The sequence below is a fragment of the Paracidovorax avenae ATCC 19860 genome (assembly GCF_000176855.2).
GTDB lineage: Bacteria > Pseudomonadota > Gammaproteobacteria > Burkholderiales > Burkholderiaceae_C > Paracidovorax > Paracidovorax avenae.
This window is the reverse complement of the sequence record NC_015138.1, coordinates 669,867-785,209: the sequence shown is the minus strand read 5'-3', so window position 1 is coordinate 785,209 and position 115,343 is coordinate 669,867. Positions and strand designations below refer to the sequence as shown.

General features: G+C 67.0%; 93 protein-coding genes, 1 other RNA gene and 1 pseudogene (2 of these 95 cut by a window edge). 31 read left to right on the top strand and 64 right to left on the bottom strand.

Going from position 1 to position 115,343, the window contains the following annotated elements; all coding sequences use genetic code 11:
* Positions 1–25: the end of a M48 family metallopeptidase gene (locus tag ACAV_RS03490; RefSeq protein ID WP_013593193.1), read on the top strand. It extends 1,337 nt beyond the left edge of the window; the window shows 25 of its 1,362 coding nt (coding positions 1,338–1,362); its start codon lies off the left edge, out of view; its stop codon occupies positions 23–25.
* Positions 26–100: 75 nt separating this feature from the next.
* On the opposite strand, the gene rnpB is transcribed toward ACAV_RS03490, so the two are convergent.
* The 17 genes from rnpB to ACAV_RS03420 form a co-directional block, all read right to left on the bottom strand.
* Positions 101–438: RNase P RNA component class A (gene rnpB, locus ACAV_RS23910), an RNA gene on the bottom strand.
* Between the two features lie 9 nt (positions 439–447).
* Positions 448–864: a hypothetical protein gene (locus ACAV_RS03485; RefSeq protein ID WP_157768722.1), complete on the bottom strand. Its 417-nt coding sequence runs from the start codon at positions 862–864 to the stop codon at positions 448–450.
* 131 nt (positions 865–995) lie between these two features.
* Positions 996–1,715 (bottom strand): hypothetical protein, encoded by a 720-nt coding sequence (locus ACAV_RS24485; protein ID WP_157768721.1) that lies wholly within the window; start codon positions 1,713–1,715, stop codon positions 996–998.
* A 7-nt stretch (positions 1,716–1,722) separates the two neighbouring features.
* Complete coding sequence (locus ACAV_RS03470) at positions 1,723–2,154, bottom strand: hypothetical protein (protein ID WP_013593190.1); 432 nt, start codon at positions 2,152–2,154, stop codon at positions 1,723–1,725.
* A gap of 54 nt (positions 2,155–2,208) precedes the next feature.
* A complete protein-coding gene (locus ACAV_RS03465) occupies positions 2,209–2,628 on the bottom strand; it encodes a hypothetical protein (protein WP_013593189.1) in 420 nt (139 codons plus the stop codon).
* Between the two features lie 4 nt (positions 2,629–2,632).
* The gene (locus tag ACAV_RS03460) at positions 2,633–3,124 is read right to left on the bottom strand and encodes a hypothetical protein (protein WP_013593188.1); all 492 of its coding nucleotides are present in this window, start codon (positions 3,122–3,124) and stop codon (positions 2,633–2,635) included.
* A gap of 160 nt (positions 3,125–3,284) precedes the next feature.
* Positions 3,285–3,668: a hypothetical protein gene (locus tag ACAV_RS03455; RefSeq protein WP_041828547.1), complete on the bottom strand. Its 384-nt coding sequence runs from the start codon at positions 3,666–3,668 to the stop codon at positions 3,285–3,287.
* A gap of 720 nt (positions 3,669–4,388) precedes the next feature.
* Entirely contained in the window at positions 4,389–4,655 is a 267-nt protein-coding gene (locus ACAV_RS24480; RefSeq protein ID WP_157768720.1) for a hypothetical protein, read from the bottom strand.
* 626 nt (positions 4,656–5,281) lie between these two features.
* On the bottom strand, positions 5,282–5,827 hold the full coding sequence (locus ACAV_RS24475) for a hypothetical protein (RefSeq protein ID WP_157768719.1): 546 nt from the start codon (positions 5,825–5,827) through the stop codon (positions 5,282–5,284).
* Positions 5,828–6,199: 372 nt separating this feature from the next.
* Positions 6,200–6,685: a hypothetical protein gene (locus ACAV_RS24470; protein WP_157768718.1), complete on the bottom strand. Its 486-nt coding sequence runs from the start codon at positions 6,683–6,685 to the stop codon at positions 6,200–6,202.
* A 270-nt stretch (positions 6,686–6,955) separates the two neighbouring features.
* A complete protein-coding gene (locus ACAV_RS03450) occupies positions 6,956–7,603 on the bottom strand; it encodes a hypothetical protein (protein WP_013593185.1) in 648 nt (215 codons plus the stop codon).
* Positions 7,604–7,634: 31 nt separating this feature from the next.
* Positions 7,635–8,443 (bottom strand): IS5 family transposase gene (locus ACAV_RS23980; RefSeq protein WP_167539399.1). Its coding sequence is split into 2 segments (ribosomal slippage): positions 7,635–8,113 and positions 8,113–8,443, totalling 810 coding nucleotides; the frame shifts between segments, so codons are not numbered across the junction.
* An 89-nt stretch (positions 8,444–8,532) separates the two neighbouring features.
* Complete coding sequence (locus ACAV_RS24465) at positions 8,533–8,799, bottom strand: hypothetical protein (RefSeq protein WP_157768717.1); 267 nt, start codon at positions 8,797–8,799, stop codon at positions 8,533–8,535.
* On the bottom strand, positions 8,796–12,059 hold the full coding sequence (locus ACAV_RS03435; protein ID WP_013593184.1) for a transglutaminase-like domain-containing protein: 3,264 nt from the start codon (positions 12,057–12,059) through the stop codon (positions 8,796–8,798). Before ACAV_RS03435 ends, ACAV_RS24465 begins: the two co-directional genes overlap by 4 nt.
* 70 nt (positions 12,060–12,129) lie before the next feature.
* Positions 12,130–19,713, bottom strand: coding sequence for a carboxypeptidase regulatory-like domain-containing protein (locus tag ACAV_RS03430; protein WP_013593183.1), 7,584 nt, complete (start codon positions 19,711–19,713; stop codon positions 12,130–12,132).
* Between the two features lie 238 nt (positions 19,714–19,951).
* Positions 19,952–20,704 (bottom strand): general secretion pathway protein GspB, encoded by a 753-nt coding sequence (locus ACAV_RS03425; RefSeq protein WP_013593182.1) that lies wholly within the window; start codon positions 20,702–20,704, stop codon positions 19,952–19,954.
* Positions 20,705–20,722: 18 nt separating this feature from the next.
* The gene (locus ACAV_RS03420; protein WP_041828545.1) at positions 20,723–22,423 is read right to left on the bottom strand and encodes an ExeA family protein; all 1,701 of its coding nucleotides are present in this window, start codon (positions 22,421–22,423) and stop codon (positions 20,723–20,725) included.
* A 216-nt stretch (positions 22,424–22,639) separates the two neighbouring features.
* Between ACAV_RS03420 and ACAV_RS03415 the strand changes: the two genes are divergently transcribed.
* From ACAV_RS03415 to ACAV_RS03375, 9 genes are all read left to right on the top strand, one after another.
* Positions 22,640–24,586: an AMP-dependent synthetase/ligase gene (locus tag ACAV_RS03415; protein ID WP_013593180.1), complete on the top strand. Its 1,947-nt coding sequence runs from the start codon at positions 22,640–22,642 to the stop codon at positions 24,584–24,586.
* Between the two features lie 29 nt (positions 24,587–24,615).
* Positions 24,616–25,407: an ABC transporter ATP-binding protein gene (locus ACAV_RS03410; RefSeq protein WP_013593179.1), complete on the top strand. Its 792-nt coding sequence runs from the start codon at positions 24,616–24,618 to the stop codon at positions 25,405–25,407.
* Positions 25,408–25,434: 27 nt separating this feature from the next.
* Positions 25,435–26,364 (top strand): branched-chain amino acid ABC transporter permease, encoded by a 930-nt coding sequence (locus ACAV_RS03405; protein ID WP_013593178.1) that lies wholly within the window; start codon positions 25,435–25,437, stop codon positions 26,362–26,364.
* Between the two features lie 22 nt (positions 26,365–26,386).
* On the top strand, positions 26,387–27,451 hold the full coding sequence (locus ACAV_RS03400) for a branched-chain amino acid ABC transporter permease (RefSeq protein WP_013593177.1): 1,065 nt from the start codon (positions 26,387–26,389) through the stop codon (positions 27,449–27,451).
* 69 nt (positions 27,452–27,520) lie between these two features.
* Complete coding sequence (locus ACAV_RS03395) at positions 27,521–28,843, top strand: ABC transporter substrate-binding protein (RefSeq protein WP_013593176.1); 1,323 nt, start codon at positions 27,521–27,523, stop codon at positions 28,841–28,843.
* A gap of 270 nt (positions 28,844–29,113) precedes the next feature.
* Positions 29,114–29,938, top strand: coding sequence for an ABC transporter ATP-binding protein (locus ACAV_RS03390; RefSeq protein ID WP_013593175.1), 825 nt, complete (start codon positions 29,114–29,116; stop codon positions 29,936–29,938).
* Positions 29,939–30,194: 256 nt separating this feature from the next.
* Positions 30,195–31,442, top strand: a complete 1,248-nt coding sequence (locus ACAV_RS03385) for a phenylacetate--CoA ligase family protein (protein ID WP_041828939.1) — start codon at positions 30,195–30,197, stop codon at positions 31,440–31,442.
* A gap of 201 nt (positions 31,443–31,643) precedes the next feature.
* The gene (locus ACAV_RS03380; protein ID WP_013593173.1) at positions 31,644–32,636 is read left to right on the top strand and encodes a tripartite tricarboxylate transporter substrate-binding protein; all 993 of its coding nucleotides are present in this window, start codon (positions 31,644–31,646) and stop codon (positions 32,634–32,636) included.
* Between the two features lie 230 nt (positions 32,637–32,866).
* The gene (locus ACAV_RS03375; RefSeq protein ID WP_013593172.1) at positions 32,867–33,949 is read left to right on the top strand and encodes a Bug family tripartite tricarboxylate transporter substrate binding protein; all 1,083 of its coding nucleotides are present in this window, start codon (positions 32,867–32,869) and stop codon (positions 33,947–33,949) included.
* A gap of 12 nt (positions 33,950–33,961) precedes the next feature.
* Here the strand turns inward: ACAV_RS03375 and ACAV_RS03370 are convergent, their stop codons facing one another.
* Together ACAV_RS03370 and ACAV_RS03365 are read right to left on the bottom strand one after the other, a co-directional pair.
* On the bottom strand, positions 33,962–34,297 hold the full coding sequence (locus tag ACAV_RS03370; protein ID WP_013593171.1) for a DUF1840 domain-containing protein: 336 nt from the start codon (positions 34,295–34,297) through the stop codon (positions 33,962–33,964).
* Positions 34,298–34,334: 37 nt separating this feature from the next.
* Positions 34,335–35,621, bottom strand: a complete 1,287-nt coding sequence (locus ACAV_RS03365) for a class I SAM-dependent methyltransferase (protein WP_013593170.1) — start codon at positions 35,619–35,621, stop codon at positions 34,335–34,337.
* Positions 35,622–35,756: 135 nt separating this feature from the next.
* On the opposite strand from ACAV_RS03365, the gene ACAV_RS24885 reads away from it, so the two are divergent.
* Entirely contained in the window at positions 35,757–35,927 is a 171-nt protein-coding gene (locus ACAV_RS24885; protein WP_011793934.1) for a hypothetical protein, read from the top strand.
* Between the two features lie 89 nt (positions 35,928–36,016).
* Here the strand turns inward: ACAV_RS24885 and ACAV_RS03360 are convergent, their stop codons facing one another.
* On the bottom strand, positions 36,017–36,724 hold the full coding sequence (locus ACAV_RS03360) for a DNA-3-methyladenine glycosylase I (protein ID WP_013593169.1): 708 nt from the start codon (positions 36,722–36,724) through the stop codon (positions 36,017–36,019).
* A gap of 104 nt (positions 36,725–36,828) precedes the next feature.
* Between ACAV_RS03360 and ACAV_RS03355 the strand changes: the two genes are divergently transcribed.
* Positions 36,829–37,986, top strand: a complete 1,158-nt coding sequence (locus ACAV_RS03355) for an aminopeptidase (RefSeq protein ID WP_013593168.1) — start codon at positions 36,829–36,831, stop codon at positions 37,984–37,986.
* A 27-nt stretch (positions 37,987–38,013) separates the two neighbouring features.
* Here ACAV_RS03355 and ACAV_RS03350 read toward each other — a convergent pair whose 3' ends face one another.
* The 4 genes from ACAV_RS03350 to ACAV_RS03335 form a co-directional block, all read right to left on the bottom strand.
* A complete protein-coding gene (locus ACAV_RS03350) occupies positions 38,014–38,268 on the bottom strand; it encodes an acyl-CoA-binding protein (RefSeq protein WP_013593167.1) in 255 nt (84 codons plus the stop codon).
* Between the two features lie 49 nt (positions 38,269–38,317).
* Positions 38,318–40,135 (bottom strand): methyl-accepting chemotaxis protein, encoded by a 1,818-nt coding sequence (locus tag ACAV_RS03345; RefSeq protein ID WP_013593166.1) that lies wholly within the window; start codon positions 40,133–40,135, stop codon positions 38,318–38,320.
* Positions 40,136–40,346: 211 nt separating this feature from the next.
* Positions 40,347–41,450, bottom strand: a complete 1,104-nt coding sequence (locus ACAV_RS03340; protein WP_013593165.1) for a M14 family metallopeptidase — start codon at positions 41,448–41,450, stop codon at positions 40,347–40,349.
* 163 nt (positions 41,451–41,613) lie between these two features.
* Positions 41,614–42,825, bottom strand: a complete 1,212-nt coding sequence (locus tag ACAV_RS03335) for a M20 aminoacylase family protein (RefSeq protein WP_013593164.1) — start codon at positions 42,823–42,825, stop codon at positions 41,614–41,616.
* 80 nt (positions 42,826–42,905) lie between these two features.
* Here ACAV_RS03335 and argE point away from each other — a divergent pair, with 80 nt between their 5' ends.
* Positions 42,906–44,069 carry an acetylornithine deacetylase gene (gene argE / locus ACAV_RS03330; protein WP_013593163.1) on the top strand — a complete coding sequence of 388 codons (1,164 nt, stop codon included), beginning with the start codon at positions 42,906–42,908 and terminating at the stop codon, positions 44,067–44,069.
* Positions 44,070–44,076: 7 nt separating this feature from the next.
* Here argE and ACAV_RS03325 read toward each other — a convergent pair whose 3' ends face one another.
* On the bottom strand, positions 44,077–45,219 hold the full coding sequence (locus tag ACAV_RS03325; protein WP_013593162.1) for an ABC transporter substrate-binding protein: 1,143 nt from the start codon (positions 45,217–45,219) through the stop codon (positions 44,077–44,079).
* Positions 45,220–45,360: 141 nt separating this feature from the next.
* On the opposite strand from ACAV_RS03325, the gene ACAV_RS03320 reads away from it, so the two are divergent.
* On the top strand, positions 45,361–47,439 hold the full coding sequence (locus ACAV_RS03320) for a molybdopterin-containing oxidoreductase family protein (RefSeq protein ID WP_013593161.1): 2,079 nt from the start codon (positions 45,361–45,363) through the stop codon (positions 47,437–47,439).
* A gap of 168 nt (positions 47,440–47,607) precedes the next feature.
* Here ACAV_RS03320 and ACAV_RS03315 read toward each other — a convergent pair whose 3' ends face one another.
* The 5 genes from ACAV_RS03315 to ACAV_RS03295 form a co-directional block, all read right to left on the bottom strand.
* Positions 47,608–49,269, bottom strand: coding sequence for an MFS transporter (locus ACAV_RS03315; RefSeq protein WP_013593159.1), 1,662 nt, complete (start codon positions 49,267–49,269; stop codon positions 47,608–47,610).
* Positions 49,259–49,660 (bottom strand): DoxX family protein, encoded by a 402-nt coding sequence (locus ACAV_RS03310; protein WP_013593158.1) that lies wholly within the window; start codon positions 49,658–49,660, stop codon positions 49,259–49,261. Before ACAV_RS03310 ends, ACAV_RS03315 begins: the two co-directional genes overlap by 11 nt.
* Before the next feature lie 10 nt (positions 49,661–49,670).
* A complete protein-coding gene (locus ACAV_RS03305; protein ID WP_013593157.1) occupies positions 49,671–51,563 on the bottom strand; it encodes an amidohydrolase in 1,893 nt (630 codons plus the stop codon).
* A gap of 47 nt (positions 51,564–51,610) precedes the next feature.
* The gene (locus tag ACAV_RS03300) at positions 51,611–52,288 is read right to left on the bottom strand and encodes an isochorismatase family protein (protein WP_013593156.1); all 678 of its coding nucleotides are present in this window, start codon (positions 52,286–52,288) and stop codon (positions 51,611–51,613) included.
* Positions 52,289–52,355: 67 nt separating this feature from the next.
* Positions 52,356–53,081: a pirin family protein gene (locus ACAV_RS03295; RefSeq protein WP_013593155.1), complete on the bottom strand. Its 726-nt coding sequence runs from the start codon at positions 53,079–53,081 to the stop codon at positions 52,356–52,358.
* 182 nt (positions 53,082–53,263) lie between these two features.
* On the opposite strand from ACAV_RS03295, the gene ACAV_RS03290 reads away from it, so the two are divergent.
* Positions 53,264–54,166: a LysR family transcriptional regulator gene (locus ACAV_RS03290; RefSeq protein ID WP_013593154.1), complete on the top strand. Its 903-nt coding sequence runs from the start codon at positions 53,264–53,266 to the stop codon at positions 54,164–54,166.
* 18 nt (positions 54,167–54,184) lie between these two features.
* Here the strand turns inward: ACAV_RS03290 and ACAV_RS03285 are convergent, their stop codons facing one another.
* Entirely contained in the window at positions 54,185–55,144 is a 960-nt protein-coding gene (locus ACAV_RS03285) for a LysR substrate-binding domain-containing protein (protein WP_013593153.1), read from the bottom strand.
* A gap of 121 nt (positions 55,145–55,265) precedes the next feature.
* On the opposite strand from ACAV_RS03285, the gene ACAV_RS03280 reads away from it, so the two are divergent.
* From ACAV_RS03280 to ACAV_RS03260, 5 genes are read left to right on the top strand one after another with little or no spacing between them, the layout of a single operon-like run.
* Positions 55,266–56,282 carry a TRAP transporter substrate-binding protein gene (locus ACAV_RS03280; protein WP_013593152.1) on the top strand — a complete coding sequence of 339 codons (1,017 nt, stop codon included), beginning with the start codon at positions 55,266–55,268 and terminating at the stop codon, positions 56,280–56,282.
* A gap of 11 nt (positions 56,283–56,293) precedes the next feature.
* Positions 56,294–58,081: an IlvD/Edd family dehydratase gene (locus ACAV_RS03275; RefSeq protein ID WP_013593151.1), complete on the top strand. Its 1,788-nt coding sequence runs from the start codon at positions 56,294–56,296 to the stop codon at positions 58,079–58,081.
* Positions 58,082–58,132: 51 nt separating this feature from the next.
* Complete coding sequence (locus ACAV_RS03270) at positions 58,133–59,320, top strand: fumarylacetoacetate hydrolase family protein (protein ID WP_013593150.1); 1,188 nt, start codon at positions 58,133–58,135, stop codon at positions 59,318–59,320.
* A gap of 59 nt (positions 59,321–59,379) precedes the next feature.
* On the top strand, positions 59,380–60,000 hold the full coding sequence (locus ACAV_RS03265; protein WP_013593149.1) for a TRAP transporter small permease: 621 nt from the start codon (positions 59,380–59,382) through the stop codon (positions 59,998–60,000).
* Between the two features lie 16 nt (positions 60,001–60,016).
* A complete protein-coding gene (locus ACAV_RS03260) occupies positions 60,017–61,297 on the top strand; it encodes a TRAP transporter large permease subunit (protein ID WP_013593148.1) in 1,281 nt (426 codons plus the stop codon).
* 140 nt (positions 61,298–61,437) lie between these two features.
* On the opposite strand, the gene ACAV_RS23975 is transcribed toward ACAV_RS03260, so the two are convergent.
* From ACAV_RS23975 to ACAV_RS03220, 9 genes are all read right to left on the bottom strand, one after another.
* A complete protein-coding gene (locus tag ACAV_RS23975) occupies positions 61,438–61,926 on the bottom strand; it encodes a DUF4189 domain-containing protein (RefSeq protein ID WP_013593147.1) in 489 nt (162 codons plus the stop codon).
* A gap of 87 nt (positions 61,927–62,013) precedes the next feature.
* On the bottom strand, positions 62,014–62,568 hold the full coding sequence (locus ACAV_RS03255; RefSeq protein WP_013593146.1) for a hypothetical protein: 555 nt from the start codon (positions 62,566–62,568) through the stop codon (positions 62,014–62,016).
* A 29-nt stretch (positions 62,569–62,597) separates the two neighbouring features.
* A complete protein-coding gene (locus ACAV_RS03250; RefSeq protein WP_013593145.1) occupies positions 62,598–63,347 on the bottom strand; it encodes a PoNe immunity protein domain-containing protein in 750 nt (249 codons plus the stop codon).
* Positions 63,340–64,167 carry a PoNe immunity protein domain-containing protein gene (locus ACAV_RS03245; protein WP_013593144.1) on the bottom strand — a complete coding sequence of 276 codons (828 nt, stop codon included), beginning with the start codon at positions 64,165–64,167 and terminating at the stop codon, positions 63,340–63,342. Before ACAV_RS03245 ends, ACAV_RS03250 begins: the two co-directional genes overlap by 8 nt.
* A 61-nt stretch (positions 64,168–64,228) precedes the next feature.
* Positions 64,229–64,981, bottom strand: a complete 753-nt coding sequence (locus tag ACAV_RS03240; RefSeq protein WP_013593143.1) for a PoNe immunity protein domain-containing protein — start codon at positions 64,979–64,981, stop codon at positions 64,229–64,231.
* Between the two features lie 4 nt (positions 64,982–64,985).
* Positions 64,986–66,584: a PAAR-like domain-containing protein gene (locus ACAV_RS03235; protein ID WP_013593142.1), complete on the bottom strand. Its 1,599-nt coding sequence runs from the start codon at positions 66,582–66,584 to the stop codon at positions 64,986–64,988.
* Positions 66,577–67,695 carry a DUF2169 family type VI secretion system accessory protein gene (locus tag ACAV_RS03230; RefSeq protein ID WP_013593141.1) on the bottom strand — a complete coding sequence of 373 codons (1,119 nt, stop codon included), beginning with the start codon at positions 67,693–67,695 and terminating at the stop codon, positions 66,577–66,579. The genes ACAV_RS03235 and ACAV_RS03230 overlap by 8 nt, the downstream gene beginning before the upstream one ends.
* A 16-nt stretch (positions 67,696–67,711) precedes the next feature.
* Positions 67,712–70,063 carry a type VI secretion system Vgr family protein gene (locus ACAV_RS03225; protein ID WP_013593140.1) on the bottom strand — a complete coding sequence of 784 codons (2,352 nt, stop codon included), beginning with the start codon at positions 70,061–70,063 and terminating at the stop codon, positions 67,712–67,714.
* Positions 70,064–70,255: 192 nt separating this feature from the next.
* Positions 70,256–71,341, bottom strand: a complete 1,086-nt coding sequence (locus ACAV_RS03220) for an IS5 family transposase (protein ID WP_049791218.1) — start codon at positions 71,339–71,341, stop codon at positions 70,256–70,258.
* A gap of 505 nt (positions 71,342–71,846) precedes the next feature.
* Between ACAV_RS03220 and ACAV_RS24460 the strand changes: the two genes are divergently transcribed.
* Positions 71,847–72,728, top strand: coding sequence for a hypothetical protein (locus ACAV_RS24460; RefSeq protein ID WP_157768715.1), 882 nt, complete (start codon positions 71,847–71,849; stop codon positions 72,726–72,728).
* Between the two features lie 328 nt (positions 72,729–73,056).
* Here the strand turns inward: ACAV_RS24460 and ACAV_RS24455 are convergent, their stop codons facing one another.
* Positions 73,057–73,275: a hypothetical protein gene (locus ACAV_RS24455; protein WP_157768714.1), complete on the bottom strand. Its 219-nt coding sequence runs from the start codon at positions 73,273–73,275 to the stop codon at positions 73,057–73,059.
* Between the two features lie 107 nt (positions 73,276–73,382).
* On the opposite strand from ACAV_RS24455, the gene ACAV_RS03215 reads away from it, so the two are divergent.
* Positions 73,383–74,195, top strand: coding sequence for an IS5 family transposase (locus ACAV_RS03215; protein ID WP_013592780.1), 813 nt, complete (start codon positions 73,383–73,385; stop codon positions 74,193–74,195).
* A 604-nt stretch (positions 74,196–74,799) separates the two neighbouring features.
* Here the strand turns inward: ACAV_RS03215 and ACAV_RS23970 are convergent.
* Both ACAV_RS23970 and ACAV_RS25030 read right to left on the bottom strand, forming a co-directional pair.
* Positions 74,800–75,608, bottom strand: a protein-coding gene (locus ACAV_RS23970; RefSeq protein ID WP_167539399.1) for an IS5 family transposase whose coding sequence is annotated in 2 segments (ribosomal slippage) — positions 74,800–75,278 and positions 75,278–75,608 — 810 coding nt in all. Because the reading frame shifts where the segments join, the coding sequence is not laid out codon by codon here.
* Between the two features lie 287 nt (positions 75,609–75,895).
* Positions 75,896–76,030 (bottom strand): annotated as a pseudogene (locus tag ACAV_RS25030) (type 1 glutamine amidotransferase domain-containing protein); the annotation flags it as partial.
* Positions 76,031–76,147: 117 nt separating this feature from the next.
* Between ACAV_RS25030 and trhA the strand changes: the two are divergent.
* On the top strand, positions 76,148–76,759 hold the full coding sequence (gene trhA / locus ACAV_RS03195; RefSeq protein ID WP_041828935.1) for a PAQR family membrane homeostasis protein TrhA: 612 nt from the start codon (positions 76,148–76,150) through the stop codon (positions 76,757–76,759).
* A gap of 34 nt (positions 76,760–76,793) precedes the next feature.
* Here the strand turns inward: trhA and ACAV_RS03190 are convergent, their stop codons facing one another.
* On the bottom strand, positions 76,794–77,363 hold the full coding sequence (locus tag ACAV_RS03190) for a helix-turn-helix domain-containing protein (protein ID WP_013593135.1): 570 nt from the start codon (positions 77,361–77,363) through the stop codon (positions 76,794–76,796).
* A gap of 15 nt (positions 77,364–77,378) precedes the next feature.
* Here ACAV_RS03190 and ACAV_RS03185 point away from each other — a divergent pair, with 15 nt between their 5' ends.
* A complete protein-coding gene (locus ACAV_RS03185) occupies positions 77,379–78,263 on the top strand; it encodes a DMT family transporter (RefSeq protein ID WP_013593134.1) in 885 nt (294 codons plus the stop codon).
* 200 nt (positions 78,264–78,463) lie between these two features.
* Entirely contained in the window at positions 78,464–79,522 is a 1,059-nt protein-coding gene (locus tag ACAV_RS24445; RefSeq protein ID WP_013593133.1) for a hypothetical protein, read from the top strand.
* 60 nt (positions 79,523–79,582) lie between these two features.
* On the opposite strand, the gene ACAV_RS23775 is transcribed toward ACAV_RS24445, so the two are convergent.
* Positions 79,583–82,735, bottom strand: a complete 3,153-nt coding sequence (locus tag ACAV_RS23775; protein WP_157768713.1) for an IPTL-CTERM sorting domain-containing protein — start codon at positions 82,733–82,735, stop codon at positions 79,583–79,585.
* Between the two features lie 742 nt (positions 82,736–83,477).
* Complete coding sequence (locus tag ACAV_RS24440) at positions 83,478–84,056, bottom strand: hypothetical protein (protein WP_157768712.1); 579 nt, start codon at positions 84,054–84,056, stop codon at positions 83,478–83,480.
* Between the two features lie 473 nt (positions 84,057–84,529).
* Between ACAV_RS24440 and ACAV_RS03170 the strand changes: the two genes are divergently transcribed.
* The gene (locus tag ACAV_RS03170) at positions 84,530–85,198 is read left to right on the top strand and encodes a HEAT repeat domain-containing protein (RefSeq protein WP_049791038.1); all 669 of its coding nucleotides are present in this window, start codon (positions 84,530–84,532) and stop codon (positions 85,196–85,198) included.
* 59 nt (positions 85,199–85,257) lie between these two features.
* Here ACAV_RS03170 and ACAV_RS03165 read toward each other — a convergent pair whose 3' ends face one another.
* Both ACAV_RS03165 and ACAV_RS03160 read right to left on the bottom strand, forming a co-directional pair.
* The gene (locus ACAV_RS03165; protein WP_013593130.1) at positions 85,258–85,950 is read right to left on the bottom strand and encodes a type 1 glutamine amidotransferase domain-containing protein; all 693 of its coding nucleotides are present in this window, start codon (positions 85,948–85,950) and stop codon (positions 85,258–85,260) included.
* A gap of 161 nt (positions 85,951–86,111) precedes the next feature.
* Entirely contained in the window at positions 86,112–87,116 is a 1,005-nt protein-coding gene (locus tag ACAV_RS03160; protein ID WP_013593129.1) for an aromatic alcohol reductase, read from the bottom strand.
* Positions 87,117–87,261: 145 nt separating this feature from the next.
* Here ACAV_RS03160 and ACAV_RS03155 point away from each other — a divergent pair, with 145 nt between their 5' ends.
* Positions 87,262–88,161 carry a LysR family transcriptional regulator gene (locus ACAV_RS03155; RefSeq protein ID WP_013593128.1) on the top strand — a complete coding sequence of 300 codons (900 nt, stop codon included), beginning with the start codon at positions 87,262–87,264 and terminating at the stop codon, positions 88,159–88,161.
* 69 nt (positions 88,162–88,230) lie between these two features.
* Here ACAV_RS03155 and ACAV_RS03150 read toward each other — a convergent pair whose 3' ends face one another.
* Genes ACAV_RS03150 through ACAV_RS03140 form a run of 3 tightly spaced genes read right to left on the bottom strand, consistent with a single transcriptional unit; the run spans position 88,231 to position 91,345 of the window.
* Positions 88,231–89,208, bottom strand: a complete 978-nt coding sequence (locus tag ACAV_RS03150; protein WP_013593127.1) for a Bug family tripartite tricarboxylate transporter substrate binding protein — start codon at positions 89,206–89,208, stop codon at positions 88,231–88,233.
* A 30-nt stretch (positions 89,209–89,238) separates the two neighbouring features.
* Entirely contained in the window at positions 89,239–90,330 is a 1,092-nt protein-coding gene (locus ACAV_RS03145; RefSeq protein ID WP_013593126.1) for a TraB/GumN family protein, read from the bottom strand.
* Between the two features lie 4 nt (positions 90,331–90,334).
* The gene (locus ACAV_RS03140) at positions 90,335–91,345 is read right to left on the bottom strand and encodes a fumarylacetoacetate hydrolase family protein (protein ID WP_013593125.1); all 1,011 of its coding nucleotides are present in this window, start codon (positions 91,343–91,345) and stop codon (positions 90,335–90,337) included.
* A 107-nt stretch (positions 91,346–91,452) separates the two neighbouring features.
* Here ACAV_RS03140 and ACAV_RS03135 point away from each other — a divergent pair, with 107 nt between their 5' ends.
* From ACAV_RS03135 to ACAV_RS03125, 3 genes are all read left to right on the top strand, one after another.
* The gene (locus ACAV_RS03135; RefSeq protein WP_013593124.1) at positions 91,453–92,235 is read left to right on the top strand and encodes an IclR family transcriptional regulator; all 783 of its coding nucleotides are present in this window, start codon (positions 91,453–91,455) and stop codon (positions 92,233–92,235) included.
* A gap of 37 nt (positions 92,236–92,272) precedes the next feature.
* The gene (locus ACAV_RS03130; protein WP_013593123.1) at positions 92,273–93,520 is read left to right on the top strand and encodes a DUF3108 domain-containing protein; all 1,248 of its coding nucleotides are present in this window, start codon (positions 92,273–92,275) and stop codon (positions 93,518–93,520) included.
* A gap of 285 nt (positions 93,521–93,805) precedes the next feature.
* Complete coding sequence (locus ACAV_RS03125) at positions 93,806–94,093, top strand: BTH_I0359 family protein (RefSeq protein ID WP_011793899.1); 288 nt, start codon at positions 93,806–93,808, stop codon at positions 94,091–94,093.
* A gap of 64 nt (positions 94,094–94,157) precedes the next feature.
* Here ACAV_RS03125 and ACAV_RS03120 read toward each other — a convergent pair whose 3' ends face one another.
* The 3 genes from ACAV_RS03120 to ACAV_RS03110 form a co-directional block, all read right to left on the bottom strand.
* Positions 94,158–95,624, bottom strand: a complete 1,467-nt coding sequence (locus tag ACAV_RS03120; protein WP_013593122.1) for an MFS transporter — start codon at positions 95,622–95,624, stop codon at positions 94,158–94,160.
* Between the two features lie 76 nt (positions 95,625–95,700).
* Positions 95,701–96,324 carry a cupin domain-containing protein gene (locus ACAV_RS03115; protein ID WP_013593121.1) on the bottom strand — a complete coding sequence of 208 codons (624 nt, stop codon included), beginning with the start codon at positions 96,322–96,324 and terminating at the stop codon, positions 95,701–95,703.
* 581 nt (positions 96,325–96,905) lie between these two features.
* Positions 96,906–97,493 (bottom strand): hemerythrin domain-containing protein, encoded by a 588-nt coding sequence (locus tag ACAV_RS03110; protein ID WP_013593120.1) that lies wholly within the window; start codon positions 97,491–97,493, stop codon positions 96,906–96,908.
* A 165-nt stretch (positions 97,494–97,658) separates the two neighbouring features.
* Here ACAV_RS03110 and ACAV_RS03105 point away from each other — a divergent pair, with 165 nt between their 5' ends.
* Complete coding sequence (locus ACAV_RS03105) at positions 97,659–98,048, top strand: VOC family protein (RefSeq protein ID WP_013593119.1); 390 nt, start codon at positions 97,659–97,661, stop codon at positions 98,046–98,048.
* A gap of 49 nt (positions 98,049–98,097) precedes the next feature.
* Here the strand turns inward: ACAV_RS03105 and ACAV_RS03100 are convergent, their stop codons facing one another.
* From ACAV_RS03100 to ACAV_RS03055, 10 genes are all read right to left on the bottom strand, one after another.
* Complete coding sequence (locus tag ACAV_RS03100) at positions 98,098–100,101, bottom strand: flagellar biosynthesis protein FlhF (protein ID WP_218918158.1); 2,004 nt, start codon at positions 100,099–100,101, stop codon at positions 98,098–98,100.
* 563 nt (positions 100,102–100,664) lie between these two features.
* Positions 100,665–104,345, bottom strand: coding sequence for a ribonucleotide reductase barrel domain-containing protein (locus ACAV_RS03095; RefSeq protein ID WP_013593117.1), 3,681 nt, complete (start codon positions 104,343–104,345; stop codon positions 100,665–100,667).
* Between the two features lie 36 nt (positions 104,346–104,381).
* Positions 104,382–105,095 (bottom strand): carbonic anhydrase, encoded by a 714-nt coding sequence (locus tag ACAV_RS03090; RefSeq protein WP_013593116.1) that lies wholly within the window; start codon positions 105,093–105,095, stop codon positions 104,382–104,384.
* Between the two features lie 13 nt (positions 105,096–105,108).
* Positions 105,109–106,020, bottom strand: a complete 912-nt coding sequence (locus tag ACAV_RS03085) for a peptidylprolyl isomerase (RefSeq protein ID WP_013593115.1) — start codon at positions 106,018–106,020, stop codon at positions 105,109–105,111.
* 23 nt (positions 106,021–106,043) lie between these two features.
* The gene (narI, locus tag ACAV_RS03080) at positions 106,044–106,826 is read right to left on the bottom strand and encodes a respiratory nitrate reductase subunit gamma (protein WP_013593114.1); all 783 of its coding nucleotides are present in this window, start codon (positions 106,824–106,826) and stop codon (positions 106,044–106,046) included.
* Positions 106,823–107,602 (bottom strand): nitrate reductase molybdenum cofactor assembly chaperone, encoded by a 780-nt coding sequence (narJ, locus tag ACAV_RS03075; protein ID WP_013593113.1) that lies wholly within the window; start codon positions 107,600–107,602, stop codon positions 106,823–106,825. Before narJ ends, narI begins: the two co-directional genes overlap by 4 nt.
* Before the next feature lies 1 nt (position 107,603).
* Positions 107,604–109,127, bottom strand: a complete 1,524-nt coding sequence (narH, locus tag ACAV_RS03070; protein WP_013593112.1) for a nitrate reductase subunit beta — start codon at positions 109,125–109,127, stop codon at positions 107,604–107,606.
* Entirely contained in the window at positions 109,124–112,951 is a 3,828-nt protein-coding gene (locus tag ACAV_RS03065; protein ID WP_013593111.1) for a nitrate reductase subunit alpha, read from the bottom strand. The genes narH and ACAV_RS03065 overlap by 4 nt, the downstream gene beginning before the upstream one ends.
* 26 nt (positions 112,952–112,977) lie before the next feature.
* The gene (locus tag ACAV_RS03060; protein WP_013593110.1) at positions 112,978–114,438 is read right to left on the bottom strand and encodes a NarK family nitrate/nitrite MFS transporter; all 1,461 of its coding nucleotides are present in this window, start codon (positions 114,436–114,438) and stop codon (positions 112,978–112,980) included.
* Position 114,439: 1 nt separating this feature from the next.
* A protein-coding gene (locus ACAV_RS03055) for an MFS transporter (RefSeq protein ID WP_013593109.1) crosses the window boundary here: on the bottom strand, positions 114,440–115,343 show its 3' portion. It continues 407 nt past the right edge of the window; the window shows 904 of its 1,311 coding nt (coding positions 408–1,311); its start codon lies off the right edge, out of view; it ends in the stop codon at positions 114,440–114,442.

Below are 115,343 nucleotides of genomic sequence, written 5' to 3'. Positions count from 1 at the left end.
TGCGCAGCACTGCGCGCGGCCCTGAAATGCAATGAAGGATGTGTAGGTGCCGCCAGGCGTGCGGCGGCGCCTGCAGGGCGCAGGCGCACGGAAAACAAAAGTGTGAAGCGCGCCGATAAGCCGGATTCTGTGCATGCAGTTGCCCGCATGTGACCGCCATTACTCTGGGCCGGGGGTCGCCCGCCCGGCTCGATGCTACCTACCCGCCAGCTCCGCGGAACCACGTCAACGCTGGCCTACTTGGTATTGCTGCGCGTAGAGATTGCCCGTTTCACCCCGGCTGGTCTGCCTTGCGGCACTCCTTCCGGACTCGTCTCTGTTGCTCTGATCCTCACCTCGCGGTGGACAGCCGTTAGCTGCTACGCCGTCCTGTGCAGTCCGGACGTTCCTCCAGTGCGGCCTTTCGGCACTTGCACCAGCGGCGGTCTGGCGCGCTTCACGGAGGGATTATCGCCGAGAGGGAGAGCAAGAGGACGCCCCCGATTCCACGCGGGCGAAATGGACGTCCACCAGTTCCTGATCCGCCTCCATCCCCGCACCCATGCGGGCCAGCATCTGCATGAGCGCGGCCGAATACAACCACCCCGTGGTGCCGGCACCGCCCTCTTCCTCCTCGCCGTAGATCAGCTTCAGCAGCAGGAAGGATGCGCCGTCGCAGTAATCGGACACGCGCGGCAGCCGGTCCGCCATCCAGCCCAGGTAGTCCAGGATGGCCTCTTCCTCCCTCTTCCAGGACTGCAGGAATTCCGGCGCGCCGAACGCCTGCTGCGCCCGGTACTGCTGCCTGGATACCGCATAGTCCACCTTGGTGGATCGCCACAGCAGGAAGGCATCGCCGCCAGTGCCCGGCAAACCGGAATCCATGGCCGGCCCACCCTGCGGCTTCCGGACGTGGGCCACAACCCCCACGGGAATACCGGCGCTTACCGCGGCAGAGGAAAACTCCGTGGCCCTGAAGCCTTCGCCTCCTGCCTGCAGCAGGAACCGCAGCAGATTCATGGCGCCGGCCGCCGGGGCGGATGCAGCAGCAGGTAGGCAGCCCGGAAGTACCCATCGACATCCACCGGCGCCTCGCGGCCAGTCGCTTCCCCGTGGCGCAACATCAGATCGACCAGGCGTTGGAGCTCCTCGAAGCAGGAGCAGGCGCGCGCATGCACGCGCCCCAAGCCGTCGAGCGCCACCTCGCAAGCCACGGACGGTGAGATCTTGCCCAGAAAGAAAAGCACGCTCGATTGCACTTCCCCGCCATAACGGTCGAAGTTTCGGGCGATATGCCGCGCCAGCGCCACGGCCTCCGCTCCGGGAACAAAACGACCCTCGCAGGCCCGTTCGATCCATTCATCGAGCTCACTGGGCATGGAGCCGTCCAGAAGCTCCGGCTCCATGGTGGCCTGGAATTCCGCGATGCAGGAGCACGGCGCATCGTCATGCACCGGCCCGCCGGGATGCTCCTCTGGATCTGCAAGATGCTCTGCATCGGCTGCGAGAAGACGGCATCCGCCTTGTTGCCGGGCCCACGCCTCCAGCCCGTCAGCCGGAAGCGCCGCGATGGCCCGGGCCCATCCCAGGTTCTCATCGGATGGGAACGCGCTGAGCCCTTCGGCGAAAGGGTAGAGGTTGTGGATGGCGAACAGCCGCTGTGAAACATGGCCGAACGCGAGCCTGGCCGCTTTATAGGCCTCCGCGAGCTCGGCACGGGCGGCGGCAATGGCCACTTTCGGGCTAGCGCTGGGCCTGGTCATGCAACACCCGTTTCAGACTCGAACCGTCCAGCACGGCCGAAGCCATCGCCATGTTCTGGTTGTAATCCAGGCAGATCGTAGGGAGGTCGGCTCCTTCCATCTGGGCCATGATGGAAAGGTGCTGATGGACATCGCCGCCGCTCCATCTGAAATCCCAATACGCAGTCGCCAGATCCTTCTCCGCCAGCCTGCATGCAGCTTCCATGTCGATCGTCACCAGGGCATCCAGCAAATAGGCCTTGATGGAAACGTCCAGGGCACCGTATCCCAGCAGCATATGGTCCAGCCATTCGCCCCGATTCGCCCCGGAGGAGGGGCTGCTCCCCCATTGCTTGAAAAAGCTGTCCAACCCGGAGAAATCACCGGTCTCGGCCAAGCCAATCGCATTGTCATAGCATGACAGCAAATTCATGCATCCTCCCCATCAAAACCCAGAGCGTCGTGTGGACCGGTTCGACGTTAGAAATCATTTCTTCAAAAACCTGTTCACATCGATGCCCTCGTTCAACGCGAAAGCGACCCTCATGGTCGTGTCGTAATCATCCTGTGCCAGGGGGACCCGGAGCCCCCGGTGCTTCACCAGCAAACCGACCACCTGGTGCAGATAGCCCGCATGCCTGCGGAACTCCGCGACCACCTTGGGAAGATCGCGTCGAGCCACTTCATAGCCTGCTTCGGCATGCATTTGAAAGAGACACGTCAGCGCGGTTGCCCTGAGGCGGCAGGGAAGGCCGTCATATGACTGCTTTATATGCTCGACGATTTCATCCACCTCGCTGAGCGAAACCTCACCGAGCCGGACTTTGTCGATGAACTCGCTGAGAGGCAGCCCATCCCCCTCCAGCGCCAGGGCGAACAACTCCTGGTAGCGCAGCAATGCACTCATGGCACTAGCGTCCTTCAGATTTCGCCCGGCGCGGCGATTTTTTCGACAGCTGAAGCAGCAGCCTCATTCCCACAAGGCCCATCGCCAGCGTACCGGACAGCCATAAGGGCCACATCGCCAGCTGCTCATCGCGCCCCACCAGGAAGCCCATCATCAATACGTCGCTATGGAATGCATAGCCGGTGCTGAAGCCCAGCAGCACCAGCGCGAACAGTGCTTGAGACCATCTCGACTGACCGCCCACCGCCGTGGCTTCCTCGCTCCAGCTTCGGCAGGCAACCACGAAGCAGAGGCATGACACCGCGGCCACAGCACCCAGCTTCCACCAGGCGTCCATCGCGCCGATAGCGGCCTTCAAACAAAGTCCGGCAAACAAAGTGATGATCAAGAAAAAAACAATCGCGAACTCGAACCTTACCCGTTTCAGACCAACGAGCAGCACCCCAGCCAAGGCACCGAGGCTTGCCAGATAAAAAACCAAAAGCAGATCCTGCATGCACCAACTCCTGCCATCAAGAATATCCGCGTGAGTGCTTCACGCATCAGACCGACCAAGCCCTTGCTTACACTGGAACATCCGTCGCTGAGCGTCCACAATTCCGTTCGCACCATACCAGGCGCACTCTTCTCGAGAAATCAAAACGGCATATCGAAAATTATTCAATAATTTCCTTGATGAAAAGAGCTGCCATCACCCAGTAAGCAATGACAAGCGATCCAGCACTCAAGAAAGGATATTTCTCCATATCGAAATATGGCAGATCCAGAAGAATTTGATGTTGTCTCTCAATTATTATCGGCTTCAAATAAATGCCGCAAATAAAAACCCCAGCGAGATAGGAAAACATCAGCACCGCCATGGACACCGTGGCACCGAAGACAATATAACCAACGATCAGCGGAGCACCAAAAACCAGCAGGATGCGAAGCAAAATTTTCGCAACAGCATGACGCAAATCGCCCTCTATCAAGTAGTAAAAAACTTCACCAGCAATCAAAAGATAAAAAGCAAAAATTAATTCAGCAATGACAAGAGACATAAAAATTTATTCATAACAAAAATACAACGAAGAACGACAATAATTCATTAACAGAAAAATGCCATGGATATATTTTCATATCGATCGACGAAATAACCATTTACCTCGGAACTCGATATCACCGCTCACTTCAGGGAACTCAGCCTCCAGTGCCACGCCCCAGCTGTCAATGGGCTGCGCCACTGTGTGATAAAGCCTATCCAGTGCGGCCAACCTTTCTGCGTTCTGAACTGCAAGACAGATGATCAGTATCGATATTAATTTCCCAACAAGATCAAACCGCTTCCTAATCCGACAGAAAAGAAAGGAAACATCTTTCCATCCAAACTCATATATACAAGCGTTTCTTCTGGAATCCCTGAAGAACCAACAGTGAGCCTCAGCTCGGCCCTCAGCCGTCCACTATGCCGGCGTCGTCCTGGCTCGGTCGGAGATTGCTTTCACTGCAAGCTGCGGATTATTTCGGCGCTCTCTTATAGACATCCAAGAAAATCAGAAAAACTCCAAATGCACAGCACAGAACGACCAAGCCTCTAAAAGAATATAAATCTCCACCCCAAATACCCACCATCACTGTGAGCAACAGGACAAACAGTCCATACTTACCATCACTCTTGCCAGACGCATGCATGATTTCACCTCCGACTTCAATGCAAATCCCATGAAGGCTCTTCCTACTAGCGGCGCCACCGCTGGGGCATCCGCAGCTCAGAATAACCTTCACCCCTTATGCAGACTGACTTTATTTCTGCCAAGGCGGTAGTAATAATAGCCTCCCAAAATCAACGCCAGCACCTGTAAAGCACCGTAGAAAAACCCTTCCAGCAAAAAGCACACAGCCGAAATCAATATCAAAATCAAAAAAGTCAACCATCCATGCAAGCCGTTTCTCATTCCAGCACTGAACGCAAGAAAGAACAGCAGGAGACTAACCAGCGGATATATTTTTATCCATTGATAGAGCATTGAAGCAAAATACTCAATCATATTTAATAAGCCAAACTCATATCACATAACCGCCACCATGAGGCTTGATATTCAAAAACGACTACCCCCTCCCTGCTGCTGCCATCAATTAATCAGCGCGGCTCGTCACCATTCATCTTTACAGCTCTAGATGGTCTAACTAGTTTTCTAAAAGTCGACCAAGCAACCACCACGGAAATCACCATTGCAAAGAAATCCCAAGGCTGAGCCAAATATTTCCAAGCAAAATAGTTTGCCAACAATGACAAGCAGAAAATAAAAACCAAAACCATCTTCACAATGACCCCATATACCGGAAATTCATTCAGTTCAGTGAAGTTATAGGCCAATTATTGGACACACAATTTTCTACCCATGTGCCCACCATATATTCGCACCAAACTCCCGCACGTCTTTATTAGACACCATCAAAATAAATAACAGCAATGAGAAAAAATATAACAAATAATCTTTTTTGGTTGCTGTTTTTCTACGTCTTTTTTCGCTCAACCCCAAAGATGCGAATCCAAGAAGAAAGACACTTATAGCCGGAATTAAATATTTCATCACAAAACAGGTTGATCAATCGAAAATTATTCCATCCCAGTCGCAAGACCAACTACCCAACAAGCCAACCCGACATTTAATCACCCTGCAAGCATATTTCTGCCAAGCGTCGAGCCAGCTTTGAGAAAAATAAGCTCGTAGCTCAAAGGAGAGATAGACGGCATATAACCATCATGTTCCAGGGGGAATCTCTCCGCCCCCTTTTCAGCCACAAAGATATCGAGCAATTCACCAATTACTTTGGCAGCAACCTCACCCATTGAAAACAAAACTCGCTGCTCGTTATCAGATCTGAGGTCAAGGCCAAATGCGGGTCTATCGCAATAGTCAATTTCAATCCCTCTTAGCGGACAAATCCACCCGAAGCTTTCCGGCAATTGAAATTCACTCAAGCCAGAATAAAGTCTCCCATATACCCTCAAAACCATCTCCCCATCATGCTCATCGAAGCTGGTTTTCAATCGAACCTCTTCATTTCCTTCGACTTTCATTTCTTTCAGGACTTCAGCAAGTTTCAGCAATGCCGAGTCAATGCCAACTATTGCTATTTGAGGTATGAGCATATGCTCAATCTCGCGTGCCTCCGAAACAAACAGGGCCATGCCTTCGATATTTTGAATATTCATTTTCAGCGGAGATTTTCAATGTCCCAATAGGATCTCCGCGACCATTTCTAATATAGCCACGGAGGCAGCAAAAGAACCCTATGTACAAAGCCACCCGCCGTGGCCCTTGGCTCTGCTGCGCGGCCAGTCCCGGCGCTCTAACGAGCTGATGCCTTGGGGCGGTCCGGTAGCCCTGCCACCAGGTTGGTGCTCCCTGCCAAGTTGTATATCGCCGGGTCGCCGAATAACTGCTACGGTACCGCGAAACAGGATTTAACTCTGATTTCGGCTTTGATCTTGTTGATTCTTCCAGGCCTCCTGGCACAAAAGACACCGAATGAATGAGAAATCGCGAATAGCTATTTAGCATATTTAATGAAATAAATAAACCCATCAAGCAATACCTCTTCGAGTTATAAATAGCATTACAAACGGGAAGACCATAGCAATCCAGAATAAAGGCACAAAGAATCTTCCTGCGGCATCATCTAATTTTTTTATGCCCAAAAAACAGATACTCATAGGTCCGCCAAAACCACGCAGTTTTACGAACAGCATAGGCATTACAAAAACAAGCAAGACGCCACCGAAAATCAAAACATCGGGGCTGGATCCATGAATCCACATGGATGACAAAAGCAAACACAGCGACAATATTGATGCGCCGCCCACTTTCGTTCGTATTGCCAACCCTCCAAGAACAATTGCAACAACAAGTCTGATAAGATAATTTAAAAAATCATCCGTGAAAAAAATAAATTTAACGGAAAGCAAGCCCAAAGCGAAGAGCAGGACAATTAAACAGAGCAAATCATAAAATACCAAAAATAAAATACCAAGAAAAGCTGCAGTCCACCAAATTATTTCAACATCGCTCATGATCCACCCGTATAAAATTGCATTATTCGATTCAGGACCGGACGCACGACAGAGCAGCATCCCCGCTCACAGCAAACAATACGACTGACAGCGAGAACAAAATTAAAGGGCCTAGCCAAAGGTAGAAAGCATCAATGCACTGAACGCCTGGCCAACAATAAGACCGGAGGCAATCAAAAGCGCGCCTATGCCTGCGCCAAAGATAAACTCATACAAGCCTCCTCCATTACTCCCCCTTCAATCGTGTAAGCCCCAGCCCCCGTTCCCTCCTCAATCACCGTAAACCCCGCCCCCCACCCACCCGCTCTGCGCAATCGGCGCCTCGTGGATGGCCACCTCCTTGCCCTCGTCCAGCGCCGCCTGCACCTTTGCCCGCGTGCCCGGGCTGTGCGCCACCAGCGCCGTGTTCACGATGTGGGGCTGGTTCGCATAGACCTCCGGCGTGATCGTGTAGATCTTCTGGCCTTGCTGCGCGGCCAGCCCCAGCGCCTTCACCGCGCTGATGCCTTGGGGGCAGTCCGGCAACCCGGCCACCGGGTTGGTGCTGCCTGCGAGGTTGCATTTCGCCGGATCATTGAAGAATCGTTCCGGCACCGCGTGCTCCAGTGCGCTCATGTACTGGCCCCGCATCCGGTTGTACGCCACCCATTGGGCCTTGTCGTTGTTCCGCGACCAAGCCAGGTTGCGGATGTGCCCGATGTCGATGTTCACCCCGGGGAACTCCACCCGGCACACCACGCCCCAGCTGTACACCGGCTGCGCCACCGCGTGGAACAGCCCGTAGCTCAGCCCCGGGTTCTCCACCATGCCGGCGGCGCGCTGGCTCAGCCGGCTGTGGCTGTCCGTGGCCGCGAACCAGCTCCAGATCACGGCGGTGAGCAGGTCGCCGCTCAGGCACTCGCCCGTCAGGCCGTCCACGCTGCCGGTCCGCAGCAGCCCCTTAGAGCGGCTAACACCACCGATCCACGAAGCGCGCGCAGATGATCGCTGCCGCCAGTTTCAATAGCGCTTCGTGGATGTCCAGCCGCCTCTCGAATCGGATGCGCAGCTTGCCGAAGCCTGCAAACCATCCGTGCGTTCTCTCCACCACCCACCGATGCCGACCCAGCCGCTCGCTGCTTTCGATGCCTCGTCTGGCAATCCGGCTGGCGATGCCCCGCTGTCTCAGGAAGACACGGCAGCGCTCATAGTCGTAGCCCTTGTCGGCGTGCAGCTTCGATGGCCTGCGACGCGGCTTGCCCTGCAGTCCCCTGACGGCTGGCAGAGCATCGATGCATTTCTCGAACATCATCGAATCGTGCCGATTCGCACCACTGACCAGCACCACCAGCGGAATGCCCCGCGCGTCTACGACGATGTGCCGCTTGGAGCCGAGTTTGCCTCTGTCCGTGGGGTTGGGCCCTGTTTCCTGGCCCCCCGGGGGCTTGGTACCGACGAGCCATCGATGCTTGCCCGGCTCCAATCGATCTGGTCGTGCTCGCGCAGGCGCACCAGCATGGCGTGGTGCAGCTTCTCCCACACCCCGGCAGCGTTCCAGTCGCGCAGCCGCCGCCAGCACGTCATGCCACTGCCAAAACCGAGTTCCTGCGGCAGGTCCTCCCAGGCGATGCCGGTGTGCAGCACGAATAGGATGCCATTGAGTGCGGCTTCATCGCTGACGGTGCGCTTGCGCGCCCCGCCTTTGGCCGAGGGCACGAAGGCCGGGATGAGCGGCTGCAGCTGTCGCCACAGTTCTTTGCTGACGGGTCTTCTTGCCATGAGGGCGCCAAGCATAGCTGCTTCGCGCTGGGCTATGAACAGGTCGTGTTAGCCGCTCTTAGCCTGCTAGAAATAGCGATCATCATCGATTAATTCTTTAACAAAATTAATCCAGCTCCCACCCCAACCGAAAAAAAAGGAAACATCTTTCCATCCAAGCTCATATAAACAAGTAGCTCTTCGGGGAATTTTTTTATCACATTTATTTCCAAAAAACAAAAAGCTATAACAATTATAATGATAATAAATATATTAACCTCTCCTAAATCGAATATTTTTCCTATGGAAAAGGAGATCGTTGCGCCTACCGCAATAATTAACAATGGCAGCAGGTAAGTTAAAAATTTTTTCTTCATAGATTTGATATGGCCTCATTCAGCTCCAATAAGAAATATGCGAGCACCACGGCAAGCATGATTGCCATTACCGCTCCAGTCAAAGGACTAGCAAAGAATGCTCCCAAAGCGGCGGCGCCTTCCATGGCAGCGACTGTAAAGCAGAGAGTCAATACTATCTGAGCAATCTTTTTAGGAGTGGATACATCAGAATCCACAAGATCATAAATTGACTTCATGAAAGTCACCGCAGTTGTCGCCTTGGACATAGCATTTATATAGTAAGACCTTGATATTTCATTTAAAGGTCCGTTAACAGCGTTAGGATTTCTTAATTTCTGAGTCAGGGAGTCCACCAGCCCAGACAGTGCGGCAGATGCCAACGCCAACCACCCTCCTTGACTCCCGCCTTCAATCGTATAAGCCCCCGCCCCCGTCCCCTGCTCGATCACCGTAAACCCCGCCCCCACCCACCCGCTCTGCGCAATCGGCGCCTCGTGGATGGTCACCTCCTTGCTCTCGTCCAGCGCCGCCTGCACTTTCGCCCGGGTGCCCGGGCTGTGCGCCACCAGCGCCGTGTTCACGATGTTGGGCTGGTTCGCGTAGACCTGCGGCGTGATCGTGTAGATCCTCTGGCCCTGCTGCGCGGCCAGCCCCAGCGCCTTCACTGCGCTGATGCCTTGCGGACAGTCCGGCAGCCCAGCCACCGGATTGGCGCTGCCCGCCAGGTTGCATTTCGCCGGATCATTGAAGAAACGCTCCGGCACCGCGTGCTCCAGCGCGCTCATGTATTGGCCCCGCATCCGGTTGTACGCCACCCATTGGGCCTTGTCGTTGCTCCGCGACCAGGCCAGGTTGCGCATGTGCCCGATGTCGATGTTCACCCCGGGGAACTCCACCCGCCGCACCACGCCCCAGCTGTACACGGGTTGCGCCACCGCGTGGAACAGCCCGTAGCTCAGCCCCGGGTTCTCCACCATGCCGGCGGCGCGCTGGCTCAGCCGGCTGTGGCTTTCCGTGGCCGCGAACCAGCTCCAGATCACGGCGGTGAGCAGGTCGCCGCTCAGGCGCTCGCCTGTCAGGCCCTCCACGCTGCCGGTCTGCAGCAGCCCCTTGGACTGTTCCAGCCGGTCCTTCAGCGCATCCAGTTGCCGCGCGCTGATGCCGCCGGCGCTGATGCCGATGGCCGTGGCCTGGCCCGCCACGTGGCTCGCGTCCGAATTCAGGTCCCATTGCTGCGATGCATCGCCCAGCACGGAGAAGCCGCCCTGGCCCACCAGTTCGGACCCCATGGCCACGGCCTGCGTGCCCTGCGCCACCACCTGGCCGTCCAGCATCAGGCGCGGCTTGAGCCGGATCAGGTAGCCCGGCAGGCTGGTGGGCAGTTCGCCCGGCTGGATCGGGCTGCCGTCCGCATGCGGCTTGGGCAGGTAGCTGGCGATCAGGTCCGCGCTCGCGGTGTCGGCCGGCTCGTAGGCCAGGGTGAAGCGGCGGCCCACGAGTTCGCTCGTGGCCTGGGTGTAGGTGAGCAGTTCGTTGCCCCAGGCGTCGGAGAGGGTGTAGCGGAAGCGGTGGCGCAGGGCCTCGGGCACGGCAGTGGCCTGCTGTGCGGCCTGCACGCGCGCCAGGGGCGTGACGCCTGCGAGCACGCTGGACACCCTTTGGGCCACGATCTTGCGGCCGATGACGTCGCCCACGGTGGCATCGGCCTTGCGGCCGTCGATGTAGGCCTTCAGGCGCGCCTGGTAGCCCTCCATCTGGGCCTGGATGGCCGCCTGGTTAAGGTTCTGCACCCAGCCTTCCTGCGCGTTCACGGTGGCGCCGCTCTGCGCCGCGGCGAGCAGGGCCTGCGCATCGAGCGGCACGGCGGCCTGCAGGTCCATGCCGGCGGCGTAGTCGTATTGCTTGAAGCTCGCATCCAGCGGCACCCAGGCATTGAGCGGGCCCTGCGGGTTCGGGTGCTGCGTGGCGCTGCCGTTGACCGAGCCGCGCGCGGGCGCCCAGTTCACGTAGGCCTGCACCCAGGCGTGTTCCATGCGCAGGGCCACGGGCTGGCCGTCGCTCACCAGCAGGCGCGTGGCGATGCCGCCCTGCGCCATGAGCTGCTGCGCGGCCTGGGCGTTCTGCGCGTTGCCCACCCAGTTCATCGCCTGGGCGATGGGGACCTGCACGGTGCCGAACTGGTAGCGGGCCGGAATGCCGGCCGCGCGCAGCAGGGCGATCTGCAGGCCGGCGATGTCGATGGCGTTGCCGCGCCGCTTGTCCAGCGTGTCCTGGGCGTTCTGGATCGCGCCCCAGGTGGGCACCCATTCGATGGTGTTGCGCACCCAATTCTGGATGTCCACCGGGTTGCGGCCCAGCTCTTCGGCCTTGGCGCGGATCGCGGCGGTGAGGGTGACTTCGGGCGTGGCCGCGAGGTCGTCGGCCACCGGGGCCTCGCCGGGCTCGGGCGGCACGTCGAAATGCAGGCCGCCCGGGCCGGAGCCGGCCTGGGCCAGCTGCACGCCCTCGGCGGCGTAAGTGTGGCGGTACCAGGCAGCGCGGGTTTCCGCAGGCAGGCGTTCCGTGGGCTTCGGTGTGCTCCAGGGCAGCGGCCCCGCGCCCGTGGGCACCTGGGGCTTGGCAGCAGGATAGCGCTCGAAGTAGGCAGCCAGGGCCTGCACGGCGGCATCGCCGGGTGCCTGGCGCCATTGGCGGATCAGGCCACGCAGCTCTTCCGCACGCAGGCGGACGGCCGCATGGGCCGCATCGTGCCGGGCCAGGATTTCCGCGCCGACGGCGCGTCCGCGCAGTTCCGCACCCTGGGCCTCGAAGTCCGCCAGCACGGCATCGGTATCGGCATCGATGGCGTCGAGCAACTGGGCCATCTGCGCGCGGTCGGCATCGTCGGATGCGGTAGGGGCTGCGCGCGCGGCGGATGGCACGGCGGCGGGCGCGCTCTTGCGGCCCGCCACGTCCGGCGCTGCGGCGCGCCCCGCGAGCTTGCGCACCAGGTCATGCACGCGCACCAGGTTGCGGCTGGTGCGCTCGCTGGCCTGCGCGCCGGCCGGCTGGGCGGCCTGGGCCTGCGCGACGCGCGCAGTCTCCACGCGCTGCTGCCACTGGGCCGCGCGCCGCAGTTGCGACTGGGCGAGCGGGCTGGATGCGGCAGCGTTGCCGCTGCCGTCCTGCGCCAGCGCACTCAGCGGCTGCAGCGCCAGCGCGAGCTGGGCCGCGATGACGAAACCGCCGACGGGCCGCAGCACCGGGCGCCACGCATGGCGGGTGTTCGACGATGGCATGGATGGGTTCTCCCTCGATTTCTTTGATATGCAGTGCGGTGTCGTTGGCATGCTGTGCGTCCGCCTCCGGTCAGGGCTCGATGGCGAAGCCGGCCGTGCCCAGCACCTGCACGGTGCCGTTCACGGTGGCGACCAGTTCGATGCGCAGCGCGTCGCCCGCCGCGCCCTGGACCTGCCAGTTGGCGTTGCCGCTGTTCGTCTCGCCGGGGTTGAGCGTCATCGACTGGCTCCAGGCGACGGAAGCGGTGCCCCGCGTCAGGTTGACCACGCGCAACTGCACGGGGATGTCCTTGCCCATGGCCCCGCTGTTGCGTACCGTGCGCGACAGGGTCACGTTCTGCCCCGCGCGGGCCCGCGCGGGGCTGGCGCTGACGCTTCCGGCCAGCACGGGCGGGAGCACGACGATGCGGAAGCTGTCGCGGTCGAGGTGCAGCACCTGGCCCTGCCATTCGGCGGTGAGCGTGGCGTCCACCACGTCGCCGTTCTGGCCCTGGGCCTGCCAGCCGTTGTCGCGGCGGTTGTTCTGGTAGCCGGGGATCGTGAGGTTGTCCCACAGGTGCTGCACGGTGGCGCCGGTGCGCCGCAGCACCCACTGCGAGGTGACGGGGATGTCCTTGATCTGCGGCGGGCAGCGGTTGAACACCGTGCGGCTGCCGACGATGGTGTCCTGCAGGGGCACCTCGCGGGCGGACTGGCCGCGCACCTGGAAGTCCAGGTCGCCGGTGATGCAGGCCCACTGGCCGCACAGTTGCCGCTGGGCGGACTGCAGTGCCTCGGCGATGGCGGCACGCGCTGCGTCGGCACCCGTGCCGGCCGCTCCGCGCAGGGCGTCGGCGGCGGCGGTCCAGGGGGCGAGGCTCTGCGCGGGCAGGCCCTGGCCCATGGACTGCACGGCGGACGCGACCGCATTGCGCGCGGAAGACGCCGCGCTGCCGCCACCCGCTGCCGCGAAGGCATCGGCCGCGGCCTGCGCGTCGCGCGCCAGATCCATGGCCTCGCGGATCTCGAAGGATTGCGCGAGCGTCTGCACCGCGGGCGCCGCCCCGGACGCGCCCGCCAAGACCGCGGAAATCTCCCACGGCACGTCGTAGCGGCCCGGCGCGGTGGCCGTGGCGTGCAGGATCAGCTGCGTGGATGCACCGGCCGCGAGCGGCACGCTCCATTCGACGACCGAAGCGCCCGCGACGGCGCCGCTGGCGTCGGGGATGGCGTCCAGGGCCTGCGCGCCCTGCGGCAGCCGCGCCCGCACCGTCACCTGCAGGGCTTGCGTGCCGGGGTTGCGCAGCACGGTGGACAGGCTCTGCAGGCTGCCGGGCACGCGGGTGTTCACCGCGGGCACGGTGAGGTATTGCAGCGTGTCGCTGACGAACGTGCCCAGGAACGCATCCGTGCCTGCGCCGGGACGCGCCAGCAGCGTGGACAGGCTGAAGGCCATGGCGAGGCCCCGGCCGCGGCCGATGGCACGGCCGGCCACCGCCACGCCGCCGCCCGTGAGCGTGGCCTGCACGGTGGCGCCCTGCGCGGCCAGGCGCTGCGGCTGGCCCGGCGTGGGCAGCCCGCCACCCTGCGGATAGACCGGCCCGGTGAGCGTGGCGACCGCGCCCTGCAGGCCGGACGTGCCCTGCGCCTGCACGCCGATGGCCTCGAGCAGCACCGCGTCGCGGTCCGCCGTGGCGCCATCGACCAGCAGGCCCGCGCCGCGGCGGGCGGCTTCGCGCACTTCGCGCACGGCCACGTCGCCGAGCTTCTGCGCGCCGCCGCTGATCCAGTACACGTTGTAGCGGCCGCAGCGCATTTCGGTTTCGAACTCGGCGCGCGTGGTCACCACCTTCGCGGTCAGGCCGCGGGTGGCCAGGTCGTCCCGCAGGGCCTGGGCCTTGGCCTCGTCGCAGGCCGCGGACGGCGGCTGCCCGTCGTCCGCCGCGCTGCAAGCCACCAGGACCAGCAGGCGCGCATCGCTGCCGTTGCCGATGGCCGCGGTGACGGTCGCCGCCGGGGCCGCCTGGCGCAGCTGGATCGTGGTGGTGGACAAGGTCACCTCCTGCCCGGCAGCGACCTCGATGGATGCGGCCGCGGGCAGGATGGTGCCGGGCGTGCCGTCGGCCGTCCAGGGCCAGGACAGGGTCAGCGGCGTGCCCCGCACCAGGTCCACGCCCGGGCGCGTGAAGGTGGCGACGACGCGGTCGCTGCCGGCGTCCAGGATGCGCACGCGCACCGTGGCGTTGCGCACGTCGGCGTTGCCGGCGTTGTCCAGCGCGAGCGACAGCTGCACGGGCTCGCCGATGGCGGCGACGGCGGGCTGCGCCTGCAGCGTGCCGCGCACGCCGGCGCCGGTATCGGCCGTGCTGCGCACGGTGAACGTGGTGGTGGCGCTCGCCACGGTCTCGCCCCCGGCGCTGCGGGCCACCAGGCGCACGGCGTAATCACCCGCTGGCAGGCCGGAAGGCGGCAGCACATGGCCGAAGTCATGCAGGCCCTGGGCCGGCAGCGTGGACACGGCCGCCTGCGCGGACCAGCGCTCGGCGCCGTCCGAGCCGGTGACGGTAGTGGTGGTTTTGAGGTCGTTCCAGGCCTGGTTGGCCGCGAGGTTCTGCAGCCGGTTGGCGATGCGGACCGTGTCCGTGGGCTCGTAGCTGCGCCGGTCGGTCTGCACGCGGGCCGTGAGGCCGGTGCCGCCGCTCGCATCCGCGACGATGCGGAAATCCGCCACGGCTTCCTCGACCGGCAGGCCCGCCGCATCGGCCAGGCGTGCCACCACGCGGTAGCTGCCGGCCTGCGTGTCTGCCGTGTTCCAGGTGGCCGGCAGATCGATGGTGCCACCGGCAGCCAGCGCGCTGAACGGCACGCGGCCCAGGTCCGCCACCGTGCCACCCGCAGGCGTGGCGATGGCCAGGGCCACGTGGCCGGACGCGGCACCCGCGCCGGAGTTGCTCACCCGGGCGGTGATGGCCACCGGCGTGCTCGCCGGATAGGCGGCCCGGTCGGTGGACACGCCGATGCCCAGATAGGCCGAGGCCTTCACTGCGGGAATATCCACCGGAGCGTCCACGCTGTCGCCCAGGAAGCTGTTGCGGAAGGTGAGCGCCGCAAAGGTGGACGAGGGCCGCGACTCACCGGGCCGCAGGCCGTCCAGCGTCAGGTCGAACTCGATCTGGCGGGCCTTGGTGGTCACGCCGACGAGCTTCCAGAGGTAGTCCGTGGACCCATCGGGCTGCGCAGCGGACTGCGTGGGCGCGAGCGACGGGTTGGCCAGTTGCACGTCGGGCGCGAAGCGCAGGCGCAGGTCGGTGTCGATGCCGCCCACCCGCTCCAGCGCCACGGGCAGCCAGACTTCCACCCACGAGGTGGCGCCGTAGCGCGTGGTGAAGAGGCCGTTCTCGCTCATCCACGAGCCGTCGGCCTGCTGGCGCGCCAGCAGGAACTGCACCGCATTGAGGATGTAGGGGTCCTGGGGGCTCGGGTTCAGGTAGTCGAGCGCATAGCCCACCTGGGCCGTGACCATCGAATCGCTGCCGTGGTAGTCGTACCAGCCCCAGCCGCCATCGGCACGCTGGCGCGCCTTGAGTGCCGCGCCCACGGCCGCCATGCGGTCGTGCAGGGTCTGCGCCAGCGGCGTGCCGGCAAAGCGGCGCTGGGCGCTGCCCAGGCCGATCAGCTGGTGCGCGAGCTCTAGGTTGCTCGACGGGTTGATGTTGGCATCGTTCAGCAACCACTGCGCACCGCGCTGCGCCGAAGCGTCGTAGCCGGCGACGAGCGCATCCACGTCGGGCGCCTGCGCGGCCAGCTTATAGACGCGCTGCCCGCCGTCGGACGTGAAGATGGTGCCGTCCTGCAGGACGGCCACGCCCTCGGCCGGAGCGAAACTCAGGCGCTGGCCCTGCCAGTCGGCGTTGAAGCGGTAGGCGCCGTTGTTCGTGCCCACCAGCCAGCCGGAACCTTCCTTCACCACCGAACGCGGATTGCCGTAGAGCAGCGAGACGGGCGTGTCGTAGGACTTGTCGTCCAGGCGGAAGCGCACGATCTTGCGGGCGTTGTAGTTGACGACGACGAGGCGGCCTTCGGTATCCACCGCCAGGCTGGTCGGACCGGCCAGCGGAGCACCGGACAAGAAAGGTTGGGCCTCGCCGGAAGGCAGGATGCGATAGACCGTGTTGTGACCGTAGTGCGCGACATACAGGTCGCCGGACGGCGTGAACACCGGACCCATGGCGTCCGCCAGGGGGCTGAGCAGCCGTGGCGTGCCGCCGGACGGCGATACCGAATAGATGCCGCTACGGCTGGCGACGACCAGCAGCCCGTCCGGCCCCATGGCCATGCCGGCAGGCCGGTCGATGCCCGACGCGAACACGCTGAGGCGCCCGTCCTGGCCGATCTGCGCCACCGTACCTGCATCGCTGTTGGTCACCAGCAACCGGCCGGCATCGTTGTAGAGGTGGTAGGCACCGGAGAGCCCGCCCCCCTCGCTGAACGTCTCCGCCGCATGCTGCACCCACGGCTTGCGCTGCCCCAGCTGGTCCGCCACCGCCACCAGGTTCTTGACGTTGAAGGCGGTCTGCGAGGCCCGCGCCGTCCACCAGCCGCCCGTGTAGTCGGTGCTCCAGCCGCCGTCGCCGTCCTGCACCCGCTGGGTGTAGGAGGCCGCGCTCGCCAGCGTGGGCGTGATCTCGCCCTTCTTGTGCCAGGCGTTGAGTGCCCAGAGGTTCAGCAGCGTCTCGGCCTTGGAGAAGCCGAAGGCATCGTCGCGCAGCGCGCCATCGGGCTGGCGGTAGAGGGCCACGGTGTTGTAAATGGCATTGCGCAGCCTGGGATCGTGGTCGGTCAGGCCACGGGAGAGCTCGCCGCCCACGAGGGCCTGCGTCTGCACGTGGCAGCCCTGGCACTGGTTGCCGGCCGTCCAGGCGGCGGCCTGCACGTCGCCGTAGGTGACGCTCTTCTGGATCGCCGACTTGATGGCCGCGGACAGCGGGTTCGTGGTTCCGCCGGTGGCCGCGTCCTCGCCCGTGATGCGCACCGTGGCACGCACGGTCTGCGTTCCCGTGGGCACCACGGGCCGGTCCACCGTGTAGGCACCCGTGGCGGTGTCGCCCGCGTAGAGGCGGCCCAGCGCCACGCCCTGGGCATCGCCCGTGGCAGCGGCCAGGCGCAACGCGAAGCTGCCGGGACGCGAGGGCACCCAGCGGCCGAACGACAGCGTGGCGGGCATGCTTGGCGCCAGCGCTCCTGCGCTCGCCTCGAATGTGGCGACGGTATCGCCCTGCGCCTCGTCCACGATGGTCAGGCGGTAGGCCTGAGCGGGCAGCGCGAGGTTGCCCGTGCTGCGGATCACGGCGTGCAGATCGACCGGCGTGGCGGCCTGTGCGCGCACGACCGGCGGATGGGCCGCCACGGCGCCGTCGAACAGCGCCTCGCCCCGGATCTCCAGCGGGAGGCTGCGGGTGGCGAGCACCTGGCCGGCCGGGTTCTCGCGGCTCGCGGAGCCGGCCTGGACGACCCGCACCAGCAGGGTATAGGCACCGGGCGCGAACTGCCCCGTGTTCCAGGCGAAGCGCAGCGGCCGCGCCTCGCCCTGCGACAGCGTGAAGGCGCCCAGCGGCTCGCTGCCCGACGGAGCAAGGGCCGGCGCGAGGCCGATGGATGCGCCCTGGGCATCGAGCACCGCCAGTTGGGCGACCAGGTCGCGCGGATCGCCACCGGTGTGCTCCACGGACGCCGTGACCGCGACGGAGGCGTTCGCCCCGGCCTGGCCCGTGGAGGCGGCCGGCGTGGTGATCCGGACGGCACCCGTGCCGGCCGGCGCCATCGCGAAGTCCTTGCGCACCTGCGCGGGCTCGGCCGCCTCCAGGCGCCAGGACTGGGTGAGATAACCCACGGCGACGACGCGCAGGTCGAAGCGGGTGGAGGTGATGCCGGACAGCGCATAGCTTCCGTCGGCCGCGCTGCGCGCGCTGGCACCGCCGCCCGACACCTCCGCATTGGCGATGGCGGTCCCGGTGTCGGCATCGGTGACACGGCCCGCGACCTCGGTGGTGGTGCGCACGGCTTGCAACACGACATCGCCGAAGTCCACCACGGAGCCGGACGCGGCCAGCACGTCGGCGGATGCGGAGCGGTAGCCGCTGCGGGAGAAAGCCACGCGGTAGCTGCCGGCGGGCGCCTGCAGGTCGAACGATCCCGTGGCACCGGTGGCACCCGTGGTGGCAGCGCCAATGGCCACCGACACGCCGCCCAGGCCCTGGCCCTGCCCGTCCACGGCGCGGCCCTTGAAACGCGCCGCCGTGGGCTGCGGTGCCGGCTCGGACGATGACGTGAGCGTGGGCGAGAACACCAGCGTCTGACCCGCGGCGAGGGTACCGCTGGCCTGCACGGCGCGGAAGCCGTCGCGCGAGGCCGTGAGGCCGACGGGGCCCGGCGCCACGCCGTCGATGCGGTAGCGGCCCTGCGTGTCGGTGCGCGCGCCGGCGCCGGCGTCCAGCGCCACGAGCGCGTCACCGACGGGCGTGCCCGACGCATCGAGCACCTGTCCGCGGATCGCCCCCGTGGTGGATGTTCCCGCCAGGGCCAGCAGGCCCAGGTCCAGTTGCTGCCCGGTGGCCAGTTCCGCCGGGCGCACCAGCGCCGCGTAGCCGGCCAGCGTCACGCGCAGTTCGTACCGGCCCGCGGCGAGCCCGGAGAACCGGAAGGCCCCCTGCGCGCCGGAGGTGGCGGCCTGCGCCGCGGCACCCGAGAGTTCCACCGTGGCGCCCGCCAGGGGCTGGCCGCTGGCGGCATCCACCACCCGGCCGGCCAGTGCTGCGGCCACGGGCGTGGCGGGGGGTTCCGCCGCCAGGGCGCGCAGGGCGACGGCCGTCAGGAAGGCGTCGCCCGACCAGCTGCCATCCGCGGCCTGTGCGGCCACCAGCCACTGCCGGGCGGCGCCGCGCGCTGCCGAATCCGCCCCCTGCAGCGTGAGCGCATGCAGGCCCAGCGCGGTGAGATAGACACTGCCGTGCCAGCTGCCGTCGGTCTGCTGCCGGTCCGCCAGCCACGCCACCATGGGCAGCACCGCGGCCTGCTGCGCGGCATCCGCCGCGGCGCCCGGCGTGAATGCCTGGACGGCCAGGGCCGTGGCCTGCACGCGCCCACCGGCGGATTCGCCCGCCATGCCACCGTCGTCCTGCTGCACTGCACGCAGCCATGCCCGGGCGGGCGCAGCGCCCGCGGAGGTGCCGCCGTCGGCCAGCGCCAGCGCGTCGTGGGCCCAAAGCGTGTCGAGGAGCGTGGAGGGTTCGCCGGGGGCGGCCGATGCCGGGAAGCCGCCGTCGGCCGACTGGCGCGCGCGCAGCGAAGCCTCCAGGGAATCGGACGGGCAGCCCGCGGTGCGCAACGCCAGGGCGGCCCGCGCCATCCATTCGGTGTCGTCTCCCGCCCCTGCTGCCAGCCGTGCAGTCAACGGGGGGGCAACGGCAGACGGGCCGGACAGCGCAGCCAGGGTGCGCACGGTTTCGGAAAGCGCCTGCAGCGGATGGGCGCCGCGTGCATTACCCGCGAGAGCGCCGTCCGCCCCGACCTGTGCCTGCAGCCATGCCAGGCCGCGCGACACCTCCGGGCTGCCTGCGCGGGCGCTCAGCAGCACCAGCGCGGCCAGCGCCAATGCCAGCCGTGCCGCCAGAATCATCCACGCCCGAACAGGACGCGTGCGCCCTCCCCCCATGCCTTGACGCATACGCGCCCCCCTTGATTCGCGGGCGCGCGCAACCCAGGCCCCCTACGGGCCGGCCGCTACCCCCACCTCGCCCTGTCGGGCTGTTGAACTTGGGGGCGGAGTGTAGAAGGGGTCCGTGAAATTCCACACAATGGATTACACAAATTAACAATAAATGGGGAACCAATCCCAAATGCCGCTATAGCACGCGCTATCTCGCTGGCTGGGCGATTCGCTGGTCACGGAACTTCCACACCACGCGCTCGGGCTCGATCACCTCCAGCACCACGCCCTGCGCGGCCGTATCGCCCTCGTGCAGCACCTGTCCGTTGACGATGGCCATGCGGTAGAGGGGATTGGACGAGTACGTGACTCCGCTGACCTGCAGCGCGGGGAACTGGGCGCGCACGCTGTCCGGCAGATCCCGCAGGGCCACCACCGCGGGAGCCGGAGCACGCGCGGCAGGGGTCGTTTCGTGCCGCGCGGGTGCGGCGGGTGCGACCGGGGCGGGGGCCGAAGCCAGACGCGCCGAGGCCTGTGCCGGCGCGGGTGCCGACGCGGGGGCCCTGTGTGTTGCCGGAGGAGGAGCGCGATGCACTGCAGGTGCAGGTGCAGGTGCAGGTGTCGCAGTCACCGTGGATGGCGGGACGGGAATGGCAGGCGGCGCCTGCACCGGCGCGGTACGCTCCGCCGGTGCCACGGCGACCGCGGGCGCCGCGGTGCCGGTGCTGGCCACCGGACCGGCGGGCAACGCCCGCGAGGACGCGGCCCACCAGGCCAGGGCGGCAGCGCCGGCGGCGAACAGCAGGGCAGCAGCCAGGGCCAACGGAGCGCGGCGCGCGCCACCGGGCGGCGGGGGCGTGGGCCCCGGGACCGGGGACGGGCCGGGCGTGTGCAGGCCGGGAATGGCGCCGCGGCCGCGCTCGGCTTCGGCGCGCCGCAGGGCATCGAGGATGTAGGACATACGGGAAAGGGTTCCGGGTCAGGAAGTCTTCAGGCGGGGCTCGTCCACGCCCGCGGCGCGGTTGAGCAGCATGAGCGTGAGCGGGCCGGCCACGCCATCGGGCACCAGGCCCTGGGCCACCTGGAAGCGGTAGATGCGGGCGCGGCGCTGCGCGGCGGTGGCCGCCGGCTGTCGGGCCGCCGGGGAAGCGCCGGCGCCGGCGCGCGCGAGCTGGGCATCCAGCCAGGCCTGGGCCTGGGGAGGGCCGGACTCCATCCGCCCGCCGGCGGGCCATTCCGCGGGCGCGCGCCACAGGGTCGCGAATTCACCGCGCCAGGCCTGGGCGAGGTCCGCCGCGGTCACCTCCAGGCGCCGGCCGCCCGCCCCTTCCAGCAGCGCCGTCTGCCGCACGGGATCGAAGCCCGCCAGGAGCACGGAGACCGGCGCATCCGCGGACGGATAGAGGGTCAGCCAGCCGGGCCGGTCCAGCTGGCGCACCAGGGCCAGGCTGGCGCGCCGCTGGCGGTAGCAGCGCAGGCCCTGGCGCTGCAGGGCGTCGCAGGCGTCGCCACTTTCCAGCCCGCCCTTCACGCCCCAGGCGGCGGCCAGCGCACGCCAGGCGGCGTCCTCGCCGGAGGGCTGTGCGGCCAGGAAATCCTGCAGGACCGAATGCACGGGTTGCGGGGCCGCCGGCGCGCTGGCGGCCGATGCGGCCATGGCCGGCAGCGGCGCCGGCGCCACCGCTGCTGCCACGGCTCCCGGTGCATGCGGCGCCGCCGATGATCCAGGGGATGGGCGGGAGGCCGGCCCCCATCCCAGGCCCCAGCCCGCGGCGGCGATGGCCGCGGCGCCCGCCAGCGCTCCGGCGCCCGCGGCGGCCCAGCGCGGCCGGCGGGCCGTGGGTGCCGGGCCTGCGCCCCCGGGGCCGAACACCTCCGCCGCCGCCCGCTCCACGATGGCCTCGTCCACCGCGTGCAGGCCGCCGGCATAGGCCCCCAGCAGCGCGCGGTCGCACAGCAGGTTGATGCGCCGCGGGATGCCCCGGGCGCGCTGGTGGATGCGCACCAGCGCGCCCGCGGTGAACGGCAGGGGCCCTTTCAGGCCCGCCACCGCCATGCGGTGCGCGATGTACTGGCGGGTTTCCTCGGGCGTGAGCGCATCCAGGTGGTAGCGCGCGATCACGCGCTGCGCCAACTGCTCCAGCGCCGGGTCGGCCACCATGGCGCGCAGCTCGGGCTGGCCGATGAGCACGATCTGCAGCAGCTTGCGCTCGCTGGTCTCCAGGTTGGTGAGCAGGCGCAGTTGCTCCAGCACCTCGGGCGCGAGGCTCTGGGCCTCGTCGATGATGAGCACGTTGTTGCGCCCCGCGGCGTGCTCGCGCAGCAGGAAGGCGTTGAGCGGGTCCAGGCAGTCCTTGACGGTCTCCGCGCCGGGCACGGCGGGTGCGTGCGCCACGCCGAACTCGTCGCAGATGGAGCGCAGCAGCTCGCCCACGGTGAGCTTGGGGTTGAACACGTAGGCCACGTTGCAGTAGGCCGGGATCTGCTCCAGGAAGCAGCGGCACACGGTGGTCTTGCCGGTGCCGATCTCGCCGGTGAGCAGCACGAAGCCGCCGCCGGCCTCCAGCCCGTAGAGCAGGTGGGCGAGCGCCTCGCGGTGGCGGTCGCTCATGAACAGGTAGCGCGGGTCGGGGGCGATGGAAAACGGCGCGTGCTCGAGGCCGAAGAACGGGGCGTACATGGCGCGAGGATACCGCCCGGGCATGGCCGGCTCCGCGCGGGGGCCGGCAGGGCGGCACGCAGGGTTACACCCGTCAGGAGTTTCCCCGAAATTGTCGTCGGCAAGACAGGATGGCGTCAAAGCGGTTCCTACCATCCGTTGCATTCCCGCGGATGGCGCGCCTGGCGACAGGCTCCGCCCCCTCCCGCTTCCTCCACCCATCGGCAGGAACCCGGCATGAGCGATACCTTTCCCCGACTGCTGTTGCGCCACGCGGCCGAACGCCCCCAGGCCGCCGCGTTGCGCGAGAAGGAATACGGCATCTGGCAGACCACCACCTGGGCGCGCCTGGCGCAGCTGGTGGAGCAGCTGGCCGCGGGCCTGGACGCCGCGGGCCTGGCGCGCGGCGAGCACCTGGTGGTGATCGGCGCGAACCGCCCGCGGCTCTACGCCACGATGCTCGCGGCGCAGTCGCTGGGCGCCATCCCCGTGCCGCTCTACCAGGACGCCGTGGCGGCCGAATGCGTCTATCCGCTGAACAATGCCGAGGTGCGCTTCTGCGTGGTGGAGGACCAGGAGCAGGTGGACAAGCTGCTGGAGATCCGCGCGCAGTGCCCCGCCATCGCCGGCATCTTCTACGACGATCCGCGCGGCCTGCGCAACTACGCCGAGCCGGGCCTGCAATCGATCGATGCGCTGCTGGAAGACGGCGCGCGCATCGCCGGCACCGCGCCGGGCTGGCTCGCCGCGCGCGCCGGATCCGTGCAGCCCGATGACGTGGCCGCGATGTTCTTCACTTCCGGCACCACGGGCAACCCCAAGGGCGTGGTGCACACGCATGCCACGCTGCTGGACCGCGCCACGGCCGGTGCCGAATTCGACCGGCTCACCGCCGCCGAGGACGTGCTCGCCTACCTGCCGCCCGCCTGGATCGGGCAGAACATCTTCAGCTATGCGCAGTGGCTGGCCTGCGGCTACGTGGTGAACTGCCCCGAGTCGGCCGCCACGGTGTCGATCGACCTCAAGGAGATCGGGCCCACCTACTATTTCGCGCCGCCGCGCATCTTCGAAGGCCTGCTCACGAGCGTGACGATCCGCATGGAAGACGCGGGCGCCTTCAAGCGCTGGCTGTACCGCACCTGCATGGCGCACGCGCGCCGCGTGGGCCCGGCGCTGCAGAGCGGGCAGGCGGTGGGCTGGTGGGACCGGCTGCGTTACGCGGCAGGCGATCTGCTGGTCTACGGCCCGCTGCGCAACACGCTGGGCTTCTCGCGGGTGCGCGTGGCCTACACGGCCGGCGAGGCGATCGGGCCGGACCTGTTCACGTTCTACCGTTCGATCGGCATCAACCTCAAGCAGCTCTACGGCTCCACCGAGACGGCGGTGTTCGTGTGCCTGCAGCCCGACGACGCGGTGCATGCCGACACCGTGGGCGTGCCGATCCGCGGCGTGGAGATCAAGGTGGACGGCAACGGCGAGATCCTCGTGAAATCCGCGGGCCTGCTGCGCGGCTACTACAAGAACCCCGAAGCGACGGCCGAAGTACTCACGCCGGACGGCTGGTACCGCACGAGCGATGCGGGCTTTCTCGACGCGAGCGGCCAGCTCAAGATCATCGACCGCGTGAAGGACGTGGGCCGCCTCGCGGGCGGCGCGCACGACGGGGCGATGTTCGCACCCAAGTACGTGGAGAACAAGCTCAAGTTCTTCCCGCACATCAAGGAGGCCGTGGCGCTCGGCAACGGCCGCGACAAGGTCTGTGCGCTGATCAACATCGATTTCGAGGCGGTGGGCAACTGGGCCGAGCGGCAGAACCTGCCGTACGCGGGCTACACCGACCTCGCCGCCAAGCCCGAGGTGCTGGCGCTGATCCGCGACTGCGTGGAGAAGGTGAACGCCGACCTCGCGGCCGACGGCCTGCTCGCGGGCAGCCAGGTCGCCCGCTTCCTGGTGCTGCACAAGGAGCTGGACGCCGACGACGGCGAACTCACGCGCACCAACAAGGTCCGCCGCGGCTTCATCGCCGACAAATACGGCGTGCTGGTCGATGCGCTCTACGCGGGCCGCGCCGAGCAGTTCATCGAGACGCAGGTGAAGTTCGAGGACGGGCGCACGGGCCGCGTAAGCGCCACGCTGCGCATCGAGGACGCGAAGACCTTCCCGCCCGTGCGGCAGGCCGCCTGAACCCGCGCCGCAGCACAACGTACAACGCCATGACCACTCCCCACAAGAAGACCGGCGACGTGATCCTCGACGTGCGCAACATCAGCCTGCGCTTTGGCGGGGTGAAGGCGCTCACCGACATCTCGTTCGACGTGCGCGAGCACGAGATCCGCTCCATCATCGGCCCGAACGGCGCCGGCAAGAGCTCGATGCTCAACTGCATCAACGGCGTCTATGCGCCGCAGGAAGGCTCCATCACCTTCCGCGGCAAGACCTTCGCCCACATGAACAGCCGCCAGGTGGCCGAGATGGGCGTGGCGCGCACCTTCCAGAACCTGGCGCTCTTCAAGGGCATGAGCGTGCTCGACAACATCATGTCGGGCCGCAACCTGAAGATCAGAAGCAACCTGCTGATGCAGGCGCTGCGCATCGGCCCGGCGGTGGCCGAGGAGATCCGCCACCGCGAAGTGGTCGAGCGCATCATCGACTTTCTGGAGATCCAGGCCTGGCGCAAGGCACCCGTGGGCCAGCTGCCCTACGGCCTGCAAAAGCGCGTGGACCTGGGCCGGGCCCTGGCCATGGAGCCGCAGGTGCTGCTGCTCGACGAGCCCATGGCCGGCATGAACGTGGAGGAAAAGCAGGACATGTGCCGCTTCATCCTCGACGTGAACGACGAATTCGGCACCACCATCGTGCTGATCGAGCACGACATGGGCGTGGTGATGGACATCTCCGACCGCGTCGTGGTGCTCGATTACGGCAAGAAGATCGGCGACGGCACGCCCGAGGCCGTGCGCAACAACGAAGACGTGATCCGCGCCTATCTCGGCGCAGGCCACTAGACACGCAGGACATCGGAGGCATACGCCATGGGTTTCTTTCTCGAAACGGTGTTCGGCGGCCTGATGGCCGGCATGCTCTACGCGCTCGTGGCGCTGGGGTTCGTGCTGATCTTCAAGGCCTCGGGCGTGTTCAATTTCGCGCAGGGCGCGATGGTGCTGTTCGCGGCGCTCGCGATGGCGCGCTTCGCGGAATGGCTGCCGCGCTGGCTGGGCTTCGACAGCCTGCTGCTGGCGAACGTGCTGGCCTTCTGCGCGGCGGTGGCGTGCATGGTGGGCGTGGCCTGGCTGGTGGAGCGGCTGGCGCTGCGCCACCTCGTGAACCAGGAGCCGATCGCGCTGCTGATGGCCACGCTGGGCATCACCTACTTCCTCGACGGCGCGGGCCAGCTCATCTTCGGCAGCAGCACCTACAAGATCGACGTGGGCATGCCCAAGGACCCGATGATCGTGCTGGAGAACGTCTTCGAGGGCGGCCTGCTGCTCTCCAGGGAGGACCTCTACGCCGCCGTGGTGGCCGCCGCGCTCGTGGCGCTGCTCTCGCTCTTTTTCCAGAAGACGCGCACCGGCCGCGCGCTGCGCGCCGTGGCCGACGACCACCAGGCCGCGCAGTCCATCGGCATCCCGCTCTCGCGCATCTGGGTGATCGTGTGGTCGGTGGGCGGCATCGTCGCGCTCGTGGCCGGCATCATCTGGGGCAGCAAGCTGGGCGTGCAGTTCTCCATCTCGCTCGTGGCGCTCAAGGCCTTCCCGGTGGTGATCCTCGGCGGCCTCACCTCCGTGCCCGGCGCCATCGTGGGCGGCCTGCTGATCGGCGTGGGCGAGAAGGTGTCCGAGATCTACCTCGGGCCGTTCCTCGGCGGCGGCATCGAGAACTGGTTCGCCTACGTGCTCGCGCTGGGCTTCCTGCTGATCCGGCCGCAGGGCCTGTTCGGCGACAAGATCATCGACCGCGTGTAACCGGTAGAAGGAGCCAGGCAACATGTTCTACCGCGAAAACGGCCAGTTCAAGACCAGCTACCAGGCCGACCTGGCGCTGTTCCCCATCGCCCAGGACCGCTGGGCCCTACTCGCCCTGCTGGCGGTGGCCTTCGTCGGCGTGCCGCTGGTGGGCAGCGACTACTTCTTCCGCGCCGTCGCCGTGCCGTTCCTGATCCTGTCGCTCGCGGCGATCGGGCTCAACATCCTCGTGGGCTACTGCGGGCAGATCTCGCTGGGCACGGGCGCCTTCATGGCCGTGGGCGCCTACGCGGCCTACAACCTGCAGGTGCGCATCGAGGGCATGCCGCTGCTGCTCGCGCTGCTGGGCGGCGGGCTCTGCGCCACGGTATTCGGCGTGCTGTTCGGCATCCCGAGCCTGCGCATCCGCGGGCTCTACCTGGCGGTGGCGACGCTCGCCGCGCAGTTCTTCACCGACTGGTTCACCAACCGCGTGAAGTGGGTCACCAACGATTCGTCGTCGGGTTCGGTCAGCGTGGGCCACCTGCAGATCCTGGGCTTCGGCATCGAGACGCCGGTGCAGAAGTACCTGCTGTGCCTGGGGTTCGTCGCCGTGTTCGCGCTGCTCGCCAAGAACCTGGTGCGCGGCGCCGTGGGCCGCGAGTGGATGGCCATGCGCGACATGGACGTAGCCGCGGCCGTGATCGGCATCCGCCCGGTGTACGCCAAGCTCAGCGCGTTCGCGGTGAGCAGCTTCATCGTCGGCGTGGCCGGCGGCCTCTGGGGCTTCGTGCACCTGGGCTCGTGGGAGCCCGCGGCCTTCGGCATCGACCGCTCGTTCCAGCTGCTGTTCATGGTGATCATCGGCGGGCTGGGCTCCATCGCCGGCAGCTTCTTCGGCGCGGCCTTCATCGTGCTGCTGCCGCTGCTGCTGAACTACGTGCCCCACTGGCTGGGGCTGCCGCTGTCCACCGGCACGGCCACGCACCTGGAGCACATGATCTTCGGCGCGCTGATCGTGTTCTTCCTCATCGTCGAGCCGCACGGCCTCGCGCGGCTGTGGTCCACCGCGCGGCAGAAGCTGCGCATCTGGCCGTTCCCGCACTGACCGGCGTCGCCGCACCCACCGTTTTCCCCAACGCACCATCCGAGTGCCACACACCCAAGGAGACATGCCATGCAACCCAGGAAGATCGCCACGATCGCCGCCGCTCTCGCGGCCGGCCTCTCCGCGCTCGCCACCGCGCCGCTGGCGCAGGCGCAGGCCGCGGGCGAGCAGTTCGTGCCGCTGCTCGTCTACCGCACCGGGCAGTTCGCGCCGCTCGGGATCCCTTGGGCGGATGGCAAGCAGGACTACCTCAAGCTCGTGAACGCCCGCGACGGCGGCGTGAACGGCGTCAAGCTCTCGTTCGAGGAATGCGAGACCGCCTACGACGCGGCCAAGGGCGTGGAGTGCTACGAGCGCCTGAAGGGCAAGGGCGGCGGCGCCTCCGGCTTCGACACGCAATCCACCGGCATCACCTTCGCGGTGACCGACAAGGCCTTCGTGGACAAGATCCCCGTCGAGACCCCGGGCTACGGCCTCTCGCAATCGGCCGACGGCACGGTGTTCGAATGGAACTTCCCGCTGCTGGGCACCTACTGGACCGCCGCCGACGTGATGCTGCAGGACATCGCCAAGAAGGAAAACGGCAGCCTCAAGGGCAAGAAGATCGCGCTGGTCTATCACGACAGCCCCTACGGCAAGGAGCCGATCCCGCTGCTGCAAAAGCGCGCCGAGGCCGACGGCTTCACGCTCAGCACCTTCCCCGTCACGCCGCCCGGCGTGGAGCAGAAATCCACCTGGCTGCAGATCCGCCAGCAGAAGCCCGACTACGTGCTGTTCTGGTCGGCCGGCGTGATGACGCCCGCCGGCATCCGCGAGGCGCAGGCCAGCGGCTACCCGCGCGAGAAGATCTACGGCATCTGGTGGGCCGGCTCGGACCACGACGTGAAGGACATCGGCGCGGGCGCCAAGGGCTACAACGCCATCACCATCCACAACAGCGCCGCGAAGGACAAGGTGCACGACGACCTGAAGAAGTTCGTCTACGACAAGGGCCAGGGCACGGGCGCGCCCACGGGCGTGGGCACGCTGGCGCACACGCGCGGAATGATGATCTCCATGCTGCAGGTGGAGGCGATCCGCGCCGCGCAGGAGAAGTACGGCAAGGGCAAGGTGCTCACGCCCGAGCAGGTGCGCTGGGGCTTCGAGAACCTGGACCTCACGGCCGACAGGCTCAAGGCCCTGGGTTTCGGCGAGATCATGCGGCCCGTGAAGACCTCCTGCCAGAACCACATGGGCACCGACTGGGCGCGCATCGTGCAGTGGGACGGCGGCAAGTGGAACATCCAGTCCGACTGGTACCAGGCCGACAAGACGCACATCGATCCGCTGGTGAAGGAGTACGCGGCGAAGTATGCGAAGGACAAGAACATCAAACCCAGGACTTGCGGGTAACGCCCCCTGAGCGGCTGCGCCGCTCCGCGCTGCCGCCAGAGGCGACTGCCCTTCGAGCACGTCCAAGCCTGCGCAGGCAGGCTTGGAGCCGCGGCACTCAGCCCCTTCTCTCGGCCCGCTGCGCGGTCCGGGAAGGGGGACGACACCCTCGGTGCGGAGCGGCCCTTCCTCGGTGTCTCTCGTACCCCGTGGCCGAGGCCTCGTTTTCCAACACCGATGCGCCAGCCCCGAACCGCACGGACCACCCACATCATGCCCATGGAGCCAGCCATGACCACAGCCCCGCCATCCGCCAGTGAACCGCTGCTCGTCGTCAACGGCATCGAGGTGATCTACCACCACGTGATCCTCGTGCTCAAGGGCGTGTCGCTTTCCGTGCCCGAGGGCGCCATCGTGGCCCTGCTGGGGGGCAATGGCGCGGGCAAGACGACGACGCTGCGCGCGGTGTCCAACCTGCTCGCGGGCGAGCGCGGGGAGGTCACGAAGGGCAGCATCGAGCTGCGCGGCGAGCGCATCGAAAAGCTCTCGCCCGCTGCGCTGGTGGACCGTGGCGTGGTGCAGGTGATGGAGGGCCGCCACTGTTTTGCCCACCTCACGATCGAGGAGAACCTGCTCACGGGCGCCTACACGCGGCGCGACCGCGGCGAGATCGCGGCGAACCTGGAGAAGGTGTATGCCTATTTCCCGCGGCTGAAGACGCGGCGCACGAGCCAGGCGGCCTATACCTCGGGCGGCGAGCAGCAGATGTGCGCCATCGGCCGCGCGCTCATGGCCAACCCGCGCATGGTGCTGCTCGACGAGCCCTCGATGGGCCTGGCGCCGCAGATCGTGGACGAGGTCTTCCACATCGTGCGCGACCTCAACACCCGCGAGAAGGTCACTTTCCTGCTGGCCGAGCAGAACACGCACATGGCCCTGAAATACGCCGACTACGGCTACATCCTCGAAAGCGGCCGCGTGGTGATGGACGGCGCGGCCCGCGACCTCGCGAGCAACGAGGACGTGAAGGAGTTCTACCTGGGCATGGGCGGTGGGGAGCGCAAGAGTTTCAAGGATGCGAAGAGCTACAAGCGGCGCAAGCGCTGGCTTGCATGAGAACACCCCCCTGCGCGGCTGCGCCGCTTCCCCCCGCTCTCGCCGTGTTGCGCACGGCGGGCAGGGGGACGACGCCAGCGGCCGGGCGAAGCCCGTTCCGCGGCGTCTGCTGGCATGGCCTGCTCCGCGGCCTCTCGATAGGTGGCGCTGCAGGGGTTCCAGGGCCGTGGCAAGGGAAAAAGCGGGGGCACACGCCGAATGGCGGCGCCGCTGCGTATGACGATGGATGCACAACCGCATGGATGAAGGCATGAGCATGATGGATTCCTACGACGCCCTCGAAACCCGCGCGCCCGAGGAGCGCGAGGCTGCGCTGATGGCGGCGCTGCCGGCGCAGGTGGCGCATGCGCGGTCGGCCACGGCGGCTTTCGGCGAGATCCTGGCGGGGGTGGATCCGCGGGCCGTGGCCAGCCGGGATGCGCTGGCCGCGCTGCCGGTGACGCGCAAGCACGAGCTGCTGGAGCGGCAGCAGGCGGGCCGGGCCGCGAACCCGTTCGGGGGGTTCAGCGCACTGGCGTTCGGGCCGGCGATGCCGCGGGTGTTCGCCAGCCCGGGCACGCTCTACGAGCCCGAGGGGCGCCGGGCTGATTACTGGCGCATGGCGCGTGCGATCCATGCCGCGGGGTTCCGGCCGGGCGAGCTGGTGCACAACTGCTTCAGCTACCACTTCGTGCCCGCTGGCGCGATGATGGAAGGCGGCGCGCAGGCCGTGGGCTGCACGGTGTTCGCGGGCGGCACGGGGCAGACGGAGCAGCAGGTGCAGGCCATGGCCGAGCTGCGCCCCGCGGGCTATATCGGCACGCCGAGCTTCCTGCGCATCCTGCTGGAGAAAGCGGCGGAGACGGGCACCGCGCTGCCGCACCTGGGCAAGGCGCTGGTGTCGGGCGAGGCGCTGCCGCCCTCGCTGCGCGACTGGTTCGCGGAGCGCGGCGTCGCGGCCTACCAGTGCTATGCCACGGCCGACCTGGGCCTGATCGCCTACGAGACGCGCGCCCGCGAGGGCCTGGTGTTGGGCGAGGATGTGATCGTGGAGATCGTGCGCCCCGGCACCGGAGATCCGGTGCCCGACGGCGAGGTGGGCGAGGTGGTGGTGACCACCCTCAATCCCGACTACCCCCTGGTGCGCTTCGGCACGGGCGATCTGTCGGCCGTGCTGCCCGGCCCCTGCCCCACCGGCCGCACGAACCGCCGCATCCGCGGCTGGATGGGCCGGGCCGACCAGACCACCAAGGTGCGCGGCATGTTCGTGCACCCCGGCCAGGTGGCCGAGGTGGCCCGGCGCTTCCCGCAGGTGGGGCGCGCGCGCCTCGTCGTGGCCGGAGAGATGGCCAGCGACACCCTGGTGCTGCGCGTGGAGACGTCGGAGACCGCCGGCGGGCTGGCCGACCAGCTGGCGGCCGCGGTGCGCGATGTCACCAAGCTGCGCGCCGAGGTGGAGATGCTGCCGCCGGGCAGCCTGCCCAACGATGGCCGCGTGATCGAGGATGCGCGCAGCTACCGGTGACCCCGGACGGCGCCGGCGGGCGCATGCCACAGGTGGATTGCACGGGGCTTACACTCACATTTCCATAGCAATAAAACATTGCAGGTCAATGGATACAGCGCAAAAAAATTGAAAACCCTGCATCCCCGCGCCTCAGTGATTACCTTGATGTAGGCCCGAAAGCCCGTGACTATCATGGCGCCTCTTCACGTAAGGAGCACCATGAAATCACTGTTCAAGACCGCCCTGCTGGCCGCTGCCGCAGCCGCCGCTTTCGGCGTCCAGGCGCAGCAAGCCTTCCCCTCCAAGGACAAGACGGTGACCATCGTCGTGCCCTTCGCGGCCGGCGGTCCCACCGACCGCGTGGCACGCGACCTGGCCGAGGCCATGCGCAAGCCGCTGGGCGGGGTGAGCGTGGTGATCGACAACGCCGCAGGCGCCGGCAGCAGCATCGGCACCGCCAAGGTGGCACGCGCCAACCCCGATGGCTACACCCTGCTGCTCAACCACATCGCCATGGCCACGATGCCGGCGCTCTACCGCAAGCTGCCGTTCAACGTGGCCACCGACTTCGAGTACCTGGGCATCGTGAACGACGTGCCCATGACGCTCATCGGCCGCCCCTCGCTGCCCGCCAACAACTACAAGGAACTCGCGACCTGGATCGAACAGAACAAGGGCAAGATCAACCTGGGCCACGCCGGCCTGGGCGCCGCCTCGCACCTGTGCGGCCTGCTCTACCAGAACGCGCTCAAGGTCGAGATGACCACCGTGGCCTACAAGGGCACGGCCCCCGCCATCACCGACCTGATCGGCGGCCAGATCGATCTGCTGTGCGACCAGACGACCAACACCACCTCGCAGATCGAGGCCAAGAAGGTCAAGGCCTATGCCGTCACCACGGCCAAGCGCCTGACCACGCCCTCGCTCAAGGACCTGCCCACGCTGGCCGAGTCCGGCGTGAAGGACTTCCAGGTCACCATCTGGCACGGCCTCTATGCGCCCAAGGGCACGCCCGCCGAAGTGGTCGCCAAGCTCAACGAAGCCCTCAAGGCCGCCCTGAAGGACCCCGACTTCATCAAGAAGCAGGAAGGCCTGGGCGCCGTGGTGGCTTCCGACCAGCGCATCGAGCCGGCCGAGCACAAGAAGTTCGTGCAGGCCGAGATCAACAAGTGGGGGCCCATCATCAAGGCCGCCGGCACCTACGCGGACTGACGGAAGCGGCCCACCGGGCCGGCCGTCCGTCCCCCCGACGCCCCGTGGCTGCCAGCCCCGGGGCGTTTTCCATTGGGGCCCGCGAAGGCGGTGGAGCGCGCGGCACGCATGCGTTCCACGGCGCTACGGGTTATCCATCTGCCATGGCGCCGCGGGCCCGCCTACAACGGGGGCATATGGCCCCGCACGGCGGGGCTTCCGATCCACGGTTCCCCGAAAGACTCTCCCCCATGCCCCTGCCCGCCGATGCATCGCCCTCCCGCCGCCCACGCGCCCATGCCGCTGCCGCCGTGCAGGACACCGCCGTGCGCCGCCGCCGCACCATTGCCCTGGGCTGCGCGCTGCTCACGGGCGCCGCGCTCGCGGCCTGGCAATCGCCCGCGCGCGCCGACACGTGGCCGTCCAAGCCCGTGCGCATCGTCGTGCCCTTCGCCCCGGGCGGCACCACCGACATCCTCGCGCGGGCCGTCGCACCCGAACTGAGCCGCGCCTTCGGGCAGCAGTTCGTGGTGGACAACCGCGCGGGCGCGGGCGGCAACATCGGCGCGGAGATCGTCGCCAAGTCGCCGGCCGACGGCTACACCCTGCTCATGGGCACCGTGGGCACGCACGGCATCAACCGCGCGCTCTACGGCAAGCTGCCCTACGACCCCATCAAGGACTTCGTGCCGATCACGCTGGTGGCCGCGGTGCCGAACGTGATGGAAGTCAACGCCGAGAAGGCGCGCGCGCAGGGCATCTCGAGCGTGCAGGACTTCATCCGCTACGCCAAGGCCCACCCGGGCCAGCTCAACATGGCCTCCAGCGGCAACGGCACCTCCATCCACCTCGCGGGCGAGCTGTTCAAGAGCATGACCGGCACCTACATGCTGCACATGCCCTACCGCGGCTCGGGCCCGGCCCTGCTGGACATGGTGGGCGGCAACATGGACGTGATGTTCGACAACCTGCCCTCTTCCATGGCCCAGATCAAGGCGGGCAAGCTCAAGGCACTGGCGGTGACCAGCGCGACCCGCTCGCCTGCGCTGCCGGACGTGCCCACCGTGGAAGAGGCCGGCGGCCCGGCGCTCAAGGGCTACGAGGCCAGTTCGTGGTTCGGCCTGCTGGCCCCGGCGGGCACGCCCGCCGACATCGTGAACCGCATCCAGCAGGAAACCGCCAAGGCACTGGCATCGCCCGCGGTGAAGGAGCGCATGCTGGCGCAGGGCGCCATTCCCGGCGGCAACACGCCGGCCGAGTTCGCGCGGCACATCCAGGCCGAGCACGCCAAGTGGGCCCGCGTGGTGCAGGCCTCGGGCGCCAAGGTGGACTGAGCCGCGGCGCTGCTACCAGGTGACCTCGCGGCCCTCGGCGGCGCTGCGGCGCAGCATGTCGATGAAGGGAGCCGCGCGCTGGCGCAGGCGCACCGCCTCGGCCGGATTACCGCGCTCCTCGCGGCCCTCGGCGGCCGCATCGTCCTGCTCCTCTGCGCCCTCGGCGCGGCGGGCCTCGTCGGCGGCCACCGCGGCCTCCAGCGCCTGGATGGCCGCGGGGATCTGCTCGGCCGTGATGATGCCGTGCGCATCGTCGGGGGACTTGCCGATCGCCTGCAGGATCTGGCGGCCGTGGGGCTGCAGCATGATGATGTCGGCCGTGGCGCGGGACTTGAATTTGTAGAGCATGGATCGGGAAGGGGACAGGTAAAAAAACGGAGCCGATTCAGGAGGCTGGTGGCAGGCCCTCGTACATGTAGCCGCGCTGGAAAGGGTAGCCGGATTGCGCGCCCGGCATGGGGCCGGAATCGGTGCGGCCGTCGGGCCGGATGGCGAGCATCTGGTGCAGCGCCATCCATCCGCGCTCGAATCCCATGGCGCTGCCGGCCAGGTAGAGGCGGTAGGCGCGCAGCGCCCTGGCGCCGCGATCGGCCCCGGCCTCTTCCGACAGGATGGCCTCGGCCTCGGCCAGGCGCTCCTCCAGCGCATCCGACCAGGCCCAGAGCGTGCGCGCATAGTGCGGGCGCAGGTTCTCGGTATCGACCATCTCCAGGCCGGCACCGGCCATGTCGTGCAGCACGGCGCCCACGTGCACCAGCTCGCCGCCGGGAAAGATGTATTTCTCGATGAAGTCGCCCATGCCGGCACCGAGCTGGTCATTGTCCACGCCGCCCGCGGTGATGCCGTGGTTGAGCAGCAGCCCGCCGGGGCGCAGCAGGCCGTGCACGCAGGCGAAATACTCCGGCAGGCGCGCGCGCCCCACGTGCTCGAACATGCCCACGGAGGCGATCTTGTCGAACGGCCGCTGTGCGGTGCGCGGCAGGTCGCGGTAGTCGCACAGCAGCATGCGCACCCGGCCCGACAGGCCCTTCTCCTCGATGAGCCGCGCCACGTGCGCATGCTGGTTGCGCGAGAGCGTGATGCCGGTGCCTTCCACGCCATAGTGCTCCGCGGCCCAGAGCAGCAGCCCGCCCCAGCCCGCGCCGATGTCCAGGAAGCGGTCGCCGGGCGCGAGGCGCAGCTTGCGGCAGATGTGGTCCAGCTTGGCCTCCTGCGCCCGGGCGAGCGGCATGTCGGCGTCGCGGTAGTAGGCGCAGGAATACACGCGGCGCGGATCGAGCCACAGCGCGTAGAAGCGGTCGGAAAGGTCGTAGTGGAACTGGATCTGCCGCGCGTCCCGGCCCAGCGTGTGCAGGCGGTAGGAGCGGATCCGGTGCGCCAGCGCGGCGCCCCAGTGGGACGACCCGTGCGCCGGATCGCCCCGCAGCAGGGCGCCGGCCGCGGCCATGAGGTCGCGCACGCGCCCTTCCATGGCCACGCGGCCCTCCACGATGGCGGCGCCCACGTCGCCCACCTTGCCCCGCGCAAGGGCGGCGAGCGCCATCGCGTCGCGGAAGCGCAGCACCACGCGCGCATCGCGCACGCCCAGCCGCTCCCCCCCGGGCAGCTCCAGTGCGAGCCCGACCGGCGACACGGCCAGCCGCTCTTCCAGGGCGCGCAGCAGGGGATTCATGGGGAGGATTGTTGGACCGCCCCCGGCGAGCGTCAATGGCAACTGTCTTACAAACCCGGCCGCCAGAACGCCCTGCGGCCCGTCTATGGCTTAATAGAGGGTTTTCACAGCACGTTCCAGCAGGAGTCTCACACCATGGGCAACAAGATCGTTACCGAAGCCGACCGCAAGCGCACCCCCCAACCGAAGCCGCTGCCCGGCATGTCCCTGCCCACGGGCGGCCGCGGCCAGCGCGTGAGCCTGGAGCGCGGCGTCGCCACGCGCAGCAAGAAGAACCCCGGCAAGCGCTCCAAGAAGGGCGGCTGAGCCCCCTTTTTGCCGCGGCGGCGCCCCGTGCGGCCGCCCCTGCGCCCCGAAGCCCTCCTGCGCGAGGGCTTTTTTGTGCGCGGGGCCGTTCAGCGCACGGGCCCGGGCACCTGGAAAGCAGCGCGCGCGGCCTGGGCCGCCTCGCGCGTGGCGCAGCCCTCGATGTGGTCGTTGACCAGGCCCATGGCCTGCATGAAGGCGTACATCGTGGTCGGCCCGACGAAGCCGAAGCCGCGCTTCTTCAGGTCCTTGGACAGGGCCATGGCGGCCGGCGCGGTGGTGAGCGCCTTCGCGGCCGCCAGCGTGAGCCGTTCGGGGCGCCCCTCGGCCGCGGCCGGGGCGAAGCGCCACACGTAGTGCGCCAGGGTGCCGAATTCACGCCGCAACTCCAGCACGCGGCGCGCATTGCGGATGGCCGACTCGATCTTGCCGCGGTGGCGCACGATGCCCGGGTCGGCCAGCAGGCGCGCCACGTCAGCCTCGTCGAAATCCGCCATGCGCTCGGCATCGAAGTTCGCGAACCCCGCGCGGAAGGCTTCGCGCTTGTTGAGGATGGTGATCCAGCTCAGGCCGGCCTGGAAGCCCTCCAGGCAGAGCTTTTCGAACAGGCGCCGGTCGTCGCTGACCGGAAAGCCCCATTCATGGTCATGGTAGTGGCGGTAGAGCGGCGTGGCGCGGCACCAGAAGCAGCGGGCAGGCTCGGCCGGGCCATCCGCGAACAGCCCTTCGGGCAACGCGGGGGCGGCGGCCACGGTGGGCGCCGGTTCGGCAGCGGGCGCAAGGGGATCGTGGGGCATGGCGCCATTCTAGGGAGCCGCCGCCGGGAACCGGCCGCCGCTCCGTACACTCCACCGTGCTCCTGCGGACCGTTTCACATCCGTTTCGCCCGCCTCTTCGCCCCATGACTTCCCTGCCCCCCTCCCCTGCCCGCACTGCGCGCCTCGCGGCCGCCGGCCTCGCAGGCGCCCTGCTCGCGGGCTGCGCCCATACCGGCGACACGCTGGGCTACTACTGGCAATCGGTGCGCGGCCACCTGCAGATCATGCGCGCTGCGGAACCGGTGGACGACTGGATCGCGCGGCCCGGCACCGCCGCGCCGCTGCGGGCCCGGCTGGAGCTCGCGCAGCAGGCGCGTGCGTTCGCGGTCAAGGAACTGCACCTGCCCGACAACGCCAGCTACCGCCGCTATGCCGACCTTGGCCGCCGCGCCGCCGTCTGGAACGTGGTGGCCGCGCCGCCCGATTCGCTCACGCTGCACACCTGGTGCTTTCCGATCACCGGCTGCATCGGCTACCGGGGCTACTTCGCGGAAGGCGACGCACGGGCGGAGGCCGCGCGCCTCGCCGCAGGCGGGCTGGAGACGGCCGTGTACGGCGTGCCCGCCTATTCCACGCTGGGCTACACCAACTGGCTGGGCGGGGATCCGCTGCTCAATACCTTCATCGGCTGGCCCGAGGGGGATTTCGTGCGACTGCTGTTCCACGAACTGGCCCACCAGGTGGTGTATGCCAACGGCGACACGATGTTCAACGAATCGTTCGCCACGGCGGTGGAGCGGCTCGGCGTGGCCCGCTGGCTCGCCGAGCGGGCCACGCCGCAGGCCCGGGCCGAATACGCGCTGGGCGAGGAACGGCGCACGGCGTTCCGGTCGCTGGCCCGGGACACGCGCGAGCGGCTGGCGGAGCTGTATGCACGGTCTGCCGGGGAAGGGAGCCAGCCCGGGCTGCAGGAGCACAAGCGCGAGGCGATGGAGCAATTCCGCGCCCGGTACGCCGAACTGCGTGCCGGCTGGCTGGCGCAGGGCACTCAGCCCGCGCAGATCGCGGGCTACGACCGCTGGGTGGCCGAAGCCAACAATGCGGCCTTCGGCGCGCAGGCAGCCTATGACGACCTCGTGCCCGCCTTCGAGGCGCTGTTCCGGAGGGAAGGGGGCGACTGGCCGCGGTTCTACCAGGCCGTGCGCCGGCTGGCCGCGCTGCCGCCGGACGAGCGGCTGCGGGAGCTGCGCGCCGCGCTGCCGGCGTCCCGCGGCGCCGCGCCCCCGCCGGCCGCCGATTGACGCGGGACGGACGCCGCGCGGCGCCGGTCAGCCCAGGGATTCGATCAGGTCGATGTACTGCTGCTTCGCGGCATCGCCGTCCGTGCCCTTGAGCTTGGTCCAGGCGTCCCACTTGGCGCGGCCCACGACGTCGGAAAAGCCGGGGCGGGCTTCCGCGTTGTCGCCCGCGGTGGCCTGCTTGTAGAGTGCGTAGATCTTGAGCAGCGTCGGGTTGTCGGGGCGCTCGCTGAGGTTCTTGGACTGGGCCACGGCGGCTTCGAAAGCAGCGTTCAGGTCGGACATGGGAAAGCGTGTCTCCGGGTGGATGGAGTGGATATCTTAGACGCCTCTGTCAGAACATCTCCCAGTCGTCCGCGCCACCCGCAGCGGGGCTGGCGGCCGGGGACGGCCGGGCAGCGGGCGCCGGAGGGGCCGAGGCGGCCGGCGGCTTGCCCGCCGTCCGGCCGGGCAGGGACGGCACGGACCGTGGCGGATGCACCGCCCGCGCAGCGGAAGGGGCCGGCGCTGCCACCGGGCTGCGGGGCGCGGCCCGGGGGGAGGCGGCCGGCGGCCCGGCGGGCGGTGCGTGGTGCGGCGCCACGGCCGGTGCACGCCCCAGCTGGAACACCTCCACGGCACGCACCAGTTCGGCCGCCTGGGTGCTCAGGCTGCTGGCCGCCGCGGCCATCTGCTCCACCAGTGCGGCGTTCTGCTGCGTGGCCTGGTCCACGTGGGTGATGGCTTCGGCGATCTGGTCCACGCCCTGGCTCTGCTCGGCGCTGGAGGCGCTGATCTCGCCCATGAGGTCGGTGGCACGGCGGATCGAGGCGACGACTTCCGTCATGGTGGCCCCCGCCCGGTCCACGAGTTCGCTGCCGCGGCCCACGCGCTCGACGCTGCCGGTGATGAGCTCCTTGATTTCCTTGGCCGCCGTGGCGCTGCGCTGCGCGAGGGTGCGCACCTCGGCCGCCACCACGGCGAATCCGCGGCCCTGCTCGCCGGCGCGCGCGGCTTCCACGGCCGCGTTCAGCGCGAGGATGTTGGTCTGGAAGGCGATGCCGTCGATCACGCCGATGATGTCGCCGATCTGCCGGCTGCTGTCCTGGATTTCCTTCATGGTGTCCACCACCTGCGCGACGACGGTGCCGCCATCGGCCGCCACGCTGGAGGCGGCCTGGGCCAGTTCGTTGGCGCGGCGCGCGCTGTCGGCGTTGCGGCGCACGGTCGAACCGAGCTCTTCCATGGATGCGGCGGTCTGCTCCAGCGCGGAGGCCTGCCGCTCGGTGCGGGCCGACAGGTCGTGGTTGCCCGCCGCGATCTCGCGGCTGGCGGAAGACACGCTTTCCGAACTGGACCGCACGGTGGTCACCACGGCCGCGAGCCGATCGCGCATCGAGCCCAGGCCGGCCATCACGCTGGCGCCGTCCCGCGCGCGCACCGGCACGTCCACGGCCAGGTTGCCCCCCGCCACGGCCAGGGCCACCCGCTTGAGGTCGGGCGGGTCCGCACCCAGCTGGCGCACCACGGACCGCAGGTACCAGCTCAGCCCGGCGAGACAGGCCACCACGATCAGCACCGCGATCGTGGCGAGGTTGCGGTCGGTCTTGGCCAGTTCCTGCACATCATTGATGCGCTCGGACAGGCGTTCGCCCTGGCGCTCCTTTTCCTTCCCGAGCGGCGCCAGCAGGCGGTTGCGCGCGGGGATCGTGCGGTCCACCAGCATGGCGAACGCCTCATCCTTGCGGCCGGCCTGGATGAGCTGGATGTTGTCGGTGCCGGTGGCCCAGAACTCGTCCATCAGGGCCGGGATCGGGGCATAGGCCTGGCGGCCGTCGTCGGAGATCATGTTGTCGCCGAAATCCTTCAGCGTCTTCTGCAGCAGGGCACGCTTTGCCGCGATGTCGGCCAGGGTGGCGTTGAGTTCCTCGGGCGTGCGCGAGAGGATGGCGTGCCGTAGCTGCAGAGAGACCCGCGTGACGTTCAGCTCCAGCTCAGCGATGCGCTGCAACTGCGGAACGTTGTAGGCGCGGACCACCTCGGCATCGTGGCTGAGCCGCTCCATCATGGTCCAGATCGAGACGGCCGCGACCGCCAGCAGCACGAAGATGAGCGCGTTGATCGCCATCAAACGCCGCGCCATCGTCCAGCGGCCTGTTGCTTGCCCTTCCATGGGTGCTCCTCCCTTCACGGTGAACGGCCGTGTGGTCTTCCGGAGCGCCCTCTCCCGCCCCGGTCACTGCCGATGTGGTTGGTGTCTCGACATTGTTTGCAAGAATTCGCGAAAAAACCAGGGGGCACGCGCCACGCTGCGGAAGGCGGGTGACGAAAATCGCTGTAGGCCGTGCCTTTCGCCCATCCCGCGGGACAGGGCCGCGCAGCCGTCAGGGCCGGCCGGCCAGGCCGTCGGCGGCCTGCAGCAGCGCCTCGCGCGCCTGCTCGACAATACGCGCCTTCCACGCCGGCGTGTCGGTGTAGAACGCGGCCAGCACCTGCTGCCGGATCGCCTCCGCCTGGCCGGAGGGCGCCTCGGGGTGCAGGTGCAGCCAGTGGTCGGCGCGCAGGGCCTGCAGCACCTCCAGGATGGGCACGGTGCCGTATTCGAGCGCGATGCCGGTCATTTCGGCCTGCGGGCACTCTTCGTACACGCTGTTCCACATGAGTCCGGTGAGGAAGGCGGAGCTCGCCGAGCCGTCGTAGATCGACGTGACCGGCGTCGCGCCGCCTCCGCCCCACCAGGCCCGCGCACGCGCGATGGCGGCGGCATCGTTGCGGCCGGCGTAGATGCGCTCGCCATGGCCGCCCGGCCCGAGGCCCGTGTGCAGGTCGATCCAGCCGATGTGCCGCGCGGCCGCGCCGTGCATGCGCAGCACGCGTCGCAGGGTGAGGTGGCTCCAGGTGGGCCCGGTGCCGCCGAAGAACATCCCCTGCGGGAACTCGTGCTGCCCCGCGGTGATGGCCGCCTGCCAGGCCGCTTCGCCGCGCTCGGCGATGAACGCGGCCACGGCACGCTCGTTCTCCGGCGACGGAGGCCACTGCGCCGGCAGCAACAGCGGCGCGACATCGCGGTAGGCCCCGTTGACCGGCAGAGGTCGGCCGAAGTCCTGGAAATTGCGGTTCAGGTCCACGTTCTCGTGCGTTGCGCGGCGCGTGTGCGAGAAGCCGTGCGGATTCAGCCCGTGGATGTAGAGCACCGCCAGCCCCGCATCCCGGGCCCGCGCGCGCCACGCCGCGTCGTGCAGCGCGAACACCTGCACCCCGCTGCCGCAATGGCCTTCCACGCCGTGGCAGGCGCTGCTCAGGATGAGCAGGCGGTGCGCATCGGCCGGCCCGTCGCGCACCACGTCCATCGCCAGTGCCTCGCCTTCGCGGCCCGGCAGCGGATGCGGGTGCGACTCCACCGCGAGGCCGGCCGCGGCCGCCGCATCGAGGAACCGTGCGCGGGCCTGCGCATAAGTGGAGGAAAACGCGTGCGCGGGGGCGATCATCCTGGGAGATTCCTGGGGAAACATGTCGGACGGAAAAGGCGGCAGGAGCAGAAAGCGCAGGCCCTTCCCGCAGCCGCGGCAGGAAAGGGGCGGCAGGGGAAGCGGGCCGCAAGAGATGCGCCACGGCCCGGCATGCAGGCCGTGGCGCGCCCGGGGCCAGGCGTCAGGCGGCGGGCCGCGGGGACGACAGCCACTGCCGGGCCAGTTCCACCCAGTAGGTGGCGCCCAGCGGGAGCAGGTCGTCGTTGAAGTCGTAGCTCGGGTTGTGCAGAGTGCAGGGGCCGCCGCCATGGCCCATCTCGCGGTGCGTGCCTTCACCGTTGCCGATGAAGCAATAGGCACCGGGCCTGGCCTGCAGCATGAACGCGAAATCCTCCGCGCCCATGGTGGGCTCCTGCGGGGAGACGTGCTCCGCGCCCACGATGCCTTCCATCACGCGGCGCGCGAACGCGGCCTCGGCCGGGGAATTCACCGTGGGCGGATAGTTGCGGTGGAACTCGAACTCGCACGTGGCGTCGTGGGCGGCGCAGGTGTGCTCGGCCACCTGCTTCATGCGCTGCTCGATCATGTCGAGCACTTCCAGCGTGAAGGTGCGCACCGTGCCCTGCAGTTCGCAGCTGTCGGGCACCACGTTGGTGGCCTCGCCGGTATGGATCATGGTGACCGAGATCACGCCGGCATCCACCGGTTTCTTGTTGCGGCTGATGATGTTCTGGAACGCCTGCACCATCTGGCAGGCCACGGGCACGGGGTCGATGCCCATGTGCGGCATGGCGGCATGGCTGCCCTTGCCGCGGATGACGATCTTGAACTCGTTGGACGAGGCCATGACGGGGCCGGGGCTGACCGCGAACTGGCCGGCGCGCATGCCGGGCCAGTTGTGCATGCCGAACACGGCCTCCATCGGGAACTGCGTGAACAGGCCGTCCTCGATCATCACGCGTGCGCCGCCGCCGCCCTCTTCCGCCGGCTGGAAGATCAGGTAGACCGTGCCGTCGAAGTCACGGTGCTTCGCGAAATGCTGGGCCGCGCCGAGCAGCATGGCCGTGTGGCCGTCATGCCCGCAGGCGTGCATCTTGCCGGGGTGGGTGCTGGCGTGCGAGAAGGTGTTGAACTCGGTGATGGGCAGCGCGTCCATGTCGGCGCGCAGGCCCACCGCGCGGCCCGAGGCGCCGCCGTCGCGGCCGTGCACGATGCCCACCACGCCCGTCTTGCCCAGCCCGCGATGCATCGGGATGCCCCACTCGGCGAGCTTGGCGGCCACGATGTCGGCCGTGCGCACTTCCTCGAAGCACAGCTCGGGGTGCGCATGGATGTCGCGGCGCACGGCGGCGATGGATGCCGCCTCGGTGACGATGGAGTCGATGAGTTTCATAATGGGTGTTTCCTCAGGTTGCGGAGAGTCTAGCCCTGCCTCCGCACGCGCACCAGACAGGGTTATTCCACACCCCCACGATGCTGTCAGAACACGCCCTCTCGCTCGCCCAGGCCCTGGTGCGCATGAACACCGTGAGCCACCGTTCCAACCTGGAGCTCATCGATTTCATCCGGACGGAACTGGATCGCCTCGGCGTGAAGTGCCGGCTGACCTACGACGCAAGCAAGACCAAGGCCAATCTGTTCGCCACCCTGGGCGAGGGCAAGCCCGCGGGCATCATCCTCTCGGGCCACACCGACACGGTGCCCTGGGACGGCCAGGACTGGAGCATGGACCCGCTCTCGGCAACGGTGCAGGACGGCCGGCTCTACGGCCGGGGCAGCGCCGACATGAAGGCCTTCATCGCCATCGCGCTGTCGCAGGCGCGCCAGTTCCTGGAGAGCGATGCGCCCTTCGCCATCCATTACGCGTTCAGCTACGACGAGGAGGTGGGCTGCTTCGGCGCGCGCGAACTCATCGCCGACCTGCGCGATGCCGGCGTGCGGCCCCTGGCCTGCATCGTGGGCGAACCCACCGACATGGTGCCGGCCATCGCGCACAAGGGCGTGTACCGCTACCGCTGCTGCGTGCGCGGCAAGGAGGCGCACTCCTCGCTCACGCCGCATTCGGTGAACGCGATCGAGATGGCTGCGCGTGTGGTCGGTCGCGTGCGCGACATGGCCGAGGGCTTCGAGCGAGAGGAGCCGCGTTTCGACGGCTTCGACGTGCCCTTCTCCACCGCCAGCGTGGGCCAGTTCCATGGTGGCATCGCCGACAACGTGGTGCCGCGCGACGCGGAGTTCCGCTACGAATTCCGCGACCTGCCCACGGCCGACGCGGCCCGCATGCAGGCCGAGGTGGTGGCCTATGCGCGATCCCTGGAGCCCGCGATGCAGGCGGTGGCGCCGCAGACGGGCATCACCTTCGACACCATCTGCGAGATCCCGAGCTTCCTGGGCAGCGCGCAGGACCCCGTCACGCGCCTGGCCCAGCGCCTCGCGGGCGAGGCCGGCACCACGCTGGTCGCCTTCGGCACCGAGGCCGGCCTCTTCAAGAATGCCGGCATTTCCACCGTGGTCTGCGGCCCGGGCAGCATCCGACAGGCCCACCAGCCCGACGAGTACGTGAGCCTCGAGCAGCTCGCCCGCTGCGAGGCCTTCATGCGCGGCTTGGCGCAGACGCGGGAGTTCGAGGGCCTCTGAGGAGGCTTCAGACCATCACCCGGCCGTCCCCGGTCAGCATCGACATCTCGACGAAGCGCGAGCCCGCGTGGCTGCTGCTGCTGAGGCTGATCGGATAGCCCGAGACCGTCGCGGAGCCGATGGCTTCCAGGCCAGCGACGAGCGACTCGCGCGTGGGCTTGCCGCCGCCCTGCCGCAGGCCTTCGGCGAACACCCGGGCGGCCACGAAGCCTTCCATGCTCGAATAGTTGGCCTGCACCTTGCCGCCGCCCTTCTTGATCGCGTCCTGGAACTCCCGGGCGATCTGCCGCGTGGTCTGGTAGGGCGAAGGCATCACCTGCGAGACGACCACGCCCGCGCCGTCCCGGCCCAGCGCATCGGCCAGGGCCTGCGTCCCCACGAAGGAGAGGTTGTAGAAGGTGCCGCCATAGCCCGCCTTGCGCGCCGCGCGCACGAAGGCGGCGCTCGCCGCATAGGTGGTGACCAGCACGATGGACTCGGGGCGGGCGGCCACGAGCTTGTCCACGGCCGGAGCCACTTCCACCGAATTGCGGGGCACGGTCGCCGTGGCGTGCGGCTTGAGCTGGTCCTGCGCCAGGGCGAGCGTGACGCCATCCAGGCCCGCCTTGCCGTAGGCGTCGTCCTGGTAGAGCACGGCGATCCTGCGCAGCCCCAGGTGGGTGAGCTGCCGCACGATCACGGCCGTCTCGTCGTTGTACGAGGCGCGCACGTGGAAGATCAGGCGGTTGAACGGCTGGCGTAGCGCCTCCGCCCCGGTGAAGGGCGCGAAGAAGGGCACCTTGGCCTGGTTGAACAGCGGCAGCGCCGCGAGGCTGGTGGGCGTGCCCACGTAGCCGAAGAGGGCCAGCACGTCCTGCTCGATGAACTTGCGGGTGTTGGCCGCGCACCGGTCGGGCTCGTAGCCGTCGTCCAGCGTGCGCAGTTCCACCGGCCGCCGGCCGATGCCGCCCTGGGCGTTCAGTGCGTCGAAATACAGCTTCGCGCCCGCGTGGAACTGCACGCCCAGCTGGGCGGACGGCCCGGAAAACGGCGCGGACTGGCCGAGCACGATGGGCCCTTCGGATTGCGCGCGCGCCGGCCCGAACCCCGCGACCGCGGCCATGCCCAGGCCGATGGAAAACCGCCTGCGCCCCAGAACTGCCTGCTTCATGGTGAAATCCCCCCTTGGGGCTCGACAGCCGGCTTGCGGCAGATCCGGCCCCGATGTTGTTGAAACCTGGAAAGACCGCGCAGTGCCTGCCCAGTCCGCATGCGCGCGCAGTGTATCGCCCCGCCCTGCACGATGCCCACGATGGAAACCATTTCGCACACTCCCGCGCCGTCCGGCGCGCCCCTGCAGGTGCGCGGCGCATGCCCGCACGACTGCCCCGATACCTGCGCCCTGGTCACCACCGTGGAAAACGGCGTGGCCGTGCGGGTGCAGGGCAACCCGGCCCATGGCCACACCGACGGAGTGCTCTGCGCCAAGGTGTCGCGCTACGCCGATCGCACGAACCACCCGGACCGCATCCTCACGCCGCTGCGCCGCGTCGGCCCCAAGGGCAACGGGCAATTCGAGCCCGTGGGCTGGGACGAGGCGCTCTCGGATATCGCATCTCGCCTGGGCGCCATCGCGGCGCGCGACCCGCAGGCCATCCTGCCCTACAGCTACGCCGGCACCATGGGCCTGGTGCAGGGCGAGAGCATGGACCGGCGATTCTTCCACCGCCTGGGCGCCTCGCTGCTCGGGCGCACCATCTGCGCCGCGGCCGGCGGCGAGGGCTTGAACCAGACGCTGGGCGGCAAGGTGGGCATGAAGGTGGAGCATTTCGCCGAATCGCAGCTGATCCTCATCTGGGGCAGCAACTCCATCGGCAGCAACCTGCACTTCTGGCGCTATGCGCAGCAGGCCAAGCGCGCGGGCGCCCGGCTGGTGTGCATCGACCCGCGCAGGACCGAGACGGCCGACAAGTGCCACGAGCACCTGCAGCTGCTGCCCGGCACCGACGCCGCGCTGGCGCTGGCGCTGATGCACGAGCTGATCGCGAACGACTGGCTGGACCACGACTACATCGCGCGCCACACCGTGGGCTGGGAAGGCCTGCGCGAGCGTGCGCTGGCCTGGCCGCCCGAGCGCGCGGCGGCGGTATGCGGGCTGCCGGTGGAGCAGATCCGGCAGCTGGCGCGCGACTACGGCACCACGCGGCCGGCCGCCATCCGCCTCAACTACGGCATGCAGCGCGCGCGCGGCGGCGGCAATGCCACGCGCGCCGTGGCCTGCCTGCCGGCGCTCGTGGGCGCCTGGCGGCACCGCGCGGGCGGGCTGCTGCTGTCGAGCTCGGGGCAGTTCCCCGTGCAGCGGCAGGCGCTGCACCGGCCGGACCTGCTGCCCGGCGGGCGGATGCCGCGCACGGTCAACATGTCCACCATCGGCGACGACCTGCTGCGCGATGCGTCCGCCGGGTTCGGCCCGCGCATCGAGGCGCTGGTGGTCTACAACAGCAATCCCGTGGCCGTCGCGCCGGATTCGACGAAGGTCGTGCGCGGCTTCGCGCGCGACGACCTGTTCACCGTGGTGCTGGAACACTTCCAGACCGACACGGCCGATTACGCGGACTACGTGCTGCCCGCCACCACGCAGCTGGAGCACTGGGACGTGCACGTGGCCTACGGCCACACCGACGTGCTGCTGAACCGCCCGGCCGTGGCACCGGTCGGCCAGTCCCAACCCAACACGCAGGTGTTCCGCGAACTGGCCGCGCGCATGGGTTTCACCGAGCCCTGCTTCACAGACAGCGACGAGGACCTGTGCCGGCAGGCCTATGGCGGCCACGTGGACTTCCAGCAGCTGCTGGACACGGGCTTCGCCACGCTGGCCATCCCCGATGCGCCGTTCGCGGAAGGCGGCTTCCCGACGCCCTCGGGCCGCTGCGAGTTCCACAGCGAGCGGCTGGCCGCGCAGGGGCTGGACCCGCTGCCGGACTACCTGCCCAACCACGAGCCCGCGCAGCCCGGCGGCCGCTACCCGCTGGCGATGATTTCGCCGCCCGCGCGCAACTTCCTGAATTCCACCTTCGTGAACGTGAAGAGCCTGCGCCAGATCGAGGGCGAGCCGCTGCTGGAGATGCATCCCGAAGACGCCGCCGCGCGCGGCATCGCGGAAGGTGCCACGGTACGGGTGTTCAACGACCGCGGCAGCTACGCCTGCCGCGTGGCGCTCAACGGCCGCGCGCGGGCGGGCGTGGTCCATGGCCTGGGCATCTGGTGGCGCAAGTTCGGCCTGCAGGGCACGAACGTGAACGAGGTGACCGGGCAGGCCCTGACGGACCTGGGGGCCGCGCCCACGTTCTACGACTGCGCGGTGGAAGTCGAGACCTTGACGGCCCCCTGAGCCGCCTTCAGCGGTTCATTACCACCCAGCCCGTCACCACCGCCACCTGGCTTTCGTCGAGCGTGGTGGCCGTGGTGCTGCCGAAGGCCATGCGCTGGCCATGCCCGCCCGCCATCCGGTGGCCGAGCTCATCAAGCGACAAAAGGTCCAGACACAGTCCAGGGGAGTTCAGGCCGCTCCGCCGGCGCCATGGCCATGGTCGTCCGGGTCCCGCGGCACGGAGGCCGCGGGATCGCGTGGATCCAGCGCCAGGAAGTGGTGCACCACCGGGGCCTCCGGCCCGATGTGGAAGCGCCGTGCCTCGGCCTGCTGGTCGGCATCGGCACGCGAGACGCGCCGGTGCTGCCGCAGGTGCTCCGCCCAGGATTCGACCAGGAACCATTCGATCACCCGCCCCGGCTCCCCGCTGTGCTCGGCCACGCCCCAGGCGTAGGCACCGTCGCGGCGGCGCTCGCGGGCCACATGCTGCATGGCCTGCAGGAAGGCGGGCAGGTCGTGCCGCCGCACGCGGTACTCGATCTGCACCATTACCGGGCCGCGGTCGTGCGCCACGGGTGCGGCCAGCAGCGGCTCGGGCCAGTGGTTGGACGGCTGCAGGTCGGCTTCGCCCGTGGGCAGCTTGATGCGATGGAACACCAGCGACACCGCCACCAGCCCGGCCGCCCCGGCCAGCAGCGTGGCCGGCAGACCCAGCTGGCCGGCCACCAGGCCCCAGCCCAGGCTGCCCAGCGCCATGGCCCCGTTGAACACCATCAGGTAGATGGCCAGCCCGCGGCCCCGCACCCAGTTGGGCAGCACCGCCTGCGCCACGCCGTTGAGCGTGGTCAGCGCGATGATCCAGCCCAGGCCCAGCACCAGCATCAGCGCCACGGCGGCCCACTGCGGCGGCGCCAGGGCCAGCACGTCCATCACCACCGCCGTGACGGCCGAGGCCAGCAGCACCAGCCCGTCGGTATCCAGGCGCCGGCGCAGTTGCGGCAGCAGCACCGCGCCCAGGATGGCGCCCGCTCCCACCGCGCCCAGCATCACGCCGTAGAAGCCGGCCGTGCCGCCCAGCATGCGGCGCGCCACCAGCGGCAGCAGCGCCCAGACGGAACTGGCGAACAGGAAGAACACCGCCGCGCGCAGCAGTACCACGTGCAGTTCGCGGCTGGCACGGGCATAGCGCACCCCGGCCCGGAAGGCGCCGAAGAACTGCTCGTTCAGCGCCGAAGCCTCGGCCGGCGGGCGCTTCCACCACAGCAGCGCGGCGATCACGAACACATAGCTCAGCACGTCGAGCCCGTAGGCCGCCGCGGCGCCGAAGCTCGCCAGCAGCAGGCCGCCCGCGGCCGGCCCGATGGCACGGGCGATGTTGATGCCCAGCGAATTCAGCGCCACGGCGCTCTTGAGCTCGCTGCGCGGCACCAGCTCGGGCACGATGGACTGCCAGGTCGGGCCCATCAATGCCGCGCCGATGCCGCCCACGAAGGTGAGCGCTACCAGCCACTCCACCGTCAGCGCCTGCGTGTGGGCCAGCACCAGCAGCGTGCCGCTGACGGCGCCCAGCAGCACCTGCACGCCGATCAGGAAGCGGCGGCGGTCCAGGATGTCGGACAGCACGCCCGCGGGAATCGCCAGCAGGAAGACGGGCAGCGTGGCCGCCGTCTGGATCAGCGCCACGGCCGCGGGGCTGGAGGACAGCTCCGTCACCATCCAGGCGCTGGCCACGTCGCGCATGAAGCTGCCGATGTTGCCCAGCACCGTGGCGGCCCACAGCACGGCGAAGACGGGAATGGCGAGCGGCGCGAAGCTGCCCGATGCTTTGGCGGAAGTGTGGTTATCCGGCATGGTGGCCTCCCAGGTCGTGCCAGGCGACGAGCAGCATGCCGCCCACCAGGCCCCAATGTTCAAAGAATGCGTTGGCGCTGCGCTGCCGCTCGGGCTGCGCCTGCGTCCAGAAACGGTCCGCCAGAAAAGCCGCGATGGCGGTGAAACCGGCGAGGGCCAGCGCCCCCGCCCACCGGTACCAGCCCGACAGGATCAGGGCCGATGCGCCGAACTGCAGCGCGATGGTGGCCAGGGCGATGGGCCCGGCCGGCGCCAGGCCGAAGCGGCGCATTTCGGCCACCGCGCCGCGGAAATCGCGGGCCTTGTCCCATCCACCCTGCAGGTAGGCCGCGCACAGGCACAGCAGGGCCAGCGGCTGCACCCAGGAGGCGGCGGCCGCGGCATGCAGCATCCCGTCCACGTCACACCGCCCAGCAGGCGCAGCCCAGCGCCCCCCAGAATCCCTGCAGGTCGGACACGGGCAGCTTGCTGCTCCAGGCCGTGGCGTGCGCGTGGCCGTGCAGGTTGCAGTTGCTGGCGCAGCCGCAGTTCGCCGCCGCGTTGCGCATCACGGCCTGCAGCGGCGCGCCTTCCTGCACGCCCCAGGCGCCATAGCCGCGGAAGGTGCGCACGGGCGACCAGTCGGGCATGGCCGGCGGTGGCGCGCCTTCGTCGAAGCGGGCGAAATCACCCGCGCCATATACCACCTTGCCGCCCACCACGGTGAGCAGGGCCGTCGTGTCGGCGATCTCGGATTCGGCGCAGGCGAAGAAGTCGCGGTCGGGAACGACCAGGTCCGCCAGCTGGCCCGCCTGGATGCGACCCTTCTTGCCGACCTCATTGCTGAACCAGGTGACGTTCTCGGTCCACATGCGCAGCGCCTGGTCGCGGGTGAGGCAGTTGCGCTGCGGCGTGATCTGCAGGCCGCCCACCGTCTTGCCGGTCACCAGCCACGACAGCGACACCCAGGGGTTGTAGCTCGCGACGCGGGTGGCATCGGTGCCGGCGGAGACTTTCACGCCCTTCTCCAGCATGCGCTTGACCGGCGGCGTGGCCTCGGCCGCGGCGGCGCCGTAGCGCTCCACGAAATACTCGCCCTGGTAGGCCATGCGGTGCTGCACGGCCACGCCGCCGCCCAGGGCCGCGATGCGGTCGATGGACTTCTCCGAGATGGTCTCGGCGTGGTCGAAGAACCAGTTCAGGCCGGCCAGCGGCGTGTCCTGGTTGACCTTCTCGAACACATGGAGCGCGCGGTCGATGGTCTCGTCGTAGGTGGCGTGCATGCGCCAGGGCCAGCGGTTCTGCGCCAGGATGCGCACCACCTCTTCCAGCTCGCCCTCCATCTCCGGCGCGAGTTCGGGGCGCGGCTGGCGGAAATCCTCGAAATCCGCGGCCGAGAACACCAGCATCTCGCCCGCGCCGTTGTGGCGGAAGTAATCCGTGCCCTGCTTGTACTGCGAGGTGGCCGTCCAGTGCAGGAAATCGGCCTTCTCCTCCTTGGGCTTCTGCGTGAACAGGTTGTAGGCCAGGCGGATCGTGAGCTGGTCGGCATCGGCCAGCTCCTGGATCACGGCGTAGTCGTCGGGATAGTTCTGCATGCCGCCGCCCGCGTCGATCGCGCCGGTCACGCCCAGGCGGTTGAGCTCGCGCATGAAATGCCGCGTGGAATTCACCTGGTACTCGTGCGGCAGCTTCGGCCCCTTGGCCAGCGTGGCGTACAGGATGGCCGCATTCGGCTTGGCCAGCAGCAGGCCCGTCGGGTTGCCCGCGCTGTCGCGCACGATCTCGCCGCCGGGCGGCGCGGGCGTGTCGCGGCCGTAGCCCACGGCCCGCAGCGCAGCGCCGTTGAGCAGCGCGCGGTCGTACAGGTGCAGGATGAACACCGGCGTGTCCGGCGCCACCGCGTTGAGCTCCGCCAGCGTGGGCAGGCGCTTTTCCACGAACTGGTGCTCGGTGAAGCCGCCCACCACGCGCACCCACTGCGGCGCGGGCGTCACGTCCACCTGGCGCTTGAGCATCGCCATCGCATCGGCCAGGCTCTTCACCCCGTCCCAGCGCAACTCCATGTTGAAGTTCAGGCCGCCGCGGATGATGTGCAGGTGGTTGTCGATCAGCCCCGGCAGCACGCTGCGCCCGCCCAGGTCGATCACCCGCGTCTGCGGCCCGGCCAGCGCCATCACCTCGCGGTCGTCACCGACCTGCGTGAAGCGCCCCTGCGCGATGGCGACGGCGCTCGCCGTGGGGTGGGCGCGGTCCAGCGTGGTGAAGCGGCCGTTGCGCAGAATCAGTTCGGGGGTAGCGGTGGATGGAGTCATGGTGTGCGGACCTTCAAAGGGTTTGACGATGGCAGGGCGCCCTGCCTTCAGCCTTCGTGGGCGTTGAACATGGTCTTGGCGTAGGTGATGCCCAGGCCGTAACCGCCGCCGAACTTCTTCGCGATGCCCGTCGTCATGTCGTACGTCTCGCCGCGCGCCCAGTCGCGCTGCATCTCCAGCAGGTACTGCAGCGCGGTGATGGGCTGCGCGCCGGCCTGCACCATGCGCTCCATGGCGCGGTTGTGGGCCTCCACCGAGATGTCGCCGCAGGCATCGGCGATCACGAACACCTCGAATCCCTGGTCCAGGGCCGACAGCGCCGGGCCCACGATGCACACGCTGGTCCACAGGCCGGCCAGCACGATGCGCGGCTTGCCGATCTCGTTCACGCGGCGGATCACGGCCTCGTCTTCCCAGGTGTTCATGGACGTGCGGTCCAGCAGGGCCTGGCCGGGGAACGGCCCGGTCACTTCATCGAACATCGGGCCCGAGAAGCTCTTCTCCGCCACCGTGGTCAGGATGGTCGAGGCGCCGAAGCCGGCGGCGGCCGACGCGACCAGCGCGGCATTGGAGCGCAGCTGCACCGGATCGATCGAGTGCGTGGCGAAGGCCATCTGCGACTGGAAGTCGATCATGATCAGCGTGTGGTCCTGCGGGTTGAGCAGGCGGGCTCCGGGGCGGGCGACGGCGACGGGACGGGCGGCGGAAGCGTTGGCGTTTTGCATGGGAATCTCCTGGAACGTGGGTGGATGGCGGAATGGACGAAACGACGGAAGAACCTGCCGTGACCGGTCAATGGGGCATCATGGGCAGCTCGTTGGGGCGCAGGTCGAACACCAGCACCTCGGCGTCCCGGCCCTGGGCGAAGTGCAGGTCACCGGCGTTGCGGATGCGGGCGCCGTCGCCTTCGTCCAGCCGCTCGCCGTTCACCTCGACGCTGCCGCGGGCCACATGCACATAGACATTGCGGTGGGCGCCCACGGCCAGGTCGGCAGACTCGTCCCCGTTGAACAGGCCGGCGTAGACGCGGGCATCCTGGTGAACGGCCAGCGATCCGTCCGCGCCCTCCGGCGAGATGATCTGGCGCAGCCGGCCGCGCTTGTCCGCCTCGGTGAAGTGCACCTGCTGGTAGCGCGGTTGGGCACCGACCTTGTTCGGCACGATCCAGATCTGCAGGAAGTGCACGGGCTCTTCGGCCGAGTGGTTGAACTCGCTGTGCTGCACGCCGGTGCCGGCGCTCATCATCTGCACGTCGCCAGGGCGGATCACCGAGCCCGTGCCCATCGAATCCTTGTGCTCCAGCGCGCCTTCGAGCACATAGGAGAAGATTTCCATGTCGCGGTGGCCATGGGTGCCGAAGCCCTTCGAAGGCGCCACGCGGTCGTCGTTGATGACCAGCAGGTCGGAGAAACCCTGCTGGTTCGCGTCGCGGTAGTGGCCGAACGAGAACGTGTGGCGGGAGTGCAGCCAGCCGTGGTTGGCGTTGCCGCGGTGTTGGGCCTTGCGGATGTCGAGCATGGTTTCGGTCCTTTCTTCAATCGATGGAATTCACACTGCGCCCCGGAGAGCTTTCCCCGGGTTTCCCTGGGAGTTCAGTGCTGCGGCGAAGGAAGTATCCGGCGCCTTGATGCGCATCAGGGTGAAAGGTTTGGCCTTCCATCATCGATAATTTCGATGATCCAGATCAAGCCACCCCGACCATGCTGAAACTCTCCCTGGAAGCCATCGAACTGGTGGACGCCATCGCCCGGCACGGCTCCTTCGCCGGGGCATCCGAACGGCTGCACAAGGTGCCGTCCACCATCTCGTACGCCATCGCCCGGCTGGAGGAGCAGCTGGGCTTTGCCCTGTTCACCCGCAACGGCCCGCGCGTGACGCTCACCCCCGCGGGGCAGGAAATGATCAAGGAGGGCCGCTGGCTGCTCGCCGGTGCCGGGCAGCTGGAATCGCGCATGCGGCAGATCGCCACGGGCTTCGAATCCGAGGTGCGGCTGGTGCACGATTCGCTGATCCCCACGCATGCCTTCAACCAGGACATCTGCGCCTTCGAAGACCTGAACTGCGGCACGCGGCTGCGCATCGGCTGCGACGTGATGACCGGCACCTGGGAGGCCCTGCGCGAGGGGCGCGCCGACATCGTGGTGGCCGCGGGCGAAGGCCCGGCCGGTGGCGGCTACAAGGCCGTGCCCGTGGGCACGCTGCAGTTCGTGTTCTGCGTGACGGCCACGCACCCGCTGGCCCGGCTCCAGCGCCCGCTCACGCGCGGCGACCTGCTGGAGCACACGGCCGTGGTGGTGGGCGACGGCGCACGGTCGTCGAACGACCGCACCATCGGCCTGCTGTCGGGCCAGCGCCGCATCATCGTGCCGCACATGCACGCCAAGATCGCCGCGCAGGCTGCGGGCCTGGGCCATGGCTTCGTGCCCCGCGCCTGCGTGCGCACGGAACTGGAGACCGGCATCCTGGTGGAACTGGAAGTGGAATCGCCGCGCCCGGACGAGCCCTTCTTCCTGGCCTGGCGGCCGGACCACATGGGCGAGGCGCTCAAGTGGTGGCGGCAGCGGCTGGACAGGCAGTTGTTGCCGGGGATCCTGCCGTATTGACCTGGGACCCGTCGGCTCCTACCGCCGCGCAGCCACCACCTTCCCGCCCGCCACATCCCGCAGCACCTCCATGAACGCCTGCGCCGCCGGCGTCGGGGTCTCGCCCTGGCGCACCAGCATGCCGTAGTCGGGCATCGCCCGGGGCACGTCCACGTGGATGGGCGCGAGCAGGCCCTTGGCGATGTACCGGTCGGCCAGCGCGCTGGGCTGCAGCGACAGCATGTCGGTGATGCGCAGCGATTCCAGCGCGAACAGGAAGGACTGCGTCTCCATCACGCCCGAGGTCGGCGTCATGCCGATGGCCCGGAAGATGTCGTCGGACACCTTGCGCAGCGCCGTCGATTCCGGGTAGAGCAGCCAGGGCCAGTGCGCGAGGCGCCCCACCTCCAGCCCCTGGATGCCGCGCAGCGGATGGTGCGGCCCGCCCACCACCTGCAGCGTCTCGCCGGACAGGCGCTCGTACTGGAAGTCCGCCTGCTGCGCCTCGTCGGTGAAGCGGCCGATCATCAGGTCGATTCGGCGCTCGCCCAGCCAGGCGATGAGCTGGTCGCTGCTCTGCTCGCGCACCTTGAGCACCAGCATCGGCCGGCGCCGCTGCATCTCGGCGATGGCCGTGGTCAGCAGCCGTGCGGCCGAGCCGGAGATGGCCCCGATGGACAGCTGGCCGTGGCCGCCCTGCTTGAGCGCATTGAACTCGTCCACGAACTTCGCCTGGCCCGCCAGCGCGGAGGCGGCATAGCCCAGCGCGAACAGGCCCAGCTCGGTGGGGCGCATTTCGCGCGGCAGGCGCTCGAACAGGCGCGCATCGAAGATCTCTTCCAGGTCCAGCAGGATCTTGGTGGCGGCCGGCTGGGTGACGTGCATCTGCTCGGCCGTGAGCCGCAGGTTGCGCGTCCGCCCCAGGATGTCGAGGAACTGCAGGTGCCGGGAGCGCAGGCGGCTGCAGGCGGTGGCGATGGATAAGGGTTTGCCCTGCATTTTTGGGTGGCCGATAACTGGAAGGAATGTCCCGTGGAAAAACACTGATTGGACGCCACAGGCGCCGCCCCCTAGTCTGCACCCCCGCGACACCCCAGAACATCCGCAGGAGACAAGACACATGCCATTCCACACCACCTTCAAGACGTTCGCGCTGGCCACGGCCCTGGCCGCCGCGCTGGCCGGCCCGGCCCTGGCGCAGGTGCGCGAGCACACCTTCAAGATCGGCACCGGCATCACCGACGACCATCCGCAGGCCCAGGCCTCGCGGCACTTCGGCGAGGTGCTGGCGGCCAAAAGCGGCGGCAAGATGCGCGCCAAGCTGTTCGCCAACGGCACGCTGGGCAACGACGTCACCATGATCTCCGCGCTGCGCGGCGGCACCCTGGAGATGACGGTGCCCGACAGCTCCACCCTGGTGTCGGTGGTGAAGGACTTCGGCGTGCTGAACCTGCCGCTCACCTTCAACACCAGCGAGGAAGCCGATGCCGTGCTCGACAGCGCCTTCGGCCAGAAGCTGCTGGCCAAGCTGCCCGAGAAGGGCCTCGTCGGCCTCGGCTACTGGGAGAACGGTTTCCGCCAGACCACCAATTCGCGCCGCCCGATCCAGAAGGCCGAAGACTTCGCCGGGCTGAAGCTGCGCGTGATCCAGAACCAGTTGTTCATCGACAGCTTCAACGCCCTGGGCGCCAACGCCACGCCCATGCCCTTCACCGAACTCTATTCGGCGATGGAACAGAAAGCGGTGGATGGCCAGGAGAACCCCACCGCGACCATCCTCACCAGCAAGTTCTACGAAGTGCAGAAGCATCTCGTGCTGTCGCGCCACATCTACAGCACCTGGGTGTTCCTCATGTCCAAAAAGGCCTGGGACGGCCTGTCTGCCGAAGAGCAGAAGATCGTGCAGGAGGCCGCGAAGGAAGCCACCGCCTTCGAACGCAAGGCGATACGCGCGCTGGAGGCCAAGGCGCTCGGCGAGCTGAAGAAGCTCGGCATGCAGGTGACCGAACTGCCGCCCGCGGAGCAGGCCAAGCTGCGCGACAAGCTGCAGCCGGTGGTCGCCAAGTACAGCAAGGAATTCGGCGAGGACACCACCCGCGAAATGATGGCCGAGCTGGACAAGGCCCGCCGCAAGTGACCGAGAACGACATGCCCCCACCCGAAGGCGAAGGCCGCCGCTTCCGCTCGCGCGACTGGTTCGCCGACCCGGCGCGCTCCGACATGACCGCGCTCTACCTGGAGCGCTTCATGAACTACGGGCTCACGCCCGAGGAGCTGCGCTCGGGCCGGCCGATCATCGGCATCGCCCAGACCGGCAGCGATCTTTCGCCGTGCAACCGCATCCACCTCGAACTGGCGCGCCGGGTGCGCGACGGCATCCGCGACGCGGGCGGCATCCCGATCGAATTCCCCGTCCACCCGATCTTCGAGAACTGCCGCCGGCCGTCGGCCGCGCTGGACCGCAACCTCGCCTACCTGGGCCTGGTCGAGATCCTCTACGGCTACCCGATCGACGCGGTGGTGCTGACCACCGGCTGCGACAAGACCACGCCGGCCGGCATCATGGCCGCCTCCACCGTCGACATTCCCGCCATCGTGCTCTCGGGCGGGCCGATGCTCGATGGCTGGCACGACAACGAACTGGTGGGCTCGGGCACCGTGATCTGGCGCAGCCGCCGCATGCTGGCGGCCGGCGAGATCGACGAAGAGGAATTCCTGCAGCGCGCGTGCGACAGCGCACCTTCCGCCGGCCACTGCAACACCATGGGCACGGCCTCCACCATGAACGCGGTGGCCGAGGCGCTGGGCCTGTCGCTGCCCGGCTGCGCGGCCATTCCCGCGCCCTACCGCGAGCGCGGCCAAATGGCCTATGCCACCGGCCGGCGCATCGTCGAGATGGCGCACGAAGACCTGCGCCCCTCGCGCGTGCTCACCCGCGAGAGCTTCCTCAACGCGCTGGCGGTGGTCAGTTGCGCGGGCGGCTCCAGCAACGCGCAGGTGCACATCCAGGCCATGGCGCGCCACGCCGGCGTCGAACTCCACCCGCGCGACTGGACGGACCACGCCTACGACCTGCCGCTGCTGGTCAACATGCAGCCCGCCGGCAAGTACCTGGGCGAGCGCTTCTTCCGCGCCGGCGGCGTGCCCGCGGTGATGTGGGAGCTACTGCAGGCCGGCCGCCTGCACGGCGATTGCGCCAGCGTCACCGGCCGCAGCATCGCCGAGAACCTGCAGGGCCGCGAAGCGACGGACCGCGAGGTGATCCGCCCCTTCGCCGATCCACTGATGGACAAGGCAGGCTTCCTGGTGCTGTCCGGCAACCTGTTCGACTTCGGCATCATGAAAACCTCGGTGATCTCCGAGGCCTTCCGCGCGCGCTACCTCTGCCGGCCCGGCCACGAAGACGTGTTCACGGCCCGGGCCATCGTCTTCGACGGCGCCGAGGACTACCACGCACGCATCAACGACCCGGCGCTCGGCATCGACGAGGACTGCATCCTGGTCATGCGCGGCGCCGGCCCGCTGGGCTGGCCCGGCTCGGCCGAGGTGGTCAACATGCAGCCGCCCGACGCGCTGATCCAGCGCGGCATCCGGGCCCTGCCCACGCTGGGCGACGGCCGGCAATCCGGCACCGCCGACAGTCCCTCGATCCTCAACGCCTCGCCCGAGAGCGCGGCGGGCGGGGGCCTCGCCTGGCTGCAGACCGGCGACCTGATCCTGATCGACCTCAAACAGGGCCGCTGCGACGCGCTGGTGCCGCCCGAGGAGATCGCCCGCCGCCGCCGCGAACTGCCTCCGCCCCCCGTGCCCGCCAGCCGCTCGCCCTGGGAAGCGCTCTACCGCGAGAAAACCGGCCAGCTCGCCGACGGCGCCACGCTGGATTTCGCGCTCGAGTTCCGCCGCATCGCCGAGCAGACGCCCCGCCACAACCACTGAGCACCGGGGCCGTTCCGTCGGCCCGCGCATTCCCTTTCGAGGACGAGAAGCATGAACGACGACGACAAGAACAAGCTGCTGCCCGAAGACGGGCTGGCCGGCACGCTGGTGGCCCGGGCCTGGACGGACGGCCCGCAGGGCGGCCCGGCGGTGGTGGCGCTGCGCCCCGAGGGCGTGTTCGACATCAGCCGCACCTTCCCCACCATGAGCACCCTGCTCGATGCCGACCGGCCCGCAGAGGCCGCGCACCAGGCACCCGGCGAGCGCCTGTGCGCAGTGGACGAACTGCTGGGCAACAGCCGGCTCGGCCCTCGCGATGCCGCCCTGCCCTTCCTGCTCGCGCCCTGCGACCTGCAGGTGGTCAAGGCCGCGGGCGTCACCTTCGCCGCCAGCATGGTCGAGCGCGTGATCGAGGAACAGGCGCGCGGCGACGCATCGCGCGCGCAGGAGCTGCGCGGCAAGGTGCAGGCGCTGATCGGCGAGAACCTCGCGGACATCCGCCCCGGCTCCGACAAGGCGATGGCGCTGAAGGCCTTGCTGCAGCAGCAGGGCCTGTGGTCGCAGTACCTGGAAGTCGGCATCGGCCCCGACGCCGAGGTCTTCACCAAGGCCCCCGTGCTGTCAGCCGTCGGCACCGGCCAGGAGATCGGCATCCGCGCCGATTCGGCCTGGAACAACCCCGAGCCCGAGGTGGTGCTGGCCGTAAACGGCCGCGGAGACATCGTGGGCGCCACGCTGGGCAACGACGTCAACCTGCGCGACATCGAGGGCCGCAGCGCCCTGCTGCTCGGCAAGGCCAAGGACAACAACGCCTCCTGCGCCATCGGCCCCTTCATCCGGCTGTTCGATGGCAGCTTCGGCATGGACGACGTGCGCCGGGAAACCGTGCACCTGGAAGTGCGCGGCACCGACGGCTTCACCATGCGCGGCATCAACACCATGGCCAGCATCAGCCGCGACCCGGCCGACATCGTCGCGCAGACCCTGGCCGCGCACCAGTACCCGGACGGCTTCATGCTGTTCCTCGGCACGCTCTTCGCGCCCATCGAAGACCGGGGCGAACCCGGCGCCGGCTTCACCCACCAACTCGGCGACGAGGTCACCATCCGCAGCGCCCGGCTGGGCGTGCTGCGCAACCGCGTCACCCACAGCGAGACCGCGCCGCCCTGGCAGTTCGGCCTGCGCGCCTTCATCAACCACCTGGCCGCGCGCGGCCTGCTGGACGGCCGCAGCCTCTGACGCGCGCGCAAGAACCATAACGACACGACATCGGCGGAAGCCGGGAAGGAGACAAGACCATGAAGCGGTGGATGGATCGCTATTGCCGGATGCTGGACTTCCTCATGGCCGGCGCCCTGGCGGTGATGGTGGTGATGGTGTTCGGCAACGTCGTGCTGCGCTACGCCTTCAACACCGGCATCACCGTGTCGGAAGAGGTCTCGCGCTGGCTCTTCGTCTGGCTCACCTTCCTGGGCGCGGTGGTCGCCATGAAGGACCACGCCCACCTGGGCGTGGACATGCTGCTCGGCCGGCTGCCCGACGGCGCCAAGAAAGCCTGCGTCGTCACCGGCCAGGTGCTGATGCTCTGGGTCTGCTGGCTGGTCTTCTCGGGTAGCTGGACGCAGACCCGGCTCAACATGGACGTCACGGCGCCCACCACCGGCTGGTCGATGGGGTACTTCTACTTCGCGGGCGTGGTCTTCGCCGTGTCCGCCGCGGTCTTCCTGCTCTACGACCTGTGGCGCGTGCTGAGCGGCCAGCTGCGCGGCGATGCGCTGGTCATGGTCAAGGACTCGGAAGAGACCGCGGAATTCGACGCCCTGCAGGCGCGCCTGGCCGAAGAGGACCGCCTGGCCGCCCAGGAGGCCCGGGATGTCCAGAAGGCCCAGGCCGGCAGCACCGGCAAGCCCCGCGGATGACGAGGAGCGACGCACCATGACCATCGCCGTCTTCCTCCTCTCGCTGCTGGGCGCCATGGCGATCGGCATCCCGATCGCGTTCTCGCTGCTGCTGTGCGGCGTGGCGCTCATGTGGCACCTCGACATGTTCGATGCGCAGATCCTCGCGCAGAACCTGATCAACGGCGCCGACAGCTTCCCGCTGCTGGCCGTCCCCTTCTTCATGCTGGCCGGCGAGATCATGAACACCGGCGGCCTCTCCAAGCGCATCGTCGACCTGGCCCTCACCCTCGTCGGCCACGTGCGCGGCGGGCTGGGCTACGTCGCCATCGTCGCGGCCTGCGTGCTCTCGGCGCTCTCGGGCTCGGCGGTGGCCGATGCGGCCGCGCTCTCCGCTTTGCTGATCCCGATGATGGTGGCCGCCGGCCACGACAAGGCGCGCTCCGGCGGCCTGATCGCCGCGGCCGGCGTGATCGGCCCCATCATCCCGCCCTCCATCGGCTTCGTGATCTTCGGCGTGGCCGCCAACCTGTCGATCAGCAAGCTCTTCCTGGCGGGCATCTTCCCCGGCATCCTCATCGCCGGGTCCCTCTGGGCCACCTGGTGGTGGCAGGTGCGCAAGGAACACGTCGTGCCGCCGCCGCGCCGCTCCCGCGGCGAGGTGTGGGCCGCCCTGCGCCACGCCGGCTGGGCGCTGATGCTGCCGCTCATCATCCTGGTGGGCCTGCGCTTCGGCGTCTTCACGCCCACCGAGGCGGCCGTGGTCGCGGCGGTGTATTCGCTCTTCGTCGCGGTGGTCATCTACCGCGAACTCAAGCCCTCGCAGATCTACGGCGTCTTCGTCACCGCCGCGCGCACCACCGGCGTGGTGATGTTCCTGGTGGCCGCCGCGCTGGTGTCGGCCTGGCTCATCACCGTCGCCGACCTGCCGGGCAAGGTGGTCACACTGCTGGAGCCCTTCATCGGCAGCCCCATGCTGCTGATGGTGATGATCATGCTGCTGGTGATCGTCGTCGGCACCGCCATGGACATGACGCCCACCATCCTGATCCTGACGCCCGTGCTGATGCCGGTGGTCAAGGCCGCGGGCATCGACCCGATCTATTTCGGGGTGCTGTTCATCATCAACAACTCGATCGGCCTCGTCACGCCGCCGGTGGGCACGGTGCTGAACGTCGTGGCCGGCGTGGCGCGCATCCGCATGGACGACGTGATCCGCGGCGTTTGGCCGTTCATGCTGGCGGAGTTCGCGATGATGTTTTTGATGGTGGCGTTTCCGGTGCTGGTGACGTGGCCGGCGCGGTTGTTGTATGGATAAAGCGGCCACGAGTCCGGCATGCCGGCAGAGGTCGCGAAGGCCGGTTGGATTGACCGTGCTCGTCCCGGCGGTACACGCCGGGTATGCCGGAAGTGTTGTTGCCGCGGACGATCGTCGCGAAGTCGCGCAGGCTCATGCCCTCAAAACTTCCTGAACACCGGCTCAGAGCACTCGGAAACCTTGACTGCGCACTCACCCTTCCCCAGTGCTGCACATTTGGCCTTCCCCAGGCGCACAGCCTCGTCGATCGTCGCGGCCGAGGTGAACACGCCTCCATTGCCCTGCGGCGCAGACACGACTGAAACACACTGGTTCTGGTAGACGAACTCCACGATGCAATCCCGGGTGCCCGCGCTCTTGCAGTTCTCCAACGCTTTCTTGCGTGCAGCGTCTTCGGACAACTGCCGAGAGCTCACCCCTCCGTTGCCGCTGGGAGACGTGGCGATTGCACCCCACGTTTTGATCCACTCGCCCGTCGGCCGAGGAGCCGACTCTGCTCCTCCATCTCCGCTGGGGCCGCAGCGCGCGCTGCCGGGGGCAACGCCTACCGGACACGCCGTCTGGGCAGCGGCGCCGCAGCAGATCGTCATCGAAGCGGCTAAAGAGCCAAGCAGTTTCATGTAGGTCATGGCAGGAAACGTTGAGGTGTGGAGATGCCGGCTCGTGCAGCAATCGGACGCACCGCCTCGGCGCGCACATCGTCTCTCCAGAGGAAATCAGGCTGCGATGTAGCTACCCGCAGTCTTTTGCTCAGGAAGCCAGGAGGCCCCCACCCAATCCCCGGTGCGCACCAGGCTCATGGTCTTGAGCGTCTTGGCCGGGCCACCGAACGTGCAGTTCACGGCCCAGGCCTGGCCGTCAAAACCTGGCACCACGAAGCAGGCCATCTCAGGCAAGGCCAGAACGGCCTCATCGTCCTTTTGCGCCAGCAGAGCAACTACGTCACTCGACGTGGCGGTAGCGGCGTTCAATCCACGGGGCCACTCCCCACCCCAGGCGTTCGCCGGCCGGGACAAGGAAGTATGGAAAGTCAGCGCGTGCAGCCCCCACAACTGCTCATGGTCGGGCAGGGTGGGGTCCATGCACTGCAGCATGAGATCCAGCCCCAGGCACTCCACGCTGACGTGATACGGATCGGTATCATGGCTGCGGCGGAGGTCCCTGACCGGCGGCTTGAGCGACATCAACGCCTTCTGCAGCGGCTCCTGGCGGCTATAGCGGCCCAAGTTGCGCAGCAGCATGTCGGGCAGAGGATCGAATCGCGAAGGCATGGATTCACTTTCTTCCGTTGACCAAAAACTTATTTCGCCCGAGCGGCGTCCACAAGGTCCTTGGGGTAGTAGGGGTTGTCGCGCAGTGCCTCGTCCGGGATGTCCAGAGCAATGGCCGCGAGCGCCACGTCGAAGCACCAGTAGCCAAAGTAAGCACCATCCGCACCGTTCAAGCTGTCGGACCAGTAGATCGGCTTGATCTTCTTCTTCCATACCTTGGAGAACGCGAGCAGCTTGGCCGGCCGCTCCGAGGGATCACAACGCCATACTTCCAGCAGCGGGTCATAGACCTTCGGGAATTTGCAGGCCTCCGCGACGGGACGTTGCGCGTCACCGAGCGCTCTCGCTCCCTCGTCGATCAGTGCGTCCTCTCCGGGGTGGCCAATGGCGTTGATTAGGCGCTTCATTTCCGATGCGTTGAAGTGGAGTGCCTTGCCAAAGGCCATCATGGTCAGGGCGTCATACACCGTGTCCAGGGTGATCCGTTCGTACATGGCCTTGTCCTCGTGCTTCGGTGGAAGCGGTGCGAGCACGCGCTGTTGCAGTTCCCTGGCTTCAATCCATTGCAAAACGCTCGCCTTGATGGCTTGGATCTCGTCGCCCGCGCTATAGCGAAGAATGACGATCTGCAAGGCATAGAGCACTAGGTCGTGCGCCCTTCCTGGACGCCCCTCGACTCTCGGAAACTCCTCCGTGTCCTGGAAGCGCTTCAACATCGCCTTGGTTGAAAAGCTGATGTTGTCTGCGAAATAACCCGCAGCTTTTTTGTTATCACGCATCGCTACAGCCCCAAAGTCCGCCGTGGTCCTGAGCCAACCTATAGCTGGTACACGACTGCGCCAGCCACTTCTTTTCCCTGGCTGCGTCAACCAGATCCTTCGGATAATAGGGGTTGTCACGCAACTTCTCGTCCTCGATGCCCAGCGCCATGGCGGCGAGTGCAACATCGAAGCACCAATAGCCAAAATATGCACCTTCTGCACCGTTCAAACTGTCGGACCAGTAAATAGGCTTGATCTTCTTTTTCCAAATCTTGGAGAAGGCGAGCAGTTTGGCCGAACGCTCCGCGGGATCACTGCGCCACACTTCCAGTAGCGGGTCATAGACCTTCGGGAATTTGCAAGCCTCAGCCACAGCTCTTTTCGCATCACCCAAAGCACGCGCTGCTTCATCAATCAATGCGTCCTCGCCGAAATAGCCGATCGCACCAAACAAGCGCTGCATTTCACTCAAATTGAAATGCAATGCTCTGGCAAATGCCATCATGGTCAGAGCGTCGTAAACCTTGTCCAGCGTCACTCGCTGATACATGATTTTTTCGCTTTTTCTCTCAGGTGGTATAGCGCCGACTATCCGAGAATGAATTTCTTTCGCTTTAACCCAATCCCAGACGTTCGGCCTTATCTCCTCTAGTGCATCACCCCGGCTGAACTGGAGCACACAGATCTGAAACGCATCCTTGCACATGCCGGCAGACATGATGGGCCTGCTTTCGACGCGATGAAATGTTTCGGCGACGGGCATTCGCTCATCGCGTGCCTTTTTTGTTACCGCGATGCAGTCGGAAAAATATTCCGAATTCTTTTTATCATCTCTCACCGTCGATCCCCATTCTAGAAATCCGGAACTCGCCCAACCGTACTCATACGGTGACCATGGCTTATTTGGCCCGTGCGGCGTCCACTAGGTCCTTGGGGTAGTAGGGGTTGCCGCGCAATGCCTCGTCCGGGATATTCAGAGCAATGGCCGCGAGGGCCATGTCGAAGCACCAGTAGCCGAAGTAAGCACCATCCGCACCGTTCAAACTATCGGACCAGTAGATCGGCTTGATCTTCTTTTTCCACACCTTGGAGAAGGCGAGCAGTTTGGCCGGACGCTCCGCGGGATCGCAACGCCATACTTCCAGCAGTGGGTCATAGACCTTCGGGAATTTGCAGGTCGCGGCGACGGACCGTTGCGCATCACCCAGCGCTCTCGCCCCTTCGTCGATCAGTGCGTCCTCGCCGGGGTGGCCAATGGCATCGATGAGACGCTTCATTTCAGCCGCATTGAAATGCAACGCTTTGGCGAAAGCCATCATTGATAACGCATCGTACACAGTATCCAGGGTGATGCGCTCATGCATTACCTTCTCATTCTTCCGCTCTGGCGGAATTTGAGAAATCATTTTACTTTCAATTTCTTTTGCTTCAACCCACCTCCAAATGCTTGGGCCGATCTCCTCTATCGCATCACCTCTGCCATACCGAAGGACGCAAATCTGAAATGTATACATGCACAGACTGGATGCGTTGCCGGGCCGCCCTTCAACACGGGGAAAATTTTCAGCCACCGGCAGCTTTTCATCCACTAGTTTTTCTCGAAATTCAATCCGCCTGGTGAAATATTCAAAGTCTTTTTCAGAATCTCTCATGGCACTAATCCTTAAACCCCGGAACTTTACCGGCTTTACCTCTGATGACATTTCCATCGGCGCCGATTTTAGTAGCAGTCGTAGTGCCATCTTCGGCAGTCCGAACCAGCCACTTCTCTACTTTACCCTGGTTCATGGCGTCTATTATTTTTGCAGCCTCCTCTTCACCAACTTTGTCCATCAGTTTCTTTTCAACCCACTTGTCGTCCATCTGATTCGTGCCATCAGCCAGATTCTTCTCCAGCTGAGCCTTACCATACTTGAATTCTGCGACAACGTAATCTGGAGGAGGATTGGGGTTTTTGTAGACACCATCAATACCGTTCTTCCCAACCTCGTAGACACCATCCGTTTTTCCGACAGGCTCCAACTTGTGGTCGACCAACGTTTCGTGTCCGTTCTTTTCGCCGATAGCGGCCTTCTCGTTGCTCGTTAGCTGCTTGATCTTGACGCCATTGTCTTTGGCAGCGTCGCCTGCTTTCGCTGCATCGGCAGCTTCCCCGCCTTCAGCCGCCTTCGCCGCCTCCGCGGCCCTGGCTGCTTCTGCGGCTTTGGCTGCCTCCGCCGCCTTAGCTGCCTCCGCCGCCCTGGCTGCCTCCGCTGCCTTGGCTGCCTCCGCTGCCTTGGCTGCCTCAGAAGCCTTGGCGGCCGCGCTCGCGGCTTTGGCACCTTGGGCCGCCTTCGCAACATCGCCAATCGCAAAGACGGCAGTGCCGATCTCCAGGCCACCACGGGTCACGGACTCGACGTAGTCACCCTTTTTCCATGGCTCGGTCACGGGCTTGATGACTTCGTTCACGGCCGCCGCCGCACCTTCCTTGACGGACGCCAGGCAGACATTGCCCAGGACGATGTTCTCCGCCAGGATCGCTGCATCCAGGTTGCTGTGAATAGCGCCCGCGATGTTGACCTTTTTGCCCACGGTGTAGGCAAGCTCCCCGATGCCTACCCCGAGGTCCTTCACGAAGCCCAGCACGCCACGCAAGGCCTGGGTGCCGTAGTTGCCCGCCGTGGACCAGCCGCCTTCGTCCTTGACGTTGATCGAGGCGATGCCGCCGTCCGCCATCTTGTTCAGTTCGTCGAACTGCACGATCTTGTCGAGCTGGTCCGGATCCATGAAGCTCAGTTCCTGCTTGAGCTTCTCAAGCTTCTGCAGCCTGTCGGACGTCTTGGGCGGGTCATTACAGGGCAGCTTGCCGTTCTTGACGGTCCCGGCGGGCTCCCCCTGCTCCGTGACGAGCTTGCCCACCGTGTTGGGCCCACCGGGCCCGACGTTCATCTGTACCACGGTGTCGTGCCGCGCGCAGACCAGCCCGTTCACCTTCACGCTCGTGTTGTCGCCGATCAGCCGGACATGCCCCGGCTGCTGGGAGGTCTGCGATACCACGCCCTTGCCGGCATTCGCGTCGGTACCGCGCACCCAATCCGTGAGCCGATACACGGGCTTCCCGCGCGCATAGACATTCGGCGACGTCCGCAACTGGTTCGACAGATCGCGAAAGCTGTCGAATGGAACCGGCGTGTCGCCCACCTTGCACACGTCAGGCGCAGTGCAGATGGCCCGCCACACGGCCTCCGCACAGGCGATATGCTTCTTAGCCATTCACCACCTCGGCAGGGGAATGGCCGCGATGGATGTGAATCCGCTGCTCGGTGCCGCGCTGCGCCGGCCCGGCAGGGATGGCCGCCAGCATCACCTTGCGCAGTCCCCATTCCTTGGGCACGGCACGGCGCCAGACCAGTTGCACCGATTGCGCATCGAGGTCGATGGTCACCGTGTCCAGCCGCAGCGGCGTGGGCTGGGTCAGCCCGTCTTCGTCCGTGAGTAGCGCCAGTAGCTGGATGCCCGGCAACTGGGTATCGATGCGGCCCGTGGCGTCGCAGCCGATCAACGTGATGGGCTCATCCCCTTGCAGCCATCCGTTCGCGATCAGGTCGGGCTGCGCGGACTGGTAGAACGCGAAATCGAAATCCGGCGGCAGGTACGGGAAGTGCTCCGCACGCCATGCGTCGTCGTAGGTGCCGGCATGGCGGGCGCGCTGCGGGTTCCAGCGCGGCACCGGACCGAAGCACACGGGCGCGAGCCGCTCGCGGATGTCGCGCAGCGGCTTCTGCACATCCTCGATCTGGGGTGCCAGATAGAACTGGGCCCGGTCCAGTTCGGCGTCGCCCACATAGCCCCGGCCCACCGGATTGGGCTGGTAGGTGTCGAAGGCCTGGGCATCGTGGATGTCGTCGGTGGCCGGCCCGCGGTACCGGGCACGGCGTACCGCGCCGCCGTACGCCATCCCCGCGTGCAGGGGCACGGCGGTCGTCGGTTCGGGCTTCGTCAGGTGCCAGCCGCGCAGCGGCGTCCAGTGCCACGCACGCAGGCCGGTGACCTGCGCGGTCTTGGTGAGGGGCCCGACGCGCACGCCGATGGGCCAGTGCGTCGCGGGCTTGCCGTCCAGGGGTCGGGCGTGGCCGAGCACATGCACGTCCGTGCGCTGCTTGCCGACAACGAGGTGGGTTTCCTCCAGGAACGGCGTGCTCTCGGGCGCGCCGACGTAGCGGTCCACGCACTGGATGGGCATTTGCTCATCCATGGCCAGCACGGGCTGCCCGTGCGCGAGGGTGAAACTGCCCGCGACGATGACGACATCGAAGAAGCGGCCTTTGGTGGTCGCTTTCTCGATGACCATGTGCGGGAACGGGCTGTGGTTTTCGACGTCCATGCCAGTCCAGGGCGAATCAGTTCAGGTGGATGTCTTCGCCCTGGATCACCACGTTGTCGCCATCGGCCGTGATCTGGATGAGCTTGCCGTTGACGCTGACGGTGCCGTCGTCCTTCATCTCCAGCACGGACTTGCCCACCTTGAGGGTGATGCTGGTTTCATCCATGACCAGGCTGGAGCCGCCTTTTCCTCCAGAGCCGCCGGAGGGCGCGGTGATGTTCTTGGAGACTGCGCCGGCCGCCGCGCCCCCACCGCCTCCGCCCACGGTGAGCGCATACTTCTTGCCCGCCGTGTGGGTGTGCTCCATCCCGATGGTGTCGCTGCGGTTCATGCCCACGTTGGTCATCATCGTGATGCCCACGTTGAGGTTGTAGGCCACGCCGACGTTGGCCATCTTGAAGACACCCGTGGTCTGGATGCAGCCCACGCCGATGGTCTCGGTCTTGAGCAGGCCCACCGTGGTGGTCCAGTTTTTCGAGATGGAATCGGTCTCGTTGCGTCCGATGGTCTTGGTACGGTTCCGGCCGATGCGGATGTCTTCGTTGATTCCAACCGTCTCGCTGCGGTTGTCGCCGATGGAGATCGTCTCGTTGTGGTCCACCCGCTCCTTGCGGTTGGAGTGGATGGTGATGGTCTCGTCGCCATCCACTTCCTCGGTGCGCCAGCCATGCACCGTGATCTTCTCGTTGCGGTCCACGGTTTCGGTGCGGTCCCGGTGGATGGTGTTCGTCTCGTCCCGGTCGATGGTCTTGCGCCGGTCCTGCCCCACCCAGTGGTCCTCATCGTTCTCCACTTCGATGAGCTGGTCCTTTTGCGCATGCAGCCACACCTGCTCCGCGCCCTTCTTGTCCTCGAAGCGGATCGCGTTCGCGTCGCCCGCGCCGTTCTTCATCCCGTCGCCGAACGCCCCACCCTTGCTGGACTTGGTCTTGATGCCCGACTGCGTGGCATTGCCCGGCAAGGCCCAGGGCGGCATGTTCGCGGCGTTGTAGACGCTGCCCGTGACGATGGGGTAGTCCGGGTCGCCGTTCAGGAAGTCGACTATGACCTCTTGCCCAATCCGGGGGATCGAGATCGCCCCGAACCCCGAGCCCGCCCAGCTCGTCGCCACCCGCATCCAGCAGCTCGAGTTCTCGTCCATCGCCCCCAGCCGGTCCCAGTGGAACTGCACCTTGATGCGGCCGTATTCGTCCGTCCAGATTTCCTCGCCCGCCGGGCCCACCACGACGGCGGTCTGCGGGCCTGTCGTGCGTGGCTTCGGGGTTGTTCTCGCGGGGGTGTAGGGCAGGCTCGTGGGCTGGGCCGTGAGGCTGAACTTCTGGAACGACCCCTGCTCTTCGTTGTGCTTGAGCGATTCCCCCGGCTTCGCACTGTTGAAGGATGAGCTTCGCGGGTTCTCGTGCAGGTGGTAGGTGACGCCGGTGATGAGGTATTGGCGGTTCTGGTCGCCCCGCGGGTAGTTCTCCAGCGTGAAGGTGTAGCCCGTCGCCAGGCTCCGGTGGCGCGATTCGCCCCGGACGGTGCTGTGGCCCGTCAGGCCTTCCTGCAGGCGCACGCGGGCGTACTGCTCTCCGTCGCCGTGCTGCACGTAGCCGCCCGGCCATTCGTAGATCTCGTACGCATCGTGCGCATGGCCCGGGGGCTGCTGGCGCATGTTGGAGAGGTCCGACCTGGGCTTCTTGAAGTCGTAGTCGTCGTTGTAGTACCGGCCCGGCTTGATCTCCTCGCCCAGCGTCCAGGCGTGGATGTTCTCGCGGTCCGCCACGGCCGACTTCTCGGGCGGGTAGAACGGGATCACGGCCGCGCCCGGCAAGGGCTCGTGGCCAGCCACGATGTCGTCGGCGATCACCAGGGTGTGCTGGCCGCTCGCATGCTGGAAGTAGTAGTACGCCCCTTCATGCTCCAAGAGGCGCGAGACGAAGTCGAAGTCGCTCTCGCCGTACTGCACGCAGTAGTCCCAGGCGCGGTAGGCGCGCGTGAGCTTGAGCTGCATCGGGTAGCCGTAGCGGCCCAGCACCTCCTGCACGATCTGCGGGACGGTCTTGAACTGGAAGATGCGGAAGTCCTGCCGCCGCGTGGCCACCCAGAGCCAGGGCTGCAGGCGCAGGTGGTACGAATAGAGCCGGTGGTCCTGCCCCTGCATGCCGAAGCGCGTGACCAGGCCATCCAGGTACCGCTTGCCGCCGCCTTCGGTCTCGATCTCCACCGTCGCCGTCTTGCCCAGCAGCGCCTTGGGATCGATGTCGCGCCCCTCCGAGAGCAGGTCGATGTCGAAGGAGAAAAGCTGGCTCAGCTCCTCGCTGCCCCGCAGCTGCCGGAACTGCAGCTGCTCTCCCAGGGGCGTCTGGATGGTGACGCGGCGTGTCATTGTTATGGCTGCAGCCCCTCTAGTTGCTGCAGAGTTAAGTTGAGACGGCCGCGATGATAGGGAGCCTCTCACAACCGCCACCAGCCAGTTTTTCCGGCGTGTCGTCAGATTCCAGCGCCCCGAATGCGCTCGGACACCTGCTCGGTGGGTGGGACGCAGCCCATGTACAGGGGCCTTTGCCCCCCGCAAGGCTCACGCTTTTGACGGTTGCAGGCGCACCCGTGCCTTGGCAGCCGATGGCTTGAAGAACGCATCCACTTGCCGATGCAGGAACGACGCCAGGCGCTTGAGGTTGTAGCAGGCAGCCATCATCGTCATCGCCACCGTGGCGCGGGTCTGCCCGATCGTGCGAACGAACTTGCCGCCCAGGTGACGGAGACCGGCAAACACATGCTCCACCTTGGCACGCTTCTTTGCGATGCGCTGGTTGCGCCTTTGCTGGCACTCGCTCAGTGGCTTGCCCGGCCGAGCCCTGCGTTGCATCGCGTCCACCAAGCCCAGCACCTTGAGTAGCTGCTGGCGCTGCCGGCTCGCGTAGGCCTTGTCCGTATGCACTGCACGCCCGGTGTTGTGCAGGTCCAGCACCTCGTCGAAGTGGTGTCCGTCATGCTCGCTGGCCGTGCCCGTGGCGATCCTGCGGATGAAGCCGTGCTTGAGGTCCACGCTCACGCTGAGCTTGTAGCCGAAGTAGCCCTTGCCGTGCTTCTTCGTGTGCGTGGCGTCCACATCCTTTTGCCGGCGCTCGGCCTCGCTCCAATCGGGCGTTCTGCCTTCGGCCAGGGCCTCGCGCTCCTGCCTGTCCAGGCGCTGGCGGGGCGCGGGCACCAGCGTGGCATCGATGGCCTGTCCGCCACGGGCGATGTAGCCATGGCGGTGCAGTTGCGCATCCACACCCTGGAACAACGCCGTCGCCCCGTCAACGCCCAGCCGCTCGCCGAAGCGCCAGATCGTGTTGCGGTCCGGCACGTTCATCGCGTCTTGCAGCAGACAAAAGCGCTGATAGCTCGCCCGGTCCAGCAACTGGTATTCCATCTGCTCGTCCGACAGGTTGTACAGGCGCTTCAAGACCAGGATGCGCACCATCACCTCGATGGGATAGGCCGGCCGACCACCCTTGCGGCCATCGCCGCGCTCGATGAGTGCATCCACCAGCCGCGCCAGCTCGGCGAAGTCGATGTGCCGCGCGATCACCTGCAACGGATCGCCCACTTCATCTCTCTTATGCTGGCGCGACGCCTCGGCAAACAGATCGAACTTCAAGGCGCTGCGAGGAGAGATCATGGCAAGGAGGACGGCTCAGGTCTTGTCGGTGAACAAGGGAGTGGCCGGGTTTTGAGAGGTTCCCGATAGGCTTGCGAGCTGAATTTTTGATGACACACTCGGCAACAAATTTGTTTGCAAATGTTGTCGCTTCTGCGACTTGCCTAAGGCCGCTATTAGTCAATTGATCCTATGCAAGACATAGACTTTTCCTTAATTTAGCAAAAAATCCACCGTTATATCTATTTTTTCATTATTAATGATAAGAATTACATGATGCGAATCTTGGTTGTACTAGTTGATTCAAAGGGTGCGATCCAGGTCGTCAATTGATTTCAGAGGTTTGCATGCGAGTGACGGCGGTGCCACGAATGGGACTGCTTTATGTAGCGATCACACCGCCTGTCTACGCATGCTCAGCCGAAGCGGATTTTCGCAAAGCCTCCTTGTCAACAATAATTCACCAACCAAAAAATGTATCTACACAACTTCGCAATCACTGCCAAGCAAATTTAATCTCAATATGAGCCTCGACAATCCAATGAACACTTTTATCCTGAATAATTCTACAGTGACCCTCCATCGCAACCATGGATGGTCAGACTACTTCTCCAGCTACACAAAAAATGTAGATGGCACAGTCCATTTATCAACATACAGCTTTAAATCGGATGATATAACAGCATTCACCCGATTAATGCCATTCTCAGTATTTTACATATCGAACCTCCACAAAAAAAATGCCGAGAAATTTCTCAGAAGATTCCCAATGTATTTGGTTTTTGAAGTAGAGGGGCTACATTCGAAGTGCGTTTTTTTTGAAAAATCAGGAAGGGTGATTTTTGGCAGCCAAAATATCTATACAAGCACCTCCAAATTCGAAGAGTTGGCATGTGAAATGACCATACCTCAGGAACATCGTAAAGACGTACTGAGCTTTTTTTTCAGCCACCGATCCCAACAACTTATCCAGTTCCTTTACAATGAAAAGGATATAAAAATTTATGGCCCAAGAGACGGCGTACTTTCTGGAAAAGCATATTTACCAACCCACGTTGAATACGTGTATTGGGAACAATTCGGAGAAGAAGACAAAAATAACACACATCACTCTTCCCATATCGATCGGCCGTATATCTACGTCATACTAGAGTTTATTTCAAATACGGGGTCTAGTTATATGGCATTTGACAGGCTTTATAGATTCTGCGGCAATCTTAATGATAGCGCGTTCAGCCGACTGAACAAAGAATTTCGCATCAAAGTTCAAAATGATGTTTTTCTCAGAAGAGGCAATGATTTATCATCCACAAGCCCGTTCAAAGATGAAATTGCACTACATCATCCCGTCGCAAAAAATGCAAAAGCGAGCAAGGCCCATTACATTGAATATCCACCCAACTAGAAGCAACTCCTTTCTTTGAGAGCAACATTTCATATTAAAATGGACCGCCCCATCAATAAACCAGAGAACCCTGCTAAATGCAAAGATTCTTATTAATTTGCAAGGCCTGTTTAAGCTCACTCAATTCCAACAATCTTTCACTGGAGGTTTTCACAAGGTCGGCAATCGATCCGAGCGCCCGCTACTTGAGAACGTCGCCGATACCTTTGTGCGGGAGCAGGCGCTGCATACCTGCTGGGTATCTCGAGGCCGGCGTGCAGTCTTCTGGGACTGCTAGGGGTGTATTGCGCAGTCCTTTATGCAAGTCACCCAAGATGGGGGGTTACGCTTAATTTTTGCGACCGCTGATTGGCAAAAATGCATCAAAACCGGCAATTTTATATATTTCAGTGAGCTCGTCTTCATTCGTACGACTGACCAGCCCTCTAATCTCCGCGATAAGCAACTCTTGCAAAGCCCAGTTATCGGCTTCTGCTCTTTTTTCCGCATTAACCAGCAATCCCGTGCGCAGATAGACTTTGGCTGCGTCATCAAGCTCAGCGGCCAACAGGGGAACGCAGTGTACAAACAACGAAAAGCGTCTCGTTCTGAAAATCTCTAGAGCGTGTTATGAACTTTGCTCCCTGAGCGCGGAGCCGAGGGTAGAGTTTGCAGATGCCCCGCAAGCCCTACCCGACGGACGTGAGCGATGAAGAATGGAGCTTCGCTGCGCCGTACCTGACCCTGATGGACCCGCATGCGCCTCAGCGTGGACACGACCTGCGCGAAGTCTTCAACGCCCTGCGCTGGCTGGTGCGCGCGGGAGCACCTTGGCGGATGCTGCCCAACGATCTGCCACCCTGGGAGGCGGTCTACCAGCAGAGCCGCCGGTGGCTGGATGCGGGTTGCTTCGAGGCGATGGTCTCGGATTTGCGCTCCATCATCCGCGTGGCACAGGGGCGCCAGGGCCAGCCCAGCGCCATGGTGATGGACGGGCGCACACTGCAATCGAGCTGCGAGAGCGGGCCGCGCGCGGGCTACGACGGCTACAAACGCAAGCGCGGCAGCAAAGTGCATATGGCCGTGGACACGCTGGGTCATCTGCTGGCGGTGCATGTCACGCCGGCAGACGAACAGGAGCGTGCGCAGGTGCAGCGCCTGTGCGAAGACGTACAGCAGGCTACGGGCCACACGGTACAACTGGCTTGGGCCGACCAGGGCTACACGGGTGAAGCGGCATCCAAGGCGGCGCAGGACAGCGGAATTGACCTGCAGATCGTGAAGCTGCCCGAGGCGAAGAAGGGCTTTGTGCTGCTGCCGCGCCGCTGGGTGGTGGAGAGAAGCTTCGGCTGGCTGGCAAGGTTTCGCAGGCTCTCCCGGGACTACGAGCGGCTACCCGAAGTGCTCGGCGGGATGCATTTCCTGGTGTTTGCGGTGCTCATGTTGCCCGCCGCCGCGCGGGTGCTGGCTGCGGCGGGAAGTTCATAACACGCTCTAATCACTTGAACCGCAACTACTTGCGATAGGGGAAACCCATTAGGATCCAATCGATATTTATACTCCTCAGTTCTAGCCTGTTGCAGTGCACTAGCACAGCTGAAAAGGACCTGCATTGGTAGCGCCCCACCTTTAGAAGTGGTGAACCGTCGCCAAAGACTGGGGCAAGCTCACCAGCGGCTAAACTGACCCAATTTTCATTTGCGAGACCGGCCTCTTTGTCAGCGAGCAAGTTGCCTCGTACGTCAGAGCCATCAGCCATATCTTCGCCAAATGCTTCAGGCTGCGAAAGAATCCGCTGAGACTCGAACACCATGGGCAATGCTGAGCGCCCCAGTCGGGAAGCAAAAAACGATAAAGCGTCTCAAATTTTAGAACCTTACCGGCATGGTCAGTCACTATACCTTTAACCGCTTTATCAAACGAGTCCGCGCTTGATGGAAGTGCGAGCAGCGCAAATATAGTAATTGCACCTGGAATTTTGAACTTTCCATTAGACTCTCTAATCGACTTCACATAGCCTTGCATTCGGTCGCTTGTGTATGCAACATCATCGACAATCAATAGTGAATTGCATTTATTTAACTTAGAGCGGCTAACACCACCGATCCACGAAGCGCGCGCAGATGATCGCTGCCGCCAGTTTCAATAGCGCTTCGTGGATGTCCAGCCGCCTCTCGAATCGGATGCGCAGCTTGCCGAAGCCTGCAAACCATCCGTGCGTTCTCTCCACCACCCACCGATGCCGACCCAGCCGCTCGCTGCTTTCGATGCCTCGTCTGGCAATCCGGCTGGCGATGCCCCGCTGTCTCAGGAAGACACGGCAGCGCTCATAGTCGTAGCCCTTGTCGGCGTGCAGCTTCGATGGCCTGCGACGCGGCTTGCCCTGCAGTCCCCTGACGGCTGGCAGAGCATCGATGCATTTCTCGAACATCATCGAATCGTGCCGATTCGCACCACTGACCAGCACCACCAGCGGAATGCCCCGCGCGTCTACGACGATGTGCCGCTTGGAGCCGAGTTTGCCTCTGTCCGTGGGGTTGGGCCCTGTTTCCTGGCCCCCCGGGGGCTTGGTACCGACGAGCCATCGATGCTTGCCCGGCTCCAATCGATCTGGTCGTGCTCGCGCAGGCGCACCAGCATGGCGTGGTGCAGCTTCTCCCACACCCCGGCAGCGTTCCAGTCGCGCAGCCGCCGCCAGCACGTCATGCCACTGCCAAAACCGAGTTCCTGCGGCAGGTCCTCCCAGGCGATGCCGGTGTGCAGCACGAATAGGATGCCATTGAGTGCGGCTTCATCGCTGACGGTGCGCTTGCGCGCCCCGCCTTTGGCCGAGGGCACGAAGGCCGGGATGAGCGGCTGCAGCTGTCGCCACAGTTCTTTGCTGACGGGTCTTCTTGCCATGAGGGCGCCAAGCATAGCTGCTTCGCGCTGGGCTATGAACAGGTCGTGTTAGCCGCTCTTACTGGCCAATGCTGCATCTGCAGGATTTCTGATGTCAAGCCTCAGGGTTCTATGTTCTTCAACCGGTATTCTCAACTCTTCTGCAATGAAGTCGCGTAGAGCATGAGCATCGGCGTGCGAACCCACTATCGCCAAATCAGGAGGGGGCTTAATTTCTTTTATGCGCTGCGCAACCTCGCCATCACCCAGCACAGCGGTAGCAACACGAAGCCCTTCTTCTTCGCCTCAGGCTCGCAGCCTGGCGCCTTGGCATGGCGCAGCACGCCGGGGGCGTGGCAGACCAGGGCCAGCGGCTTCTTCGCGGCGAAGGTCTTCTCGATCAGCGCGATGGATTGCGCGTCCTTGGCCAGGTAACACAGCGGGCGTTGCCGCCGGCGTAGGTCGGTCTGGGCGAATACCGCTTGGACTACCCCCTTTTCTTCACGCCCATGTCACGCCCGGCTGATCCACTGGCGCCAATCCACCGCTGCTCCATGGAAATGCGCCCCGGCGAACGCTTCAACACCTGCACCCACTTGTTGGGGTTCGCGCTGGCTGTTCCAGGCGTTCCCCTCATGCTCCTCGTCAGCCTGCCCACCGGGGACGCGGGCAAGATCGCAGGGGGGCTGGTTTTTGCGCTGTCCTGCGTGGCACTGTATGCCGCATCCACCTTCTTCCACGGCGCGCAGGGGCGAGCGAAGTCGTGGTGGCGACGGGCGGACCACTGCGCCATCTACCTGCTCATTGCCGGCAGCTACACCCCCTTCGCGCTGGTCGCGGCGCGGGGTGCCTGGGACTGGGCCGTCCTGGGGGCGGTGTGGGGCATCGCCTTGCTGGGCATGGCGCGCGAACTGGGCGCCGCTTCTCCGGCACCGCCCCTGGCGCTCTACGTGGGCATGGGCTGGGCCATGGTGGTCGCTGCCGTACCGCTGCTGGCCCGGATCGACGCCGGAGGGCTGCGGTGGCTGCTTACCGGCGCAGCCCTCTACACGGTGGGCACGGTCTTCTACGTCAATCGCGCCGGCTATCGCCATGCGCATGGGGTCTGGCACCTGTTCGTGCTGGGTGGAACGGCGAGCCACTATGCAGCGGTGGCCAGCGTGGTGGCCTGATCCGATGCGGCCTCCTGCGCTGCGGCCAGACCCGTCAGCACACCACGTTCTTCACGAACCGCAGCATCTCCGTCCCGGCGTTCTCGCACACATAGTCCTGGGCGCTGCTGTAGATGCAGTAGTCCCCGGCAGCCACCGTGACCACCTCATGCTCGAACCGGAGTGCCAGCGTGCCCGCCACCACGAAGACCATCTCGTGCCATCCGGCGGGGTCGGCCTGTCCGTGGTAGGTCTCTCCAGGCGCAAGGGCCCATGACCACAGCTGCGCCTCCCGGGTTGCGGGGACATAGCCCAGGAGCACACCGCGGCTGTCCTTGCTTTTTCCCTTCCAGGCCAGCGCATCGACCCGCTGGCTCCTGGCCGAGGGATCACTGACCAGCGCGACGAACCCCACGCCCAGTGCCGCCGCCAGGCGATCCAGGCTGGCCAGGCTGATGTTCGTATCCCCCGCCTCCAGGCTGGAAATCATCCGGCGGCTCAGCCCCGCCGCTTCCGCGAGGGCCAATTGGCTCAAGCCCGCTTCCGCTCTCAGGCGGCGCAGGTTCTCGCTCACGAAGGCGAGCACGTTCCCGTCCGCCGTTTGACTGTGCAATATATTGCTCATATGATCATGTGCAGTATGTTGCACACATTGTCCCACCGAATTTTCCTGCGGCGCCAGGAAGTGGCCTTGCTGCTCATCACCATGGTGTGGGGGGCAGCATTCCTCGTCATCCACATCGGGCTGGCGCACAGCGGCCCGCTGTTCTTTGTCGGGCTGCGTTTCGCCGTGGCGGGGCTCGTCTGCCTGCTGGTCTTCCGAGGATGCATGCAGCATCTGACCTGGCTTGAAGTGAGGGGCGGATGCGCCATCGGCGTGGCCATCTTCCTGGGCTACAGCCTGCAGACCTATGGGTTGACGTTCATCACCATCAGCCAGTCGGCGTTCATCACCGCGCTGTATGTGCCGGCGGTGCCGTTGTTCCAGTGGCTGGTGATGCGCAGCGTTCCCCATCCCATGGCGTGGATCGGCGTGGCCCTGGCCCTGTCCGGCCTGCTCCTGCTGAGCGGCGTGGATCCGCTGGACACCCAGGTGTTGGGGACCGGTGAGCTGCTCACATTGCTGGGAGCCCTGGCCATCGCCGCGGAGATCGTGCTGATCGGGAAGTACGCGGGGCGCGTCGATCCCAGGCGGGTGACCGTGGTCCAGCTGATCGCCGCCAGCGTGCTGGCTTTCGCGGCGATGCCTGCGGCGAACGAGGGGATTCCGGCGTTCTCGTGGGTTGGGCTGGCATGCGCGGGGGGCCTTGGCATGGCCAGCGTACTCATCCAGTGGGTGATGAACTGGGCGCAGCGCGAGGTATCTCCCACCAGGGCCACGCTCATTTACGCCAGTGAACCGATCTGGGGTGCCGCCATCGGCCGGCTTGTCGGCGAGCGGCTTCCTCCACTGGCATTGCTGGGCGGGATGCTGGTGGTGCTGGCAGTGCTCGTGAGTGAATGGCGGCCGGGGCGGCGTCACTGAGGTTGGCCAACGCCTGCTGGACCGAAACCGGGCTCCCTGCCACATTTCCTGCCCAGGCCGTCTCGCACGGATTCACGCCGCTCTACCAGCATCACGGCGTACCGCTTGAACTCGTCCGCAAACCATACTCAACAGCAGGCGGGACAACTCTGCTAAATTTGATCCAAATACAACTATTCGATCGTACTTTTGATCAAGATATGAAAAAGACCATCCTTGCCGCACTGATTCCTGGAATGTTCCTGATTTCGGCGCACGCTGATCCATTGCTCGATCAGTACAACGCCCCCTGGACGCCGTCATCAGCATTTGCCGCAACCGGCATCAAGTGGGATCCCGACGCGAACAAGAAGGTCATCTTCGATGACCTGGGAGGATCGCAGCAGGCAAATGCTGTGTCATTCAATACACAAGCACAACGGACGTTCTTCCAGAACAACTTCAATGGTGTCCTGCGAGGCTGGGCGCAAACATGGACTGCTCAAGGCCTGACCGGTCAGGCTTTCCTGACCGCTGTGACATCGCAACTGGACACCTTATACAAAGGGGTCCGGCCCGCCTTGGCTTCTGCCTATCCGGGCCTCAGCGACGTAGCTTACAAAGGCCTGATGCTTCAAAACCTCGCGCATGCGTATTACGTCTACGGGACGAGCCGTTACTTCGAAAAGCTGGTGGAAACCGGTGGTCTGCTTCTGACCAACCAGCTCACGCTTTCCGACGAACTCCGCGCCATGCTCAGCCTGACGGTGGGAGATTGCAGCGAATATCGTGAACTGATGCGCGTTCTCGGCGTGGCGTGGGGCCTCCCGATTGTGCCTGCTGGCGTCTCGCTTAATTACACCTCGCCGCACGCAAATGCAGCCTTCGCGTCGGTTCACGCCTTCACATTGCTCGTGGACAGCACTTCGGGCTCGCCTAATGTAGTCTTGCTGGACGCGCTTACCAATGCAGCGCTCGGGATCGGCCCCATGCAGTATCTCGGTATCGGCACAGGTGATGGCATCGTCGCGCTGACCAGCAACGCCTACAACCGCCTCGCCACGCTGTTCGCATCGCGTCGGGTGTACGGTTTCTACAACCTGTTCATGCAACCGGACTACCGAGAGGCGCAGCTGAAAACCACGCTGCCCGATGCGTCCTTGTTGGCCTTCGACTACAACTACTTTCTTGAGGCTTATCCCAAGCCCAGTAACTCCAGTACCGGCTGGGCCGTCTACAACGGCAGCAACAGCTACTGGGCCTCTCAGCCTCGGTATTGAGGTAGGCGCGAGGCGTTGCTCGCGTCCGCGAACTGCAGGCCTGCCAACAAGTGCCCCTCTTCAGGCCCGCCGGCGCACAGCCAGCATCCCCATGGCCGCTGCCATCAGCGACATCAGGATCAACCCCCGCTGGCTCAAGGTGGGAATCGTGGCCACGCTCCCTGCATCGGGCGCTGTCGCCAGTACCATCGGCGCGAACGGATCACGGATGCTGCCCAGCGTAGCGTCGCTGTCGCCCTCGCCGTTGTCCGTCACCTGGTACGTAGCCGTCAACCGGTCGCCGCTGATGCTGGAGACACTGGGCGTGAACCAGCCAGCGGGCGCGCCGAAGGTCTGCGGGCCGTACTTTTTCAGCTGCGCCTCAGCGGGGATGGCACTCGGATACGTGATGCTCACCGTGAGCGTGGCGTTGCTGCACCCCGTGGCAGCAAAGCGCAACACGCCCAGCGGGAAGCTCGCGTTGCCGGGCGTCCCGGCAGGGGCGGTCGTACTGATGCTCAGCGAGCCGACCGTGCACCCTGCAGGCGCGCCTGCGATCACCACGGAGGCATTGCCACCACCCGGCACGCCCGTCATGGGCACGCCCGGATTGGTAATCTGCTGCGGCGTGGCCTGCACCGCCGTAGACAGGGCGCCATCGCCGACGGAATTGGTGGCCCGCACCGTGAAGGAATACGTCTGCCCGTTGCTCAGTGCAGTGGCCGTACAGCCCAGCGCTCCCGTCGTGGTGCAAGCCACCGAGCTGACGCCACCGGGCACGGTTTGCTTGAACACCGTGTAGCCGGTGATCGCGGCACCGCCGTCATCGGCGGGAGCGGCCCAGGTCAATGCGACGGTGCCATCCCCGGTACTGGAAGCCAGCGTCGTGGGCGCGCCCGGCGCCGTGGTGGCACGCACCAGCAATGCATTGGAGGGAATACCGTTGACGAAGGCACGCACGGCATACCAGCCGCTGGCGAGAGAAGACGGCAACGCCTGCGAGGTGTAGCTGGTGCTGCTGGACGTGGCGGGTGCAAGCCACGCACCGGCATCGTTGTCCAGGCGCTGCAGGCGCACCAGCGGCAGATTGTGGGCAGAACTGTTGGTGGAGCCTCCACTGGCCTCGCTGTCGCCACGCATCAGCGTGCCATTGAGGCTCAGGGAGCCCCCTGGGTGCAGCGAGCCTGGGTTGGCAGCGGTCAGGGTCGGCCGACGACCGACAGGGACATCCTGATTCGGCGTAAAAAGCTCTGCGCTCGCGAGGGAGCTGCTTTGGGAGCCGCCTCCTCCCGTGACCAGGATCTTGCCGCTGGGCAGCAGGATGGCCTTATGCGCATAGCGCGCAGTGCCCAGGCTGCCCGCATTGCTCCAGGCATTGGAGGCAGGGTCGTACAACTCCGCGCTGGCGACGAAGCCGTTGCTGAAGCTATAACCTGACGTCACCAGCACCTTGCCGCTGGGCAGCAGCGTAGCCGTATGGAAGTAGCGGGCAGCGGCCAGGTTGCCCGCGTTGCTCCAGCTGTCGGTTGCCGGGTCGTACAACTCCGTGCTGGCCCGGTCAACGCTGCTTCCTCCTCCCCCCGAGACCAGCACCTTGCCGCTGGGCAGCAGCGTGGCCGTATGGTTGGAGCGCGAATTGATGAGACTGCCTGCGCTGCTCCAGCTATTGGTGGCCGGGTCGTACAACTCGGCGCTGGCAACTGCGCTGGTGGCGTAGTTGCTGGTCTCTCCTCCCGCGATCAACACCTTGCCGCTGGGCAGCAGCGTGGCTGTATGGCTGTACCGCCCAGTACCGAGACTGCCCGCGCTGCTCCAGCCATTGGTTGCCGGGTCGTACAGCTCCGTGCTGGCAACAGCACCGCCGTCCCCCCCTCCCGTGACCAGGACCTTTCCGCTGGGCAACAGCGTGGCCGTGTGGTTGGAGCGTGAACTGCCCAGGCGGCCCGTATTGCTCCAGGTATTGGTTGCCGGGTCGTATAACTCCGCGCTGGAGAGGGCGCCGCTATTGCCGTTGCCACCTCCCGCGACCAGCACTTTGCCGCTGGGCAGCAGCGTGGCCGTGTGGCCATAGCGCGCAGTCAGGAGGCTGCCCGCGCTGCTCCAGCGATCGGTTGTCGGATCGTACAGCTCTGCGCTGGAGAGGGCGCCACTGTTGCTGCCCCCCGTGACCAGCACTTTGCCGCTGGGCAGCAGCGTGGCCGCAGGGGAAAAGCGCCCGGTATTCAAGCTACCCGCGGCACCCCAGCCACTCGTTGCTGCGTCGTACAGTTCTGCACTGCCGATGTAAACGTGGTTGGCCCCGCCCGCGATCAGCACCTTGCCGCTGGGCAGCAGCGTAGCCGTATGGTAAGCACGCGCGGTGGTCAGGCTGCCCGCGCCGCTCCAGCCATTGGTTGCCGGATCGTACAGCTCTGCGCTGGCAACGGCATCGGTGGCGTTGTCGCTACCTCCCGTGAAAAGTACCTTGCCGCTGGGCAGCAGCGTGGCCATATGGTAGTAACGCGCAGTGCCTAGGCTGCCCGCGCTGCTCCAGCTATTGGTGGTCGGGTCGTACAGCTCCGCGCTGGCAAGAGCGGCACCGCCGAGCCCTCCCGCGACCAGCACCTTGCCATTGGGCAGCAGCGTGGCCGTGAGGTAAGAGCGCGCAGTATTGAGGCTGCCTGCATTACTCCAGCTATTGGTGGCCGGGTCGTACAGCTCCGCGCTGGCAAGGGCGCCACTGTTGCGCCCTCCCGCGACCAGCACCTTGCCATTGGGCAGCAGCGTGGCCACTGGGGAAGCGCGAGCAGTGTTCAGGGTGCCTGCGCTGCTCCAGCTATTGGTGGTGGGGTCGTACAGTTCGGCGCTGGCGACGGCGCTGACGCCGGAACTGTCGGCCCGTCCCCCCGCGATCAGCACCTTTCCGCCGGGCAGCAGCGTGGCTGTATGGTAAGCGCGCGCAGTGTTGAGGGTGCCTGCGGTGCTCCAGCTATTGGTGGCCGGGTCGTACAGCTCTGCGCTGCCAATATCCCCACTGGCCCCCCGCCCTCCCGTGACCAGCACCTTGCCGCTGGGCAGCAGCGTGGCCGTGTGGTAGTACCGCGCAGTAACGAGGCTTCCCGCGGTGCCCCAGCCATTGGTGGACGGGTCGTACAGTTCCGCACTGGCAAGCGTACCGCCGGACTCCCCTCCCGCGATCAGCACCTTGCCGCTGGGCAGCAGTGTGGCCGTGTGGGAGAAGCGCGTGGTGCTCATATTGCCGGCGCTGCTCCAGGCGGACTGCGCCAGCACAGAGCCACTGGCGCCTAAAAACAACGCGCAGACAAGACACAGCCAAATCTTCCGCAGCCAAGTGAAGACCAGGGCAAGTTGCTGTTGCTGTTGCGGTGGCAAGTGCTCAGACGCAGTCATGTGCGGGGTTCCTCCGGAGCGGTATGTCCGTGCTTGGATAAAGGCAGGCGGAGCGACGGCCCCAGCGCTGGAAATCCTCGAAATGAGTATTTCGAATTTTATAAAAAGTTACGTAGTTTACTAAAAAACACGACGCACTTTGACCCGCCGTGCGCGCTTGTTCTGTTGACATGGAGGAAATGGAAAGCCGCACGTACTTCCCGACACTGCTTCACTCAGCGCGTGCCCCGCGTGCTGGACTGGCCGTACCCGTGCTGGCGCATCAATGGGTGGGAGGTTCGGCGACGATCGGCAGCAATCGAGCTACAGCAGCTTTCGGAGCGGCCAACCCTACCGTCTCAAAAGTGCGAAGTAGCTATGTTTTTGCACGCCCATGGCAAGACACCACGTCAGCAAAGCACTGTGGCAACAAGCCAAAGGCCATGCTGCCGGCATCTTCAGGAAGACCCCTCGCAGTCACTGGGTAGGCTATGGCAGCGCCATGATTCGACGATGCTCGATAGTGAATGAATGCGATTCCTACTGCCCACGGATTGCAGGGAGGCGTCCGCAAGCAGCTATCGGCCTTTGACCGATGAAACCAGGACTACCGGTAGATTGGGATGTAAATTGTGCTGTTACAGTGCGCCGAACTAGGGAGGAACTTTATTTCAGCAGGCTCAACCGCCCCCTTCAGCAAGGGAAAGTTTCGCCTAATATGAACTTGAGCGGCAGCAATTTCGTTTTTATATTGAACAAGCAGCTTTTTGCCCTCAAACTTGTAATCGACCGAGCCGAAATAAACGATCTTTCCCCTGGGAACCTCATACACCATCGTCTTCGTGCCGTCGCAAGGTTTGAAGTCGGCACCAAGCAAAGATGAGCCATCCGAGACCACTCGAACGTTCGTGATGCCCAGAACGTCTCCAGCATTGGCCTTTCCCACTATAAATCCCTGCTTGGCAGCCCCATAGAAGGCTGCCGGCCTGATGAGGTTCTGGCTGAAGCGACCGTCATCAATACTGCCGGGAAAGATCGACACGCGATAATTTTCGGGTGAAACACCCATTATGAAAACCGACTCGGATTCGGATGGAGCAGCTGAACTCTCGTCTAGCTGTCCGAGCGAGGAGCATGCGGAAATCATCGACAAGCAAAATAGACTGAGGATCTTTGCAGCGTTCATGAGGCGCTTAAATTAAAAAAACAGGGCGTACGTAACGCAATGTATACCACGCGATTGCAGGTCACACGCGGGCTTGCGACAGAGCACTTGGTACGCCATCCTCGACTTGTGATGCTGGTCGCACCGGCCGAAATCTCGGCGCGCGCGGGAAGTTCAAGGCCGGCTGCAGTCATCCGGCCCATGTCCATCAAGCGCTGACTATCCGGCAGTTGCGGTCGTAGCAGCAGCGAAGGCAAATGCCAGTCCTGCCCGCCTGCTGTCTGATTGCCGTTTAGCAAGGCGTCTTGCATAGCACGGTGATCAACACGCTGTGCAGCGCAGTAGTTCAGAAATCCACGCACTTCGACCTGGACTTGCTGATCGCCCACTGGGGCGTCTGGGCGATACAGCAGCGGTGATCCCGCTGATCGAGACATTTGAAAACCCGCGCCGAGGAATGCCGCAGGAACTGAGCACAGAACTGGTCAAGGCGATTGGCGAGTTGGGCGACGCGCGTTGCCGCCCCGGCACTGGGTCCGCTCGAGGCGCGGGAAGCCGTGCCTGAACTGATGGCTGCGCTGGAGCAGGCCAGGACACCGCGCGATGCCGAAGAATTGGCCGAGGTGTTGGCCCAGCTGGAAGGGCCCGCCGAGCAGCAGTGGCCGCGTGCGGGACTGCATCCAGCGTCGCTGCAGGTGCGCCGTGCCGCCGCCCTGCAGCTGGCGCGCACGGCGTCCCAGCAAGCGGCACAGCATCTGCGCGCCATCTTGCCCGAGCTCTCCAGCGGTGACGCCGTGAGCGTGGCCGAGGCGCTGGCCTTGATGATACGGGTGCTGCAGGCCGATGTCGCCCCTGAAGCGTTATTGGAGGCGCTGGGTCGTCTGGGCGATCCAACCGCAGTGCCTGCACCGGTCGATCAGCTGAGCAGCCCTAATGCGCGTCGCCGGAAGGGCGCGGCCGTGGCGCTGGCGCAGATTGCCAACCCTGCGGCCGGGGCACCGCTGGTCAAACTGCTGCTGGAGGAGATGCATCTTGAGGTCGCGCAGGCCTCCATGCAGGCCTGGCCGGCGATGGGGGCAGAGGATGATGGAGCACTTGCTGCGCTGGCTGTACCTGGCACGCGAGCTTTCCCGTTGACCTATGCCCGGCAATTACGCCAGTAAAGCTGATTTCGGGGGGTAGCTTCCTGCTCATCGCAGCGCCTTCGAACTGGTAATCAGCCTCACCCCAACAGCTGCAGCAGCGCCTTCGCCGCCGGCTCCGACGACGCCGGATTCTGCCCCGTCACCAGCATCCCGTCCGTCAGCACGAACGGCGCCCAGTCCGCGCCCTTCTCGTACAGCCCGCCGTTGGCCTTGAGCATGTCCTCCACCAGGAACGGCACCACCTGCGTGAGCTGCACGCCCTCTTCCTCGCTGTTGGTGAAGCCCGTCACCTTGCGGCCCTTCACCAGCGGCTCGCCGCCCGGAGCCTTGGCGTGGCGCAGCACGCCGGGGGCATGGCAGACCAGGGCCAGCGGCTTCTTCGCGGCGAAGGTCTTCTCGATCAGCGCGATGGATTGCGCATCCTCGGCCAGGTCCCACAGCGGGCCGTGGCCGCCGGGGTAGAACACCGCGTCGAAATCCCCGGCGCGCACGCTGGCGAGCGGCACGGTGGTGGCCAGTTGCCGCTGCGCTTCGGCATCGGCCTTGAAGCGGCGCGTGGCGTCGGTCTGGGCGCTCTCGTCGTCGCTCTTGGGATCCAGCGGCGGCTGGCCGCCCTGGGGGGATGCGAGGGTGATCTCCGCTCCTGCGTCCTTGAACACGTAGTACGGCGCGACGAATTCCTCGAGCCAGAAGCCGGTCTTCTTGCCGGTGTCGCCGAGGCGGTCGTGGGACGTGAGAACCATCAGGATGCGCTTGGGCGTGTTTGCCATGGGGAATTCGCTTTCGTGGAGTCAGTCAAAGTCAAAACAAAGCTCCACCGTAGCGCAATTCCCCGGTCCGCGCGGCCAGGGCGCTGGGTTCGCGGCGGCGGCCTACAGTTGTCCCGCCGGCAGGGCCGCGCCGGTACCGCTGGCCCACCGGCCGGCCAGACTCACGATGACGTGCTACGGCGCGAGACCAGGTTCGCGTGGATCCACGACGCCACGTCGGTCACCGGAATGTCGTGGCGTTGATTGAAGGTGCCGTTCTTGTCCCATGCGACGCCACGGCCTTGGGCAAAAGCCGCTCGGTACTTCCGCATCATGTTGTGGGGATCGCGCGCCAGCTCATCCAGCAGATACTGCTCGGTCCACTCCGAACGGCTGAAAGGACGGCCGAGGGCCGCCTGCAGCTTGTCGGCAACCTCACCGTATGTCACGGTGTCGCCGGCCAAGTACACGATCTCGTTCCGGATGCGAGGGGTGGCGAAAACGACCTCGGCAGTCAGCGCACCGATGTCGTCAGGGGTCGTCAGCGTCACGGCGGTGTCGAGGCTGCCCAGGGCATGGACGGCGCCGTTCTGCAGGTCGACGACACCGAACTCCGGCTCGAACAAGTAGCTCATGAACATGCCGGTCGAAATGATGACCCATTCCGTGTGGTGCTGGCTGCGCAGCAGCTCGCGCACGTCCAGTTGCGCGTCGAAGATGTCCTGCGGACTGCCGCGGCCGATCACGTCGAAATCGACGCCGAACTGCCAGGGGAAGTACCTCGGGATGCGGGCCTGCAGCGCGGCCTTCGCCAGCTTCATCGGCGTGTCGATTCCTGCTGCATAGCCTGCGCAACCGATGACCGTGTCATAGCGCGAGAACACTGCGGCTAGTTCATCGACGGTGCTCTTCACCAGATCGCCCGTGACGATCTCGATTCCGAGGCTTTGGATTTCAGCGACGTCACGCTGCTTCCCCGGGGTGGCGGACTCCACGGTGCTGGCGCGAAGCAGCACGCTGATCTTCGCGCCGTCCACGTCCTTCGCGCGGCGTGCAAGATTGCGCAGCACCGGCAGGCCCAGTTCGCCAGCGCCGAGCACGAGGATGTTTCGAGACCCGGCGCCAGCACCCGTACCGTTGACCCCGTTGCCCGGCGACACTGGCCGTGGGCGGTTTTGATCCGACATCGATGATTTCTCCTGTAGATATGATGCATTTGCACTCTAATGAGCGCGGCACCGCGGAAAAAGCCGCCGCGGCCGGTTTCAGAATTCAGGAAACCCGAACGATGCCGGGCGCGGTGCCCCAACCCTTGATTCCCCAGGACAGCGCATGGACCGTGTACAAGCAATGCAGGTATTTCTGCGCGTAGTCGAAAGCGGGAGTTTCGTGCGTGCCGCCGAGACATCGGGCTTGCCGGCTTCCTCCGTCACCAGCATCGTCAAAAGGCTCGAAAAACACCTGCAGACGCGATTGCTGAATCGCTCCACCAGAAGCATCAGCCTGACGCCGGAAGGTGAGCGCTACCTCCACCGCTGCCGCGAAATTCTTGACCTCATCTACGAAACCGAGTCGGGCCTGCGGCCTGCCGAACGCCCGCGGGGACGGCTGCGCGTGGATATGCCCAGTGGCATTGCACATGCCTTGGTGCTGCCGCATTTGGGAGATTTCCAGCAGCGGTATCCGGACATCCATCTGCTGATCGGGGTCAATGATCGCCAGGTGGACCTGATCCAGGAAGGCGTCGATTGCGTCATCCGCACGGGGGCGCTCAATGACTCGACGCTGATTGCGCGCCGCCTGGGGGCGCTGCGTTGGATCACCTGCGCAGCACCGTCCTATTTCAAGGAAAACGGCACGCCGGATAGTCTGGAAGACCTGCAACGGCACCGGGCGGTCCACTACTTTTCCAGCACGACCCGGGGGGGCGGCGAGTTGCATTTCGTCCAGGACGGCGTCAGCCTCGCGCACCCCGTCCCCGGCACCTTGGCGGTCAACGAGACCGGGCTGTACCTTCAGCTGGGGCTCAACGGCGTCGGCTTGATTCAGTTGCCCGAGGTCCTGGTGAGAAAGCACCTGGATTCCGGGGAATTGCGCGAGGTGCTGGCCGACAAGCGGCCGCCACCGATGCCGGTATCGCTTCTCTATCCCCATCGCCGATTTCTCTCTCCGGCGATGCAGGCATTCACCGATTGGACGGCCGCGCTGTTCTGCGGCACCGAGTGCCAGTGAACGGGATGGCCACCCAGCGCTGGCTTCGTCGCCGACGACGGCGGCGGAGCGGCGCCGGTACCTTGCCGTTCAGTCCAGCTTCACGCCGGCCGCCTGGATGATCGGCCCCCAGCGCTTGGCCTCGCCGCGCGCCATGGCGCGGAACTGCTCGGGCGTGCCGGGCAGCGCTTCCATCCCGAAATCCTGCATGCGCTGGACGACGGTGGGCGTGGCGAGGGCATTGTTGATCTCGCCGTTCAGGCGGCCGACGATGGCCGGCGGCAGGCCGGCCGGGCCGAGCACGCCCTGGAAGGCATAGACCTCGGCATCGGGCACGCCCACTTCGGCCAGCGTGGGCACCTGGGGCAGGCGGGCGGCGCGGCGGCCCGAGCCGATGGCGAGCGCGCGCACCTTGCCCGACTGGATCACCGGCAGGCCGGCGGCCAGGTCCAGGAACATGCACGGCACCTGCCCGCCCATCACGTCCTGCAGCGCGGGGGCCGCGCCGCGGTAGGGGATGTGGGTCAGGAAGGTCTTGGTGCGGTTCTTGAACATCTCCATCGCCAGGTGGTGGGGCGATCCATTGCCCGGCGATGCGTAGTTCAGCTTGCCGGGGTTGGCGCGCGCATACGCGATGAATTCCTGGAAGTTGCGCGCCTCGAAGCCCGGGTGCACCACCAGCGCGAGCGGGAAGCGCGAGAGGCCGCCGATATAGGTGAAGTCTTTCTCCGGGCTGAACGGCAGCTTGCTGAACAGGTGTTCGTTGAAGGCCAGCAGGGCGTTGTCGGCCGACATCAGCGTGTAGCCGTCCGGCCTGGCGGTGGCGACGATCTGCGCGCCGATGTTGGTGGAGGCGCCGGGGCGGTTGTCCACCACGATCTGCTGGCCCAGCGGGGTGCGCAACGCCTCGGCCACGGTGCGGGCGAGCACGTCGGTGCCGCCGCCGGGTGGGTACGGCACGACCCAGCGGATGGGCTGGGCAGGGTAGTCGGACTGGGCGCGCGCCCAGGGCTGGACGGCCAGGGCGGCCGCGGCGGCGGCGCTCCCCAGCAGGGTTCTGCGGTGCATGTTGTCTCCTGTTGTTGTCTTCGCCAAAAATCAGGGCCGCGCGGGCCATTCCACGCGCTCGACCCGGAAGCCCTCGCGGGCCAGCAGTGTCGGCAGGCCCTGCGGGCCCACCATGTGCAGCGCGCCCACGGCCGCGAACACGGCGTGGCCCGCGCGGTGCTCGGCCACGATGGCGCGCGCCATGCCCGGGTTGCGCGCCACCACCAGCTGATCGAAGGCCTGGCGCTCTTCCGGGGTGCGCTGGCAGCCGCACCACTGGCCGTAGGTTTCCAGCAGGTTGGCGCGGCCGTCGGACCAGGCCGTGGCGAGCGTGGTCAGGGTCTCGCGCGCGGAATGGTTCTCCAGCTGGTCGAGCCCCGAGGCGACGGCGGCGGCGGTTTCCTTCGGGTCGTCGGACGCCAGCGTCTGCACCTGCAGATCGACGGACTCCAGCGACACCACGGGCTTGTGCAGCCCGCGGGCCAGCCCGGCCAGCACGAAGTCGATGCCATAGGCCGGATCGAAGCCCTCGCGCCGAGCGGACATCACCACCAGCGAGGACACCTGCAGTTCGGGCCGCATCTCGGGCATGGAAGGGTCGGCGCAGGCGGCATCGCGCTGCGCGGCCAGGCGGCGTTCGAGGTCGGGGGGCAGCGGCGGGGCGTCCGCCGGCTTGCGCAGGGCGGCCTGCAGCTTCTGCATCACGGTGGGATCCAGCAGGTCCATCTCCAGCGCCACGCGGTCGCTGGCGCGGACGGCGGCCATCACCGTGGGGCCGGGCAGCATCCAGCCGCGCCGGGCGGCATGCACCGTGCCGTAGAGCCAGCTCGTGCGTCCGTCTTTTTCCACACGCCACAGCAGCCCGCGGTCGCGGGCCTTCTGCAGCGCCTGGGGAATGCCGGCGGGATCGAGCGGCTTCGGCAACGGGGGGCAGTCGGCCCGCCGGGCCGCATGGGCCGGTGCGGGCGCGGAGGCGGCGGGGCGGCCGGCGGCGGCCGATGCGGAAGCGGGTGCGGAGGCAGGCACGGCGGCGGGCGCGGTCGATGGCAGGGTCGCCGGAGCGGGCTGCGCCGGGACCATGGCCGGCGCCAGGCAGACAAGCCCGGCGGCGGCCAGCCGGCGCAAGGCGGCGGGCAGGGTCATGGCGTCAGGCAGCGGGGCTGGCGATCGCCTGGTCGATGGCGCCGAACAGGCTCTGGCCGGCCTTGTTCTTCATCTCGATGCGGATGGTGTCGCCGAATTGCATGAACCCGGTGGAGGGCTTGCCGTCCTGGATGGTCTCGATGCAGCGCTTCTCGGCGATGCAACTGTAGCCCTTGGGCCACTCCATGCGGCCGTTCTGCTCCACGCCGCGGTTGCTGACCGTGCCGCTGCCCACGATGGAGCCGGCGCGCACGTTGCGGGTCTTGCAGATGTGGGCGATCAACTGCCCGAAATGGAAGGTCATCTCGGGCCCGGCGTCGCACATGCCGACCTTGCGGCCGTTCCAGGTGGACTGCAGCGTGAGATTCAGGCGGCCGCCCTCCCAGGCGTCGCCCAGTTCGTCCAGCGTGACGGCCACGGGGCTGAAGGCGGTGGCGGGCTTGGACTGGAAGAAGCCGAAGCCCTTGGCCAGCTCGGCCGGGATCAGGTTGCGCAGCGAGACGTCGTTGGCCAGCATCACCAGCCGGATGCCGTCGAGCGCCTGCTCGGGCGTGGCGCCCATCTTCACGTCGCCGGTCACCACCGCGATCTCGGCCTCGAAATCGATGCCCATGGCCTCGCTGGGCACCACCACGTCGTCGCAGGGACCCAGGAAATCATCGCTGCCGCCCTGGTACATGAGCGGATCGGTATAGAAGCTCTCGGGCACCTCGGCGTTGCGCGCCTTGCGCACCAGCTCGACGTGGTTGATGTAGGCCGAGCCGTCGGCCCACTGGTAGGCGCGCGGCAGCGGGGCCATGCAGCGCTCGGGCTCGAAGGGGAAGGCATGCGGCGCGCGGCCGGCGTTGAGCTGCTCGTAGAGGTCCTGCAGTTGCGGGGCGAGGAAGCCCCAGTCGTCGAGCACCTGCTGCAGGCGGCTCGCGATGCCGGTCGCATAATGGGCCGTGCCCAGGTCGCGGGAAACGACGACCAGCTGGCCGTCGCGGGAACCATCTTTGTAGGTGGCGAGTTTCATGGGGTTCAGACCTCGTTGTCTCCGCAGCGCGCCGGCACGCTGCCTGACACAAATTACGAATGGTTAAATTGATTTAACTAAACAAAACTCCGGGAATTCTATTGCAGATGGACAAGGAAAGGGCGGGCATTCAATCGGTGGAGGTGGGCTTCTCGCTGCTGGAGGGCCTGACGCGCAGCCGGGGACCGCTGATGCTCAAGGACCTCGCCGCCGCCGCCGGCATGAGCGCCGCCAAGGCGCACCGCTACCTCGTGAGCTTCCAGCGCCTGGGCCTGGTCGCGCAGGACCCGCGCACCGCCCGCTATGACCTGGGCCCGGCCGCCCTCAAGCTCGGCCTGGCGTCCCTCGCCCGGCTGGACCCGGTGCGGCTCGCCCGCGAGCGCCTGCCGGCCCTCATGGAAGACATCCAGCAGACCCTGGCCCTGGCCGTCTGGGGCAACCGCGGGCCGACCATCGTCCACTGGGAGGAATCGCACCAGTCCGTCACCGCGAACCTGCGGCTGGGCGACGTGATGCCGCTGCTTTCTTCCGCCACGGGCCGCTGCTTCGCCGCGCACCTGGCGCCCGACGTGACGGCCGGGCTCATCGCCGAGGAACTGGCCGAGGCCACGCGGCGCGGCCGCAAGGACATCCCCGCCACGCCCGAGGCCCTGCAGCCCATGCTGGAGGAAGTGCGCCAGCGCGGATCCGCGCGCGTGGTCGATACGCTGCTGCCGGGCATCGTGGCCTTCTGCGCGCCGGTGTTCGACGCGGACGGCCACCTGGCCCTGGGCATCACCACGCTGGGCTCCGTCGCCACCTTCGATCCGCAATGGGGGGGCGCCATCGACGCGCCGCTGCGCGCCATGGCGGACAGGCTTTCGGCCGACCTGGGCTACGGGCAGGCATGAGCGTGGCCGCTGCCTGCCGCCCCGGGGGCCGCCGCTGATGCCGCGCCGCGTCCTGGCGGCGCTCACCACCCTGGTGGCCGCCCTGCATGCGCTGGTGCTGTTCGGCCTGCCGCGCTGGGCCGGCGGCACGGACGCGAGCCGGCCGGAAGCGCTGGCCTTCCACACGCGCATGCTGTCGCCGCCGGCCCCACCGCCCCCGGAACCCGCCGCAGCGCCCGAACCGCCTGCGGCCCAGCCGGTCGCGCCACCGCCACCGCCACCACCCAGGCCGGCGAAGGTCCGCAAGCCGCGCCCTGCGCCGCCGGCTGCGGCACCAGCGCCCGAGCCCTCGCCGGCCGAAGAGGCCATGCCATCCACTCCGCCTGTCCCTGCAGATGCGGGCGAAGCGCCGCCCACCGCCCCCACGGAAGCGGCAGCGGATACGGCCACGGACGCGGCCCAGGCGGCGCGCAACGCCGCGCAGGCCGCCGCGGCCCTGGCCAGCGCGCCCTCCTCCGCCGCTTCCTCAGCGGCCTCCAGCGCGACCGCGGCCGCCGCCCCAGCGCCCGCCACCGACGCCAGCGATCCCGCCGACACCCGCAATGCGGGCGTGGAGATCCGCCCCCCGAACGGGCCCGCCATCGATGCCAGCGCCAAGCCGCCGCCCGTGCAGTTGCCGCCTCCATTGCGCCTGGCGTTCGACGTGAGCGGAGAGGTGAAGAAATTCGCCTACCGGGCCAACGCCACGCTGGTGTGGCGCCACGACGATGCGGGCTACGAGGCCCGGCAGGAGGCCAAGGCCTTCCTGCTCGGCTCGCGCTCGCAGACCAGCAGCGGCGTGGTCACGCCCGCCGGCCTGCAGCCCAGGCGCTTCGGCGACCAGGCCCGCAAGGAGCAGACGGCGGATTTCGACTTCGGCGCGGGCCGTGCCACCTTCAGCGGGGGCGGCGCCCCGGCCGCCATCGCCGCGGGCGCACAGGACCGGCTGAGCGTGTTCATCCAGCTCGGCGCCCTGCTGGCGGCCGCGCCCGATCGCTATCCCGACGGCACGCGCATCACCTTCACCACCGTGGGGGCCCGCAACGCCGACCGCTGGACCTTCACCATCGAAGGCACCGAGACGCTCGACCTGCCGATAGGCCCCACCCCGGCGCTGAAGCTGGAACGCCTGCCGCGCCGCGATGCCGACGAGAAGGCGGAGCTGTGGCTGGCCCCCTCGCTGGGCTTCCTGCCCGCCCGCATCCGGCTCACCAAGGGCAATGCCGACTACGTGGACCTGCAGTTGTCAGGCCGCAGCAGCCCATGAGCGGGATGGCCGCCCCTGCGTGCGGGCCGGCGGCCATGCCAGGGCGGTGTGCGGTTTCGCCCACAGCTTCGTGGGACGGTGGCGTGACTTCGCCCCGCAGCCTGCACGGCCGGGCTTTTCATGAAATACTGGGTTCACGCATCCGCTTCGGGCGCGGCGCCCGGGCTCCGGTCCGGGAGGGCTGGCACGGCGTATGCAAGGACGGGTTTCCGAGGGTCTTGAACTTCGGGACCCGGGTGGCCATCTGACCCAAGTAAACGATTGTTTGACCGACAGGGGAACACCATGCACATGCTCTACGACTCCGACTCCTTCGTGGTGGTCCACATGCAGCCCGACACCGGCGAGGCCGAGGCACCCGCGGGCGTTCCGCCCGTGCACCAGCTGGTTCGCCACGGCTTCGAGATCGTGGACAAGCGCTCCGGCAAGGAGGTGTACCTCGACGGATCCTGGGCCGAGATGTTCCAGCAGCAGATCCTGGCCTGGCAGCGCGACACGCCCACGCAGGAAGAGGTGGACGACACGCTCGACGGATATGTGGGGCTGGCGCAGAACCCGGTGGTGGTGCACTGAAGCGGCCACCCGCCCCGGATCGACAAAGCACCCTTGCCGGGTGCTTTTTTGTTCATGCAGTCCGTCAGGCCGATCCCGAGCGGAGATTCCCCGCCAGCAAGGCCGCTACGGCAAGGCACGCGCCGATGAGCGCGGAGGTCACGGAGAACCCGACCTGTACCGCCTGGGCTCCGGCACCCTGGGGCGCCAGGACGAAGAAGAGCCCCCCGATCACGGCCACGGAAATCGCCGCGCCGACCTGCAGGGTGGCATGGACCAGGCCTGCAGAGAGCCCCGCCCAGCGGGTATCTACCTGGTCCATGTTCAGGCGCACCAGTGCAGGCATCGCCATGCCCTGGCCCAGGCCGATGGCAAACAGCGGCAGCACGAGCCACGGCGCATGGTGGGCAATGGCCAGGGCCGAAGCCCCGAACATGCCCAGTAGCTCCACCACGATGCCGAAAGCGGCCGTTCCCGCACCCAGCCGCAGCGCGGCCCTGCGGCTGCACAGCGAGCCGCACAGGAACCCCACACCCATCGGCATGAGCGCCAGCCCCGAGGCGAGAGGGCCGCGGCCCAGGCCCGCCTGCTGGTAGATGGAGAAGATCAGGAAGAATGGCGCGATGGAATAAAAGCAAAGGGTGGCGGCCAGGCTGCAGCGCAGCCCCCGCTGGCCCAGCAGCGACGGCGCGATCAAAGGCGCTCCCCCTGAACGCTCCACGCCTTGCTCGAAGCGCCAGAATGCCCGCAGCAGCGGCACGCACGACACCAGCAGTCCCCAGCACCACCAGGGCCACCCGTGCTCGCGGCCCTCTATCAGGGGAACCAGCAGCGCCAGCAGGCCAGCCGCCAGCAGGAATGCGCCGCGCACGTCCAGCTGGACGGCATGGGGCGAGCGGCTCTCCTGCACCAGCGCCAGGGCTGCGGGTACGGCCAGGGCGACGACAGGCAGGTTGACGAGGAAGACGGTGCGCCAGCCCAGGCCGAACCAGTCGGCCGCCACCAGCGCGCCCCCCAGTCCCTGCCCGGCCACGGCGGCGAGCCCGAAAACGGCCCCGTACAGGCCCAGGGCGCGGTTCTTCTCATGCGCGGGAAACAGGGCATGGATGGCAGCCAGCGGCTGCGGCGCCATGACGGCAGCAGTCAGCCCCTGCAGCAGACGGCCGGCCACCAGCACCTCCGGCGACGTGGCCAGCCCGCACAGCACCGACGACCCACCGAAGCCCAGCATGCCGCAGACGAACACGCGTCGGCGGCCGTACAGGTCACCGAGCCGGCCCCCCAGGATCAGCGTGACGGCATAGGCGGCGGCATATACCGAAATGACCAGCTGCGCCATGGCGGTATCGGCCGCCAGGTCGGTGCGCATGGCCGGCAGCGCGACATTGACGATGAAGAAATCCAGCGGCGGCAACAGGGCCCCGGTGAGCAGCACCGCGAGCGCCAGCCAGCGGCGCGCATCGGGACGGATCCCCGCTGCGGCATGCCCCAGCGGCAGGGCGGCGGGTTCTGCCAGGAGAGTCCCCTGGCTGGACAATATTCTTTCGGGCATGCAAAAGCCCTCCTTTTTGCAGAGTGCGGAGCCGCGCGCCCTCAGGCCGCGATGGGGTGGAAGACGCCTGCGGTGCTTATGGCCTGGAGCGTTCGGAAATGGCGATGGCGGGCGGCAATGCCTCGGTGGGGTAGGCAGCCAGATCGCCCCCGCCCAGCTCGATATGCCCGCGATACCGCTGGCGGATGGCGGCGAGTTCATCGCCCGCCAGCGGCGTGACCGCCGCGCCGGCGGGCACGGACGTGGCCCTGACATATTCCTCGAAGCCCGGCCGGGGGAATATCCAGATGACGGTCGCCGTCGTATTGCCGGTATTTTCGAAACCCATCCAGGTTCCGGCCGGGGCGTAGGCCATGCCTCCCGGCCCGACAACCCGGTGCTGGTCGCCGATGTGCGCGAGCAGGGTGCCCGACTGCACGATGACGAGTTCCTCCATGTGCGGGTGCCGATGAAGGGGTATCTTCTTTCCCGGAGCGATGTCTTCGGTGCCGGCGGAGAAATCGCGCGCACCCGCCGTCACGGGATCGACCTTGATGGTCATGGGATAGCCCCACCGCCGCGTGAGCTGCTCGCCTTCGTTGGCCTGGAGCAGCAGGGGAATCGGCTCTCGCGCCCAGCCGCTGCCTGCGTGGAACAGCGAGAGGACGCAAAGGGAAGCGATGGCGGGTACTCTGCATACCGCGCGAAGGGCGAAGGCCATGGGTGGATTCCGGTAGTTGACGCTCCGGACACGAAGAGTCCGGCACCCGGGATTTTCAGAATCAACCGCCGGCGAAACAATAAGTAACAACAACTGCACTGCATAGCGACCCACGATGCTTTGCACGGGAAAAAGGGCAACTTTTTCGGACTAGAAAGGCACTGCGCGTCCGCATCCGGCTCCCATCCCCAAAACCCCATTGCATTAGAGCGACCAACACAACCCAGCGAAGCGGTTCTGGCTGGGCGCCATATCACAGGCAGTACGGGTAGTACGACAAGATGTGGCAACGACGCCAGAAGGGTCGTGTTAGCCGCTCTTAATCCTGCCAGTGCCGGTACTCCATGACATGGCCATCCGTGCCCCGGATCTCCACGATCCCTCCCAGCCTGAGCCGGTATTCGATCCCGTCCACACGCGCAGCGTAGTAGCACGGCAACCACGGATATTCACTCCAGCGCGTCAGGGGAATGGATGTCGATCCCTGGATGCACCTGCAGATGCCAACACGGACAGGATCCGCTTTTTTTTCAATGAAGGTTCTCCATACCCGCGCCGGGGCTTGGCTTGCGAACAAGGCCTCAGCCGCCCCGCCGCCGCGACATCTCCTGCCCCATGCCACCCAGCGCAGCCTCCTGCAGCAGCCCCTGAGCCGCCGGGTAGGCCACCGCCTCCTCTCGGTCGATGTGCCCGGCATACAGGCTGGCGAATGCGTCCAGCGCCCGTTCCTGCTCCGGGGACAGGGGCACCGCGCCAGGCGCCCCCTGGGCCACGGCGGCCAGCGGAACGCGCGCCTGCGACCACAGCAGCGCCATGGCGGCATGCTCACGCTGCAGTTCCCGCACGAGTTCCACCACCGGGGCAGTCCCCTGCGCCAGCAGCGGCGGAAACACGTGCAGTTCCTCGTCCTCGTGGTGCAGCGGCGCGGCGATGTCGAAGTAGCGCAGCACGTCGCGCGCGGCCTCGCGGGCCTGCGCATCGCAGCCCTGCACGCGCAGGTGGGCGCGCAGGCGCTCCAGCAGCCCCAGCGTGCGCTGCACACGCTCGTGGCAGGCGTGCAGCATCTCGAAGGGCTGGTCGAAGCCGGCGGCGGGGCTGCGCAGGCCGGGGACGGCGGCATCCGGGCCGGGAGATGGGCGCAACGGGAAGGGAACGGACGAGCGGATCATGGGCATGCATCATGTTGTAGGAACAGGAGCCGCGCATACGCGGAGCCAGCGATGGCAGGGCAAAGAGCGATCGCATGACATCGGAGCTTGCCATGGCAGGCCGCAGGCATAAACTTTCCCCAGGCAGGAGTTCCTGAACCAGAGGGAAAGACAAAGGCATCCGACATGATCGACCACACCGGCATCGCCGTCACCGACTATGAGAAAAGCAAGGCGTTCTACACCCAGGCGCTCGCGCCCCTGGGCTATCAACTGCTCATGGAAGTGAGCGCGGAACTGACAGGCAGCCACGACATGGCCGGCTTCGGCGAGCCGCCGAAGACCGACTTCTGGATCAGCAGCGGCGGCCCCAACCGGCCGGCCATCCACATCGCGTTCCGGGCCACCGACCGCGCGGCGGTGGATGCCTTTTATGCCGCCGCCCTGGCGGCGGGCGGCACCGACAACGGAGCGCCGGGCGTGCGGCCGCACTACCACCCGCACTACTACGGGGCCTTCGTGCGCGATCCGGACGGCCACAACATCGAGGCGGTGTGCCACTCGGCCCCCGCATGATCGGCTCCCCCGCGCTCGCGCGGCGGGGCCATGGGCCGCAAAGCCCAGCCTAGGAGCGGCGCGATCCGGAGGAGCCCGGCGACAGCCATGGGCTGAAGGAGAACTCCGCGGGCGACGGCTCGTCCCTCGCTGCACGTCGCTGCGCCTCGGACGCCTCTTTTCGCAGTTGCTCTCCCACCAGGCTCTTTGCCAGTTGCTTTGCCGCCTTCCTCTTCGCCTGCTGCAGGACTGCATCGTGGTTGGAGAGTTCGTAGCCCTGCGATGCCTCCTCCTGCAGGGCGCTATCGACGGCTTCGGCAATGCGCGGATCGACATCGTCCAGACGGACCCGCCCTCCGACGACGGACAGCTTGACCTTCTCCAGGTCTTTCTGAAGATCTTCCTCCAGGACGGCAAGCGCAATCATGTTGACGACCGAGGCATCGGGCCTTTCCGCTTTCCGGCTCCTGTCCTCCCGGATGCCGGCAAGCAAGGACGCAACACGTGATCCGAGCGGGGGTTGCGGTGACGGGTGCTTTTCCGGAGGCTCGGCGATATTCGCATTCCTGTGCCCGTTCAACAACTCCTGCATGAGCACCTCGCGCGCCACCCTGCTGGACGCAAGTTGCAGCGCCTTCTCCGTCACCAGCGGGTTGGCCGGGAGGCGGCGGCCATCGGCGCCCAGTTCCTTCAGGGCGTGGGCGAAGGCATCGGCAAGGCGCTGGTCCACGCCCGGCAGTCGGGTCGATCCCGCAGGGGCCTGCCGCATGCACTGCCGGAGGTCAGTCTGCATCTTGCTACCCATGAAGCGAAGGGCCTTGGTGAGATCGACCCGTGGTTTCCCGTTGAAGTCAACCGTCGTGGACTCCCTGATGTAGTTGGCCGCCGCTGCTTCGAGCGGCAATTGCCGGCCTGCCGATGTACCGGCATGCACCGGGGATGGACTGGCAGAAGCACGCGGCGCTTCGGCCCTCTCTTTTTGCAGCTGTTGATCGATCAGGCGATTGGCCACTTGCCTGGCTGCCTTCCTCTTCGCCTGCTGCAGGACCGACTCGTGGCTGGAGAGGTCGTAGCCCTGCGACGCCCCCTCCTCCAGGGCGCTCAGGAGCGCTCCGGCAAGGCGCGGCTCGAGGTCGTCGTCGAGATAGACCTTCCCCCCGAAGACGGACAGCCTGGCCTTCTCCAGATCCCTCAGCAGATCGTCCGCCAGGAAGGCAGCCGCTGCACTGCTGGCGCTCAGGGCATCGGGCCTTTCCGGTTGCTTGCTCCGGAGGTTGGCGAGCCAGGACGCCGCACTCGATTCGAGCGTGGGCGGCGGCGGCATGCGCCGCCCCGGCGGGGTCTGCAGACGCTTCACATCCACAGGCATGCGCGCCAGCTGCTGGTCGATCACCTCGCGCGCCATCCTTTCGGATGCCATTTGCAGCGCCTTTTCCGTCACCAGCGGTTGGGCCGGGAGGCGATGCCCATCGGCGCCCAGTTCCTTCAGGGCGTCGGCGAAGGCGTCTGCAAGGCGTTTGTCAACACCCTGGAGCCGGGTCGAACCCGCAGAGGCCTGCCGCATGCCCTGCCGGAGGTCGGCCTGCAGTTCGGTGCCCATGGCGCCGACGGCCTTGGCGTGATCGATCCGCAGTTTGCCGTCTCCCGTCGGGGCCGCCATGGCCTCCTTGATGTAGTTGGCCGCCCGTTCTTCGAGCGGCAACTGCCGGCGGGGCAACGGGCCGGCAGGCTCGGCGGTGCGCGGTTCAGGCCGCGCCGGCCTTTGCGCGGAGGCACTGGGGCTGGCGCGCTGCGTGCGCCCCGTTGGCTGCTGCGCCCAGGGATTGAAGGAAAACTCCTCGTGCTGTGCCGGTGCGGCCGGCGCCTCGCTGCGTGCCGGCCGGCCCGTGGGCGGCGACGCAGGCCGGGCTTCGGGCCACGCATGCACGGCGGCCGCGGAGGCCGGCGGCGTGAAGGCGGAGGTGCGCGCGGGGCGGCCCATCGCCCGGTCGTCCCGGTTCGCGAGCCAGTCATGCAGGCCGCCCCCTCCGCGATGGGATGCTCCATGCGTGCCATACGGATCAGACACATGCATCGCGCGATGGGGGAAGGCGGCCGGCGGCATGGGGTGACCCATCGCCTGGTGGTCGCGGCGGGCAATCCACCGGTCCAGGGGCTCCGACGGTATTACCTCGTGCAGGTGGTCCGTCCAATGGCGGACCGGCTCCCGGGGCAGGTCGGTCCAGTGGGTGCCTGCGCGCGGCGGGCTCGGATCTCTGCCGAACACCGGCGAAGCCTGGCGCGGCGGGGAGGAATGTCCCCCCAGGTAGTCACCGGCCCGCTGCGAAGGCCGCAGGCCGGCCAGCGCACCGTCCCCCTGGAGCATCGCCCCACGCCGGGCAGGCCGCGCCTCGGGGCCATGGCGATCCGTGGATTCCGGACGCGAAAGATCCGCCGTCCGGCCGGTGCGGGAAGTGCCCAGGTGTCTGTGGTTCGGTAGCAAGGGAGGTCCTCGGTGCAGCGCCGCAACGCGATGGCAGCCCTGCCCGGGGAGGCAGGAGGCGACGCGGCAGATGGACCGGTTGTAGCGCCGCGGCGGCCTGGGCGGCGGCCGCGATGCGAAGCCGGGGATGCTGCAGCGAAACCGCCTGTCCCGGCCTATCCGCAACTGCCCAGGTGCCCGCACTGCGTGCAGTAATCGCATCCGTCCTTGCGGATGACGGCATGCGCGCCGCACTCGGGGCATTTGCGGCCGGCCATCGCGGGCGGCAGGCCGGTGGGCGCGGCAGGAGCGTCGAGCGGCAACTCCTGCTGGCGCATGGGCCCGGCGGGTGCGGCGGCGCGCTGGGCCAGGATGTTCTGGATGGCGTAGGCGATGGCGGCCACTTCGGAGTCGTGCCAGAGCGGCACGCGGGCGCCATCGGCCCGGGTGTGGGTGCCCAGGCGCACCGGGCCGCGGTCCCAGGCGACCTTGCGCATGTCGCTGAGCGCGCGCTCCAGGAAGCCGCCGCGCGCAGCCAGCGAGAGCAGGCGCATGCTGGAAGTGATCCACTGCTGCGACTCGCCGCTCTGCCCCACGGGCATGAAGAACTCTATCGCGCGGTCCAGCGTGCCGCCGTGGCCATCGGGCACGGGGAGGAAGGAGACGAGCAGGTAGAGCGTCTTGCGGCCCTCCTGCGTCCAGTACTCCACCTTCTCGGCCACGGCCGAGAGCGCGCCCTTGGGGCGGCTTTCGATCACGGCGCGCATCGGGTCCACGGGCGCGGCGGGAGGCATGGCAGACGCCTGGACAGCCGGCCCCTCCGCAGACTCCGATGCGTCGTGCGCAGCGGCTGCGGTGGCGGCGCCAGTCTCCGGCGCAGCGGCCGGTGCTTCCAGCACGGCCCCGAGGATGGCATTCGGCCGGTAAGTGGCCAGGCCCTTGAGCCGCGCGCGCCAGGCATGCAGGTAGAGGTTCTTGAAATCCTCGTAGGGGTAGTCCACCGGCACGTTCACGGTCTTGGAGATGGCCGTGTCGATGAAGGGCTGCACGGCCTCCATCATCGCGATGTGTCCGGCCGCGGGCATCTGCAGCGCGCTCACGAAGTAGTCGGGCAGCGCGTCCACGTCGCCGCCCAGCGCGCGGTAGAGCCGCCAGGCGTGGTCTTCCACCGCGTATTCGCTGGTGCTGCCGTCGGCCTCGCGCTTGCGGCGCGTGTACGTCCACGAGAACGGCGGCTCGATGCCATTGGAGGCGTTGTCGGCGAAGGCGAGGCTCACGGTGCCCGTGGGCGCGATCGAGAGCAGATGGCTGTTACGGATGCCGTGGGTGCGGATGGCCTCCTGCAGCGCGGCGGGCAGGCGGCTCGCGAAGGTGCCGGGCGAGAGATAACCCGCAGCGTCGAACTTCGGAAACACGCCTTTTTCCTTCGCCAGCTCCACCGAGGCGGCATAGGCGGCGTCGCGCATGCATTCGGCGATGCGCATGGCCATGGCGCGGCCCGCGTCGGTGTCGTAGCGCAGGCGCAGCATGGCGAGCGTATTGCCCAGGCCCGTGAAGCCCACGCCGATGCGCCGCTTGGCCGCGGACTCGGCGCGCTGCTGCGGCAGCGGCCAGAAGGTGACGTCCAGCACGTTGTCGAGCGCGCGCACCTGCGTGGCGACGCTGGCCGCGAACGCCTCGAAATCGAAGGCCGGCTCGCCGGCGAAGCCGAACGGGTGGCGCACGAAGCGCGGCAGGATGATGGGGCCGAGGTCGCAGCAGCCGTAGGAGGGCAGCGGCTGTTCGCCGCAGTTGTGCACATAGAGGCCGTTGGCGTCGAAGGCATGGCAGTCGGCCACGGTGACGTCGTAGACGTCCTCGTGCCCGTCCGGCAGCACGTCCTGCACGGTGGCGGTGAACGGTTCACGGTTCAACGCACGCCGGTAACTGGAGAGCACCGTTGCCAACCGCCCGGCCTTGTCCGCGTCTTCGAAGCCGATGCGTTCGGCGAAAACGCGCAGGTTGTCCCCGCTCACGACGAGATCGTGCTGCGCCCGTGTGGCGCAGGGCTGCCGCCCGCCGCGCCCGTCGGGCAGCAGGCGCAACCCGGCCGTGCGCCGGTCCGGGTACAGGGTGGAGGCGATGCCCAGGCGCAGCAGCATGCGCTGCGCACACTGCAGCAATTCGAGGTCGCTCTGCGCGAGACGCACGCTCACGCCCTTCTCCTGGCGTCCCTGCACCGAGCCATCGGTATCGAAGAGGCCGCGCAGCAGGCCCACCGAGAACGCGGACGATGCGCGCTCCATGGCGGGGGTAATGGCTTTCGCGCCGGGATGCATACCCATGCGCAACGCCAGCGCGCGCACGGCGCCACTGGCCATGCGCCGCTCGGTGCACGCCCCGCCGCTGCGTGCGACCGCACGCTGGAAGCCCCGGAAGTCAGCGCGGTGCGGCAGCGTCGCTGCGGCGGCCTCGGCGGCCCTCACGATGCCGTGCGCGCCGCTGGAGGGCGCGGGCGCGCCATTGGCGACGAGCAGTGCATCGCCCTCTTCCTCTTGCGCGAGCCAGACGGAGATCACCGCCTTGTCGGCCTTTAGGGTACCGTCGCCGATCAGCAGGCCCAGCAGGTAGCCCTCGGCCTCGGTGCCCTCGCCCTTCCAGCCCGGCAGGGTGCGGTGGTCGTTCAGCACGATTTCGTCGCCGGGCTGCAGCGCGCCCGCGGCGATCCACTCCACTTCGCGCACGTAGCGGGTCTGCTTCGCCACGCGCCGCACCGGGTGGTCTTCCGTCAGCCGCAGCGCGTAGCCCTGGCGGGTGCGCAGCCGCAGCACGGGCTTGTGGCCCGTGGCAAAGAAGCCGGCGCTCAGCGTGGGGAAGGCGCGCCCGTCCACGACGGCATTGAACGGCCTGCCGACGAGGTCGGCCACCTGCGCGGGGCCGGTGTCCGTCATCACCCAGGTGTCCGCCGTCACGCAGGGATTCGTGGCCGCGATGCTTTCGCAGTAGGCCAGGTTGTTGTCGGTATTGACGCGGTCGAGGAACAGGATGCCCGGCTCGGCGAAGTCGTAGGCCGAGCGCATGATCGTGTCCCACAGCTCCCGAGCGGGCAGCGTGCGGTAGACCCATTGGCCATCGGCGCGCTGGCGGGCGCCCTCTTCGCGCAGCGCGGCGCCGGGCCGCGCGGGGTGCACCAGTTCCCACGGCGCATCGTCCAGCACGGCCTGCACGAAGGCATCCGGCACGCCGACGGAGACGTTGAAGTTGTTCCAGCGGCCCGGCGTGCGCTTGGCGGTGATGAAGTCCAGCACGTCCGGGTGGTCGATGCGCAGCACGCCCATCTGCGCGCCGCGGCGTGCGCCAGCGCTTTCCACGGTGGCGCAGGATTGGTCGAACACGTTGATGTAGCTGCAGGGCCCCGAGGCCATCGAGGCCGTGCCCTTCACCTCGGCGCCGCGCGGGCGGATGCGCGAGAAGTCGTAGCCTACGCCGCCGCCGCGCCGCATGGTCTCTGCAGCTTCGCGCAGCGCTTCGTAGATACCGGGGTATCCGCCCTCGTCCATGCCCTGGATGCAGTCACCCACGGGCTGCACGAAGCAATTGATGAGCGTGGCCTGGATGTCGGTGCCCGCCGCGCTCATGATGCGCCCTGCCCCGATCGCGCCGGCCCGCAGGTTGGCGAGGAAGCGCGCCTCGATCGCCTCGCGCACCTCCGGCGCCTCGACCGAGGCCAGGGCGCGGGCGACGCGCCGGTAGAGGGTCTCGGCATCGGCCTCGCCGGGCTTGAGGTACTTTTCGCGCAGCACGTCGAGGCTGATGGGCTGCTCGGGCAGGCGGGGCGCCGCATCGGGCGCGAGGGAGTCGATCGGATCGCGTTGCATGGGTCGCAGTTTCCTGAACACGGCCAAACCGTCTTTCTACTCCTGCGCCGTATCGCCGCACTGGGCTATGTCAACGTCGTCGCAAAGGATTTGTCCGTCGTGTTCGACGTAGGGCGCGTAGGGCCCGGTGCCGCTGTGGTCCGCGCTGGAAGCGGCCACGAAGCCGGCCTGTTCCAGGTCGAAGACATGCACCTCACCCTCCTCGATCACATAGTGCCAGCCGTGCAGCGTGAGCTCGCCCGCCTGCACGCGGCGCCGCACCATGGGGTAGTCCATGAGGCGCTCGAGCTGCAGCACCACGGCGCGTTGCTCGGTACGCCGCAGCGCCTCGGGCGTGGCCTGCACGGGCAGCACGGCTTCGCGGCCGAGTTCCAGCCAGCGCTGCAGGTTGAGGGCCTCGGCAGGTACTTCGCCGTAGAGCGCCTTCACCGCGCCGCAGTGGCTGTGTCCGCAGACGACGATGCGCCGCACCTGCAGGCTGAGCACCGCGAATTCGATGGCGGCGGCCGTGCCGTGGTGGCCGTGCGAGCCGTCGTAGGGCGGCACGAAGGCGCCCACGTTGCGCACCAGGAAGAGTTCGCCCGGCCCCGTGCCGGTGAGCAGGTGCGGCACCAGTCGCGAATCGGAGCAGCCGATGAAGAGCGTGGTGGGCCGCTGGCCCTGCGCCACCAGGTCCTGGAAGCGCTGGCGGTAGCGCGGGAACGCATCGTCGTGGAAGCGCCGCAGGCGCTGCAGCAGCTCGTCGGGCATGGCGTGGCGAACGCTATTGCACGAGCGGCGTGTCGGCGCCTTCCAGGTCCACGCCCTGCAGCGCGGCCTCTCCGGCGAGCACCTGCAGGTACTGCCGCAGCGCATTCACCCAGGCCTGCTGGCGCAGCGCGAGCGCGACGGCCTCGCGCACCTCGCCGTAGCCGCGCTGGCGGCCCGCGTCGCGCGCCACCACTTCCACCACGTGCAGGCCGAAGCGGCTGTGCACCAGGCGCGGCAGCACGCCCACCTCCTGCGCGCCGAACACTTCGCGCGCGAACTCCGGGGCACAGTCGCCGCGTGCCAGCCAGCCCAGGTCGCCGCCCTCCGCGCCCGTGGGGCAGTTGGATGATTCCCGGGCGGCGCGCGCGAAGGCCTCGCCGCCATCATCGGCGCAGCGCAACTGCAGCAGCGTGGCCTCGGCGCGTTCGCGCAGGCGCTGCACGTCCACGCCCGGCGTCACGGCATAGAGGATGTGCCGCAGGTGCACGCGCTCGCCGTCGCGGTAGCGCGCGGCGTGGGCCTCGTAGTGGCGGCGGCAGGACTCCTCCAACGGATCGGGCACGGCGATGGCCTGCTCCAGCAGCGCCTCGATGGCCTGGGTCGCGGCTTCGGAGGTGGTGCCGTCGTCGGCGGGGGCATCGCCCGCCGCCAGCAGGCCGGCGCGCTGGGCCGCCTGGCGCAGCAGCTCGGTGCAGGCGCGCTGGCGCAGCGTGTCGGCATCGGGCGCATCGTCGGCGCGGTGCAGTGCGATGCCGTTCACGGAAGCGATGGGGCCCGGGACGGCCGGTGCGGGCGAGCCGGGACCGTGCCCGAGCAGGTCCGCATCGAAGCCGGGAGCGGTGTCGGTGGCGGCATCCGCGTTCACACTGGAACCGGAGCCGCAGCAGCCGGTGGAGGCGGGAGAGTCTTGGCAGGTGCAGGACATGGTGTGCTCCGGTGCGAAGGCCACTAGCGCGTGGCGCGCGGGTTGTCGATGGCGCGGGCCACGTCGGGCGACGGCACGGCGCTGGGCTGGCCCGGCAGGTCGTGGCCGCGCGGCACGTTCATGCGGCGCGAGCGCACCACCTGCGGCGCGCGCAGCAGGTAGGCGACGGTGCCGAAGCCGCTCCACACGTGCACCAGCCGGCTGAACGGGAAGAGCAGGAAGATCGTCATGCCGAACACGATGTGGAACAGGTAGGGCCAGGGCAGCACCGCGAGCGCGGTGGCATCCACCGGCCGCAGCGTGACGATGCGCTGCGCCCAGTCGGCCAGGATCAGCATCACGCTGCCGTCGGTATGCTGCATCGAATACGGCAGCGTGACGAGCCCCACCACCAATTGCACCCACAGCACCACGAGCACCGCGATGTCGGTCGCGTGGCTGGTGTGGCGGATGCGCGGGTCGAACAGCCGCCGCCACAGCAGCATGCTGAGGCCGGCGAAGCACATCGCGCCCGCCACGCCGCCGGCCGACACGGCCATCATCTGCTTGGCCGACGCGCTCATGAAGAGGCCGTACACGCTGTGGGGCGTGAGCAGGCCCACCATGTGACCGAAGAACAGGAAGAGCACGCCGAAGTGGAACAGGTTGCTGCCCCAGCGCAGCAGGCCGGCGCGCAGCATCTGCGAGGAATCGCTCTTCCAGGAATACTGGTTCTGGTCGAAGCGGATCAGGCTGCCCACCACGAACACGGTGAAGCAGACATACGGGTACACCTGGAACAGGAAATCGTGCAGGGCGGCGGTCATGGGTTCGCTCCTCGGGATGCGCCGGAGGCTCCGGCGCGGACGATGTGGATGGGCTGGGGCTGGGAGGGCTGACCGGCGCGCGCCTGGCCGAGGTTCGCGCAGCCGTCGAAGGCCGCGGGCTCGGTCCAGCTCTCGTCGATGCCGGGCTCGGATGCGGCCTTCGCAGGCGCGGCGGGCACTTCGGGCACCGGCTGGCCCGCCAGCTCCAGCAGCGCGGCGAACACGGCCGCGTAGGCCTGCGCATAGGGCGCCGCCTGCGCGCTGCCGCGCTGCACGAGCGCGCCGTGGATGGCGGCCAGCAGATGCGCGATCTCGCCGAGGAAGGCCCGCGCCTCCCGCGGCGGCTGGGTGGAGACGAACTCCAGCACCGCCGGCAGGTAGTCGGGCAGCTCGTCCTCGCGCAGCAGCAGGCCGGCCCGGGCGTAGGTCTCGCCCAGGTCGATCATGGCGGGGCCGCGGTCGCGCGAGTCGCCGTGCACGTGCTCGAAGAGGTGCAGCGAAGTGGCGCGCCCGCGGTCGAACAACTCCACGTAGGCGGTTTCGGCATCGAGCGGGTCGCCCGCGCCGAGCAGTTCCAGCAGGCGGGCGATCTGCGCGCGGCGCGGTGCGGCCAGCGCGGCATCGGCATCGAGCAGCGCGGGCAGTTCGGCCAGGTGCGCGCGCAGTGCCGCGCCGGGGTAGTCGAGCAGCGCGCCCAGCACGCGCAGCGTGGCGCTGCCGGGATGGCGGCCGGCGATGGCCGCCTGGGCGGAGCGCAGGTCGGTGGTGGCGCCCATGTCAGACCTCCGCCTTGATCGGGATGGTGCGCTTCTTCTCGGCACCGAACAGGCTCACGTCGCTCACGCCGTCGGAGCAGCCGTTGCCGAAGCTGAAGCCGCAGCCGCCGCGCACGTTGAAGGCGTTCTCCGCATACTCGCGGTGCGTGGTGGGGATGACGAAGCGGTCTTCGTAGTTGGCGATGGCCATGGTCTGGTACATGTCCTCCACCTCTTCCTGCGTGAGGCCCACCTGCGCGAGCACATCGAGGTCGGTGCGCTGCTCCACGTGCTTCGCACGCTGGAAGGCGCGCATGGCGAGCATGCGTTCGAGCGCGCGCACCACCGGCGCGGTGTCGCCCGCCGTGAGCAGGTTGGCGAGGTACTGCACGGGAATGCGCAGCTGGCCCACGTCCGGGATCAGGCCGTTGGCGCCCACGTGCCCCGCGTTGGCCGCGGCGCTGATGGGCGAGAGCGGCGGCACGTACCAGACCATCGGCAGCGTGCGGTACTCGGGGTGCAGCGGCAGGGCCACCTTCCAGTCCACCGCCATCTTGTAGACGGGGCTGCGGCGGGCGGCTTCCATCCAGGCGTCGGGAATGCCGTCGATGCGGGCCTGCGCGATCACTTCCGGGTCGTTCGGGTCGAGGAAGATGTCGAGCTGCGCGCGGTACAGGTCGCGGTCGCGCTCCACGCTCGCGGCCTCGGCGATGCGGTCGGCGTCGTAGAGCAGCACGCCCAGGTAGCGGATGCGGCCCACGCAGGTCTCCGAACACACGGTGGGCTGGCCCGATTCGATGCGCGGATAGCAGAAGATGCACTTCTCGGCCTTGCCGCTTTTCCAGTTGTAGTAGATCTTCTTGTAGGGGCAGCCCGAGACGCACATGCGCCAGCCGCGGCACTTGTCCTGGTCGATGAGGACGATGCCATCCTCCTCGCGCTTGTAGATCGAGCCCGAGGGGCACGAGGCCACGCACGCCGGATTGAGGCAGTGCTCGCACAGGCGCGGCAGGTACATCATGAAAGTGTTCTCGAACTGCGCGTACATGTCCTTCTGCACGTCCTCGAAGTTCTTGTCGCGGCTGCGCTTGGAGAACTCTCCGCCCAAAATCTCTTCCCAGTTCGGGCCCCAGACGATCTTGTCCATCTGCTTGCCGGTGATCAGGCTGCGCGGGCGCGCGGTGGGCGCGGCCTTCATCTCGGGCGCGGACTGCAGGTGCGCGTAGTCGTAGGTGAAAGGCTCGTAGTAGTCGTCGATCTCCGGCAGGTTGGGGTTGGCGAAGATCTTCATCAGGAGCTTCCACTTCGCTCCCTGGCGCGGCGCGATGGAGCCGTCCGCACGCCGCACCCAGCCGCCGTTCCAGCGATCCTGGTTCTCCCAGTCCTTCGGGTAGCCGATGCCGGGCTTGGTCTCGACGTTGTTGAACCAGGCGTATTCCATGCCCGGGCGGCTGGTCCAGACGTTCTTGCAGGTGACGGAGCAGGTATGGCAGCCGATGCACTTGTCCAGGTTGAGCACCATGCCGATCTGTGCGCGGACTCTCATGCGGTTTCTCCTTGGTCCAGGGTGGGGCGGACGAGCGGGTCGGCGACGGGCGTGTCGAGCCAGTCCACGCGGTTCATCTTGCGCAGCACGATGAATTCGTCGCGGTTGGTGCCGATCGTTCCGTAGTAGTTGAAGCCGTAGCTCAGCTGCGCGTAGCCGCCGATCATGTGGGTGGGCTTGAGCACCACGCGCGTCACCGAGTTGTGGATGCCGCCGCGCGTGCCGGTCACCTCCGAGCCGGGGGTGTTCACGATCTTTTCCTGGGCGTGGTACATCATCACCATGCCCGGCTTCACGCGCTGGCTCACCACCGCGCGGGCGGTGAGCGCGCCGTTGGCGTTGAAGAGCTCGATCCAGTCGTTGTCCTCGATCTGCGCGCGCTTCGCGTCGTCCTCGCTGATCCACACGCAGGGCCCGCCGCGGCTCAGGGTGAGCATGAGCAGGTTGTCGGTGTAGGTCGAGTGGATGCCCCACTTCTGGTGCGGCGTGATGAAGTTCAGCGCAATCTCGGGGTTGCCGTTGGGCTGGCGGCCCTGCACCTCGGCCGTGGCCTTCAGGTCCACCGGCGGACGGTAGCTGCTGAAGCCTTCGCCGAAGGCCTGCATCCACGGATGGTCGATGTAGAACTGCTGGCGGCCCGTGAGCGTGCGCCATGGGATCAGCTCGTGCACGTTGGTGTAGCCGGCGTTGTAGCTGACGGTCTCGCTCTCGATGCCGCTCCAGGTGGGCGAGCTGATGATCTTGCGCGGCTGGGCCTGCACGTCGCGGAAGCGGATCTTCTCGTCCTCGCGGTGCAGCGCCAGGTGGGTGTGGTCGCGGCCCGTCTGCCGGCCGAGCGCGTCCCAGGCCTTCACGGCCACATGGCCGTTGGTCTCGGGCGCGAGCTGCAGGATCACCTCGCAGGCGTCGATGTCGGAATCTATGCGCGGCATGCCCTGCGTGGGGCCGTTGCCGGGCACGGTGCCGTTGAGCTCGCGCAACTGCTGCACCTCGGCCTTCGTGTCCCAGCCGATGCCCTTGCCGCCGTTGCCCACCTTCTCCATCAGGGGCCCGAGCGCGGTGAAGCGGCGGTAGAGGTTGGGGTAGTCGCGCTCCACCACGCTCATCTGCGGGCCGGTCTTGCCGGGGATCAGGTCGCATTCGCCGCGCGTCCAATCGGCCACGCCGAAGGGCTGGGCGAGCTCGCCGGGCGTGTCGTGCGCGATGGGGCTCAGCACCAGGTCGCGCTCCACGCCCAGGTGGCCGGGCGCGAGTTCGCTGAACGCGCGGGCGAAGCCCTTGTAGATGTCCCAGTCGCTGCGCGACTGCCAGGCCGGGTCCACCGCGGTGGAGAGCGGGTGGATGAACGGGTGCATGTCGCTGGTGTTGAGGTCGTTCTTCTCGTACCAGGTGGCGGTGGGCAGCACGATGTCCGAATAGAGGCAGGTGGTGCTCATGCGGAAGTCGAGCGTGACCAGCAGGTCCAGCTTGCCTTCCGGCGCCTGCGCATGCCATTCCACCTCGGAGGGCTTGGCGTCGCCCTCGCCCAGGTCCTTGCCCTGCACGCCGTTGCGCGTGCCCAGCAGGTGCTTGAGGAAGTATTCGTGCCCCTTGCCCGACGAGCCCAGGATGTTGGAGCGCCACACGAACATGTTGCGCGGCCAGTTGTCGGGATGGTCCGGGTCGGTGCAGCTCATCTTGAGCGCCCCGCTCTGCAGGCCCTGCACGGCGTAGGCCTTCGGGTCCAGGCCCGCGGCCTCGGCCTCGCGCACCACCTGCAGCGGGTTGGTCTGCAACTGCGGGGCGGAGGGCAGCCAGCCCATGCGCTCGGCGCGCACGTTGTAGTCGATCATGCTGCCGCCGAACTGCGCACGGTCGGCCAGGGGCGAGAGCACCTCTTCCACGCCGAGCTTTTCGTAGCGCCACTGGTCGGTGTGCGCATAGAAGAAGCTGGTGGAGTTCTGCTGGCGCGGCGGGCGCACCCAGTCGAGCGCGAAGGCCAGCGCCGTCCAGCCGGTCTGCGGCCGCAGCTTCTCCTGGCCCACGTAGTGCGCCCAGCCGCCGCCGCTCTGGCCGATGCAGCCGCACATCATCAGCATGTTGATGATGCCGCGGTAGTTCATGTCGCAGTGGTACCAGTGGTTCATCGCCGCGCCGATGATCACCATCGAGCGGCCGCGCGTGCGGTGCGCGTTCTCGGCGAACTGGCGCGCCACGGCGATCACCTGCGCGCGCGGCGTGCCGGTGATCTTCTCCTGCCAGGCGGGCGTGTAGGGCGTGTCGTCGTCGTAGCTGGCGGCGGCGTTCTCGCCGGGCAGGCCGCGCGCCACGCCGTACTGCGCCACCTGCAGGTCGAACACCGTGGCCACGAGCACTTCGCGCGCGGTGCCGTCGGCATCCACGGTGGCCAGGCGCCGCACGGGCACGGTGCGCGCGATCACGTCGGACTGCACGTTCGCCGGGAAATGCTCGCTTTCGATACCGCCGAAATACGGGAAGCCGACCTGCGCCGTCTCCCAGCCTTGCACTTCCTCCGCACCGGCTTCCATCAGCGACAGGCGCAGCCGCACCGCCTCACCCGTGCGCGCATCCTTGTCCTCCAGGTTCCACTGGCCCTGGTCGGCACGGCCGTCCGGGCCCCAGCGGAAGCCGATCGCGCCCTGCGGGCACACGACCTCGCCGCGCGCATCGAACGCCACAGTCTTCCACTCGGGATGGTTGTCCTGGCCCAGCCGGCCCGCGAAATCGCTGGCGCGCACGTAGCGGTCGGGCACGCGCACCACGCGGCCGTCGGGCAGCGCCTGCTCGCGCAGCGTCACCAGCATGGGCATGTCGGTGTAACGGCGGACGTACTCGTCGAAGTACGCGCTGCGCTCGCCCTGCTCGGGGAAGTAGAACTCCTTGAGGATCACGTGGCCCATGGCCATCGCCACCGCGGCATCGGTGCCCTGCTTGGGGTTCATCCAGAGATCGGCGAGCTTGGCGACCTCGGAATAGTCGGGCGTCACGGCCACCGTCTTCGTGCCCTTGTAGCGCACCTCGGTGAAGAAGTGGGCGTCCGGCGTGCGCGTCTGCGGCACGTTGGAGCCCCAGGCGATGATGTAGCCGGCGTTGTACCAGTCGGCCGATTCGGGCACGTCGGTCTGCTCGCCCCACACCTGCGGGCTGGAGGGCGGCAGGTCGCAGTACCAGTCGTAGAAGCTCATGCACACGCCGCCGATCAGGCTCAGGTAGCGCGAGCCGGCCGCGTAGCTCACCATCGACATCGCGGGAATCGGCGAAAAGCCGATGATGCGGTCCGGCCCGTGGCGGCGGATGGTGTGGATGTTGGCGGCCGCGACGATCTCGTTCACCTCGTCCCAGCTGGAGCGCGCGAAGCCGCCCAGGCCGCGCACGCGCTGCCAGCTGTGGCGCGTGGCCTCGTCGCCGACGATCGCGGCCCAGGCCTCCACCGCCCCCATCGTGGCCCGCGCCTCGCGCCAGGCCTTGAGCAGGCGCCCGCGCACCATGGGGTACTTCACGCGGTTGGCGCTGTAGAGGTACCAGCTGTAGCTCGCGCCGCGCGCGCAGCCGCGCGGCTCGTGGTTGGGCATGTCCCAGCGGGTGCGCGGGTAGTCGGTCTGCTGGGTTTCCCAGGTGACGATCCCGCCCTTGACGTAGATCTTCCACGAGCAGGAGCCCGTGCAGTTCACGCCGTGGGTGGAGCGCACGGTCTTGTCGTGCGCCCAGCGGTTGCGGTAGGCGTCTTCCCAGGTGCGGTCTTCGCCGTTGACCTGGCCATGGCCGCCCGCGAACGATTCGCGCGGCTGGCTGAAGTACGTGAGGCGGTCGAGAAAGTGACTCATCGTGGTTCCTTAGAAAGTCGTCGGGGTCAGCAGGGCATCTCTGCATGGCGGCGCGCGTAGTACCACCACGTGATGCCGATGCACAGCGCGTAGAACGCGGCGAACGTCCAGAGCGCCAGCTCCGGCCCGCCCGTCGCGGCGATCGAGCTGCCATAGCTCTTGGGGATGAAGAAGCCGCCGTAGGCACCCAGCGCGCCAGCGAAGCCCAGGGCCGCGGCGCCTTCGGTATTGCCCTCGCGGGTGGCCTGGGCGCGGGCCTCGGCGCTGCCCGTGCGCACGTCGGCGAGGCGCAGGTTCAGGAAGATCACGGGGATCATCCGGAAGGTCGATCCGTTGCCGATGCCGGTGGTGAGGAACAGCACCATGAACATCGCGAAGAAGCCCGCGAAGCTGCCCCCGGCCGGCCCGAAGGCGAGCGCATAGCCGCCCATTCCCTTGGGCAGGAAGGCCAGCACGCCCAGCACGGCCAGCGCCATCACCGCGAAGTTCCACAGCGTGACGCGCGCACCGCCCAGCTTGTCCGCCAGCCACCCACCCACGGGCCGGATCAGCGCGCCCACCAGCGGCCCCAGCCATGCGTAGGCGAGCGGGTTCACGTCGGGGAACTGGCTCTTGATGAGCAGCGGAAATCCCGCGGAGAACCCGATGAACGAACCGAAGGTGCCGAGGTACAGCACGCACATGATCCAGTTGTGCTTGCGGCGGAAGATGGCGGCCTGCGCCGCGAACGAAGCCCGCGCGTCGGCGATGTCATTCATGCCGAACCACGCGGCCAGCGACGCGAGCGCGATCCAGGGCACCCAGACGAAGGCCGCGTTCTGCGCCCACACCTGCTGCGCCTGGCCGTTCTTCACCATGGTCTGCGCATCGCCGCCCAGAACGCCGAAGACACCGGCCGTGATGACGAGCGGGCTCAGGAACTGCACCACCGACACGCCCAGGTTGCCCAGCCCCGCGTTCACGCCCAGCGCCGAGCCCTTGCGCTCCTTCGGGAAGAAGAAGCTGATGTTGGCCATGCTGGAGCTGAAGTTGCCACCGCCCAGGCCGCACAGCAGCGCGAGCGCGAGCATCGTCGGGTAGCCGGTGGTGTTGTCCTGCACCGCGTAGCCGATGCCCAGCGCGGGCAGCAGCAGCGAGGCTGTGGACAGGGCCGTCCAGCGCCGCCCTCCGAAGATCGGCACCATGAACGAATAGAAGATGCGCAGCGTGGCGCCCGAGAGCGCAGGTGCCGCCGCCAGCCAGAAGAGCTGGTTGGTGGAATAGCGGAATCCCAGCGCGGGCAGGCTCACGGCAACCACGCTCCAGACCTGCCAGATGGCGAAGGACAGGAACAGCGCGGGCACCGAGATCCAGAGGTTCAGGCGAGCGATGGCTTCGCCCTCGCGCTCCCAGAACTCCTTGTCCTCCGGGGTCCAGAGGGTCAGCACGCGCCCGGCCCGGGCACCGCCGCGGGAGGGAGATGAAGAGGGGGAAGGGGTGGCAGGCATGTCACGGTCTCCTTGCATCGGGCATTCCATGGTCCGCCGCGCTGCGGCCGGCGTCCATGACATCGGTATGCCGCACCTCGGTGAAATACATCCAGGCCAGCGACACCCAGACCACGCCGTACATCAGCATGAAGGCGCTGGAGCGCACGCCCGTCCAGTCCAGCAGCACGCCGAACAGGATGGGCAGCACGAAACCGCCCAGGCCGCCGGCCAGGCCCACGATGCCGCTGATGGCGCCGATGTTGGCCGGATAGTCGTCGCTGATGTACTTGAAGACGCTCGCCTTGCCGAAGGCCATGGCGATGCCCAGCACGAACATGAGCCCGGTGAACGCATACACGTTCAGGCCGATGTGGAAGCTGCGCGGGCCGTCCGTGGCGAGCACCGTGAAATCGGTCTGCGGGTACGACAGCAGGAACAGGCACACCCAGCAGACCCACAGCACCCACCAGGTGACGCCGTGGGCGCCGTACTTGTCGCTGAGCGCCCCGCCGATGGCGCGCAGCACGCCGCCGGGCAGCGAGAAGCAGGCGGCCAGCAGCGCGGCGACGCGGATGTCCAGGCCGTATTCGCCCACGTAGTACTGCACCATCCAGAGCGACAGCGCCACATAGCCACCGAACACGATGCTGTAGTACTGGCAGTACTTGAGCACGCGCGGGTCCTTCAGCGCCTGCAGCTGGTCCAGGAAGGTGACGTGGCTGGGCACGCGGTGCGCCGGATCACTGTGGCTGAACAGCCAGAACAGCACCAGCGTGCCGAGCATGATGGCCGCATACGCATGCGGCACGGCCGCCCAGCCGAAGGCCACCAGGATGGCCGGCGCCACGAACTTGTTCACCGCCGCGCCGGAATTGCCCGCGCCGTAGATGCCCATGGCCGTGCCCTGGCGCTCCTTCGGGAAC

Bases quoted from the DNA above. Each gene is read 5' to 3' on its own strand.
- ACAV_RS03485 (WP_157768722.1), bottom strand. From the start codon at position 864: ATGGATTCCGGTTTGCCGGGCACTGGCGGCGATGCCTTCCTGCTGTGG.
- ACAV_RS03470 (WP_013593190.1), bottom strand. From the start codon at position 2,154: ATGAATTTGCTGTCATGCTATGACAATGCGATTGGCTTGGCCGAGACC.
- ACAV_RS03465 (WP_013593189.1), bottom strand. From the start codon at position 2,628: ATGAGTGCATTGCTGCGCTACCAGGAGTTGTTCGCCCTGGCGCTGGAG.
- ACAV_RS03460 (WP_013593188.1), bottom strand. From the start codon at position 3,124: ATGCAGGATCTGCTTTTGGTTTTTTATCTGGCAAGCCTCGGTGCCTTG.
- ACAV_RS03455 (WP_041828547.1), bottom strand. From the start codon at position 3,668: ATGTCTCTTGTCATTGCTGAATTAATTTTTGCTTTTTATCTTTTGATT.
- ACAV_RS24480 (WP_157768720.1), bottom strand. From the start codon at position 4,655: ATGATTGAGTATTTTGCTTCAATGCTCTATCAATGGATAAAAATATAT.
- ACAV_RS24475 (WP_157768719.1), bottom strand. From the start codon at position 5,827: ATGAATATTCAAAATATCGAAGGCATGGCCCTGTTTGTTTCGGAGGCA.
- ACAV_RS24470 (WP_157768718.1), bottom strand. From the start codon at position 6,685: ATGAGCGATGTTGAAATAATTTGGTGGACTGCAGCTTTTCTTGGTATT.
- ACAV_RS24465 (WP_157768717.1), bottom strand. From the start codon at position 8,799: ATGAAGAAAAAATTTTTAACTTACCTGCTGCCATTGTTAATTATTGCG.
- ACAV_RS03435 (WP_013593184.1), bottom strand. From the start codon at position 12,059: ATGCCATCGTCGAACACCCGCCATGCGTGGCGCCCGGTGCTGCGGCCC.
- ACAV_RS03430 (WP_013593183.1), bottom strand. From the start codon at position 19,713: ATGATTCTGGCGGCACGGCTGGCATTGGCGCTGGCCGCGCTGGTGCTG.
- ACAV_RS03425 (WP_013593182.1), bottom strand. From the start codon at position 20,704: ATGTCCTACATCCTCGATGCCCTGCGGCGCGCCGAAGCCGAGCGCGGC.
- ACAV_RS03420 (WP_041828545.1), bottom strand. From the start codon at position 22,423: ATGTACGCCCCGTTCTTCGGCCTCGAGCACGCGCCGTTTTCCATCGCC.
- ACAV_RS03415 (WP_013593180.1), top strand. From the start codon at position 22,640: ATGAGCGATACCTTTCCCCGACTGCTGTTGCGCCACGCGGCCGAACGC.
- ACAV_RS03410 (WP_013593179.1), top strand. From the start codon at position 24,616: ATGACCACTCCCCACAAGAAGACCGGCGACGTGATCCTCGACGTGCGC.
- ACAV_RS03405 (WP_013593178.1), top strand. From the start codon at position 25,435: ATGGGTTTCTTTCTCGAAACGGTGTTCGGCGGCCTGATGGCCGGCATG.
- ACAV_RS03400 (WP_013593177.1), top strand. From the start codon at position 26,387: ATGTTCTACCGCGAAAACGGCCAGTTCAAGACCAGCTACCAGGCCGAC.
- ACAV_RS03395 (WP_013593176.1), top strand. From the start codon at position 27,521: ATGCAACCCAGGAAGATCGCCACGATCGCCGCCGCTCTCGCGGCCGGC.
- ACAV_RS03390 (WP_013593175.1), top strand. From the start codon at position 29,114: ATGACCACAGCCCCGCCATCCGCCAGTGAACCGCTGCTCGTCGTCAAC.
- ACAV_RS03385 (WP_041828939.1), top strand. From the start codon at position 30,195: ATGATGGATTCCTACGACGCCCTCGAAACCCGCGCGCCCGAGGAGCGC.
- ACAV_RS03380 (WP_013593173.1), top strand. From the start codon at position 31,644: ATGAAATCACTGTTCAAGACCGCCCTGCTGGCCGCTGCCGCAGCCGCC.
- ACAV_RS03375 (WP_013593172.1), top strand. From the start codon at position 32,867: ATGCCCCTGCCCGCCGATGCATCGCCCTCCCGCCGCCCACGCGCCCAT.
- ACAV_RS03370 (WP_013593171.1), bottom strand. From the start codon at position 34,297: ATGCTCTACAAATTCAAGTCCCGCGCCACGGCCGACATCATCATGCTG.
- ACAV_RS03365 (WP_013593170.1), bottom strand. From the start codon at position 35,621: ATGAATCCCCTGCTGCGCGCCCTGGAAGAGCGGCTGGCCGTGTCGCCG.
- ACAV_RS24885 (WP_011793934.1), top strand. From the start codon at position 35,757: ATGGGCAACAAGATCGTTACCGAAGCCGACCGCAAGCGCACCCCCCAA.
- ACAV_RS03360 (WP_013593169.1), bottom strand. From the start codon at position 36,724: ATGCCCCACGATCCCCTTGCGCCCGCTGCCGAACCGGCGCCCACCGTG.
- ACAV_RS03355 (WP_013593168.1), top strand. From the start codon at position 36,829: ATGACTTCCCTGCCCCCCTCCCCTGCCCGCACTGCGCGCCTCGCGGCC.
- ACAV_RS03350 (WP_013593167.1), bottom strand. From the start codon at position 38,268: ATGTCCGACCTGAACGCTGCTTTCGAAGCCGCCGTGGCCCAGTCCAAG.
- ACAV_RS03345 (WP_013593166.1), bottom strand. From the start codon at position 40,135: ATGGAAGGGCAAGCAACAGGCCGCTGGACGATGGCGCGGCGTTTGATG.
- ACAV_RS03340 (WP_013593165.1), bottom strand. From the start codon at position 41,450: ATGATCGCCCCCGCGCACGCGTTTTCCTCCACTTATGCGCAGGCCCGC.
- ACAV_RS03335 (WP_013593164.1), bottom strand. From the start codon at position 42,825: ATGAAACTCATCGACTCCATCGTCACCGAGGCGGCATCCATCGCCGCC.
- argE (WP_013593163.1), top strand. From the start codon at position 42,906: ATGCTGTCAGAACACGCCCTCTCGCTCGCCCAGGCCCTGGTGCGCATG.
- ACAV_RS03325 (WP_013593162.1), bottom strand. From the start codon at position 45,219: ATGAAGCAGGCAGTTCTGGGGCGCAGGCGGTTTTCCATCGGCCTGGGC.
- ACAV_RS03320 (WP_013593161.1), top strand. From the start codon at position 45,361: ATGGAAACCATTTCGCACACTCCCGCGCCGTCCGGCGCGCCCCTGCAG.
- ACAV_RS03315 (WP_013593159.1), bottom strand. From the start codon at position 49,269: ATGCCGGATAACCACACTTCCGCCAAAGCATCGGGCAGCTTCGCGCCG.
- ACAV_RS03310 (WP_013593158.1), bottom strand. From the start codon at position 49,660: ATGCTGCATGCCGCGGCCGCCGCCTCCTGGGTGCAGCCGCTGGCCCTG.
- ACAV_RS03305 (WP_013593157.1), bottom strand. From the start codon at position 51,563: ATGACTCCATCCACCGCTACCCCCGAACTGATTCTGCGCAACGGCCGC.
- ACAV_RS03300 (WP_013593156.1), bottom strand. From the start codon at position 52,288: ATGCAAAACGCCAACGCTTCCGCCGCCCGTCCCGTCGCCGTCGCCCGC.
- ACAV_RS03295 (WP_013593155.1), bottom strand. From the start codon at position 53,081: ATGCTCGACATCCGCAAGGCCCAACACCGCGGCAACGCCAACCACGGC.
- ACAV_RS03290 (WP_013593154.1), top strand. From the start codon at position 53,264: ATGCTGAAACTCTCCCTGGAAGCCATCGAACTGGTGGACGCCATCGCC.
- ACAV_RS03285 (WP_013593153.1), bottom strand. From the start codon at position 55,144: ATGCAGGGCAAACCCTTATCCATCGCCACCGCCTGCAGCCGCCTGCGC.
- ACAV_RS03280 (WP_013593152.1), top strand. From the start codon at position 55,266: ATGCCATTCCACACCACCTTCAAGACGTTCGCGCTGGCCACGGCCCTG.
- ACAV_RS03275 (WP_013593151.1), top strand. From the start codon at position 56,294: ATGCCCCCACCCGAAGGCGAAGGCCGCCGCTTCCGCTCGCGCGACTGG.
- ACAV_RS03270 (WP_013593150.1), top strand. From the start codon at position 58,133: ATGAACGACGACGACAAGAACAAGCTGCTGCCCGAAGACGGGCTGGCC.
- ACAV_RS03265 (WP_013593149.1), top strand. From the start codon at position 59,380: ATGAAGCGGTGGATGGATCGCTATTGCCGGATGCTGGACTTCCTCATG.
- ACAV_RS03260 (WP_013593148.1), top strand. From the start codon at position 60,017: ATGACCATCGCCGTCTTCCTCCTCTCGCTGCTGGGCGCCATGGCGATC.
- ACAV_RS23975 (WP_013593147.1), bottom strand. From the start codon at position 61,926: ATGACCTACATGAAACTGCTTGGCTCTTTAGCCGCTTCGATGACGATC.
- ACAV_RS03255 (WP_013593146.1), bottom strand. From the start codon at position 62,568: ATGCCTTCGCGATTCGATCCTCTGCCCGACATGCTGCTGCGCAACTTG.
- ACAV_RS03250 (WP_013593145.1), bottom strand. From the start codon at position 63,347: ATGCGTGATAACAAAAAAGCTGCGGGTTATTTCGCAGACAACATCAGC.
- ACAV_RS03240 (WP_013593143.1), bottom strand. From the start codon at position 64,981: ATGAGAGATTCTGAAAAAGACTTTGAATATTTCACCAGGCGGATTGAA.
- ACAV_RS03235 (WP_013593142.1), bottom strand. From the start codon at position 66,584: ATGGCTAAGAAGCATATCGCCTGTGCGGAGGCCGTGTGGCGGGCCATC.
- ACAV_RS03230 (WP_013593141.1), bottom strand. From the start codon at position 67,695: ATGGACGTCGAAAACCACAGCCCGTTCCCGCACATGGTCATCGAGAAA.
- ACAV_RS03225 (WP_013593140.1), bottom strand. From the start codon at position 70,063: ATGACACGCCGCGTCACCATCCAGACGCCCCTGGGAGAGCAGCTGCAG.
- ACAV_RS24460 (WP_157768715.1), top strand. From the start codon at position 71,847: ATGAGCCTCGACAATCCAATGAACACTTTTATCCTGAATAATTCTACA.
- ACAV_RS03215 (WP_013592780.1), top strand. From the start codon at position 73,383: ATGCCCCGCAAGCCCTACCCGACGGACGTGAGCGATGAAGAATGGAGC.
- trhA (WP_041828935.1), top strand. From the start codon at position 76,148: ATGCGCCCCGGCGAACGCTTCAACACCTGCACCCACTTGTTGGGGTTC.
- ACAV_RS03190 (WP_013593135.1), bottom strand. From the start codon at position 77,363: ATGAGCAATATATTGCACAGTCAAACGGCGGACGGGAACGTGCTCGCC.
- ACAV_RS03185 (WP_013593134.1), top strand. From the start codon at position 77,379: ATGTTGCACACATTGTCCCACCGAATTTTCCTGCGGCGCCAGGAAGTG.
- ACAV_RS24445 (WP_013593133.1), top strand. From the start codon at position 78,464: ATGAAAAAGACCATCCTTGCCGCACTGATTCCTGGAATGTTCCTGATT.
- ACAV_RS23775 (WP_157768713.1), bottom strand. From the start codon at position 82,735: ATGAGCACCACGCGCTTCTCCCACACGGCCACACTGCTGCCCAGCGGC.
- ACAV_RS24440 (WP_157768712.1), bottom strand. From the start codon at position 84,056: ATGAACGCTGCAAAGATCCTCAGTCTATTTTGCTTGTCGATGATTTCC.
- ACAV_RS03165 (WP_013593130.1), bottom strand. From the start codon at position 85,950: ATGGCAAACACGCCCAAGCGCATCCTGATGGTTCTCACGTCCCACGAC.
- ACAV_RS03160 (WP_013593129.1), bottom strand. From the start codon at position 87,116: ATGTCGGATCAAAACCGCCCACGGCCAGTGTCGCCGGGCAACGGGGTC.
- ACAV_RS03155 (WP_013593128.1), top strand. From the start codon at position 87,262: ATGGACCGTGTACAAGCAATGCAGGTATTTCTGCGCGTAGTCGAAAGC.
- ACAV_RS03150 (WP_013593127.1), bottom strand. From the start codon at position 89,208: ATGCACCGCAGAACCCTGCTGGGGAGCGCCGCCGCCGCGGCCGCCCTG.
- ACAV_RS03145 (WP_013593126.1), bottom strand. From the start codon at position 90,330: ATGACCCTGCCCGCCGCCTTGCGCCGGCTGGCCGCCGCCGGGCTTGTC.
- ACAV_RS03140 (WP_013593125.1), bottom strand. From the start codon at position 91,345: ATGAAACTCGCCACCTACAAAGATGGTTCCCGCGACGGCCAGCTGGTC.
- ACAV_RS03135 (WP_013593124.1), top strand. From the start codon at position 91,453: ATGGACAAGGAAAGGGCGGGCATTCAATCGGTGGAGGTGGGCTTCTCG.
- ACAV_RS03130 (WP_013593123.1), top strand. From the start codon at position 92,273: ATGCCGCGCCGCGTCCTGGCGGCGCTCACCACCCTGGTGGCCGCCCTG.
- ACAV_RS03125 (WP_011793899.1), top strand. From the start codon at position 93,806: ATGCACATGCTCTACGACTCCGACTCCTTCGTGGTGGTCCACATGCAG.
- ACAV_RS03120 (WP_013593122.1), bottom strand. From the start codon at position 95,624: ATGCCCGAAAGAATATTGTCCAGCCAGGGGACTCTCCTGGCAGAACCC.
- ACAV_RS03115 (WP_013593121.1), bottom strand. From the start codon at position 96,324: ATGGCCTTCGCCCTTCGCGCGGTATGCAGAGTACCCGCCATCGCTTCC.
- ACAV_RS03110 (WP_013593120.1), bottom strand. From the start codon at position 97,493: ATGATCCGCTCGTCCGTTCCCTTCCCGTTGCGCCCATCTCCCGGCCCG.
- ACAV_RS03105 (WP_013593119.1), top strand. From the start codon at position 97,659: ATGATCGACCACACCGGCATCGCCGTCACCGACTATGAGAAAAGCAAG.
- ACAV_RS03100 (WP_218918158.1), bottom strand. From the start codon at position 100,101: ATGCATGTGTCTGATCCGTATGGCACGCATGGAGCATCCCATCGCGGA.
- ACAV_RS03095 (WP_013593117.1), bottom strand. From the start codon at position 104,345: ATGCAACGCGATCCGATCGACTCCCTCGCGCCCGATGCGGCGCCCCGC.
- ACAV_RS03090 (WP_013593116.1), bottom strand. From the start codon at position 105,095: ATGCCCGACGAGCTGCTGCAGCGCCTGCGGCGCTTCCACGACGATGCG.
- ACAV_RS03085 (WP_013593115.1), bottom strand. From the start codon at position 106,020: ATGTCCTGCACCTGCCAAGACTCTCCCGCCTCCACCGGCTGCTGCGGC.
- narI (WP_013593114.1), bottom strand. From the start codon at position 106,826: ATGACCGCCGCCCTGCACGATTTCCTGTTCCAGGTGTACCCGTATGTC.
- narJ (WP_013593113.1), bottom strand. From the start codon at position 107,602: ATGGGCGCCACCACCGACCTGCGCTCCGCCCAGGCGGCCATCGCCGGC.
- narH (WP_013593112.1), bottom strand. From the start codon at position 109,127: ATGAGAGTCCGCGCACAGATCGGCATGGTGCTCAACCTGGACAAGTGC.
- ACAV_RS03065 (WP_013593111.1), bottom strand. From the start codon at position 112,951: ATGAGTCACTTTCTCGACCGCCTCACGTACTTCAGCCAGCCGCGCGAA.
- ACAV_RS03060 (WP_013593110.1), bottom strand. From the start codon at position 114,438: ATGCCTGCCACCCCTTCCCCCTCTTCATCTCCCTCCCGCGGCGGTGCC.